Origin of the sequence: Serratia sp. BW106 (genome assembly GCF_002607755.1) — a bacterium.
GTDB classification, from domain to species: Bacteria; Pseudomonadota; Gammaproteobacteria; order Enterobacterales; family Enterobacteriaceae; genus Serratia; species Serratia proteamaculans.
This window is the reverse complement of the sequence record NZ_MCGS01000005.1, coordinates 1-115,343: the sequence shown is the minus strand read 5'-3', so window position 1 is coordinate 115,343 and position 115,343 is coordinate 1. Positions and strand designations below refer to the sequence as shown.

The window sequence follows — 115,343 nt, the reverse complement described above, 5'->3', positions numbered from 1 at the left end:
GCCAGCGAAGGGATTGGCGCAGGCATGGTTCGGGTATTGGCGGCACAGGGGGTGATTGTGGTGGCGACGGCGCGCCGCGAAGACCGTTTGCAGACCCTGGCGGATGAGGTTGAGCAAGCCGGTGGCATACGGCCCTATGTCATCGCGGCAGATATCACCCAGACACAGGCGCTCGACAGCATGCTGGCGCTGGCGATACAGCAGTTCGGGACCATCGATATTGTGATTAATGCGGTTGGGGGTGCCCGCCCGACTTCACTCAGCGAAGGTGACGCGGGTTGGGAAGAGGCGTTTGCCCTGAACTTTACCCCGGCGCGTCGGATAACCCATGCATTGCTGCCCCGCATGCAGGCGCAGGGCTGGGGGCGCGTGATTAACATCAGCGGCTCGATGGAGCCGCGTAGCCTGAACGCGGCCACTGTCGCCAAAGGGGCATTGCATCTGTGGGCCAAGGGGTTGGCAGGCGAAGTGGCGGCGCAAGGGATTACCGTCAATACGCTGCAACCCGGGCGGATTAATAGCGAACAGGTGCGTGAAAAACTGCACCCGACCGAGGCCGCGCGCCAGGCGTTTATCAAACAGAATATCCCGATTGGCTACTTTGGTGAGCCGGAGGATATGGCCTATCTGGCCGCGTTTCTTTGTTCCCCGCAGGCGCGCTATATCACCGGAGCGGTGATCCCGGTAGACGGCGGCATGCATTATTTCGCTCACTGAAGCCGTTTTGCCCGCCGGATCACAGTTCGGTAATTTGCCGGGGCAAAGCCTTGCCCCACTGAAAAGCACAGTGTTAACGTCTTAGCTCAGCCGATTTAGGGTTGTCACTGCTCCGGCAGGCAAAACCTAAACCTCGTGCTTCTGTCCCCCTGGTGGGAGCAGAGGCCATGAGGTTTAGGTTTTTTTTTGCGCTGAATTTCGTGACGACGATTGGCCATCGCGGCACTGAGGTTGGCAGAACGTAGATTCTAAGGGTAACACTATGAAATATGAACAATTAGCCAGTGAGATCTTGGCCGGCGTCGGTGGCCGCGACAATGTGAGAAGTCTGGTGCACTGCGCCACCCGCCTGCGTTTCAAGCTATGTGACAGCCAGCGTGCCGATGCCGCGGCACTGAAAAAAAATCCCGGTGTGATCATGGTAGTGGAAAGCGGCGGGCAGTTTCAGGTGGTGGTGGGTAACCACGTGGCGGAGGTCTACAACGCGGTCAATCAGGCTGGTGGGCTGGGCGATGGCGCGGTGGCGGAGGATGACGGCAAAAAGGAAAACCTGTTCAGTCGCTTTATTGACGTGGTGTCCGGCATTTTTACGCCGCTGCTGGGGGTGATGGCCGCTTCGGGGATCCTGAAGGGGTTTCTGGCGTTGAGCCTGGCCTGCGGCTGGCTGCTGGAGAGTGGTGGCAGTTTTAAAATGCTGTTTGCTACCAGTGACGCGCTGTTCTATTTCCTGCCGATCATGCTCGGCTATACCGCCGGGAAAAAGTTTGGCGGTAATCCGTTCATTACCATGGCGATTGGTGGGGCTCTGACCCACCCGCTGATGATGGCGGCATTTGAAGCGGCACAGCAGCCAGACGCGGTGCGCGAGTATTTCTTCGGCATTCCGCTGACCTTTATTAATTACAGCTCGTCGGTGATCCCGATTATTTTTGCCGCCTGGATCTCGTGCCGGCTGGAGCCGCTGTTTAATCGGGTGATCCACAGCGCGCTGCGCAATTTTATTACGCCGCTGCTGTGCCTGGTGGTCACCGTGCCCTTGACCTTCCTGCTGATCGGCCCGGCAGCCACCTGGCTCAGCCATTTGCTGGCCAACGGTTTTCAGACCATCTACGGATTTAACCCGATTATTGCCGGTGCCTTTATGGGGGCGATGTGGCAGGTGTGTGTGATCTTCGGTCTGCATTGGGGACTGGTGCCCTTGATGATCAATAACCTGAGCGTGCTCGGCCGCGACACCATGGTGCCGTTGCTGCTGCCGGCGGTGATGGGGCAGGTGGGCGCCACGTTGGGCGTCATGCTGCGTACCCGCGATGCCAAACTGCGGGCTCTGGCCGGTTCCGCCATCGGTGCCGGGGTGTTTGGTATCACCGAACCGGCGGTTTACGGCGTGACCCTACCGAATAAACGGCCGTTTATTTTCGGCTGCATCGGTGGTGCGCTGGGAGGCGCGGTGATCGGCTATTTCCATACCGCCACCTATTCCTTTGGTCTGGTGAACATCTTTACCTTTGCGCAGATTATTCCTGCCAGCGGCTTCGATGCCAAGGTGTGGGGCGCGATTGTCGGCACCTTGCTGTCATTTTGTTTCGCGGCGGTGGCCAGTTACCTGTTCGGTGTGGCGCCCGTTGAGGCCGCCGTGGAACCGGCACCTGTCGCACCGCTTAACCGTAAACAGTTTGTCGTCAGCCCGATTGCCGGCGAAGTGATGTCGCTGGAGCAGGTTAACGACGCCACCTTCGCCAGCGGGTTGCTGGGCAAGGGAGTGGCGATAGTGCCGCTGCAAGGGCGGGTGGTCGCGCCGGTTGCCGGGCGTGTGGCCTCGCTGTTTAAAACCAAACACGCCATCGGTATTGAGTCGGACGAGGGTGCAGAGATTTTAATTCACGTCGGCATAGATACCGTCAAGCTCGATGGGCTGCATTTCACTGCCCATGTGCAGGAGGGCGATCGGGTTAACCCGGGCGATTTGCTGATTGAGTTTGACCAGGTGGCGATCCGCGCCGCCGGGTTTGATACCACCACGCCGATCATCATCAGCAACAGCGATGACTACGTCGACGTGCTGACCAGCGGCCAGGGCAGGGTGCAGGAACAGGCACCGCTGCTGACTTTATTAGGTTAACCGAGGAGAAAGCGATGAGCAGCAAATTTCCAGACCATTTTCTGTGGGGCGGCGCAGTGGCGGCCAATCAGGTGGAAGGGGCTTATCAGACCGACGGCAAAGGGCTGTCGACCTCTGATTTGCAGCCGCAGGGCATCTTCGGCGCGATTACGCCACGGATTGACGGCGACAGCGGCATCAAGGATGTGGCGATCGACTTTTATCATCGTTATCCGCAGGACATCGCGTTGTTCGCTGAAATGGGCTTCAAGTGCCTGCGTACCTCCATCGCCTGGACGCGTATTTTCCCGCAGGGCGATGAGGAGGCTCCGAACGAAGCCGGGCTGGCGTTCTATGATCGGCTGTTCGACGAAATGGCCAGGTACGGCATTCAGCCGTTGGTCACTTTGTCGCATTACGAAATGCCCTACGGGCTGGTGAAGCAATACGGCGGCTGGGGCAACCGCAAGACTATTGGCTTTTTCGAGCACTACGCGCGCACGGTGTTCGAACGCTATAAGCACAAGGTGCAGCACTGGCTGACCTTTAACGAGATCAATATGTCGCTGCATGCGCCGTTTACCGGCGTCGGTCTGGCGGAAGACAGCAGCAAAAGCGAGATTTATCAGGCGATCCACCATCAACTGGTGGCCAGCGCCAGGGCGGTAAAAGCCTGCCATGAAATTGTGCCGGGCGGCAAAATCGGCAATATGCTGCTGGGCGGTATTCTCTATCCGCTGAGCTGCAAACCGGAAGACGTACTGGAAACCCAGCGCCAGAACCGCGACTGGTTGTTCTTTGGCGACGTACAGGCGCGCGGCGGCTACCCGGCGTATATGCGACGTTACTTCCGTGAAAACGGCATTCAGGTCGAGATCACCGCCGAAGATCAACAGGCATTGCGCGAGACCATCGATTTTATCTCCTTCAGCTATTACATGAGCGGCTGTGTCACCACCGACGAGGCCCAGAACAACACTGCCCGGACCAACATTCTCAATATGGTGCCGAACCCGCATTTGGCCAGTTCGGAGTGGGGTTGGCAGATCGACCCGGTTGGCCTGCGTTATCTGCTCAATGTGTTGTACGACCGCTACCAGAAGCCGCTGTTTATTGTGGAAAACGGCCTGGGAGCCAAGGACCGCGTCGAGGCCGACGGCAGCATCAATGACGACTACCGCATCAATTATCTCAACGACCATCTGGTGCAGGTGGCGGAGGCGATTGACGATGGCGTGGAGGTGATGGGTTACACCAGTTGGGGCCCGATAGACCTGGTCAGCGCCTCTAAGGCCGAGCTGTCCAAGCGTTACGGCTTTATTTATGTCGACCGCGACGATGCCGGCAACGGGAGCCTGGAGCGCCGCCGTAAAAAGAGTTTCTACTGGTATCGCGATGTGATCCAGAGCAACGGTAACAGTCTGAAAAACAAAGCTTAAGCTATATCAGCCCACCCGGTGGCAACCGCCGGGTTATTACCTTTATCTACTGCTGCCAATTATGGGAAATTCTCGCCCAGGGAATGCTGTTGCCCGCAGTCAGCGTAACAGGCGGAGAAATATAATAATGAAATATCCATTACCTCACTCTATGACACTCGCCGCGCTCTTGCTGACCTGCAGCGGCGCGCAGGCGGAAACTTTGCAAAGCGCCAAGGACGTGGAAGCACCCACCGCCAAATGGCAAGGCGTCGCGCTCGGGTTTGAACCGCCGCAGCCAGGGCTGTTGGGCGATATGCTGGGGATCAGGCCGATCCTGGAAGATCATGGCTTTCACTATAATCTGGGTTATCTCAGCCAGATTTCCTATAACGCCGGCGGTGGTTATAACCACGATAAGCAGCTGTCCTATATCGATCAGTTCTCGCTGACCTTCAGCCAGGACTTGCAGGCGCTGACCGGTATCCCGGATGCGGCGCTTGAAGGCAATATCGTTAACCGTAACCATGATAACAACCTGACGCGCGATCGCTTGCAGGACCCGCGTGTTAATCCGACCGACCTGTCGCAGGAAAGCTATGGTGGCCAGTCGATTACCCGACTGGGCTGGCTGACCTTTAGCCGCAGCTTCCTTGATCGTCGGCTGCAATGGCGTATCGGCATGATGAACAAGGTGCAGGACTTCGACCAGATTATTCCCTGCGATTTCCAGACGCTGACGCTGTGCGGCGGCAAGTCTGCCAACTCATTGACCTGGTATAACTGGAACGTCCACTACTGGGGCACCACCCTGCAATATAAACTGACTGACGGGCTGACCTTCAAGACCGGCGTGATGGAGCAAAACCCGCAGGCACCAAGCCGCAGTCATGCCTGGAGTGGGTCGACCAAGGGCAGTAAAGGCATGCTGTTACCGATGGAGTTGGAACTGAAGACCAACGCGGTCAATCAGTTGCCGGGGGTTTACAATATTGGCGTGCTGTTTACCAATGCCGACCAGCAGGATTTGTATGAGGGGGTTTCCGGTGGCCCGGGGGCGAGCGATCCAAACGGCTACCGCAGCCACGATCGCACCTGGTTCCTGTATAGCGGTTTTAACCAACAGGTCACGCGCCACCCGGACGACGCCAATCGCGGTCTGAGCCTGTTCTACAGCCTGGGGCTGGCGGATCAGCGCTCCAACTATATGCATTACTCCACTTCGACCGGTATCCGCTATCGCGGGCTGTTTGACGCACGGCCAGACGACTGGCTGGGTCTGGGGGTGTCCATGGTTAAGCTGAGCAACCATTACCGGGATAACCAGCGCTACCTGAATCAAGTCAACAACGCTACCGGGTATAACGATCCCAACTATCATCCGGTGCCGGGGCATTCGGTGACGGCAGAACTCTATTACCGCTTCAACGTCACCCCGTGGCTGCAACTGCAGCCGGGCATACAATATTGGCACCATCCGGCGGGCGTCAACGAAACTCAGGACGCCTGGGTGACGGCGCTGAAAACGGTGGTGACTTTCTGACGACTACGCCGCATCGCTTTCCCGGTAACGCTGGCGTGCATGTTCGAACCAGCTTGCCGGGACGTTATGCGGCGGCAACTGCAGCCTTTCCAGGCCTTTTTCGACGATGTGATGCGCCTGTTGCCACAGCGTCGGGTCACCTTCGGTCAACACTTCCAGCAGCCGCTGCTTTTCGATCAGATAGGTTCGGGCGAAATGACTGTCATAGTCCAGCAGTGAGCGGGTGTTGTCGATCAGGTCCGCCAGCTTGATGGTCTTGGCCTGCGGTGATGCCTGGGCGCTGTGGTGTCGATCGCGATTTTTACGCTCGAAGCGGTTGCCGTCGCCACTGCCGCTGACGTTGGTCAGCATCGCCACCAGGGCTGCGACCTGTGGCCCAAAGTGGCTTTCGATATCACCAAGGGTGGTAGGCGTATCCTCTACCGTGTCGTGCAACCAGGCGGCGGCCAGCATTTCTTCGCTGTGCGGCACGCTGCTGACGATTTCCATCACCGCTTGCGGGTGAACAATGTAGGGATCATTGGTGTATTTGCGGCGCTGATCGATGGCCGCATGTGCCTTGGTGGCGTAGCGGCGCGCACGTTCTGTCAGTGTGTCTGTCATATCCTTTCCCTCCACACAGCACCTCGCTGCGGCATCCCCTGCTTTACACAAGGTAGCATAGTGACTAAAAAATAGTTTGCGATTACATCGTGCACTATCTATATTCAGAACATGAAAACCGAAAACACCGAACAACCCGAGACGAAAAACCTGCTGCTGCTCGACCAGCAACTGTGTTTTGCCCTGTACTCCGCCAACCTGGCGCTGAACAAGGTGTACCGTAAATTGCTGAGCCGGCTTGAACTCACCTATCCGCAATACCTGGTGATGCTGGTGCTGTGGGAACGGGATGAAATCAGGGTTACGGACATTGGCGAGCGGCTGTTTCTTGATTCCGCCACCCTGACACCGCTGCTGAAACGGCTGGAAATCGCCGGGCTGCTGGTGCGTTACCGTGCCACCACCGATGAGCGGCAGGTGATTATTGCGTTAACCGACGCCGGTCGCGCGCTGCGTGAAAAAGCCCAGTCGGTACCGGAAGCCGTCATGTGCGCTACCGATTGCAGCCTCGACGAAATCGTCAATATCAAGCAGCAACTGGAAAAGCTGCGCGGCAAGCTGATCAACCAGCTCTGACGGCCGGTGCCAGACGCAGGATCGGCCTTGATGGACTACACTGGAAGTAAGCGTCAAATATATAGTGTGCGATTTAATCGCGAAAGATATACCAATGACGGCGTTTTGCCTGCAAGAACCGCCGTCTAGCCTCCAACCAGAAAGAAGGAATGATGTATGTCGATTGAAAAAGTTGTTTACCGTGCTCATGCCACAGCAACCGGTGGCCGCGATGGCCGTGCGACCTCATCTGACGGTGTGTTGGATGTCAAACTGGGCGTGCCGAAAGAAATGGGCGGCGCGGGCGGTGAAGTCACCAACCCGGAACAGTTGTTTGCTGCCGGTTATTCGGCCTGCTTCCTCGGCGCACTGAAGTTTGTCGCGGCGAAAGAAAAGGTGAAGATCCCGGCCGAAGCCAAAATTGACGGCACCGTGGGTATTGGCGAAATCCCCAACGGCTTCGGTATCGAAGTGCAGTTGGATATCACCTTGCCGGGCATAGAGCGCAGTGTGGCAGAAGATCTGGTGAAAAAAGCCCACGTGGTCTGTCCTTATTCCAACGCCACCCGCGGCAATATTGATGTAACGCTTAACGTTAAGTAAGGTTTTCGCTAACGCCACGGAAAAAATGGAGGGTTCTCCCTCCATTTCTCATCCTGCCCCGCCCCTGCTTTTTGCACAAAAAATGACAAAAATGCTTATTTTTTGAGAATTCTCTTGATTATTACCCCCAAAATAGCGCTTATTGCCGATCGGCTGAACCTGCGGCCGCAATAAATGTCTGACTGACTTCAGAACTGTTAAAGCCCCCGGAGCCACCGCGTTACATGAACAAAGTTAAATCGCTATCACAGCAGAATTTATCGTTATTGTTAGCGATCTATATCGGCATCTTTTTGAACCTTTCCGTTTTCTATCGTCGCTTTGATTCATTTTCGCACGGCATTCAGGGGATTAAGGTTATTGCAGCGGTAACTGAGGTTGTCGCTATCGTTCTGTTCACCTTCTTTATTATGCGGCTGGTATCGCTCGGCGGCCGGCTGTTCTACCGCATCATTGCCTCGCTATTGGTGCTGATTTCCGTGGCTGCCAGCTATTACATGACGTTTTTCAACGTGGTGATCGGCTACGGCATCGTGGTGTCGGTGATGACCACTGATGTTGACCTGTCGAAAGAAGTGGTCGGCATGCACTTTGTGCTGTGGATGGTGGTGCTCAGCGCATTGCCGCTGCTGTGCATCTGGAAAAACAACCTGCGTTATACCCTGATCGAACAGCTGAAAACGCCCGGACACCGGATCAAACCCCTGGTGGTGCTGGTGGCGGTGGTTGCGTTGGTCTGGTTGCCGCTGCGTATGCTGGATAACGAGCAAAGCGCGCAGGAGAAAATCACCAATGTGGACTTGCCAAGCTACGGCGGCGTAGTGGCGCATTCCTATTTGCCATCCAACTGGCTGTCGGCGCTGGGGCTGTTTGCCTATACCCGTTACGACGAAAGTCAGGATCAGGCCAATTTGTTCGACCCGGCCAAGAACTTTACCTATGTGGCACCGGCCGATATTGATGACACCTACGTGGTGTTTATCATTGGTGAAACCACACGCTGGGATCACATGGGTATTCTCGGCTACGACCGTGACACCACGCCACGCTTGTCCAAAGAGAAGAACCTGGTGGCGTTCCGCGGCACGTCTTGTGATACCGCCACCAAACTCTCGCTGCGTTGTATGTTCGTGCGGGAAGGCGGCACGGCAGACAATCCGCAACGTACGCTGAAAGAGCAAAACGTGTTTGCGGTGATGAAAGATTTGGGCTTCACCTCCGAGCTGTTCGCCATGCAGAGTGAGGTCTGGTTCTATAACAACACCGAAGTGAACAACTATTCGTTCCGCGAAATGATCGCCTCCGAGAAACGCAACGACGGCAAACCGGTTGACGATATGCTGTTGGTGGATGAAATGAAGGAGTCGCTGGCCCGCTATCCCAAGGGCAAGCACCTGGTGATCCTGCACACCAAAGGCTCGCATTACCTTTACTCACAGCGTTATCCGCGCAGCTACGCACGCTATCAGCCGGAGTGTATCGGTGTTGATGATTTCTGCTCCAAGGATCAGTTGGTTAACGCCTTCGATAACTCGGTGCTGTATACCGACAGCTTTATTGCCAATGTGATTGACCAGGTGCGCGAGAAGAAGGCGATTGTGTTCTATTCTTCCGATCACGGTGAATCGATAGGCGAGAATTCACACCTGCATGGCACGCCGCGTGAAATGGCGCCAGTGGAGCAGTTCCGCGTGCCAATGATGGTATGGGCGTCCGACAAGTTCCTGGAAGACCCACAGCATCGCGGTGCGTTTGAGCAATTGCAGGCGCAACAGCGGGTTGGCAAAACCCACCGTCATGTTGAGTTGTTCGATACTATTCTCGGTTGCCTCGGCTATACCTCGCTGAACGGCGGCATCGAGGCCAAAAACAACTGGTGTAATATTCCGCAGGAAAAAGCGTCACCCAGCGAGCTGTAACCCTCCCATACCGGGCGCGCTGCGCCCGGTAAAATCCGTTAATACCTTCCCTTCATCAACTAATCCGGCTCAGGCTTGCGGTATACTTGCGCACTTTCCCCCTCGGACCGGAGATTTCCATGACCTTGCGCGTGGCGTTTATTGACGATCATGACATTGTGCGATCGGGCTTTGTGCAACTGCTGTCGCTGGAGCCGGATATTCAGGTGGTCGGCGAGTTCAGCAGCGCGGCTCAGGCACGCGCCGGCCTGCCCGGTCTGGAGGCGGAAATCTGCATCTGTGATATTTCGATGCCGGACGGCAGCGGGCTGGATTTACTGGCGGATATTCCCTCCGGTATTCGGGTGGTGATGCTGTCGATGCATGACAACCCGGCGCTGGTGGAGCTGGCACTGGAACGCGGTGCCTGCGGGTTTTTATCCAAACGCTGCAAGCCGGAAGATTTGATCACCGCGGTACGTACCGTCGCCAGCGGTGGCGTGTACCTGATGCCTGAAATCGCCCAGCAGTTGGCGCGGGTGAAGGTGGACCCCCTGACTCGTCGCGAACGCGAAATCGCGCTGTTGCTGGCGCAAGGGCAGGAGGTGCGGGAGATTGCCGCTGCGCTGGGACTGTCACCCAAAACGGTACACGTACATCGCGCCAATCTGTTTGCCAAGCTGGGTATCAATAACAACGTTGAACTGGCGAAGCGGATGCTGAACCTGTGATGCAACGCCTGATCACCCAACTGGCGCTGTTTTTTATCTATGCGACCAGCGCATTTTGCCTGTGGGGCATCGGCACCGCGCTGATCGACCCGCCGTGGCAGGCGCTGTTGCTGTTCCCGTTTGGCCTGCGTATGGGCATTCTGCTGCAAAGCCCTTATCGCTTCTGGCCGGGTATCCTGCTGGCCGATCTGCTGCTGATGGTGGTGCTGGCAGATCAGTTCGGTTACGGCCCGGCGCTGTGGGCTTCGGTGGTGGTGCTGGTGTTGACGGTATTGCTCAGCCTGGTGGCTTCCCCCTGGTTGCTGCGGCATCAGGAAAGCGACAGCGAATGGCAATGGCCCTTGATGCAGGGCGCGGTGGTGGCAGTGGCCGCGTTGCTGCAAGCGCTGGTGTGGCAACTGGTGAACGGTGAGGGGGCCCGCGCGCTGCTGCTCGGGCTGGCGGGCGGCTTTACCATTGCCCCGACCTGTCTGCTGCTGTGGCACTACCTGGCGCGGCAGATCTGGGTCCCGCTGGAACCGGGTCTGATCCATAAGCCGGTGACGCTGCGGTTGCGCCATCTGGCCAGTTATTTGCTGCTGTTTGCTCTCAGTATCTGGCTGCAACAGCAGGTTAATGCCGCCGAGCTGCGCCGCTTTGCACCCTTCTGTCTGGCCATCCCGATCGTCTTTATGTCTTATCGCTACGGCTGGCAGGGTGCGCTGCTGGCGACGTTGCTCAATGGCGTGGTGCTGGTGGCCAACGAACCGCCACAGCCCGAATCACACCGCGATTTGCTGTTGTCGTTGCTGGCCCAGAGCCTGACCGGCCTGCTGCTTGGCGCGGGTATTCAACGCCAGCGCGAACTGAACCAGCAACTGCGGCTGCGGTTGACGGAAAATCGCCAACTGGCGCGCGCGCTGGTCACGGCAGAAGAGCAGACCCGGCGGGAAGTGGCGCGGGAGCTGCACGACGAGGTCGGTCAAACCATCACCGTGATCCGTACCCAGGCCAGTATTATCAAGCGGTTGGCACCGCAGCCGCAGGTGATGGGCTGCGCAGAGGCGATAGATACGCTGGCGCTGCGAGTATATGACGGCGTGCACGATGTGCTGACCCAACTGTGGCCGGCCGCGCTGAATAATTTGCCACTTTCGGCGGCGGTGGCAGCGATGCTGCGTGAATCCTTGCCACAGGATGCGTCGCTGGTGAGCGTGATGCAGTGGCAGGTGCCGGATGAACTGCTGGATGAGACGCTGAAAATCACCCTGTATCGGGTGTGTCAGGAAGGGGTGACCAACGTTTGTCGTCACGCTGCTGCCAGCCGGATTGAGCTGGATGCGCGTCTTCGCCAGCGCAAAGGACGGTTGCCGCAAGTGCTGTTGACCATTCGCGATAACGGCGTGGGTATCGATCTGGCCCATCATGAGCCGGGTTATGGTCTGCGCGGCATGCAGGAACGCATCAGCGCACTGGGCGGCCGCCTGCGGCTGACGTCGGAGAATGGCACCTGTTTGAATGTGATCTTACCCACAGTTTCACCGGCGGAAGGGCCAAACTAGGAAATACTCCTAGCCGCGTCGGGAATCCGGCGTAAGTCATTTTCGCGCGCGCGCAGCATGATAGCGGCACTTTTCATATTCTCTGAGGTTTCACATGTGGTCTTTCCTTAAAAGCCGCGACGATGTGCCGCCGGTTACCGATCAAAAACAGATCGATGCCAGCTATAAATACTGGCGCATCCAGCTGATGTGGACGATGTACATCGGCTATGCCGCGTTTTACTTCACGCGCAAAAGCTTCAACTTCATTATGCCGGCGATGCTGAGCGATCTTGGCCTGACGATGTCCGACGTTGGCATCCTCGGCACGTTGTTCTACATCACTTACGGCTGCTCGAAGTTTATCTCAGGCATGATCAGCGATCGTTCCAACCCGCGCTATTTTATGGGGTTAGGCCTGATCATGACCGGCATACTCAATATCTTCTTCGGCCTCAGTTCTTCGCTGTTGATGCTGGGCACGCTGTGGATCCTCAACGCCTTCTTCCAGGGCTGGGGCTGGCCACCTTGTTCAAAAATCCTCACCAGCTGGTATTCGCGCTCCGAGCGCGGCGGTTGGTGGGCGATCTGGAACACCTCGCATAACTTTGGCGGTGCGCTGATCCCATTGCTGGTTGGCTTTATCTCGCTGCACTTCAGCTGGCGCTACGGTATGATTATTCCGGGCATTATCGGCGTGGTGATGGGCCTGTTGATGTGCTGGCGCCTGCGTGACAAGCCGTCCACCATGGGACTGCCTAGCGTGGGAAAATGGCGTAACGACGCCATGGAACTGGTGCAGGAATCGGAAGGTCAGGGGCTGACCAACCGCGAAATCATCAAGCGTTACGTGTTGACCAACAAGTATATCTGGCTGCTGGCGGTGTCCTATGTGCTGGTGTACATCGTGCGTACGGCCATCAATGACTGGGGCAACCTGTACCTGACCCAGGAGAAAGGCTATTCGCTGATGACCGCCAACTCGGCGATTTCCCTGTTCGAAGTGGGTGGTTTTATCGGCTCGCTGGTGGCCGGTTGGGGCTCTGACAAGCTGTTCCGCGGTAACCGTGGGCCAATGAACCTGATCTTCGCCATCGGTATCTTCCTGTCGGTTGCAGCGCTGTGGATCATGCCGGGCGTCACCTTCCTGCTGCAGGCCGCCTGCTTCTTTGCTATCGGCTTCTTTATCTTTGGTCCGCAGATGCTGATCGGCATGGCGGCGGCGGAATGTTCGCACAAGGATGCTGCCGGGGCGGCAACCGGCTTTGTCGGCCTGTTTGCTTACCTGGGTGCCGCGTTGTCCGGCTACCCAATTGCGCGGATTATGGAAATTTGGCACTGGAACGGTTTCTTTGTGGTGATTTCCATCGCCGCCTGTTTGTCTGCGCTGTTCCTGTTGCCGTTCTTACGCGCCCAATCTCCGGCGCTGAAAACGGCTAAGGCATAATGAAAAAGCGCGCTGCAGGCTGCTACAGCGCGCTTTATGCCGATTTTATCACCACTTGATGTGTCGGGACGAGAAAGTGATTGACGCGTATTATCGTCAGCAGTAACATGCGCCCGCATCGGCGAGTAGCGCAGCTTGGTAGCGCAACTGGTTTGGGACCAGTGGGTCGGAGGTTCGAATCCTCTCTCGCCGACCACATTCGAAAAACCTGCTTTTTTAAAGCAGGTTTTTTTTCGTCCGTAGTTTATAGGATGAGCACCTCCGAAGGAGGTTTGAGCCGAGCGCAGCGAGACAACGTTGCTTTAGCAACGGCCCGAAGGGCAGCATCGCAGATGCAGTAATCCTCTCTCGCCGACCACATTCGAAAAACCTGCTTTTTTAAAGCAGGTTTTTTTTCGCCCGTAGTTTATAGGATGAGAACCTCCGAAGGAGGTTTGAGCCGAGCGCAGCGAGACAACGTTGCTTTAGCAACGGCCCGCAGGGCAGCATCGCAGATGCAGTAATCCTCTCTCGCCGACCACATTCGAAAAACCTGCTTTTATAAAGCAGGTTTTTTTTCGTCTGCAATTCAGGCAGCCTTGCCGACCACGAAGTCAAAATGGATCTCGTCATAGGGGAAGATAATGCCCCTTTCGCTTTTATCAATAATGCCGCAACCCAGCAGAGCCTGCAGATCGGTATGCACCGCTTTCACATCCCGTTTGACACGACGCGCCACTTCTCTGATGGAAAGCTCCCCACAACCGGTCATGGTATGCAGGATTTGCATTTTCTTGGGCGACAGGGTTTTCCACAGACTCTCCCAATCTAAAAATGTGATGTAGTTTCCTTGTTGCCGTTTTTTGCCTTGCAGGGCTTCATCCATATTGCGTTGAACCTCCTCAAGAGAAGCAACGCGGATAGTGACTCTGTTCATTCTCCTTCCCCTCTTAGTTGCGCGACTTCATCGAAGAAGTTGCGTTTCAGCGCTATCGGGTGGGTAAAAATAATAGGTTGCTCTTTATTTCCCACATGTTTGTGATCGCCTTTGCCTGCTTCATTGTCATAACGTAAACGGCAAATGCCCTCTTTGACGTAGGCAAATCGATACTTATAGTTATGAGTGCTGCCGTTAACCGGGGGCTCAACATGCCAAATAACCAATTGTATAAATTCAATGTTTGTTAGTTGGATTTTGTCCTGATAGATCAGTTGAGAAGGCACTTCCGTCTCCTTCATGTTGTTTAAAATAACAGCACATTTAGAGTGTTGTCAATGGTGACAACACCTTGTGGCATGACAAATATTTATCCTTTCCCTGTATTTAATTCACTATCCTTATTCCCACTGCTGCGGATTATCCATTATTAAATTAATTCATTGTTGCTCAATAAAACCCGGTTGATGGCGCTATTGTTTTAATGATTATTTTATCTATAGTCTGAATACACGAGATGGGAATGATAGATTTCCATTACGTGGGAAAGATTAATGCTTATTTATTCATTTTAATCGGCCATGATTATTGCGGAATTGTTTTGCTCTGACAATCGGCGGCCGTCATTAAATATTTTATGTTTATCCTCTCGGAATAAAGGAATCAGTTATGCGCAAATTTAATAAACCGCTGTTGGCGTTGCTGATCGGCAGCACCCTGTGTTCTGCGGCGCAGGCCGCTGTACCGGGCAAGCCTACGCTGGCCTGGGGCAATACCAAGTTCGCCATTGTCGAAGTCGATCAGGCCGCGACGGCTTATAATAATCTGGTGAAGGTTAAAGATGCCGCCGACGTTTCTGTTTCATGGAATTTATGGAATGGCGATACCGGTACCACGGCAAAAGTATTATTAAATGGCAAAGAAGTCTGGAGCGGTGCCTCAACCGGCGCTTCGGGCACGGCAAACTTTAAGGTTAATAAAGGTGGTCGTTATCAAATGCAGGTGGCGTTATGTAATGCCGATGGTTGTACCGCCAGCGATGCCACCGAAATTGTAGTGGCAGATACCGATGGTAGCCATTTGGCACCGTTAAAAGAGCCGCTGCTGGAAAAAAATAAGCCTTATAAACAAGACTCCGGCAAAGTGGTCGGCTCTTATTTTGTTGAATGGGGCGTTTATGGACGTAATTTCACCGTCGATAAACTGCCGGCGCAGAACCTGACGCATCTGCTGTACGGTTTTATTCCGATCTGCGGCGGTGACGGCATCAACGACAGCCTGAAAGAGATCGAAGGCAGTTTCCAGGCACTGCAGCGCTCCTGTCAGGGCCGCGAAGACTTTAAGGTGTCGATCCACGATCCGTTTGCCGCGCTGCAGAAAGGGCAGAAGGGGGTTACCGCCTGGGACGACCCCTACAAAGGTAACTTCGGTCAGTTGATGGCGCTGAAGCAGGCGCGTCCGGACCTGAAAATCCTGCCGTCGATTGGTGGCTGGACGCTGTCTGACCCGTTCTTCTTTATGGGCGACAAAGTGAAGCGCGATCGTTTCGTCGGCTCGGTGAAAGAGTTCCTGCAAACCTGGAAGTTCTTTGATGGCGTGGATATCGACTGGGAATTCCCGGGCGGGCAGGGCGCTAACCCGAAACTGGGCAGTGCTCAGGATGGGGCAACCTATGTGCAACTGATGAAAGAGCTGCGGGCGATGCTGGACCAGCTTTCAGCACAAACCGGTCGCAAGTATGAACTGACCTCCGCAATCAGCGCCGGCAAGGATAAGATCGACAAGGTCGACTACAACACCGCGCAGAACTCGATGGATCATATTTTCCTGATGAGCTACGACTTCTATGGCGCGTTCGATCTGAAAAATCTGGGTCACCAGACCGCGCTGAAAGCGCCTTCCTGGAAACCGGATACGGCGTATACCACGGTGAATGGCGTTAACGCGCTGCTGACGCAGGGGGTGAAGCCGGGCAAAATCGTGGTGGGTACCGCCATGTACGGCCGCGGCTGGACTGGGGTGAACGGCTACCAGAACAACATTCCGTTCACCGGCACCGCGACCGGCCCGGTCAAAGGCACCTGGGAAAATGGCATCGTGGATTACCGCCAAATCGCCAATGAGTTTATGAGCGGTGAATGGCAGTACAGCTATGACGCCACCGCCGAAGCGCCTTATGTGTTCAAGCCTTCGACTGGTGACCTGATTACCTTCGACGATGCACGCTCGGTGCAGGCGAAGGGCAAGTATGTGCTGGATAAGCAGTTGGGCGGGTTGTTCTCCTGGGAGATTGACGCCGATAACGGGGATATTCTGAACAATATGAATACCAGTTTAGGCAACAGCGCCGGCACGCAATAAATCGGTTGTAGCACGTTGCCGGGGGATATCCTTTCGCCCCCGGCTTTTTGACAGACGAAAGTTTTTTTACGGCGAATAGATTGTGGTGCCACTCAACTAAAAAAAACGCCAACACCTCACCCTTTCGGGTAAGAGGGGCAGCATTTCATCCTGTATTTTACCTAGATCACAAAAATAACCGTTCAGATATTCATCATTCAGCAACAAACTTTTTTTGTTTTTTATCGGAGTTAAACACCAGTAACTTTCTGCAACACAGCCTATCGAGCTAAAAATGACCGCATAGCATAAGTTTTCATGCTGCAACTGTTAAAGAAAGGTTTTTTTTATGTTTGTTTGCTGTTTCTCACAGTCTGTGTAAATCCCCACTGGTTATATTGACGACACCCCAAACAGTTGGCAATTTGGTAGCCTCAGGGGTAAGAGCGAGAGTTGTTTGAGTGAATCCCATACGCTCAGACGTCCCCACCGGGAGGCGTTCCATCCGGCTCTCTTGCGACTATCCCCCCAGCCTTCGGGCACGACTGCACAGGCCGCGCAATAAAAAATACAGGCTCTGGCGGTAATACACACATCACATCACATAATGGAGCACAAACGATGACAAGTTCCTTGGGAAAAACGGGGATTCTGAAATTCGGTATTGGGCTGATTGCGCTGACCGTTGCGGCCAGCGTGCAAGCCAAGACTCTGGTTTACTGTTCTGAAGGTTCCCCGGAAGGGTTCAACCCACAGTTGTTCACCTCGGGTACCACCTACGACGCCAGCTCGGTCCCTATTTACAACCGTCTGGTCGAATTCAAAATCGGCACCACCGAGCTTCAGCCGGGCCTGGCTGAAAAGTGGGATGTTAGCGAAGACGGCAAAATCTACACCTTCCACCTGCGTAAAGGCGTGAAGTGGCAGAGCAGCAAAGACTTCAAACCGACCCGTGATTTCAACGCCGACGACGTGGTGTTCTCCTTCGAACGCCAGCTGGACGCCAATAATGCCTATCACAAAGTCTCCGGCGGCAGCTATGAGTACTTTGAAGGCATGGACATGCCGAAGCTGATTGCCAAAATCGAAAAAGTGGACGACTACACCGTACGCTTTGTGCTGACCCGTCCGGAAGCTCCATTTGTGGCTGACCTGGGCATGGACTTCGCTTCTATTCTGTCTGCCGAATATGCCGACGTGATGATGAAAGCCGGCACCCCGGAAAAAGTTGACCTGAATCCTATCGGTACCGGTCCGTTCCAACTGCTGCAATACCAGAAAGACTCCAAAATTCTCTACAAGGCATTTGACGGTTTCTGGGGCACCAAGCCGAAGATTGACCGTTTAGTGTTCTCTATCACGCCAGACGCTTCAGTGCGTTACGCCAAACTGCAGAAAAACGAATGCCAGGTAATGCCGTACCCGAACCCGGCCGACATCGCGCGCATGAAGCAGGACAAAACCATCAACCTGATGGAACAACCGGGGCTGAACGTTGGCTACCTGTCGTTCAACGTTGAGAAAAAACCGCTGGATAACCTGAAGGTGCGTCAGGCGTTGACCATGGCGGTCAACAAGCAGGCGATCATCGACGCGGTGTATCAGGGTGCAGGCCAGGCGGCCAAGAACCTGATCCCGCCGACCATGTGGGGCTATAACGACGCGGTGAAAGACTACACCTACGATCCGGTCAAGGCCAAAGAACTGCTGAAAGAAGCGGGCATGGCGGACGGTTTCTCCATCGACCTGTGGGCGATGCCGGTACAACGTCCGTATAACCCGAACGCACGCCGTATGGCGGAAATGATCCAGTCTGACTGGGCGAAAATCGGCGTGAAAGCCAAAATCGTAACCTATGAGTGGGGCGAATACCTCAAGCGCGCCAAAGCGGGCGAGCACCAGACGGTGATGATGGGCTGGACCGGCGACAATGGGGATCCGGACAACTTCTTCGCCACGCTGTTTAGCTGCGCCGCAGCCAAAGACGGTTCCAACTACTCTCGCTGGTGCTACAAGCCGTTTGAAGACCTTATTCAACCGGCGCGCGCCGAATCGAACCACGACAAACGCGTAGAACTGTACAAACAGGCTCAGGTAGTGATGCACGATCAGGCTCCGGCGCTGATTGTTGCCCACTCCACCGTTTATGAGCCTGTGCGTAAAGAAGTGAAGGGCTACGTCGTGGATCCGCTTGGTAAGCATCACTTTGAGAATGTCTCTCTGGATTAATTCCACTACCGGTTAAGTCAGCGCCCTCTCTCCCCAAAGGAGGGGGGGCGTTGTTGCCCGTAGGCAGAGAAACACCAGAAGTGTGTGAGCTTTAATAAGCCTGGCGGACGATGAGCTGCCGGGCATTGATACAGAGAGTTCGGGATATGTTGCAGTTCATACTCCGACGTTTGGGGTTAGTTATCCCAACGTTTATCGGCATTACTTTGCTGACTTTTGCATTCGTCCATATGATCCCCGGTGACCCGGTGACCATCATGGCCGGGGAACGCGGGATCTCCGCAGAACGCCATGCACACCTGATGGCGGAAATGGGGCTGGATAAACCGCTCTATCAACAGTATTTCACCTACGTATCCAACGTGTTGCATGGCGATCTGGGTACCTCCCTTAAAAGCCGTATCTCCGTGTGGGAAGAGTTTGTTCCCCGCTTCAAGGCCACTTTGGAACTGGGCCTCTGCGCGATGATTTTCGCCGTGCTGGTGGGCATTCCGGTTGGGGTGCTGGCGGCGGTCAGGCGAGGCTCAGTCTTCGATCATACCGCGGTCGGCATTTCACTGACCGGCTATTCGATGCCGATTTTCTGGTGGGGCATGATGCTGATCATGCTGGTCTCGGTGCAGCTCAATCTGACGCCAGTCTCGGGGCGGGTCAGCGATACGGTGTTCCTTGACGATAGTCTGCCGTTGACCGGCTTTATGCTGATCGACACCCTGATCTGGGGCGAGCCGGGCGACTTCGTTGACGCGGTGATGCATATGATCCTGCCGGCCATCGTGCTGGGTACCATCCCGCTGGCGGTGATCGTGCGTATGACGCGCTCCTCGATGCTGGAGGTGTTGGGCGAAGATTACATCCGTACTGCGCGCGCCAAGGGCGTGAGCCGCATGCGGGTGATTGTGGTGCATGCGTTGCGTAACGCTTTGCTGCCGGTCGTCACGGTGATCGGCCTGCAGGTCGGCACTATGCTGGCCGGTGCGATCCTGACTGAAACCATCTTCTCCTGGCCGGGCCTGGGGCGCTGGCTGATGGACGCGCTGCAACGTCGTGACTATCCGGTTGTTCAGGGCGGCGTGTTGCTGGTCGCCTGTATGATTATTCTGGTTAACCTGCTGGTAGACGTGCTCTACGGCGTGGTCAACCCGCGTATTCGCCACAAGAAATAAGGGGCGCTCTAATGTCTCAAGTCACTGAGTCTGTTGTTAAAGGTGCGCCGAAGCCAATGAGCCCATTGCAGGAGTTCTGGCACTATTTCAAGCGCAATAAAGGGGCCGTTGTTGGCCTGGTATATATCGTTCTGATGTTTGTGATTGCCATCGGGGCCGGGGTGCTGGCACCGCATGCACCGGCGGATCAGTTCCGCGACGCGCTGCTCAGGCCACCGGTCTGGCAGGAAGGCGGCAGTTGGCAATATCTGCTGGGTACCGATGACGTTGGCCGCGATGTCCTGTCGCGCCTGATGTACGGTGCGCGACTGTCGCTGTTGGTGGGCTGTCTGGTGGTGGTGCTGTCGCTGATCATGGGCGTGGTACTGGGCCTGCTGGCCGGCTACTTCGGCGGTGTGGTGGATGCGATCATCATGCGTATCGTCGACATCATGCTGGCGTTGCCAAGCCTGTTGCTGGCATTGGTATTGGTGGCGATTTTCGGTCCGTCGATCGTCAATGCTTCCCTGGCGCTAACCTTCGTTGCCTTGCCGCACTATGTGCGTCTGACCCGTGCCGCAGTCCTGGTGGAAGTGAACCGCGACTACGTCACCGCTTCACGCGTGGCGGGTGCCGGTGCGATGCGCCAAATGTTTATCAATATCCTGCCAAACTGCCTGGCACCGCTGATCGTCCAGGCTTCTCTTGGCTTCTCGAACGCTATCCTGGATATGGCCGCTCTCGGCTTCCTGGGTATGGGTGCACAGCCGCCTACGCCGGAGTGGGGCACCATGCTCTCCGACGTGTTGCAGTTCGCACAAAGCGCCTGGTGGGTAGTGACCTTCCCCGGTGTGGCGATCCTGCTGACGGTGCTGGCATTTAACCTGATGGGGGACGGCTTGCGTGATGCTCTCGACCCCAAACTCAAGCAGTAACAGAGGACGAGAGAGATGGCGTTATTAAATGTAGACAAGCTTTCGGTGCACTTCGGTGACGAAGGCACCCCTTTCCGCGCGGTAGACCGTATCAGTTACAGCGTGGAGCAGGGCCAGGTAGTGGGTATCGTCGGTGAATCCGGCTCCGGCAAGTCTGTCAGCTCGTTGGCGATCATGGGGCTGATCGACTTCCCCGGTAAGGTGATGGCCGACAAGCTGGAGTTTAACGGCCAGGATCTGCGCAAAATTTCCGAAAAAGAGCGCCGCCAACTGGTGGGCTCGGAAGTGGCGATGATTTTCCAGGATCCGATGACCAGCCTGAACCCGTGTTACACCGTCGGTTTCCAGATTATGGAAGCGTTGAAGGTGCATCAGGGCGGCAACCGTCGTACCCGTCGTCAGCGGGCTATCGATCTGCTGACGCAGGTAGGTATCCCCGATCCGGCCTCGCGGCTGGACGTATATCCGCACCAGCTGTCCGGTGGTATGAGCCAACGCGTGATGATCGCCATGGCGATTGCCTGTCGGCCAAAGCTGTTGATTGCCGATGAGCCGACCACCGCACTCGACGTAACCATCCAGGCGCAAATTATCGAACTGCTGCTGGAGTTGCAGCAGCGGGAAAATATGGCGCTGCTGCTGATCACCCACGATCTGGCGCTGGTGTCCGAGGCGGCGCATCACATCATCGTGATGTATGCCGGTCAGGTGGTGGAATCCGGCAAGGCATCGGAAATCTTCCGTGCGCCACGTCACCCTTATACTCAGGCGTTACTGCGTGCGCTGCCCGAATTCGCTGCCGACAAGGCACGCCTGGCTTCGCTGCCGGGCGTGGTACCGGGCAAATATGACCGCCCAAGCGGTTGTTTGCTCAACCCGCGTTGTCCGTATGCCAATGAGCGCTGCCGTACTGAAGAGCCGGAATTACGCACTATTCCCGGCCGTCAGGTTAAATGTCACACACCGCTGGATGATGCGGGGAGGCCGACCGTATGAGCCAGAACCAACCCTTATTGCAGGCGATTGACCTGAAGAAACACTACCCGGTCAAGAAGGGCATCTTTGCCCCGGAACGGCTGGTTAAAGCACTGGATGGCGTCTCTTTCACCCTTGAGCGTGGCAAAACGCTGGCGGTGGTGGGCGAGTCCGGCTGCGGCAAGTCGACGCTGGGCCGCCTGCTGACAATGATTGAAGTGCCGACCGGCGGTGAGTTGTACTACCAGGGACAAGATTTGCTGAAGCCGGACGTCACCGCTGAGAAGCTGCGGCGTCAGAAGATCCAGATTGTGTTCCAGAATCCTTACGGATCGCTCAACCCACGTAAAAAGGTCGGGCAGATCCTCGAGGAGCCGTTGCAGATCAATACCGGGTTGAACAGTGCACAGCGTCGTGAGAAAGCGTTGGAAATGATGGCCAAAGTCGGCCTGAAAACCGAACATTACGATCGCTATCCGCATATGTTTTCCGGCGGTCAACGCCAGCGTATCGCTATCGCCCGTGGCCTGATGCTCAACCCGGACGTGGTGATTGCCGATGAACCGGTCTCCGCCCTCGATGTCTCGGTGCGGGCGCAGGTACTGAATCTGATGATGGATCTGCAGCAGGATCTGGGGCTGTCCTATGTGTTCATCTCGCACGATTTGTCGGTGGTGGAGCATATCGCCGACGAAGTGATGGTGATGTACCTCGGCCGCTGCGTGGAGAAGGGCAGTAAAGACGCGATTTTCAACAATCCGCGTCATCCGTATACCCAGGCGCTGTTGTCCGCGACGCCGCGTCTGAATCCGGATATGCGCCGTGAACGTATCAAGCTGACCGGCGAACTGCCGAGCCCGATGAACCCGCCGCCAGGCTGTGCATTCAATGCCCGCTGCCGTCGTGCTTTTGGGCCATGCACCCAGTTGCAGCCTCAGTTGAAGCAATACGGCGACCAGATGGTGGCCTGCTTTGCGGTCGATCAGGATGAAAATCCTGCGGCATAACTTTGTTATCAATGACTATTAATATCAATGCCGGCATCTACGCCGGCATTTTTTTTGATTTAACCCAAGGGATTATTAATTAGATTATTTAGTCAAAAGCCAATCTGTATTAATGGCGCTTATTTCTCTCAACGAAATCCTGACGAAATAGCCGTTCATTAGGAATCTTCGTATGATCATAATAAATGAATCCATTAATTTTACGTTGCTTAATAGCGGCTATAAAAAAGCACGCCCGAAGGCGTGCTGATTATTAAAGGGAATATTCTTAGGCACGTTTACTGTGGGTAAGGTACCCAATCACCGCCGTTCAAACGGATGTAGGGCTTGCCCTGATACTGCATCACGATGGCGTTGTCATTTTCTGAAATGACCGCCGTCTGCGGCAGGTTCTGCGTCAATGCCTGCCAGTCTACGTTCGGTGCGGTAAACGCCTTGCCGTCGACCAGGCGCGAGACCAGATCGGACAGCGCCAGGTAGCTGCTCGGCGTCTTAATCTGCAGCGGGCTACCCTGATGTGGCGCTTTCATGCCCACCAGTTTGATGCCCACCGGGGTATGGGTAATGTTCGGGCTTGGGATATCCCGCAGGCCGGACATCTGCATTTTGTCACCCACCAGGGCTGCGCCGTGCTCCGGCACAATCACCACCATCACCTTGCGCCCGGACTTCTCCAGTTGATCAAGGAAGGTATTCAACTGGTCGAACAGCTTCTGCGCCCGTGGCTGATAGTCCGCACTCTTGTTCGAACCGACGAAACGGTTACCGTCATGCAACGGAATGATGTTGAAGAAGGTGGCGCTGCGGGTATCACCGCCCTTCTGCTGCTGGCTCAACCAGCGGGTGAGCAGTTCCAGATCGTTGTAGATCGGCTCGCCGTCAAACGACGCCAGCTCATTGCCGATACCGGCCTGAGACATCAGTGGTGCCTGCATATCACCCTGTTCGCGCAGCTCTTTCAGGAAGTTGCCGAACACGCCGGAGTGATCCAGCATCAGCTGTTCTTTGAAGCCCAGCTTGGCCAGATTATCAAACAGATAGCACTGCTGGTTCACCGGTTGATACAGGTCGTGGTGCGAGGGTTGGCCGCAGCTGGCACGCAGCAAACGGATGGCCGCCGGGCCGCTGTAGGCGGTCGCCGAGTTGAAGTTGTCGAACATAATGTCCATCTTCGACCACAGCGGGTGGTTTTCCAGTTTCACCGCATCCATGTCAGCCCAGGCCAGCGAACAGATATTGATCACCAGCAGGTCGAACGGTTGAGCATCGGCAGGCAGGCTGGCCGGGAAAGCGGTGGCGCGGGATTTTTCCTTATCGTAGAACTGGTTCAGATAGGCCGTCAGGTTGGCGCTGGTGGGCGGCGCGCTGTCCGCCGGAGCGCTATCACCGCCAACCGCCGGGGCTGTCGTTGCCGGCGTGCTGCTGGTGGAGGCGGTGGTGCTGGCCGGCAGCAGTGACACCGCCGGACCGGCTATATTGACCAGATTCAGCCACACCAGCGCAGCGACGGTGAAGACCGTCACCCGCACCCACTGGGCCAAAAACAGATAGGCAATCAGCATCACAAAGGCGGCGCCGATCATCTGCCAGTTGATAAAGCGGTTGGTCAGCTCCAGCAGATACTGGGCACTGAAGCCGGTCAGTTGCGAACCCTGACTCATAATGCTGTTGATACCGGGCAGCCAGGTGTCGTGATAGAACAGCGCGATACCTATCGGGATCGCCACGTAATGGCGCCAACGGTGCACGCGCAGTGCCGGTATCGGCATCAACAGAAACGCCATGAACACCAGGTTTGGCAGCGCATGGAAGTTCAGGTAACCGAACCACAGCAGGGCAAACTTGGCCAGGAAGTAGTAGTTCCAGCCGCCCAGCCCACGCCAGTAGCGCCACAGGGAGTTGTCGGATTGCGGGGTGTTTGTTGGCTTCATGGCTGCTTCTTACGTTTAATCTGAGATGAAGAACCTTCGCGCACCCATAACCCGACGGATTTTAAATAGCGCGGTGATAACAACAGGTTTTGCCAGTATTGACGCCAGCGTGGGAAACGCCGGTGAAAGGCATAACCCAGTGGAATGAAAATAAGCGCGCACAGGATAATCAACTGCACAATATCGTTAAGATTCAGCATGCTTGCTCTCCTGCGTCGCGGTGGTGAGCGTGAAGGCCACCGGCTGACGGCGCTCCGGCGGGCTGTCGGCCTCGGCGGCGGTCTGGCGTGGCGTCGCCGGGGCGGTTGCTGCCGCCAAGGGAACCGGGGCGTTGTGCGCCAGCCGTTTGATTTCTGAAATAATGTCCACGTCCTGGTGCCACACCACCCGATTACTGAAGGCTTCGTCCACCGGCAGGCGGAAGATAAATTTCAGGGCGGTATCCAGATCGTTAATCCGGCAGGTAGAAAGGAACAGCACCAGCCGGCCTTGCACCACGGTCATCACGTCGCCGAAGCGGCGTAAAAAACACAGGGTCATCGCCTGTTCGGCACGCAGTCCTGGTGCCGGGCGCAGTGCGACCATCACGCCTTTGCCGTCTTCCGGCAGCAGCGTGTTATCCATCAGCGAAATGACCGCCTGGCTGAAATCCTCCGGCCGCATATAGCCCTTCAGTTGCAATGGACGCAGCCCGGCCAGCAGGGTATCGATATCTGCCGGAACGTGGCGTGAGAAGCGTTGCCCCTGGATGCCTTCAAGCATGGTCAGAAAGCGCGACAGCGGTGCCACGTGCGGCACAATCAGGTTGGCGCCGCAGGCCAGCAGCAGGCGTTCGTCGCTGTAACGCAGACTGGCGCTCATCTCGCGCACGACGATTTTCAGTCCGTTACCGCGCTGGCGGCGCAGGCTGTGAATTTGGTGGGCCAGTGCATCGATTTCGTCGCTCTGGTACAGCGCAAAAATCAACGTTGCCGAGAGTGTCAGCATGCCATGCTGCGCCAGCAGCGCGTTGCTTTCCAGCAGCTGCCAGTTGGCCGACAGCGGGGGGGCGCCTTCCAGAATACTCTGCTGGGCCAGATACAGGCCCTCGTCGCTGCGGATAGCGGTCGGGGAGGGTTTGTTGTCATCGTCACCCTGCCAGCCGTGCTCACCGACATACAGCGTCAGCAGTTGGTTGGCGTTGATGCCGTTTTCGGTACTCCACCAGTTGACCAGATACTGGGCGCTGTCCTGCTGCCATTGCAGGCTGGACAGGCCGTTAAGGATCCGGTGTTGGGCGCTGAGCTGCCCCTTGAGTTTGTTGACGCCGCTGCCGTGGCTGAGGATCAGCAGCGTGCAGCCTTGTCGGCGCAACCAGGCACCGGTAGCGCGGGTCCAGTCACGCAGTTCTTCACTGGTGAAGGTTTGCCACAGGCTGGCGTGGGCCAACAGGATTAACAAGCGGTTTTGCGGTTTTAAGGCGCGCATCAGGTCGTCGCTGAAATGCGTCAGTGCAGCTTTTTTTTCCGGTAGCTGATACAGCGGAATTTTTTTCAGGGCAGGGCAGGGGAGGCGAGCTCAGCCAGCAGCCGATCGGGTTTTTCTCCGCTGCAAATCAAAGCGACCTGGCTGGTTGCAGCCTGGGCAGCTAAAGTTTGTTGGCAGAGCAGGTTAGCATCGGTTTGACGGTCGATATTCACCCAATACAGACCCGGAGCCTGCATGACAGACAGTTCTTCCCAAATCTGCCGAATACCTAATGAGAAAGATTGCGCCATAGGTTATGTTTCTACTTTCGTTGAAAGTGTCGTCGCGGCCAACTGAGTCTTGCTATTCAGTCATACTATCATTGGGATCAATAATAACAAATCTTACATTCTGTGTAATAATATCTCTTAGGAATCATCTTATTGGCCATGTCTTTTTATTACGTTGCTATAGTTAATTAACATTAGCCTATTTTTAAAGGCGGCAGAATGAATAATCAATTAACGCGCTTTCATGCAGTTGTACCGCCAGAAACACAGGATGATCTACTGGCCCTCAGCCATGCCTTTTCTTTACCAAAATTAAGTTATATCGATATTTCGCGTCAGGAGCGTTTAACGCAGATGATGACGCGCTGGCCGCTGCTGGCCGAACTGGTGCAGACCACGGGGAGTCGCTAATTTATGCCGGTGATTGCGCTGCAGGGTTTGCGAGGCGGAATGGGCGCGACGTCGGTCACTGCGGCGCTGGCGTGGGCATTACAGCAGTTGGGCGAGTCGGTGCTGGCGATAGATTTCGCGCCGGATAACTTACTGCGCCTGCATTTTAATACGCCGTTTGAGCTGGCGCGCGGCTGGGCCCGGGCAGAGCAGGACGGCGGCGATTGGCGGCAGGGCGCGATGCGCTACTGCGAAAACCTCGACTTTCTGCCTTTTGGCCGACTTACTGCGCCGGAACGGTTAAATTTACAACAGCATTGTCAGCAACATCCCGCCCGCTGGCAGGATAATCTGGTGCAGTTAAGCGCCAGTACCCAGTACAACTGGATCCTGCTGGATCTGCCTGCGGATGACGAGGTGCTGGCCCAACAGGCGCTGCCGCTGGCGGATTGTGTGTTTATGCTGATCGCGCCGGATGCCAATTGCCAGGTGCGGCTGCATCAACAGGCGTTACCGGACGACTGCCGTTTCCTGATTAACCACTACTTCGCCGCCAGCCAACTCCAGCAGGATTTGCATCAGCTGTGGTTGCAAACGCTGGGCGGGTTATTGCCGGTGGTTATACACCGCGATGAGGCGATGGCCGAAGCATTGGCAGTGAAGCAACCCCTGGGCGAGTACCGACCGGAAAGCCTGGCGGCGGATGAAGTGCTGACGCTGGCCAACTGGTGTTTGATCAATCTGAAGGATACGGCACCATGAGCCGGGTGATGAGCCTGCTGCTGGTACCACCGGTCCAACAGGCGGTGCAGACGCGTTATCGCGCCTACCGTCGCCATGGCTCATCGGCATTTACCGCCTTTTTCACCACGCTGCTGGTGGCGTTGGGCTGGATTTTCCTGCGCTTTGAATCTCCGGGTTGGCAACGGCTGCGAGCCGGTCGCGCCTATTGGTTCCCGCATCTGTCGTTTAGTCGCCCACGCCCGGCGGATGTGCTGCGCTATCTGGTGCAGGGGGTGTGGCTGTTGGTGTTCCGTACCGACCGCGAACCTCTGGGCCGCAATTATTTCGCCGGCTGGCAGCGCCTGCAATTGCGCTATGCCAACTGGCTGAAAACGGTGCCGCAGCGGCTGGAAAGCGCCGGGCTGGAGCAGCGTTCGGTGGCGCGACTGAGCCGGATGAACCGGCGGCTGCGTCGCGTGCTGTTTATTATTGTCGGTGTTCTGGCGGCGATCCTGGCGATCCTGTGTATTTCGCAGCCGTTCGACCTGTCGGCGCAGTTTGTGTTTGTGCTGTTGCTGTGGGGCATCGCGATGGTGGTGCGTCGGGTGCCGGGCCGTCTGCCGGCGCTGATGTTGATTGTGCTGTCGCTGACCGTCTCCTGCCGCTATTTGTGGTGGCGTTATACCGCCACGCTGAACTGGGACGACCCGCTCAGCCTGACCTGCGGCCTGCTGCTGCTGGTGGCGGAAACCTATGCCTGGGTGGTGCTGGTACTGGGCTATTTCCAGACCGTCTGGCCGCTTAACCGTCAACCGGTACCGATGCCCGCCGACAGCGCGACCTGGCCGACCATTGATCTGCTGGTGCCCACCTACAACGAAGACCTCGGGGTGGTGAAACCCACCATCTACGCCGCGTTGGGTATCGACTGGCCGAAAGAGAAGGTGACCATTTACATCCTCGACGACGGCAACCGACCGGAATTCAAGGCTTTCGCCGAAGAGGTGGGGGTGAAATATATCGCCAGGCCCACCCATGAGCACGCCAAGGCCGGTAACATCAATAACGCGTTGAAACAGGCGACCGGCGAGTTTGTGGCGATTTTCGACTGCGACCACGTGCCGACGCGTTCCTTCCTGCAACTGACCATGGGCTGGTTCTTTAAAGACAAAAAGCTGGCGATGCTGCAGACCCCGCATCACTTCTTCTCGCCGGATCCGTTTGAACGCAACCTCGGGCGTTTTCGTCAGACACCGAACGAAGGCACGCTGTTCTATGGGTTGGTGCAGGACGGCAATGACATGTGGGATGCGACCTTCTTCTGCGGCTCCTGCGCCATTCTGCGCCGCAGCGCGCTGGATGAAATTGGCGGTATTGCGGTGGAAACCGTCACCGAAGATGCCCATACCTCACTGCGTTTACACCGTCGCGGCCACACCTCGGCCTATATTCGTATCCCACAGGCCGCGGGGCTGGCGACCGAAAGCCTGTCGGCGCACATTGGCCAGCGTATTCGCTGGGCTCGCGGCATGGTGCAGATCTTCCGGCTGGATAACCCGCTGTTTGGCAAGGGGTTGAAGCTGGCGCAGCGGTTGTGTTACGCCAACGCCATGCTGCACTTCCTGTCCGGTATTCCGCGGCTGATCTTCCTCACCGCGCCATTGGCCTTCCTGCTGCTGCACGCCTATATCATCTTTGCTCCGGCGCTGGCGATCGCGCTGTATGTGCTGCCGCATATGATCCACGCCAGCCTGACCAACTCACGCATCCAGGGTAAATACCGCCACTCTTTCTGGAGCGAGATCTACGAGACGGTGCTGGCCTGGTACATCGCCCGGCCGACCACGGTGGCGCTGTTCAATCCGCACAAAGGCAAATTCAACGTGACCGCCAAAGGCGGGCTGGTGGAGGAGGAGCATGTCGACTGGGTGATTACCCGGCCCTATATGTTCCTGGTGATCTTGAATCTGGCCGGGTTGGTCTTCGGCGTCTGGCGGCTGGGCTACGGCCCGGCGGATGAAGTCATGACGGTCGTCATCAGCCTGGTATGGGTGTTGTACAACATGACCATCCTCGGTGGCGCAGTGGCGGTGGCGGTAGAGGCCAAGCAGGTTCGCCAGGCGCACCGGGTGGAGATTGCCATGCCGGCGGCGATCGCTCGCGCCGACGGGCATCTGTTCCCCTGCACGTTGCGTGATTATTCCGACGGTGGGGTGGGGATTGAGATGCGCGTAGCGGATGCGCTGAAAGACGGTGACAAGGTGTCGCTGTTGCTCAAGCGCGGTCAGCAGGAATACAGCTTCCCGTGTGTGGTGACGCGTGCCTTCGGCAGCAAGGTGGGGATCCGCATGGTCGGCCTCAGCACCCGTGAACATATTGATTTTATTCAGTGCACCTTTGCCCGCGCCGATACCTGGGCGTTGTGGCAGGACGGGTTCCCTGAAGATAAACCGATCGAAAGCCTGCGTGACGTTCTGGCACTGGGCTTCCGGGGTTATATACGTATGGCGGATTACGCACCGCCGATGGTGCGCCGCCTGCTGGTCGGAACCACGACGCTGATTGGGTGGGTAGTGTCATTTATCCCGCACGGCGTCGGCAGGGCTCCGGCCTTCAGCCAAAAAGAGACAGTGGTATAGGCAAACCGCCCGCTTACTCGCCTGGCCCCCAGGCTCTAACATTGATGATGATACGATGACGAGAAAAATAACCTGGTTTACCGCCCTGGCCTTAGGCATCAGCACCCTGTCTCAGGCTGAAACAGCCACCGCGCCGACCGTTGCCGCACAACCGCCGGTGACGGTGCCTGCCGATGGGCCGGTCACCACGCCGATGGGATCGGTCGCACCGCAGGATCCCAATGCCCCGGTGCGTGACGTGCAATTGCCGTTTGCCAAGATTGCGCCGCCGCCGGGGACTTTCACCCTGCGCGGTACCCGGCCGGATGGTCAGGTCGAGTTTGGCGTGCGCAGCGATGAAGTGGTGTCGCAGGCGATGCTCGATCTTGAGTTCACTCCGTCACCCTCTTTGATCCCGGTGGAATCACAGGTCAAGGTGTACCTCAATGACGAACTGATGGGCGTGACTGCCCTGGCCAAAGAGCAGCTCGGCAAGCCCAATCGCCTCCAGATGGCGATCGATCCCCGCTATATCACCGATTTTAACCGTGTGCGGCTGGTATTCGTCGGTCATTACCAGAACATTTGTGAAAACCCGGCCAGTACCACGCTGTGGCTTGAAGTCAGTAAATCCAGCTCGTTGAATTTGCGCTACCAAACCTTGCCGGTGAAGAACGAACTGTCGCATTTCCCGGAGCCGTTCTTCGACAGCCGAGACAACCGACCACTGACCTTGCCGATGGTGTTTGCCGGCCAGCCGGATATCACCCAGCAGCGTGCCGCAGGTATTCTGGCCTCGTGGTTCGGCAGCAAAGCCCAGTGGCGTGGCCAGTCGTTCCCGGCGTTGTATAACCAGTTGCCGGAACAGCATGCCATCGTCTTCGCCACCAATAAGCAGCGCCCGGACTTCCTGCGGGATTACCCGCCGGTCAATGGCCCGACGGTGGAGATGATCAGCCATCCGGATAACCCGTACATCAAACTGCTGTTGGTACAGGGCCGCGATGACAACGATTTGATCACCGCAGTGAAAGGCATTGCGCAGGGCAACATCCTGTTCCGCGGTCAGAACGTCACGGTCGACAAAGTGGAACAACTGGCACCGCGCCAGCCCTACGACGCGCCTAACTGGGTGCGAACCGACCGGCCGATGACCTTTGCCGAGCTGCAACAATACGCTGAACAACTGCAGACCAGCGGCATCGAGCCCGGCCCGATCTCGCTGACCATGAACCTGCCGCCGGACCTGTTCCTGATCCGCAGTACCGGCATTGATATGCATCTGAAATACCGCTACACCGCGCCGCGTATTCAGGACGGTTCACGCCTGAGCGTCAGCCTGAACAACCAGTTTGTGCAGGCCTATTCGCTGGTGCCGGAGCATGAGCAGGGCACTCAACTGTTGCGTTTGCCGCTGACTCAGGGGCTGATCGACTCGGACAAGAGCGTCAATATTCCGGCGCTGCGGTTGGGGGCGACCAATCAGCTGCGTTTCGACTTTGACTACACCACGCTGCTGGCCAGCGGTGCCGAAGGGCGCTGTGAAACCTACTCCTTTACTGCCAACCATGCGGTGATCGACGGTGCATCGACCATTGATTTCTCTGGTTACCGCCACTTTATGGCGATGCCGGATCTGCGTGCCTTCGCCAACGCCGGTTTCCCTTTCAGCCGCCTGGCCGATTTGTCGCAGACCCTGGTGCTGGTGAACAAACAGCCACAGCCACCGCAGGTCAGCGCATTGCTGAACGCGATGGGCATTATCGGTGCCCAGACCGGTTACCCGGCGCTGGCGGTGACGGTGAGTGATGACTGGTCACAGGCCAAGGAACGCGACGCCGATATTCTGATGATCGGCACTATCCCGCCAGAGCTGCGGGACGACAAAAAAATCAACCTGCTGGTGGACGCGACCCAAAGCTGGGTGAAACAGCCGACACGTCAGCTGTCGCTGCCGACCATGGACGTGCTGGCGGAAGACACCAGGGCGGACAGCAAAACCACCATCAGCTCAGAAGGTGCGATGTCGGCGATAGTCGGTGTGCAGTCACCGTTTAACAGCCAACGCAGCATTGTGGCGCTACTGGCCGACAGCCCGCGCGGCTACGATCTGCTGAACAACGCGCTGCTGGACAGTGGCAAGCGTGCGGCAGTGTTTGGTTCGGTGGCGGTGATCCGGGAATCAGGGGTGAACAGCCTGCGAGTGGGCGACGTTTATTATGTCGGTCACCTGCCGTGGTGGGAACGCATCTGGCACGCACTGTCGACCCATCCGGTATTGCTGGCGGTGATCGCGGTAGCGGTGGTGGTGATCCTGGCACTGATGCTGTGGCGTGGTCTGAAGGCCTTCAGTCGTCGTCGTTTGTCACCTGAAGATCGGGACTGATTGCCATGCCTGCGACGCTGAAAGGTCTGACATTTGGCATGCTGCTGCTGTGCGCTTTCAGCGCGGCGGCGGCCTGCGAGTGGCCGGCCTGGCAACAGTACAAACAGTTTTATATCAGCGAACAGGGACGGGTGATCGACCCGAGCAGCCCGAACCGTATCACCACCTCGGAAGGCCAGAGTTACGGCCTGTTCTTTGCGCTGGTGGCGAACGATCGACCGGCGTTCGACCACCTGCTGGAGTGGACGGAAAACAATTTGGCGGCGGGCGATCTCAGCGCCCATTTACCCGCCTGGTTGTGGGGTGAAGACGATAAAAAACAGTGGACGGTGCTGGACAGCAATTCGGCCTCCGATGCCGATCTGTGGATTGCCTATAACCTGCTGGAGGCCGGCCGCCTGTGGAAAAGCCGTCGCTATCAAACCCTCGGCACCCTGCTGTTGCAGCGTATTGCCCGTGAAGAAGTGGCGGATATCCCCGGTCTGGGGCTGATGCTGTTGCCGGGCAAGGTGGGGTTCGTGGCGGAAGATCGCTGGCGGCTCAACCCGAGCTACCTGCCGCCGCAACTGCTGGCGCGTTTTGCCGCGTTGAACGGCCCGTGGCGTGCGATGCAGCAGACCAATCAGCGGTTGTGGCTGGAAACGGCCCCTCACGGCTTCTCGCCGGACTGGGTGGTGTGGCAGGTTGGCAAAGGCTGGCAGCCGGACACCGTCAAACCGAATATTGGCAGTTATGATGCTATCCGGGTTTATTTGTGGGCCGGCATGCTGGCGGAGGACGATCAACACAAGGCGGCGCTGCTCAAGCAGTTGCAGCCGATGGCGCAGCTCACCGTTCAACAAGGTGTACCGCCGGAGAAAACCGATACTGCCAAAGGTAAAACCACGGGTGACGGCCCGGTGGGCTTCTCCGCCGCGATGCTGCCGATGCTGGCGAATCAACCCGAGGCGTTGCAGGTGCAGCGCCAACGCATTAAGCAAAACCCGCCGGGCGACGATGCCTATTTCAGTGCCTCGCTGGCGCTGTTCGGCCAGGGGTGGGATCAACAACGTTATCGTTTTAATCGGCAGGGTGAACTTCAACCCGCCTGGGGCGGCCAATGCGTAACTTCCGAATAAACTGGCTGGGCCTGGTGCCTTTAAGTCTGGCAATGTTGCCGCAGGCGCAGGGGGCAGAAACCGTCGCGCCGGAGCAATGGCTGTTGGAGCAGGTGCGCGTCGGTGAAGCCAGTAATAAGGATGAACTGGTTCGCCAGTCGCTCTACCGGCTTGAACTGATGGATCCGAACAACCCGGATGTGATTTCGGCGCGCATGCGGCTGGCCTTGCGGCAGGGGAATCAGGCGTTGGCACAGCAGCAGTTGGATAAGCTGAAAAAGATTGCGCCGCAGTCCAGCGCCTATCGCCAGGCGGAAATGAACATGTTGCTGACCCAGCCGGAAACCCGGCAAAAGCTGCAGCAGGCGCGGCTGATGGCGACCGCCGGTCGTTTGCCGGAGGCGAAGGCGCAGTATGACTCCCTGTTCCATGGGGATCCGCCGACGCTTGAACTGGCGGTGGAATACTGGCGACTGGTGGCACGGCTGCCGGGGCAGGAAGCGGCGGCGCTAAAGCAGCTACAGACGCTGGATCAACAATATTCCGGCAACGTACCGCTGCGTATGTCGCTGGCGCGGATGCTGTTTAGTCAGGATCGTGACGCTCAGGCCTATGATTTGCTGCAGAAAGTGGCGACCGATCCAGCCGGGCGCGGAGATGCGGCCGATCTGTGGCTGGAGAAAGTGAAAGCCATGCCGGTCAGCCCGCAAAGCGTGGCGGCCCTGAACCGTTTCCTCGGGGTATTTGATACCGGCGATCAGGCGGTCAGTGCCCGGCAAGAACTGGCCCGGCAGCAGGCGCTGTTGTCGGACCCGGTCTATCTGGCGCGGGTGCGAGGGTTGGCTCAGGTCGACAAGGGCGGCAGCCGTGCTGCGATCCCTGAACTGAAGAAAGCGCTGGCGGCGTCCCCCAATGATGCCGAAGTGCTGGGCGCGCTCGGGCAGGCCTATTCCCGCGCAGGTAATCGCCCGCAGGCGCTGAGCCTGTTCCGCCAGGCATTGCAGGCCGATAAAAGCGGCTACGGCAGCAGTAAGTGGCAGAGCCTGATCAAGAGCAACAGTTACTGGCTGGCGGTCGACGAAGGTGACAAGGCGTTGAAAGCCGGCAATCTGCCGTTGGCGCAGCAAAAATACCAACAGGCGCGGCAGTTCGACAGCACGGACAGCAGTGCCGTGATCGGCCTGGGTGACGTTGCGGTGGCGCATAAAGATGACGCCGCCGCCGAGCGTTTTTATCAGCAGGCGTTACGGCTGGATCCGGGCAGCGGCAGTGCGGTGCGTGGCCTGGTGAATATCTATCAGCGTCAGTCGCCGGAGAAGGCGCTGGCCTATCTCAACAGCCTGCCGCGCAGCCAGCAAAATAAACTGCGCAACACGCTCGAAGGCTTGCAACTCGATATGCTGAAACAGCAGGCCGACCAGCTGGTTCAGCAGCAACAGTGGCACCAGGCGGCGGAGAAATACCGCCGTGCCCAGCAGATGGACCCCGATGACGTCTGGCTGACTTACCATTATGCGCAAACGCTGCGTCAGGCCGGGCAGCCACAACAGGCGGATGCCCTGTTCAAGCGATTGGCGCAAAAACAGCGCGGCAACCCGCAACTGAGCTATGCCTATGCGCTGTACCTCTCCGGCAGCGATCGCGACCGGCAGGCACTGGCGGAGTTGAATTCTTTGCCCGCCGCGCAGTGGAACGACAATATGCGCGAACTGGCACAGCGACTGAAAATGCAGGCGACGCTGGAGCATGCCGAGCAGCTACGTGCCGCAGGTGACGAGCCGGGCGCGGTGGCTTATCTGCGCCGACAGCCGGCGGATACCCGCATCGATCTTCAGTTGGCCGACTGGGCGCTGGCGCGGGGTGACTATGACGCCGCACTGGCGGACTATCAGCGGGTACGGACGCGTGAGCCGAATAACCCGGATGCGCGGCTGGGGGAAATTGAGGCCTATGTGGCTCAGGGCAGGCTGAGCGAGGCTCGCCAGGGTTTGCAAACCAAAGCGTCGGAACCGACGCCTTCAGGCAACAGTGAGCGGCGGGAAGCAAACGCCTGGTATGCCGTCGGCGAACCGCAGAAAGCCACCGATATCTTTACCCGGCTGAAAACGGCGGCCCAGCCTGAGCCGGCAAGCCAGTCGAAGGCGCTGATTTACCGCGATGCGGCAAGGCTGGAACGTGACCAATTACAACCGGCGCTGGCGCAACAGGATTATAAACAGGCGATGGTGGCCAGCGGGATTGCGCCGAGCGTGCCGCAGGATAACGACAGCTACACCTATTTGACGCGCAATAACCCAGGCGACGACTGGCTCAAGCGCGGTATCCGCTCGGACGCGGCGGATTTGTACCGTCAGCAGGACGTTAACGTCACGCTCGATCACGATTACTGGGGCTCGAGCGGCACCGGCGGCATCTCCGATTACAAAGCGCATGACACCATGCTGCAGGTGGATATGCCGTTGTACGACGGGCGGGCGTTTTTCCGTTCCGATACCGTGCAGTTGGATGCCGGCAGTTTCTCCACCGACAGCAGCGGCAAATATTACGAGACCTTCGGCACCTGTAATACTCAGGGCTGTAGTGGCGACGAGCATCAGAAAACCACCGGTACCAGCGTGGCGGTGGGTTGGCAGAACGATCGCTGGTCGGGGGATATCGGTACTACCCCGATGGGCTTCGAAGTGGTCGACTGGGTCGGCGGGCTGGCCTACAGCAATGACTGGAACCACATTGGCTGGACGCTGGCGGCTTCGCGCCGACCGGTTTCCAGCTCATTACTGGCATTTGGCGGTACCAGAGACCCGAACACCGGCACCACCTGGGGCGGCGTTCGCGCCACCGGGGTTAGTCTGAGCGGCAGTTACGATCGCGGCGAGGCGCACGGCGTCTGGGCCGATCTCAGTGCGCATCAGTTGACCGGTAAGAACGTTGAGGATAACCAGCGTGAGCGTTTCATGGCCGGTTATTACTACAAGCTGATCAATGAAGATAACCGCCGCGTCACCGTCGGGCTGAACACCATGCTGTGGCATTATCAGAAGGATTTGAGCGGTTACTCTCTCGGCCAGGGGGGCTACTACAGTCCACAGCAATATATGTCGCTGGCGGTGCCGGTCAATTATCGCCAGCGTACCGAAAATTGGTCATGGGAGTTGGGTGGATCGGTGTCGTTGTCCCATTCGAAAACCAACAGTCAGCAACGCTATCCACTGCAGGGGTTGATCCCGGACTCGCTGCCGGACAAGTTTGCGGTAGAGGACGGCAGCTCTTCTTCTGGCGTGGGTTATACCCTGCGGGCCATTGTTGAGCGCCGTCTCAGCTCGCACTGGACCCTCGGTGCCGGTCTCGATATTCAGCAGGCGAAAGACTATACGCCAAGCCACGCATTGATTTATCTGCGCTATTCGATGGCCGGCTGGCAAGGCGATTTGGATTTACCGCCGCAGCCGCTGACGCCGTACGCCGATTTCAAGTAACCCAACTCAGGTAGATTCAGAGTGTCGGACACAGGGTAGTTTTGCTACCCTGTGTGAGTTTGGTGTGCATCCTGAGATACCCGGGCCTAGCGCACCGAGGGGCGCTCCGGCAACTAAAGTTGCTACGACCCCTTCGGCACGCTCTCCCTAATAATCGGCTTTGCAGGCCGTTAGACACCCGGTAGTTTTGCTACCCTGTGTTTATTCCCATTAGGAAAAGACTGAAACCCGCGGTTTTCTTGGTTTTGTCCTGGGTATGGCCAGATAAAAACAGTCAACGATCGAGTATACTCAGACCGGTCCGAGGGATGGGTATTATTCATCCCTTTTTTATTTCAGCCCGAAGTAGCGGAGAGCAGGTTTGCGGGTCAGGCGTTCATTAACGATTAAACAGATGGCAACGGTATCCGGCGTAGCGCTGGTGACAATCTGTATCTTTATCGTGATCCAGTTATTCCATTTTGTGCAGCAGCGCAGGGATGACTATGCCCAGCAACTGGAAAATATTGCTCATTCCGTCCGTCAGCCGCTGGCGGAGGCCGTGTTGCGCATGGACGTGCCGGAAACCAAACGGGTGCTGAATACCCTGTTGCCGGTGGGTATCCTGAGCCGGGCGGATATCGTGTTGCCGAACGAATTCCAGGCGTTACACGCTAATTTCCCGCCGGAACGTCCGGTACCAACGCTGATCGCTCGCCTGTTCGAACTGCCGATCCAGATTTCCGTTCCGCTCTATTCGCTGGAGCGCGTGCCGGCCAACCCGCAGCCACTGGCTTATCTGGTGCTGCAGGCCGATTCGTTCCGCATGTACCAATTCATTCTCAGCATGCTGTCGACCATGTTATCGACCTATTTGCTGTTGGCGCTGATCCTGTCGGTTTCCATAAGCTGGTGTATGAATCGGTTGATGGTGCACCCGCTGCGCGCGATGGCTAAAGAGCTGGATAATATTTCGCAGGAAGAAGCGCCTTATCATCAACTGATGCTGCCGGTGTTACACCAGGACGATGAGCTCGGGCTGCTGGTGCGCAACTACAACCGCAATCAACAGCGGCTGGCCAAAGCCTATGCCGAGATGAGCCGCATGAGCACCCATCATCCGGTCACCGAGCTGCCCAATCAGGCGTTGTTTACTGCCCTGCTGGAGCAGCATATCGCTTCCAGCCTGCGGCCCGAGCGTTTTAATTTGCTGGTTATTGGCATTGAAACCTTGCACGAGGCCTCCGGCGTACTCAATCCGGCAATGCGTGAAGCGCTGTTGTTGACGCTGGCGAAGAAGCTGCGTGAGTGCATCGATGAAAACGGCGTGCTGGCGCAGCTGAGCAAAACCGAGTTTGCCATTCTGGCCAAAGGCGTAGAGCGTCCGTTCCATGCCATGCAACTGGCGCGTCGCATCATGGCGCAGATTAATGCGCCGTTGAGCCTGCAGGAAATGCCGTTGCGGCCAAGCGCCAGCATCGGTATCGCCCATTATCTTAATTCGGGGGAGAGCGCGGAACAGCTGTTGCGCAGTGCTACCTCGGCGATGATGACGGCGCACCGCGAAGGCAAAAATCAGGTGTTGTTCTTCGAACCAAGCCTGACGGAACGCACTCAGAAGCGACTGACGCAGGAAAGTGAAATCCTGCATGCCATCGAGCAGCGCCGCTTTACCCTGTTTTTACAGCCGCAGGTCGATATGCAGTCCAACGCGGTGATCGGCGCCGAGGCGTTGCTGCGCTGGCAGCAGTATGACGGCAGCTTTATCCTGCCGGCAGACGTTATTCCGTTAGCCGAGGAACTCGGCGTGATCGTGCCGCTCGGCAACTGGGTCCTGGAAGAGGCCTGCCTGATCCTGGCGGATTGGCAGACCCGGGGTATTACGCTGCCGCTGGCAGTCAACGTGTCCCCGATCCAGATGAAGCACGAGGATTTTGTCCCGCACCTGAAGAGCCTGTTGGCGCAGCATCAGATTGACCCGCGCAAGCTGCTGTTGGAAATTACCGAAACGGTGCGTATTGACGATCTCGATCGTGCGCTGGCGCTGTTGCGGGAGTTGCACGATTTGGGGCTTTCCATCGCACTGGATGACTTTGGCATGGGATATTCCAGCCTTAATTACCTTAACCGATTGAAATGTTTGCCAATCGACTTGATTAAAATCGACAAGAGCTTTATTCAGGGCCTGCCGACGGACGACGCCATGGTGCGCATCGTCAGTTCGATTTCCGAGGTATTGGCGTTGCCGGTGATGGCCGAAGGCGTCGAAAATGCCGAGCAGCGTGACTGGCTGCTGCAGCACGGTATTCATAGCGGCCAGGGGTTCCTGTTTGCTCGTCCTTTACCGCGCAGTGAGTTTGAAGCCGAGTTTTGCCAGCCTCCAGCCTGAGGCCCTTCCTTGCCTTTTGCCATGGGCGACATCCGCGTCGCCCGTTAATCCCGTCCGAAAACCTTCACTGGGCATCTACCTCTTTTGCATTAGTGCAAACAAAGGCTTACGTAATTTACAGCCTTACATTCGGGCTGGCGCGTTTCAGCTCTTAAATTCGTATCAACATGTATCTAGTGGTGCAACAAATTATTTCCATGTTGTTAGGTGGGTGTTATTTTCCGCGCAAGCGATGAACAGGCGAGATAACTAGACTACCGCCTGGTGCGTGTCTTCCCCCCAAAGGATGTTCATATGAAACTCACTATCTTTAAGAGCCTCTATTTTCAGGTGCTGACAGCGATAACGCTGGGCGTCCTGCTTGGCCATTTCTACCCTGACATTGGCGCGCAGATGAAACCTCTGGGCGATGGATTCGTTAAGCTGATTAAAATGATCATCGCTCCGGTGATCTTCTGTACCGTGGTGACGGGCATCGCGGGTATGGAGAGCATGAAGGCCGTAGGCCGCACCGGTGCGATTGCACTGCTCTATTTTGAAATTGTCAGCACCATTGCGCTGCTGATTGGGTTGCTGATCGTCAACGTGGTACAACCGGGGGCCGGGATGAACATCGACCCTGGCACGCTGGATGCCAAAGCGGTCGCGGTCTACGCCGAGCAGGCCCAGCAGCAAGGTATCATTCCGTTCTTGCTGGACATCATCCCTGGTAGCGTCATCGGCGCCTTCGCCAGCGGTAATATTCTGCAGGTGCTGCTGTTTGCCGTGCTGTTCGGTTTTGCCCTGCATCGTCTGGGTGACAAGGGCCAACTGATCTTCAATGTGATCGAAAGCTTCTCCCGCGTGATCTTCGGCATCATCAATATGATTATGCGCCTGGCACCGTTGGGGGCATTCGGGGCGATGGCGTTTACCATAGGTAAGTACGGTGTGGGCTCGTTGCTGCAACTCGGCCAACTGATTGCCTGCTTCTATCTCACCTGTGTGTTGTTTGTGGTGGTGGTGCTGGGCTCGATTGCCCGTGCCAACGGCTTCAGCATTTTCAAGTTTGTCCGCTATATAAAGGAAGAGCTGTTGATCGTACTCGGGACGTCTTCTTCCGAGTCGGTACTGCCACGCATGCTCGACAAGATGGAAAAACTGGGCTGCAAAAAATCGGTGGTGGGATTGGTTATTCCGACCGGCTATTCCTTTAACCTCGATGGCACCTCGATCTACCTGACCATGGCGGCGGTATTTATCGCGCAGGCGACCAACACCCATATGGATGTTATCCATCAGGTGACTCTGCTGGTGGTGCTGTTGCTGTCCTCTAAAGGGGCGGCAGGGGTGACCGGCAGTGGCTTTATCGTGCTGGCGGCGACCATTTCCGCCGTGGGCCATCTGCCGCTGGCCGGTCTGGCGCTGATCCTGGGTATTGACCGCTTTATGTCTGAAGCCCGCGCCCTGACCAATCTGGTCGGTAACGGTGTGGCCACGGTGGTGGTGGCAAAATGGTGTAAACAGTTGGATGAAAAACAACTGCATGACACCCTGTCCAACAAGCACGGCTCAGGAGCTGATAAAACACTGCCTTCAGCCTGATTTTATCGTCAAATCACCGGTTGCAGCCGCAACCGGTGATGTTTTATCCCCCCGCGTAATGATTTCTTGCATTAAAAACTCGGTTATCCATTATTTTTCACACTAATGAGTGACATCCGCAAAGGCGCGCGGTCTAACTCGATGGTACACTTTCTGCTTTCCGCCCCACTGTGAAACTCAGGGCGTTTTGTAGGCTGTTGGTCGCAGCCTAATATTCCGGTAACTGGAATATCCGCATTTGCATAAAGAAATTGGATAGTCATTAAGTAGGGGTTCACATGCAGGGCACCAGAATTCATCTCATAGCAGGTGGGCTGCTGTTGGCTGCAGCCAACAGCAGCGTGCAGGCTGAAACACTACAACCCGATCCTGCCTGGCAGCAGGGGGCGTTGGCCAACGGGTTTTCATGGCAGATATTAGACACGCCGCAACGACCGAGCGATCGCGTCGAACTGCGGTTGATGGTCAACACCGGCTCGTTAGTGGAGTCTTCGCAACAGATTGGCTTTGCCCATCTGTTGCCGCGCCTGTCTTTGGCGCGTAGCGAAAGCTTTACGCCACCGCAGCTGCGTTCACTGTGGCAACAGAGCGTGGACAGCGAGCGGCCTTTACCGCCGGCCATCAGCTCTTATGACTTCACCATTTATAATCTCAGCCTGCCGAATAACCGCCCAGATGTGCTGAAAGAAGCGCTGGCGTGGCTTTCCGACACTACCGGCAAGCTGGCGATCGACGAACATACGGTGCATGCGGTGGTTAATTCCAGCGTTGATCCGGTCGGGACCTTCCCGCCGAACCCGAAAGATGCCTGGTGGCGTTATCGCCTGAAAGGCTCGACGCTGTTGGCGCACGATCCAGCCCAGCCGCCGAAGCGTCCGGTGAATATCGATCAACTGAAAAAATTCTACCAACAATGGTACACCCCGGATGCGATGACATTGTACGTGGTGGGTAAGGTAGACAGCCGCAGCCTGAGCGAGCAAATCAACAAAGCCTTTTCGCCGCTGCAAGGCAAGCGTGAAACGCCGGCCCTGATGCCAACGCTGACGCCACTGCCACCACAGCCGGTCAGCCTGATCAGCGAACAGGTGAAGCAGGATACGCTGTCGATCATGTGGGATGCCCCATGGCACCCGATCCGGGATTCACAGAATCTGAGCCGCTACTGGCGTGGCGATATGGCCCGCGAGGCTTTATTCTGGCATCTCCAGCAGGTGCTGGAAAAGAGTGACCAGAAGAATCTGCATCTGGGCTCCGATTGCCGCGTGCAATATCAACGGGCTCAATGTGCCATCCATCTCGACACGCCTAATAACAACCTGAACAACAGCCTGGGCTTTATCGCTCGCGAGTTGGCTAATGTACGTAACAATGGGTTGTCGCAGGACGAGTTTAATGCCCTGCTGGCGCAGAAAAACGATCAACTCAGCAAGCTGTTCGCCACCTATGCCCGTACCGATACGGATGTGTTGATGAGTCAGCGCTTGCGCTCGCAACAAAGCGGCGTAGTGGATATCGCGCCGGAGCAGTATCAAAAACTGCGTCAGGAGTTCCTGAGCGGATTGACGCTGGAGGTGCTGAATCAGGAGCTGAAGCTTCAGCTATCCCAGGATGCGACGTTGGTGTTGATGCAGCCGAAAGGGGAGCCGGAGATGAGCATGAAGCAGTTACAGGAAACCTATAACGGCATTATGTCCCCAGCCCCGGCGGTGGTATCGGAAGAAGTCAAACCCACCGATACCGCACCCGCGCCAGAGACCAGCGCACAGTAACGAGAAAGGGGGCGCTCGCCCCCTCAGCTACGGTACAGTACTTTGATGATGTGGTAGCCGAACTGGGTCTTCACCGGGCCGTAGGGCTTCAGCAGCGGAATGCTGAACACCGCTTTATCAAAGGCTGCCACCATGGTGCCCTTGTTGAACTCGCCCAGAGAGCCGCCGTTGCGTTTTGATGGGCAAGTTGAGTATTTGCGCGCCAGGGTGTCAAAGCTGACACCGCGTTTAAGCTTGGCCAGCAGTTCGTCGGCCAGTTTTTCGTTATCTACCAGAATGTGCAGGGCGCACGCCGTCTTTGCCATGGTATTGCCTTTATCGATACAGAAATTGCGCTGATTATACCCGTTAAATCTCATCGGCGCTTTCTGCTACAATCCTCTTCCACGTTATAAATTCGAGCAATAAAGCGCCATGCGATTAAACCCCAGCCAACAACAAGCCGTCGAATTCGTTACCGGGCCCTGCCTGGTGCTGGCCGGTGCCGGTTCCGGCAAGACGCGCGTCATCACCAACAAAATCGCTCACCTGATCCACAACTGTGGTTATCAGGCGCGACACATCGCCGCCGTGACCTTTACCAATAAGGCTGCGCGTGAGATGAAGGAGCGTGTGGCGCAAACCATGGGGCGCAAAGAGGCGCGCGGGCTGTTGATTTCCACTTTCCACACGCTGGGGCTGGAGATCATCAAACGTGAATATGTTGCGCTGGGGATGAAGTCCAATTTCTCACTGTTCGACGACCAGGATCAGTTGGCACTGTTGAAAGAGCTGACCGAAAAATGGCTGGAGAATGATAAAACGCTGGTGGCGCAGCTGATTTCCACCATCTCCAACTGGAAGAATGACCTGGTCGATCCCCAGAAGGCGATGGAGCTGGCGCGTTCCGAACGCGACAAGTTGTTTGCCCATTGCTACGGTCTGTATCACGCGCATATGCGTGCCTGTAACGTGTTGGATTTCGACGATCTAATCCTGTTGCCGACTTTACTGCTGCAGCGCAATGAAGAAGTGCGTGAGCGCTGGCAAAACCGCATCCGCTACCTGTTGGTGGATGAATATCAGGATACCAACACCAGTCAGTACGAACTGGTGAAACTGTTGGTGGGCAACCGTGCGCGCTTTACCGTGGTCGGGGACGATGATCAGTCGATTTACTCCTGGCGTGGGGCGCGCCCACAGAACCTGGTGCTGTTGAAGGAAGACTTTCCGGCACTGCAGGTGATTAAGCTGGAGCAGAACTACCGTTCCAGCGAGCGTATCCTGAAGGCGGCGAATATCTTGATCGCCAATAACCCGCACGTGTTTGAAAAGCGGCTGTTTTCCGAGCTGGGCTACGGCGAAGAGCTGAAAGTGGTGACCGCCAATAATGAGGATCACGAGGCCGAGCGCGTAGTAGGGGAACTGATTGCCCATCACTTCGTGAAGAAAACCAACTACGGCGATTATGCAATCCTCTATCGCGGCAACCATCAGTCGCGGCTGTTTGAAAAAATGCTGATGCAAAACCGCATCCCTTACAAAATCTCCGGCGGCACCTCGTTTTTCTCGCGGCCGGAAATCAAGGATCTGCTGGCCTACCTGCGCGTTCTGACCAACCAGGATGATGACAGCGCGTTCCTGCGTATCGTTAACACGCCAAAGCGTGAGATCGGCCCGGCGACGTTGCAAAAACTGGGTGAATGGGCAAATCAGCGTAACAAAAGCCTGTTCCGTGCCAGTTTCGATCTCGGCCTGAGCCAGCACCTGACTGGTCGCGGGTTAGAATCACTGCAGCGCTTCACTCACTGGCTGGACGGCATTGCCCAACTGGCGGAGCGTGAACCTATAGCCGCAGTGCGTGATCTGATCCACGGCGTCGATTACGAAAGTTGGCTATTTGAAACCTCACCCAGCCCGAAAGCCGCCGAAATGAGGATGAAAAACGTCAATACGCTGTTCGGCTGGATGACGGAAATGCTGGAAGGCAGCGAGCTGGATGAGCCGATGACGCTGACCCAGGTGGTAACCCGCTTTACCCTGCGTGACATGATGGAACGTGGTGAGAGCGATGAAGAGCTGGATCAGGTTCAGTTGATGACGTTGCATGCCTCCAAAGGGCTGGAGTTTCCCTATGTGTTCCTGGTGGGGATGGAGGAGGGGTTACTGCCGCATCAGAGCAGCATTGACGAGGATAACGTCGATGAAGAGCGGCGTCTGGCCTATGTGGGGATCACCCGTGCCCAAAAAGAGCTGATTTTTACCCTGTGTCGCGAACGTCGCCAGTATGGCGAGCTGGTACGGCCGGAACCGAGCCGTTTCTTGCTGGAGTTGCCGCAGGATGATCTGGCGTGGGAAAGTGAACGCAAAGTGGTTAGCCCGCAAGAACGGATGCAAAAAGGGCAGAGCCACCTGGCCAATATTCGTGCTCAGTTGGCCAAGGCGAAAGGCGAAGGTTAAAAGAAAGGGCGCTATTAGCGCCCTTGTCATATCAACGTTGTTCTTCCAGTATCAACGGCCAGTGAACGTAGCTTTGCCAATGACTTTCCTGATCCAGCGCCTCCGCCCGAAGCGGGTGCTGTTCCAGCCAACCTGGCGGCAGGATCACCGTCAGTTCATCATCATTATTGGCGCGCAGGCGTACTGCGGGCAGCGTGTCGTCGCGACGACGACTGGCAAAGATGATCGCCAGGCGTAAAAGTCGGCATAGACGTTGCGCCATACGCGGCGGCAGGGCGTTTTGCTGGCTCAGCAGCGGCAGATCGATAGTGTTGCTCTGATTTTGCAGCAGGGTGGCCAGCAGCTTTTTCTGTGCCGGGGTGAAACCGGGTAAATCCAGATGGCGAATCAGGTAGGCGGCGTGTTGCGGCGCCTGCTTGAAATCAACACTGAGGCCAATTTCGTGGATCAGACAGGCGCTGTGCAATAACTCGCGACATCGCGCATCCAGTTGCCATTCATTGCTTACCTGCTGTGAGAAGTTGGCAGCCAACTGGCTGACGCGTTCGGCCTGCTCGGTATCCAACAGGTAACGCCGCTGCAGGTTGCGAATGGTACGGCTGCGGATGTCCTGTTCAACCGGCAGATGCAGCATGCCATAGACCAGTCCTTCGCGCAGTGCACCGCCGGCCAGCATCATGCTTTCAATGCCCAGCTCCTGGAAAATTGCCAGCAGGATCGACAGCCCGCTGGGAAACACCAGTGCGCGCTCCAGCGTCAGCCCTTCAATTTCCAACTCTTCCAGTTTGCCACACTGAATGGCGCGCTGTTTCAATTGGCGTAGCTTGGACAGGGTGATGCGTTCATCCATGCCCTGCGCCACCATGATTTCCTGCAGCGCCTGAACGGTGCCGGAAGCGCCGACGCAGATTTGCCAGCCGTGTTGACGCAGCTGTGGTGCAATAGGACGCACCATTTCACGTGCAGCCTGTTCGGCCCGCTCGAAATTCTCCTGCCCCAGATTACGATCGCTGAAGAACCGTTCCAGCCAGGTGACACAGCCCATCGACAGACTGTACAGCTGAGCCGCCTGTGCGCCGGTACCGGTGACCAGCTCGGTGCTGCCGCCGCCGATATCGACCACTAAACGTTTGTCCGGCCCCCCGGTGGTATGGGCAACGCCGTGGTAGATCAGGCGCGCTTCTTCCTCGCCGCTGATCACCTGGATCGGGCAGCCGAGGATCTGCTCGGCGGTCTGCAGGAATTCATCGGCATTGGATGCCAGACGCAGCGTGGCCGTGGCGACCACACGGATCTGTGCACGGGGAATGTCCTGCAGACGTTCAGAGAACAGCTTCAGGCATTGCCAGCCGCGCTGCATGGCCTCATGCGAAAGGTGACTGTTCTGATCCAGCCCGGCGGCCAGACGCACTTTGCGCTTGATGCGCGCCAGGGTCTGAATACTGCCGGCCACCTCGCGTACCACCAACATATGGAAGCTGTTGGAGCCAAGGTCGATGGCGGCATAAAGTGCGCTGGAACTGAGCATTATCTATCAGCCTGAACGTTTACGGTTGCTGCGTGGCGCACCGCCACGACGTGGCGCGGAGTTACGGCGTGGGCCGTTGCCGCCGCGTGGGCGTGCCAGGCGTTTCGGCGCAGGCAGGTCACTCATTAACGCATCGCTGTTGTACTTGCTCACCGGAATGCTGTGACCGGTGTAGGTTTCGATCGCCGGCAGGTTGAGTGCGTACTCTTCACAAGCCAGGCTGATGGAATGACCGCTTTCGCCGGCACGACCGGTACGACCGATACGGTGAACGTAGTCTTCGCAGTCGTCAGGCAAGTCGTAGTTGAAGACGTGAGTCACCAACGGGATGTGCAGACCGCGGGCGGCGACGTCGGTGGCGACCAGAATATCGAGGTTGCCCTTGGTGAAGTCATCGAGGATACGCAGACGTTTTTTCTGTGCCACATCGCCGGTCAACAGGCCTACGCGGTGACCATCGGCAGCCAAATGGCCCCAAACGTCTTCACAGCGGTGCTTGGTGTTGGCGAAGATGATGCAGCGGTCTGGCCACTCTTCTTCGATCAGCGTCTGCAACAGGCGCATCTTTTCTTCGTTGGACGGGTAGAACAGTTCTTCTTTAATGCGGTGGCCGGTTTTTTGTTCCGGTTCCACTTCAACATATTCAGCGTTGTTCATCTGCTCGAAGGCCAGCTCGCGTACGCGGTAGGACAGGGTGGCAGAGAACAGCATGTTCAGGCGTTGATCGACCGCAGGCATGCGGCGGAACAACCAGCGGATGTCTTTGATAAAGCCCAGATCGTACATACGGTCGGCTTCATCCAGCACCACAACCTGGATCGCGCCCAGGTCGATATAGTTCTGTTTGGCGTAATCGATTAAACGGCCGGTAGTCCCCACCAGGATATCCACGCCGCTTTCCAGCACTTTCAGCTGTTTGTCGTAGCCATCGCCGCCGTACGCCAGACCCATTTTCAGGCCGGTGGATTGGGAGAGGGCTTCCGCATCGGAGTGGATTTGCACCGCGAGTTCACGCGTTGGCGCCATGATCAAGGCGCGCGGCTGGTTGATCTTGCGATCCTGTTTCGCCGGGTGAGAAAGCAAATAGTGAAAAGTAGACGCTAAAAATGCCAACGTCTTTCCGGTACCGGTTTGCGCCTGACCTGCAACGTCACGCCCAGAGAGCGTGAGCGGCAATGCTAACGCCTGGATAGGCGTGCAATATTGAAACCCTTTCTTTTCAAGGGCTTCAACGACTAACGGGTGCAGGGCGAAGTCGGAAAACTTCTGTTCGGTCAAGTGTGTTTTGCTCATAGTGTGGTAGAATATCAGCTAACTATTGCTTTACGAAAGCGTATCCGGTGAAATAAAGTCACCTTAGGTTGGTTAATGCTACACCAACAAGGTAGACACAATCCTTTGGAGTAGAACATGAGCGATAAAATTATTCACCTGACTGACGGCAGCTTCGACACCGACGTGCTGAAAGCTGAAGGGCCAATCCTGGTCGATTTCTGGGCTGAATGGTGTGGGCCGTGCAAGATGATTGCTCCGATTCTGGATGAGATTGCCGATGAGTTTGAAGGCAAACTGACCATCACCAAGCTGAATATCGACCAGAACCCGGCAACCGCACCCAAGTACGGTATCCGTGGTATCCCTACGCTGTTGCTGTTCAAGAACGGTGAAGTGGCCGCGACCAAGGTTGGTGCGCTGTCCAAAGGTCAGCTCAAAGATTTCCTTAACGCGAATCTGTAATCGGGCGGGAAGCCCTATACCCACTGGATGTGACGCCGCGGCCGAAAACGCCGCCGCGTGAGAGACAACGGGGATATACAGGCGTCTGGCGGGGATGTTCAATTCACCGCTAGACGCCTGCCAAGAAGCGTGTTAAGTTTAACCATACTGCATATAGAACTTGCCCGAAGTTGTAAATCTAAAGAGTCTAAATCTAAATCTAAAGCTTTACTCTGTGTTGAACCGCTGGTTTTGAAAGAAAAAATGAACTCAGCCCGCGTTTTAGCAATCAAACAGTTTTGCAAAATCAATTTTAAGGTACCTTCGATCTTAAACCGTCAATGCGCGCGTCCTCTGTAAGCCATTTCTTACCGTGACAGCTCAGCGCCCGGTGGTCGAACGTCCAGTAAACAGGCACGAATATCCAATGGATTTCAAGGTGTGGCCAGTCGGCAACCGAACACATCTCCGCAGCTTAGTCCGCTAAGCCCAGAGGTGAGCAAGGCAAGCCAACGCAACCACTAGAAAGACCAAAGATATATCCCGCTGCCATACCATTCACGATATTAGTTCGAGACATACCCCGAGTTTAAGAACCCACCACTATGAATCTTACCGAATTAAAGAATACGCCGGTTTCTGAGCTGATTACTCTCGGCGAAAATATGGGGCTGGAAAACCTGGCCCGCATGCGCAAGCAGGACATTATCTTCTCTATCCTTAAGCAACATGCGAAAAGTGGAGAAGATATCTTCGGCGATGGCGTGTTGGAGATATTGCAGGATGGATTTGGTTTCCTCCGCTCTGGAGACAGTTCCTACCTTGCAGGCCCCGACGACATCTACGTATCCCCTAGCCAAATCCGCCGTTTTAACCTCCGTACAGGTGACTCCGTTTCCGGTAAGATTCGTCCGCCAAAAGAAGGCGAGCGCTACTTTGCCCTGTTGAAAGTTAACGAAGTTAACTACGACAAACCGGAAAACGCCCGTAGCAAGATCCTGTTCGAAAACTTAACCCCACTGCATGCCAACTCCCGTCTGCGGATGGAACGCGGTAACGGCTCAACCGAAGACCTGACGGCACGCGTGCTGGACTTGGCTTCGCCGATTGGTCGTGGCCAGCGTGGTTTGATTGTAGCGCCGCCGAAAGCCGGTAAAACCATGCTGCTGCAGAACATTGCGCAGAGCATTGCTTACAACCACCCAGACTGCGTGCTGATGGTACTGCTGATCGACGAACGTCCGGAAGAAGTGACCGAGATGCAGCGTCTGGTGAAGGGCGAAGTTATCGCTTCTACCTTTGACGAACCGGCTTCTCGCCACGTTCAGGTTGCAGAAATGGTGATCGAGAAGGCCAAGCGCCTGGTTGAGCACAAGAAAGACGTGATCATCTTGCTTGACTCCATCACCCGTCTGGCACGTGCCTACAACACCGTAGTTCCGGCTTCCGGTAAAGTGTTGACCGGTGGTGTGGATGCTAACGCCCTGCATCGTCCAAAGCGTTTCTTCGGTGCGGCACGTAACGTTGAGGAAGGCGGCAGCCTGACCATCATCGCTACCGCGCTGGTTGATACCGGGTCGAAAATGGACGAGGTTATCTACGAAGAATTTAAAGGTACCGGCAACATGGAATTGCATCTGGCGCGTAAAATCGCCGAGAAGCGCGTATTCCCTGCGATCGACTACAACCGCTCTGGTACCCGTAAAGAAGAATTGCTCACCACTTCTGAAGAACTGCAGAAAATGTGGATCCTGCGTAAAATCATTCATCCGATGGGTGAGATTGATGCAATGGAATTCCTCATTAACAAGTTGGCCATGACCAAAACCAACGATGAATTCTTCGATATGATGAAGCGCTCATAATGACGATGCGCTCATAATTGAGTAAAAATTCAAAGAACGCCACGCCTAGTCGTGGCGTTTTTTGCTTTTGGCAGATACGATAAGTAACAGAAATGGAAACGTAAGTTATTTTCGTGACTTACTGAGAATTCATCTTATTTGCGGTCGGCGCTTCGTCGTTCGCGCATTGCTACTGTCGAAACAGCAGACAGAGACATTGGAATAAGAATGAATGGCTGTTGTCATAGGAAATGACTGAAAGGTAGCGGGATACCATGGCACAGCCTGTCGCCCGTGTTAAGCTGCCTTATCTTCTACAGAGATCTTGTTAACTGTGAACTTACTCACTATGAGTACTGAAATTCTATTTGTTTTCCTGTTTTCTTTGGCTTTTCTCTTTGTTGCCCGTAAAGCAGCAAAACGTATTGGTCTGGTTGATAAACCTAATTACCGCAAACGCCATCAGGGGCTGATCCCTCTGGTCGGGGGTATTTCTGTTTACGCCGGGCTGTGCTTCGCCTTCTTTATCTCTGACCAATCGATTGCGCATGGCAAACTCTACCTCGCTTGCGCGGGGATATTAGTGTTCGTTGGTGCTCTTGACGATCGTTTCGATATCAGCGTTAAAATTCGAGCGCTGGTTCAGGCTCTGGTCGGCATTGCGATGATGGTCTTCGCCGGGCTTTACCTGCGCAGTTTTGGCCATGTGCTGGGTGATTGGGAAATGCAGTTGGGGCCGTTTGGCTATCTGGTCACGTTGTTTGCCGTGTGGGCTGCGATCAACGCCTTTAACATGGTAGATGGCATCGACGGTCTGCTGGGGGGGCTCTCGTGCGTGTCTTTCGGCGCGCTGGGCGTGTTGCTGTACCTGAGCGGCCATTCTGACCTGGCTTTCTGGTGCTTCGCGATGATTGCCGCCATCGTTCCTTATATCCTGCTTAACCTCGGCATTCTCGGTCGCCGGTATAAAGTGTTTATGGGGGATGCCGGCAGTACGCTGATCGGTTTCACCGCCATTTGGTTGCTGCTGCAAAGCTCGCAGGGTAAAGCGCATTCCATCAACCCTGTGACCGCACTGTGGATTATCGCTATTCCACTGATGGACATGATTGCGATCATGTACCGTCGTTTACGCAAAGGGATGAGCCCTTTCTCCCCAGATCGCCAACACATTCACCACCTGATTATGCGCGCGGGCTTTACGCCACGGCAGGCTTTCGTGTTGATTACCCTGGCGGCGGCACTGCTGGCGGCCATTGGCGTGCTCGGCGAACGTCTTACTTTTATCCCTGAGTGGGTAATGTTGGCATTATTCTTGCTTGCCTTCTTTTTATACGGTTACTGCATTAAGCGCGCCTGGCGTGTTGCACGTTACATTAAGCGTATCAAGCGCCGTCTGCGGCGTTCGAACGGCAATAAGCAAGTATCTTAACCAGAGGCTTTTGGGCAGTGATGAATCCAGAAACAATGTCTGACAAGAATATCCCGGCAGTGGATAACGAACTCGATATCCGCGGCCTGTGCTGCACCCTGTGGCGCGGTAAGCCATGGATTATCGGTATAGCGGCGTTATTTGCCGTGGTTGCGCTGATGGTTTCCTACCTGGTGAAACAGGAGTGGAGTGCGGCAGCAATTACCGATCGGCCAACAGTGAATGCGTTGGGGGGTTATTATTCCCAGCAGCAATTCCTGCGTAATCTGGATGTGCGGACGATGCCGGCCGCCAGCGCCGAGCAGCCGGGCATTGCTGACGAAGCCTATAATGAATTCATTATGCAGTTGGCAGCCTACGATACGCGTCGCGATTTCTGGCTGCAGAGCGATTATTACAAACAGCGCCAGGAAGGCGATGCCGCTGCCGATGCGGCATTGCTGGATGAACTGATTAACAACATTCAGTTTACTCCGCGCGATGATAAAAAAGTGCCGAACGACGGCGTGAAGCTGACGGCGGAAACGGCGGCAGATGCCAACCGTCTGTTACGTCAATACGTGGCGTTTGCCAGCCACCGTGCTGCTCAGCATCTGAACGAAGAGATCCAGGGCGCCTGGGCGGCCCGCACCACCTCGATGAAAGCGCAGGTCAAGCGCCAGGAAGCGGTGGCGGCGGCAGTGTATAAGCGTGAGTTGAACACCATTCAACAGGCGCTGAAAATTGCCGAGACGCAGGGCATCAGCCGGACTCAGACCGATACCCCGGCAGAACAACTGCCAGACTCTGACCTGTTCCTGCTGGGCAAACCTATGCTGCAGGCGCGTTTGGAAGGGCTGCAGGCTTCGGGACCGACCTTCGATCTGGATTATGATCAAAATCGTGCGATGCTGTCGACATTGAACGTCGGCCCGACGCTGGACGAGAAGTTTCAGACTTACCGCTATTTGCGGACCCCGGAAGAACCGGTAAAACGTGATAGCCCACGGCGGATATTCTGGTTGATCATGTGGGGCGCGATGGGCGCTTTGGTTGGCGCAGGTGTTGCCCTGGTGCGTCGGCCGCGTAATTAAAAATAATATAATAACTCGCTGATGGGCACGTAAGTGCCCAATTCGCAGGTACGCCTGCGGTTAACCGACCAAAAGAGATTCGCTGTGAAAGTGTTGACTGTTTTCGGCACCAGACCTGAAGCCATCAAAATGGCCCCGCTGGTACATGCCCTGGCTCAGGATGAAGCCTTTGAATCAAGAGTCTGCGTTACGGCACAGCATCGTGAGATGTTGGATCAGGTATTACGGTTATTTGAGATAGTGCCTGATTACGACCTGAATATCATGAAGCCCGGTCAGGGATTGAGTGAGATCACCTGCCGTATTCTGGAGGGCCTGAAAGGCGTTCTTGAAGAGTTCAAACCGGACGTGGTGCTGGTTCACGGTGATACCACCACCACGCTGGCGACCAGTTTGGCGGCGTTTTACCAGCGTATCCCGGTTGGGCACGTAGAGGCGGGTCTGCGCACCGGCGATCTTTACTCCCCGTGGCCGGAAGAGGCTAACCGCAAACTGACCGGTCATCTGGCGATGTATCATTTTGCCCCGACGGAAAACTCGCGTCAGAACCTGTTGCGCGAACTGCTGCCGGACGATCATATCTTCGTTACCGGCAACACGGTGATTGACGCGCTGTTCTGGGTTCGCGATCGGGTGATGGGTGATGCTGCATTGCATGACAGCCTGGCACAACGCTACCCGTTCCTGGATGCCAATAAAAAAATGATCCTGGTGACCGGCCACCGTCGTGAAAGCTTTGGCGGCGGGTTCGAGCGGATTTGCAGCGCGCTGGCAGAAATTGCCCGTACGCATCCAGAGGTGCAGGTGGTGTACCCGGTGCATCTCAATCCTAACGTCAGCGAGCCGGTCAATCGCATTCTGAAAGGGATTGATAACATCATCCTGATCGACCCGCAGGATTACTTGCCCTTTGTCTACCTGATGGCTAACGCTTATATGATCCTGACCGACTCTGGTGGTATTCAGGAAGAAGCGCCGTCATTGGGCAAACCTGTGCTGGTGATGCGTGACACCACCGAACGACCGGAAGCGGTAGATTCGGGCACGGTGCGTCTGGTGGGAACCGACGTAGCCAAAATTGTTGATGCGGTTACCCGGTTGCTGACGGACGAAAACGAATATCACGCCATGAGCCGGGCGCATAACCCTTACGGTGACGGGCATGCCTGCCAACGTATTCTCGAAGCTTTGAAGAATCATCAGGTGACACTATGAGTTTTAACACTATTTCGGTTATCGGCCTGGGTTATATCGGTCTGCCAACGGCGGCGGCGTTTGCCTCCCGCAAGAAAAAAGTGGTGGGCGTAGATGTTAACCAACATGCGGTGGATACCATTAACCGTGGCGCGATCCATATCGTAGAACCCGATCTGGATAAAGTGGTGAAAGACGCGGTCGACGGCGGCTACCTGCAGGCGGTGACCAAACCCCTGGCTGCGGATGCTTTCCTGATCGCGGTGCCAACGCCGTTTAAAGGCGACCATGAGCCGGACTTGGCCTATGTTGAAGCGGCGGCCAAATCACTGGCGCCGGTGCTGAAAAAGGGCGACCTGGTCATTCTGGAGTCGACCTCTCCGGTGGGTGCCACCGAGCAGATGGCGCAGTGGCTGGCCGAGGCGCGTAGCGATCTCAGCTTCCCGCAGCAGGCAGGCGAAGCTGCGGATATCAATATTGCTTACTGCCCGGAGCGCGTGCTGCCGGGGCAGGTGATGGTTGAGCTAATTCAGAACGATCGCGTGATTGGTGGCATGACGCCAAAATGCTCGGAGCGTGCCAGCACGCTGTACAAGATTTTCCTCGAAGGCGAGTGTGTGATTACCAATTCACGCACTGCAGAGATGTGCAAACTGACCGAAAATAGCTTCCGCGATGTGAATATCGCCTTTGCCAATGAGCTGTCATTGATTTGCGCCGATCAGGGCATCAATGTCTGGGAACTGATCCGTTTGGCGAACCGCCATCCGCGAGTGAATATCCTGCAGCCTGGTCCTGGCGTTGGTGGCCACTGCATCGCGGTCGATCCTTGGTTTATCGTGTCCCAGAACCCGCAGCAGGCGCGTTTGATCCATACTGCACGCCTGGTGAATGACGGGAAACCTTTATGGGTGGTTGATCGCGTCAAAGCGGCAGTGGCCGACTGTCTGGCCGCTACCGATAAACGCGCTTCAGAAGTGAAAATCGCCTGCTTTGGTCTGGCCTTCAAGCCGAATATCGACGATCTGCGCGAAAGTCCGGCGGTGGAAGTGGCACATCTGATTGCCGATTGGCACGTGGGTGAAACCCTGGTGGTTGAGCCAAACGTGGAACAGCTGCCGAAATCGTTGGCCGGCCATGTGACGCTGAAAACGCTGGCCGATGCACTGCAGCAGGCAGATGTGATCGTGATGCTGGTCGACCATAAGCAATTCAAGGCGATCAAACCGGAAGAAATTACGCAATCCTGGGTCGTGGATACCAAAGGGGTATGGCGTTGAAACGTATTTTAGTCACTGGGGGCGCCGGTTTTATTGGCTCCGCGGTTGTGAGGCACATTATTGAAGCCACGCAGGACAGCGTCCTGGTGGTAGACAAGCTTACCTACGCGGGCAATCTGGAGTCGCTCTCGGTGATTGCCGATAACCCACGTTACTCGTTTGAGCAGGTGGATATCTGCGATCGCGCGGCGTTGGATCGGGTGTTTGCCGAGTATCAGCCGGACGTGATTATGCACCTGGCGGCAGAAAGCCATGTTGACCGTTCTATCGACGGCCCGGCGGCATTTATTGAAACCAACGTGGTAGGCACTTACACCATGTTGGAGGCGGCCCGCCATTATTGGCAGCCGCTGGACGCGGAGAAGAAGCAAGGCTTCCGCTTCCACCATATTTCTACCGACGAAGTGTATGGCGATCTGCACGGCACGGACGATTTGTTCACCGAAACCACGCCTTACTCGCCAAGCAGCCCGTATTCGGCCTCCAAGGCTTCCAGCGATCACCTGGTCCGCGCCTGGCTGCGTACCTACGGCCTGCCGACCCTGGTCACCAACTGTTCCAATAACTACGGCCCGTATCACTTCCCGGAGAAGCTTATTCCGCTGGTGATCCTCAATGCCGTTGCCGGTAAGCCATTGCCGGTGTATGGCGACGGGGCGCAGGTGCGTGATTGGCTGTATGTGGAAGACCACGCTCGTGCGCTGTACCAGGTGGTTACCGAAGGCGTGGTGGGGGAAACCTACAATATCGGCGGCCACAACGAGCGCAAGAATATTGAGGTGGTACAAACCATCTGCGATCTGCTGGAAGAGCTGGCACCAAACAAGCCGCAGGGCGTAGAGAAATACCGTGACCTGATTACTTACGTCAAGGATCGTCCGGGCCATGATATGCGCTACGCGATCGATGCCGGAAAAATTGACCGGGAGCTGGGTTGGCACCCGCAGGAAACCTTTGAAAGCGGCATCCGCAAAACGGTTTCCTGGTATCTGAACAATGAAACCTGGTGGCGTCGCGTACAGGACGGTTCCTATGCGGGTGAACGTTTAGGTTTATCCGACTAAATTTAGCGAGGTCGCTGCTAGGGTAGCGGCCCTGTGAGTCTGGAGTGAGTATGAAAGGTATTATTCTGGCGGGCGGTTCCGGCACGCGTTTACATCCGATTACCCGCGGCGTCTCCAAGCAGCTGTTACCTATTTACGACAAACCAATGATCTACTATCCGTTGTCGGTGCTGATGCTGGCGGGGATCCGCGATATTTTGATCATCTCTACTCCGGAAGATTTACCTTCGTTCAGACGCTTGTTGGGTAGCGGCGAAGAGTTTGGCATTAATCTCAGCTATGCCGAACAACCCAGCCCTGACGGCCTGGCGCAGGCGTTTCTGCTTGGCGAAGAGTTCCTGAACGGCGAACCAAGCTGCCTGGTGCTGGGCGATAATATTTATTTTGGTCAAGGGTTTAGTCCGAAACTGAAAACGGTTGCTGCCCGTACGCAAGGCGCCACCGTGTTTGGTTATCAGGTGATGGATCCTGAGCGCTTTGGCGTCGTGGAGTTTGACGATAATTTCCGTGCGCTGTCGATCGAAGAAAAGCCGAAAGAGCCTAAATCCAATTGGGCGGTGACCGGGCTGTATTTTTACGATAGCCAGGTGGTGGAGTTCGCCAAACAGGTCAAGCCTTCGGAGCGCGGCGAGTTGGAGATCACCAGCATTAACCAGATGTATCTGGAGCGTGGTGAACTGACGGTTGAACTGTTGGGACGTGGTTTCGCCTGGCTGGATACCGGTACTCATGACAGCCTGCTGGAAGCCAGCAGCTTTGTGCAGACGGTGGAAAAACGTCAGGGCTTCAAAATTGCCTGTCTGGAAGAGATTGCCTGGCGCAACGGCTGGCTGGACGATGATGGAGTTAAGCGCGCTGCCCGAGCGTTGCTGAAAACCGGTTATGGCAAGTACCTGCTGGATCTGCTGCATGCACGCCCACGCCAGTATTGAGCCCTTAGCCTGGGAAACTGAGTTTTTCGCCCTTAACAGCGCCAAACTCAATTTTTCTACGGCGGCTCCGATACTCACTGAGGCCGAACTGGATGCCTACGCATTGGTGCAGGCCAAAATTCCGGCGCATCAAACGGCCTGGGCGGACGGCTTGGCCCGTTTGGGTTTCCAACTGGTAGAAGGCGAAGTCGATCTGGCGCTGAATATCGGCACGGAATGTGCATCCTCCCAGAGAGTGACGCCGCAGGCGATTCGTTCGGCGGTACCGGCCGATATCCCGGTGCTGCGTGCGGCTGCTGCCAGCGTATTTACCGCCAGCCGTTTCCGCGCCCCCTGGTATCACTCCCAGGATAGCGGCCGCTTTTATGCCGAATGGATAGAAAAGGCGGTATTGGGGACATTTGACCATCAGTGTCTGCTGGCACTGGACGATACTGGGCAGCCGGAAGGCTTTGTCAGCCTGCGTGAACTGGGTGACCAGGAGGCTCGAATCGGCCTGTTGGCGGCGTTCCCCGGCGCGACAGGCAAAGGAATCGGCTCGCGATTGATGGCGGCGGCCATTGCAGAGTGCCGGTCGCTGCAGCGCCTGCGGGTTGCGACTCAGCTAGGTAACATCGGCGCACTACGGCTCTATCAACGACAGGGTGCTGTTATTGAAAGCACCTCGTATTGGTTATACAGAGGAAGACATGATCCCATTTAACGCACCACCGGTTGTTGGCACTGAACTTGACTATATGCAGGCTGCGATGGGCAGTGGCAAGCTGTGTGGTGACGGTGGTTTTACCCGTCGTTGCCAGCAGTGGATGGAACAGCGGTTTGGCAGCCCGAAGGTGCTGTTGACGCCGTCCTGTACCGCATCACTGGAGATGGCGGCGATCCTGCTGGATATCCAGCCGGGTGATGAAGTGATCATGCCAAGTTTTACCTTTGTTTCCACTGCCAACGCTTTTGTGCTGCGCGGTGCCACCGTGGTGTTTGTCGACCTGCGTCCGGACACCATGAACATCGATGAGAGCAAGATCGAAGCGGCAATCACTGATAAGACCCGCGCCATTGTACCGGTGCATTACGCCGGCGTGGCCTGCGAGATGGACACCATCATGGCGCTGGCGGCAAAGTACAAGCTGTTTGTGGTGGAAGATGCCGCGCAGGGCGTGATGTCCACCTACAAGGGGAAGGCGCTCGGTACCATCGGCCATATTGGCTGCTTTAGCTTCCACGAAACCAAAAACTACACCGCAGGCGGTGAGGGCGGTGCCACGCTGATTAACGATCCGGCGTTGATTGACCGGGCGGAAGTCATTCGGGAGAAAGGCACCAACCGCAGCCAGTTCTTCCGCGGCCAGGTGGACAAGTACACCTGGCGTGATATCGGTTCCAGCTATCTGATGTCAGATTTGCAGGCCGCTTATCTGTGGGGCCAACTGGAAGCGGCCGAAGCTATCAACCAACGCCGTCTGAAGCTGTGGCAACAGTACTATGACAGCTTGCAGCCGTTAGCCGAGGCGGGCCGCATTGTGCTGCCGACCATCCCGGCGGACTGTGTGCAAAACGCTCACATGTTTTATATCAAATTGCGCGATGTTGAAGACCGCACGGCGTTTATTGATTACATGAAAGAAGCCGAGATCATGACGGTGTTCCATTACATTCCGCTGCACGATTGCCCGGCGGGCGATCGTTTCGGCCGCTTTGCCGGTGAAGATCGCTTCACCAGCCAAGAGAGCGCACGTCTGGTCCGTTTGCCATTGTTCTACAATATGACTGATATCACTCAGCGCACGGTGATCAATACCATTCTCAGCTTCTTCGCCTGATATGTCGCTGGCAAAAGCATCGATTTGGACCGCCGGTTCCACGCTGATCAAGATTGGCGTGGGACTGTTGGTGGTGAAACTGCTGGCGGTGGCGTTTGGCCCCAGCGGGGTTGGGCAGGCGGGTAACTTCCGCCAGTTGATTACCGTGCTGGGCGTGCTGTCCGGTGCCGGGATTTTTAACGGCATCACTAAGTACGTTGCCGAATACCATCAGGATCCGCAGCGGTTGAAACTGGCCGTCGGCACGGCGTCAACTATCGTGCTGGGCTTTTCCACGCTGTTGGCGCTGGTGTTCTTGTTCGCGGCAGAACCGATCAGTATCGGGCTGTTCGGCCATGCTGATTACGTTGGCGTGGTGCGGGCGGTGGCCTTTATTCAGATGGGCATTGCCTACGCCAACCTGTTTATGGCGGTGCTGAAGGGCTACCGCGATGCTATGGGCAATGCGCTGGCGGTGATTGGCGGCAGCCTGATTGGCGTGGTGGCCTACTACCTGTGCTTTAAGCTGGGTGGCTATGAAGGCGCGCTGGCGGGGTTGGCGTTGGTACCGGCATTGGTGGTGTTGCCCGCCGGCTTTATGCTGTGGCGGCGCAAAACCCTGCCGCTGAGCTATCTGGCGCTGGCATGGGACAAGGCGCTGGCCAGCCATCTCGGCAAGTTCACCATCATGGCGCTGATCACTTCAGTGACGCTGCCGGTGGCCTATGTGATGATGCGTAACCTGCTGGCCCGTGATTACGGTTGGGATGAGGTGGGGATTTGGCAGGGCGTCAGCAGCATTTCTGACGCGTATCTGCAGTTTATCACCGCTTCCTTTACCGTCTATTTGCTGCCGACGCTGTCGCGGTTGAAGGAAAAAAGTGCCATCTCTCAGGAGATTGTGCGCTCGCTGAAATTTGTGCTGCCTGCGGTGGCGGCGGCAAGTTTCACCGTCTGGCTGCTACGCGATTTCGCCATCTGGCTGCTGTTCACGGACAAGTTCGTCGCAATGCGCGATCTGTTCGCCTGGCAACTGGTGGGGGATGTGCTGAAGGTCGGTGCCTATGTGTTTGGTTACCTGGTTATCGCCAAGGCGTCGCTGCGTTTTTATATCCTGGCCGAAGTCAGCCAGTTCCTGCTGTTGACGCTGTTCTCGCATTGGTTAATCCCCTTGCACGGCGCGCTGGGTGCGGCACAGGCTTACATGGCAACCTACATTGTGTATTTCACGCTCTGTAGCTGCGTATTTATTCTTTATCGTAGACGAGTATGACTACACTGATTCACGTATTGGGATCTGACATCCCGCATCACAATCAGACGGTGCTGCGTTTCTTCAACGACGTGTTGGCGAAGCGCCTGCCGTCCGATCAGACACGCCATTTCATGGTGGCCGCCAAAGATGCCGCCGCCTTGGGGCCGTTCCCTGAACTGAACATTGAATATCATCCGGATAAGAAAAGCCTGGCGATGGCGGTGATTGCCCGTGCCCAGGCCGATCGCAAGACGCGTTTCTTCCTGCACGGTCAGTTTAACCCGACGCTGTGGTTGGCATTGCTGAGCGGTAAAATCAAAGCCCAGCAGGTGAGCTGGCATATCTGGGGCGCCGATTTGTATGAAAACGCCACCAGTTGGAAATTCCGCCTGTTCTATTTGCTGCGCCGTATTGCACAGGGGCGGGTGGGGCACGTATTCGCGACCCGTGGCGATGTGATCCACTACCAGCAGCGACATGCCCGCGTACCGGCCTCCCTGCTGTATTTCCCGACGCGGATGGATCCGGCTTTGACCGGTGTCAGCGTAGAGAAAAATCTGGCCGGGCCGATGACCATTCTGGTGGGGAACTCCGGCGATCGCACCAACCGCCACGTTGAGGCACTGAAAGCGATTCACCAGCAGTTTGGCCCAGATGTGCGCGTGATCCTGCCGATGGGCTATCCGGCTAATAACGACGCTTACATTGAACAGGTCCGCGCTGCCGGGCTGGCGCTGTTCAGCGCCAAGAACCTGCAGGTACTGACGCAGCAGGTGGCGTTCGACGACTACCTGAATATCCTGCGCGAGTGCGACCTCGGCTACTTTATCTTTAACCGTCAGCAGGGGATTGGCACGCTGTGTCTGCTGATCCAGTTTGGTGTGCCGTTCGTGCTGAGCCGACAGAACCCGTTCTGGCAGGATTTGGCGGAGCAGCACTTGCCGGTGTTGTTCTATGGTGATTCGCTGGATGAGGCGGTAGTGCGTGAAGCGCAACGCCAGCTGGCGTCCGTCGATAAGCAGGCGATTGCCTTCTTTAATCCCAACTACGTTGATGGCTGGCAACAGGCATTAACCTTGGCGGCAGGGGATAATTCATGACGCTGGCGCAATTTGGCGGGTTATTTGTCGTCTACCTGATCGGTGCGTTGTTTGTTCTGACGTTGACCTACCAGGAGTTTCGGCGCGTTCGCTTTAATTTCAACGTCTTCTTTTCGCTGCTGTATTTGCTGACGTTTTACTTCGGCTTCCCGCTAACCTGCCTGTTGGTGTTTCAGTTTGACGTTGAGGTGGTGCCGGTAGAATTCTTGTTGTACGCCATCCTCTCGGCCACTGCGTTTTATGCGATTTACTACGTCAGCTATAAAACCCGGCTGCGAAAGCGTAGCGTGCAGCCGCATAAACCGGTATTCAGCATGAACCGGGTTGAAACCCATCTGACCTGGATCCTGCTGGCATTGGTGGCGATGGTTACCGTCGGCATTTTCTTCCTGCAAAACGGCTTCCTGCTGTTCAAACTCAATTCTTACAGCCAGATCTTCTCCAGTGACGTGTCTGGCGTAGCGCTCAAGCGGTTCTTCTATTTCTTCATTCCGGCGATGCTGGTGGTGTATTTCTTGAAGCAAGATCTGCGAGCCTGGTTCTTTTTCCTGGCGGCGACGGTGGCTTTTGGCATCCTCACTTATGTGATTGTCGGCGGCACCCGCGCCAACATCATTATTGCCTTCTCACTGTTCCTGTTTATCGGCATTGTACGCGGCTGGATCTCGCTGTGGATGTTGGTGGCCGCGGGCGTGTTCGGTATTGTCGGCATGTTCTGGCTGGCGTTAAAGCGCTATAGCCTGGACGTCAGTGGCCCCGAAGCGTTTTATACCTTCCTTTATCTGACGCGAGACACTTTCTCGCCGTGGGAAAACCTGGCGTTATTGCTGCAAAACTACGACAAGATTGATTTCCAGGGGTTGGCGCCGATAGTGCGTGATTTCTACGTGTTCATTCCAGCCTGGCTGTGGCCGGGCCGACCGGACACGGTGTTGAACACCGCCAACTATTTCACCTGGGAAGTCCTGAATAACCATTCCGGCCTGGCCATTTCACCGACGCTGATTGGTTCGCTCGTGGTGATGGGCGGCGCGTTGTTCATTCCTGTTGGCGCGGTGCTGGTGGGGATGATCATCAAATGGTTCGACTGGCTGTATGAAATGGGCAAAAGCGAGTCGAACCCTTATAAAGCCGCCATATTGCAGGGTTTCTGCTTTGGTGCGGTATTCAACATCATCGTATTGGCGCGAGAAGGGGTGGATTCGTTTGTCTCGCGGGTGGTGTTCTTCTGCCTCATTTTCGGCGCCTGTTTGCTGATGGCAAAATTGCTGTATTGGCTGTTTGATACTGCCGGATTGATTAAGGTGCGGGTGCTGCGTTCGCGAACGCTGAGTCGTCCTGCTTCATCCGTGCAGGCCGACGGCCTTTTGTAAGGGTAATAACAAGATGGAAGCAAAAATCTCGGTGCCCAAATACGAGCTGCGCGGTTTCAGCCTGTGGGGATTTCGCGATATGGCGCAGTGCATGGATTTTCTGTTCGACGGTGGCCACGTAAAGCGAGGCACGCTGGTCGCCATGAACGCCGAAAAAATTCTGACGGCGGAACAGGATACTGAGCTGCATGCCTTGCTGGATGAGGCCGAGTACAAGTATGCCGACGGTATCAGCATGGTACGGTCAATTCGCCGGAAATATCCGGGAGCCGATGTGTCACGCGTAGCCGGAGCCGATCTGTGGGAAGCGCTGATGCAACGCGCCGGGCGTGAGGGTACGCCGGTGTTTCTGATTGGCGGCAAGCCGTCGGTGCTGGCAGAAACCGAACAGAAGCTGCGTAGCCAGTGGAATGTGAATTTGGTCGGTAGCCAGGACGGTTATTTCAAGCCGGAACAGCGTGAGTCGCTGTTTGAGCGTATCCGCGCCAGCGGTGCCGCCATAGTGACGGTTGCCATGGGGTCACCGAAACAGGAAATCCTGATGCGTGACTGTCGCAAGGTACACCCCCAGGCGTTGTATATGGGCGTAGGCGGGACCTACGACGTGTTCACCGGGCACGTGAAGCGTGCACCCAAGGTTTGGCAGAACCTCGGCCTGGAGTGGCTCTATCGGCTGCTCAGCCAGCCGAGCCGCATCGGGCGCCAACTGCGGTTGCTGAAATTCGTGAGTTACTATTATCGCGGCAAGATGTGATGAAGGTGCCGGGGCGGATTATTCTGTCCCGGCGCAACAAGTTGTTCAAATAACCTGCTTTGTGGCCAATTTTCCAACATTCTATAACCTCAGCCGCTAAACCCCCTTGTGTTTATTCCATAAAGTTTTAACTTGCGGTTTGCTTATAGCGGCAAAATGCGAAACGATACCGCCCTGAAATTACCCCCAGCTGTTGGCGCCTGATACGGCCGCGCTGAACGACGTTTTTCTCGCCGTAAGATAGCCCCATCACAAGTTGATGACCGCCAACGCGGCGGGAGATGATTTACGCTATTTTTCATTAAAACAATAACGACCGGTAACGGCCGGCATGCAGACACAATCAAAAGAATATTATCGAGGATTTATGCCACACACTGAAAAACCGCAAGGACTACACCGGGGGCTGGAAGCCCGGCATATCGAGCTGATTGCTCTGGGCGGCACCATTGGTGTCGGCCTGTTTATGGGCTCGGCCAGTACGCTGAAATGGGCGGGGCCGTCGGTGTTATTGGCTTATATCATCGCCGGGCTGTTCGTGTTCTTTATTATGCGTTCGATGGGCGAGATGCTGTTCCTGGAGCCGGTCGCGGGCTCCTTTGCTGTTTATGCACATAAATACATGAGTCCGTACTTTGGCTACCTGACTGCCTGGGGCTATTGGTTTATGTGGATTGCCGTCGGCATCTCGGAAATTACCGCCATTGGGGTCTACGTGCAGTTCTGGTTCCCGGAGATCCCGCAGTGGCTACCGGCGCTGATCGCCGTAGCGATGGTGGCGTTGGCTAATGTGGCGGCGGTACGCCTGTACGGCGAGCTGGAGTTTTGGTTTGCCATGATCAAGGTGACCACCATTATTGTGATGATTTTGGTGGGGCTGGGGGTGATCTTGTTTGGTTTTGGTAACGGGGGGCAGCCTATCGGTTTTGCCAACCTGACCGAACACGGTGGTTTCTTTGCCGGTGGCTGGAAGGGTTTCCTGTTTGCGTTGTGCATTGTCGTGGCGTCCTATCAGGGGGTTGAACTGGTCGGTATTACCGCCGGTGAGGCCAAGAACCCGCAGGTGACGCTGAAACGCGCAATTAATAATATCCTGTGGCGCATCCTGATCTTCTACGTCGGCGCCATTTTTGTCATTGTCACCATCTTCCCATGGAACGGTATTGGCACCGCAGGCAGTCCGTTCGTGCTGACCTTTGCCAAAATCGGCATCGTTGCCGCCGCCGGTATCATTAACTTTGTGGTGCTGACCGCCGCACTCTCTGGCTGCAACAGCGGCATGTATAGCGGGGGGCGTATGCTGTACGCGTTGGCCAAGAACCGTCAATTGCCCGCCTCGCTGACCCGACTGTCTGCCAGCGGCGTGCCGGTGAACTGTATTGCCGTGACCATCGCCTGTTTGCTGGTCGGTTCCTGCTTGAATTATCTGATCCCCAATCCGCAGGCGGTGTTCGTCTACGTTTACAGTGCCAGCGTGCTGCCGGGCATGGTGCCGTGGTTTGTGGTGCTGATCAGCCAGCTGTATTTCCGCCGCGCCCACAAGGAAGCGATCAAAACCCACAGCTTTAAGTCGATTATGTTCCCCTATGTGAACTATCTGACCATCGCTTTCCTGGTCTGCGTGCTGATCGGCATGGGAATTAACCCGGATACGCGTATTTCTCTGCTGGTCGGGGCAATATTCTTAGCGGCAGTCAGTCTGTGCTACTTTGCTTTCGGTATGCACAAGAAACATCATCCGGCTGAAAAACGGACAGAAACCCAGCAATAACCGGTCAAAAGGGGCTACGGAGAGCCCTTTCCTGCGCGGGAGTGAGCAAAGCGTAATCAAACGCAACATTTCTGCGAAAAAGCACTAGACAGGATTGGGTTAAAACCGTAGTATCCCCTCCCGCAACGGCGCTATGCGCCCGTAGCTCAGCTGGATAGAGCGCTGCCCTCCGGAGGCAGAGGTCTCAGGTTCGAATCCTGTCGGGCGCACCATTAAGTTTGTGTGCAAGAGCTGCGGTGGTAGTATTACCGCGTGAAGTTAAGAAGTAATGGTGGCTATAGCTCAGTTGGTAGAGCCCTGGATTGTGATTCCAGTTGTCGTGGGTTCGAGTCCCATTAGCCACCCCACTTCCTAAGAGAAGTGAAGAATTGTAAGCTGTTTTGTGACTGTGCGAAGGTGGCGGAATTGGTAGACGCGCTAGCTTCAGGTGTTAGTGTTCTTACGGACGTGAGGGTTCAAGTCCCTCTCTTCGCACCACACACAAAATGTCTAATAAATTTAATATTTACATAGACATAAGCGACAAAATTCGGTAGTATCTGCAACAAGAAATCGGCGAGTAGCGCAGCTTGGTAGCGCAACTGGTTTGGGACCAGTGGGTCGGAGGTTCGAATCCTCTCTCGCCGACCACATTCAAGAAAACCCGCTTTTAGCGGGTTTTTTTACATCTGTAGTTTATAGGATGAGCACCTCCGAAGGAGGTTTGAGCCGAGCGCAGCGAGACAACGTTGCTTTAGCAACGGCCCGCAGGGCAGCATCGCAGATGCAGTCATCCTCTCTCGCCGACCACCTTCAGAAAAGCCCGTTCAGCAATGAACGGGCTTTTCGCTTTCTGCCATTCAGTAAACCTCACTTTTAACTTCCTGCGGTCCTGCTTTTTGTTTCTGGAGCCGTGTTGGCTTTCAGCGACATCGGCACGGCGCATTGTCGCCAGGTTGAGACATATAACATCATGATTTAATACGATAAAAATCACTTTGGCTTAAGTCGTCGTTATAAGGCGACATATCTGCTGGGGTCAGGGAGAGGGTGGGGTAATACCCGATGAGAGGCGATAAATTTAATATGACGCTTAAATTGCTTTTAATTCATAGTGTTAGTTTATTTCCTTCAGGCTGAACGGCACTTCTCCCAAAGTTGGCACGCCAAGTGCAATATCTATTCCGTAGATGCTCATTCCACCTCTTATGTTCGCCTTAGGCTTCATAAACCCTGGGAATGACGCAGAGCCGATTTAGGGTGCCTATTGCCCACCAGAACGATGTCAGCGTTGCTAGCAACCCGACATCACACTCCGGGCATAACGTTGAGTGAGGCACCGCCCCTGTTGTCCTAGACCTGATTGCTTTTTTATACACTTGCCACCGCGGCAAGTGTTTTTTTTTGCCGGTAGATAATCGACAGGCGAAAAAAAAGCGCGGCATCAATGCCGCGCTTTGATCACTCGATATTGCCGCTATGAATCGCCGTTCTGCTTCAGGGTCAACATCAGGCCTTCACGACGCATCTGGGCAGCCTCATCGGAACGGTGCAGCTTATCCAGTACGTCCGCCAGCCAGGCGTAGTCGTAGGCATCCGGACGCTGTTTCAGCGCTTCCCGGAATGCATCGGCAGCCTGTTGCCACTCACCGTGTTTCATCAGCAACTGACCCAGCGTGCTGTTCAGCAGCGGTGTGGCGCCATGCTGTTTCACCTGCTGGCGCAGCGCTTTCTCCAACTGTTGCGGATTGCCGGACTTCAGACGCGGGATCAACAGCACCAGACGCTCATCGTATTGGCGCTTCAGGCTATCGAGCACAATTTCCTGTGCCAGCTCGTGGTCATTGCATTCGATCAGGTGATCCACCATCGCAATTTGCAGTGGAACTTCATGGCGCGTTTTGCGGCTTTGATCTTTCCACCAGCGTTTCAGACCGTCGCTGCCTTCATCTGCCATGGCCTGATTCATCAGGCCAATATAGGCCTGCTGCTGCAGGGCCTGCAGTTCAGCCTCGGTATGCAGGTTAATCTTGCTCATCGACGGCAGGATCTCCAGCAACGAGGCAAAAGCGCCGGTGCGCAGATAAGCCAGTTCCGCCAGACGCAACACTTCCGGATGACGCGGTGCCTGGTTCAGCAGGCGATCGACACCGTGACGTGCAGCATGGTTTTCTCCCTGCGCCAGTTGGATGCGCACGCGGGTGATATCTACCGGCAACTGGTCGGTGTCGGCGGCTTCGGCGGCACGTTCCAGGTACTGGTTAGTGCGGAAGTCGTCACCGCGTTGCTGCGCTGCCTCGGCAGCCAGCAGGTAGTTCACCACCGGCTGTTCGGCGTGATCGGCATTGCGCGTCAGCAGTTTTTCGACCTGCTTGTAATCGCCTTCGGCCAGTTTGATCAGCGCGGCCTTGGTTTGCTTGCGCGCGCGGCTGCGTTTACGGCCCAGGAACCAGCCGCGGGTACGTGCGCCGGTGCGGAAGACGCGGCGCAGGATCCATTCGATCACCAGCAGCACGACAAACAGCAGGACGCCCATGATCACCAGGCCGGTGACGCTGGTTTCGATATTGTAGTTATCGGTCTGAATCAGCACATAGCCCTGATGGCCGGCCAACATCGGCCCGACCACCACGCTTGCGATCAGCACCAGGAACAGAAATAGCACGCGTAACATGGCTTATCCCTCCTGGTGGGCAGCAGGGGACTGGGTCATCAGATTACGCACCCGGGTCTGCATCAGTTTTTCCAGCAGTGGCTGGCTTTTCAGCTGATCCGGCACGTCCATGGTGATCGACTGCTGGCTCAGGGTATCCAACTCTTCCAGGAAAGCTTTCGTGGCCGGGTCGGTAGTATCGAAATAGGCGCGGACCCAGGTAGAGATGGTTTCCAGCGACTGTTTATACACTTCGTTCTGGTGGCGTGGAATTGCCTGCGCGGCCACCAGCAGGCGTGAACGGATATTTTCACGCAGGTAAATATCCTGATTCGGTGCCAGCAGCGGTTCGGCACTGCTATCACGGCGGCGAACGGTAATAAAGTCGGCCATAAAGTTGTGCCAGCTTTTGGTCAGGTTTTGCCGCCACTCGCCGATCGAACTGGATAGCTCGCTGCTGTCCTGATCCATCGGTGATTCGTCATTGTCGTTATCCGCCAGGCGCAGGTTATCAACCTGATTGGATAACTGATTGGTCTTGAGAATGATGCCGTCGAAATCTACCTGGGTCAGAGTGGACAGCGTGCTGACGTCTTCGGTAATCGCCCGGCGCACTTCGAGCAGGCTCGGATCGTTCATGTCTGCCAGGCTGGCATCGGCGCTTTTCAGCAGAGCGGCGGCGGTGGTGACGTCCTGAGCGCTCCACAGTTTACGGCCGGCCATTTTCACCAGGAAATCGGCCTGTGCCAGTAACCAGGTCTTGGCATCGCTGCCGGAGATGATGGCGACTTTTTCTTGCAGCTCATTCAGTTGTCGCGTCAGGGTCGCTTGCTCGCGGTCAGCGGCATCCAGCGTTTTACCCTGTTGCTGCAACAGTCCTTCCAGCGCGCTTCTTTCCTGCTGTTGGCTCTGCTTCAGCGCTTCCAGCTGTTGCTGCAAGGTTTGATTGGCGGCGATCAACTGCTGTGCCTGTTGATGTGTGTGGTAATAGCCGCCGGCGCCCAGGGCAATGACCAGCACGATGGCGATCGCGCCCAGTACTGGACCGGTATTTTTACCTTTACGCTTGTCAGCGTCGGGTGGCTTGGGGCTATCAGCCACTGGGGTTGGCTCTTCAACCGGGGCGGAGGGGGTATTTTGTTCCGTCATAGTGGCACATCCCATAGTCAGGTTTATTGTAGCGCGCGGATCAGCGCGTCATTATCGGCGTTATCAGCTACCCGAATTGTGCTCCAGCCCAATTCCTGGGCGAGGGTAGCCAGGCGTTCGCTCACCACTACCAGGCGGCAACGCAACAGCCACGATGAACGGTAGTAATCAGGAACTAAAGTATAGAGCTGTTGTAACATTTCACCGCTGGTGACTACCAGCGTATCAACACCGGCACGCTGCCAGTGGGCGCTTTGCTCGCTGCCATCATAGTGCACCGGGCTGCGTTGATAACATTCATAATAGCTGACGGCGGCACCACGTTCACTCAGGCTGTTGCCAAGCAGCTCGCGCCCGCCGTTGCCGCGCAGGATCAGCGCCTGCTTGCCGTCCAGCTTCTGTAAGGCAGGTAATAGAAGCAGCGTTTCGCTGATCTCCTGCTCACGTGGGTACTCCACCGGCAGGCTGCTGATGCGGTGCATCGCCAGCGCGGTGTTGCGACCGATAGCATAATAGGCCAGCCTGGCAGGCCATGGCAGCCCAACGCGACCCATCACCGAGTTGGCGTAGCTGACTGAATGCTGCGACAGGATAAACACCAAATCGCCATCATTAAGTTGCTGCAGCGCCTGTGGCAGTTTGGGCAGATCGCCGCCTGGGGCGAAGTCGATCAACGGGGCATGATAGGCAACCCGGCCGAGCGCGCGCAGTCGGCTCACCAATTGCTCTCCCGAAGGAGAAGGGCGGGTTACCAGGATCGTCATGCCGGGGGATTCCCTTGATAAACATCCTGCAGAATTTCACGGGCGCCCTGCGCCAGCAACTCTTCCGCCAGCTCAACGCCCATTTGCTCCGCTTGCGCTGCGGGGCCGCGACGTTCGCCACGTACCATCTGGCTGCCGTCCGGGGAGCCGACCAATGCACGCAGCCACAGGCTGTCGCCATCCAGTTCGGCATAGCTGCCGATCGGTACCTGGCAACCGCCTTCCAGTCGGGTATTCATCGCCCGTTCGGCGCGAACACGAGTTTCGGTTACGGCGTGATTGAGTGGAGCCAACAGCGCGCGGGTGGTTTCATCGTCAAGGCGGCATTCAATGCCCACTGCACCCTGACCGACGGCCGGCAAGCACTCTTCCGGGCTCAGCGGGCTACGGATGCGTTGTTCCAGGCCCAGGCGTTTGAGCCCGGCGACCGCCAGAATAATGGCGTCGTAGTCGCCGTTGTCCAGTTTTGACAACCGGGTACCGACGTTGCCGCGCAGGTCACGCACGATCAGGTCCGGACGACGTTCACGTAACTGGCACTGACGGCGCAGGCTGGAGGTGCCGACCACGCTGCCCAGCGGCAGTTGATCGAGCGAGGCGAAACGATTGGATACAAATGCGTCACGCGGATCGTCGCGCTCACAAATGGTCACCAAACCCAGGCCCGCGGGAAAATCTACCGGCACGTCTTTCATCGAATGGACGGCGATATCCGCGCGGCCATCCAGTAACGCCAGCTCAAGTTCCTTAACAAACAGCCCTTTACCGCCGACTTTCGCCAGCGGCGTATCCAGAATAATGTCGCCCTGCGTGACCATCGGTACCAGTTCGACCTGCAGGCCAGGGTGGCTGGCCATCAGACGCTGCTGCACATAATGTGCCTGCCAGAGAGCGAGTGGGCTTTGTCGGGTGGCAATTCGAATAATTTTGTCTAACATGCTTGTTACCGTTTTTATAATTCGCTGTTCATCCTACCACTGAGTGTGAAAACTGTCAGTGCAAGAAGCCACAGGCGAATAAAGGACAACGGAATCAACGGGACGTGTGATGTGTTTTGGGGCAGTTAACACTGCGGGTAAATCGTTTGGAGTGGCGCAACAATAATAGTGAAGCGTTACCTCCTTTACGGTCAATCAGCAAGGTGTTAGATTGATCACGTTTCCAGCAATAAGTTGCCAAATATTCTTCCAACACTAACGGCGCTTATGGAATACGGGTTTTTTTCTAAATACCGGGATAATCAGGCGAGACGTCTTGTACCTCTACATCGAGACACTGAAGCAGAGACTGGATGCGATCAATCAATTACGCATCGATCGCGCCCTAGCGGCCATGAAGCCCGCGTTCCAACGGGTATACAGTCTGCTGCCTACCTTACTGCACCACCACCACCCACTGATGCCAGGTTATCTGAACGGTAACGTTCCCCATGGCGTCTGTATCTACACGCCTGATGAAACCCAGCAAGAATACCTCAACGATTTAGAAGACAAATGGGGCAGCCCGTTTGACAAGCTGGCCAGCGGTGAACTGCCGATTACCGGGGTTTATTCGATGGGCAGCACGTCGTCGATCGGCCAGAGTTGCAGCTCGGATCTCGACATCTGGGTGTGCCACCAGTCCTGGCTGGACAACGAAGAGCGTAACCGCCTGCAGCAGAAATGCAGCCTGTTGGAAAAGTGGGCGGCGTCGATGGGGGTGGAAGTCAGCTTCTTCCTGATCGATGAAAACCGCTTCCGCCATAACGAAAGTGGCAGCCTGGGCGGTGAAGACTGCGGTTCCACCCAACATATCCTGCTGCTGGACGAATTTTACCGCACCGCGGTGCGCCTGGCCGGCAAACGCATTTTGTGGAACATGGTGCCGGGCGAAGAAGAAGCGCATTACGATGAGTATGTGCTGTCGCTGTACTCGCAAGGTGCGCTAACGCCGAACGAGTGGCTGGATCTCGGCGGCCTGAGCACGCTGTCGGCGGAAGAATACTTCGGCGCCAGCCTGTGGCAGCTGTACAAAAGCATCGACTCGCCTTACAAGGCGGTGTTGAAGACCCTGCTGCTGGAAGCCTATTCCTGGGAATACCCGAATACCCAGCTGTTGGCGATGGACATCAAGCAACGCCTGCATCAGGGCGAAATCGTCTGCTTCGGTCTCGACTCCTACTGTATGATGCTCGAACGCGTTACGCATTATCTGAATGAAATCAACGATACCACCCGCCTCGATCTGGTCCGCCGCTGTTTCTACCTGAAAGTCTGTGAAAAACTTTCGCGCGCTAATGCGTGCGTCGGCTGGCGTCGTGAGATCCTCAGCCAGTTGGTCAGCGAATGGGGCTGGGACGAAGAGCGTCTGGCGATCCTGGATAACCGCGCCAACTGGAAAATCGAACGGGTGCGTGAAGCGCACAACGAACTGTTGGATGCGATGATGCAAAGCTATCGCAACCTGATCCGCTTTGCCCGTCGTAATAATCTCAGCGTCAGTGCCAGCCCGCAGGATATCGGCGTGCTGACCCGCAAGCTGTACGCCGCGTTTGAAGCGCTGCCCGGCAAGGTGACGTTGGTGAACCCGCAGATCTCGCCGGACCTGTCAGAAGACGATTTAACCTTTATTCACGTGCCGATTGGCCGCGCCAACCGCACCGGCTGGTACCTGTACAATCAGGCACCGGCCATGGACTCGATCGTCAGCCATCAACCGCTGGAATATAACCGCTACCTGAACAAACTGGTGGCCTGGGCCTATTTCAACGGCTTGCTGACGCCGAAGACCCGTTTACACATCAAGAGCGGCAATCTGTGCGACACCGCCAAACTGCAGGAACTGGTGGCCGACGTGTCGCACCACTTCCCGCTGCGGCTGGCCGCACCTACGCCAAAAGCCTTGTACAGCCCGTGTGAAATTCGCCATCTGGCGATTATCGTCAATCTGGAAAACGATCCGACCGCCGCCTTCCGCAATCAGGTGGTGCATTTCGATTTCCGCAAGCTTGACGTGTTCAGCTTCGGCCAGCAGCAGCAATGCCTGGTGGGCAGTATCGACCTGCTGTACCGCAACTCCTGGAACGAAGTGCGTACTCTGCATTTCAGCGGTGAGCAATCGGTGTTGGAAGCCTTGAAGACCATTCTTGGCAAAATGCATCAGGACGCCGCCCCGCCGGAATCGGTAGAAGTATTCTGCTACAGTCAGCATCTGCGCGGCCTGATCCGTACCCGCATCCAGCAATTGGTGTCGGAGTGCATTGAACTGCGCCTGTCGAGTACCCGACTGGAGCCGGGCCGCTTTAAAGCGGTACGCGTTGCCGGTCAGACCTGGGGCCTGTTCTTCGAACGGTTAAGCGTATCGGTACAGAAGCTGGAAAACGCGGTGGAATTCTATGGCGCTATTTCCAACAACAAATTGCACGGCCTGTCGATCAAAGTGGAAACCGATCAGGTGCATTTGCCGCCGGTTGTGGATGGCTTCGCCAGTGAGGGGATCATTCAGTTCTTCTTTGAAGATACCTCGGACGACAAGGGCTTTAACATCTATATTCTGGATGAGTCGAACCGGGTTGAGGTTTACCACCATTGTGAAGGCAGTAAAGAAGAGCTGGTGCGTGACGTCAGCCGTTTCTATTCTTCCTCGCACGATCGCTTCACCTACGGCTCCAGCTTTATCAACTTCAATTTGCCGCAGTTCTACCAGATAGTGCAGCTTGATGGCCGCACTCAGGTGATCCCGTTCCGCAGCAACGTGTTGTCGAGCCTGTGTGTACCGCTGACCGATGGCGCCGCTCAGCCGCTGAAACAGCAGTTCCAGCTACACTGACATTACAGGGGCTCGCGTTTGCTGAACCCCTGTGAATGCCGTTATTTTCAGGCAAATTTCACTGCTTCGCCTGCCTGCGCGCTGGCAGCTTCGCTCAGCAATGGGTAGAAGGCGCGATCGCTGCGATCGCAGAGCCACACGCCATCACGGTAGTTAAAGTGATAGCCGCCGGTCTTGGTCGCCAGCCAAACCTGATGCAGTGGCTCCTGGCGATTGATGACAATTTTGGTGCCATTTTCGAAGCTTAACGTCATTACGCCGCCGTTAGTTTCGTAATCGATATCCGCATCGCCAGCAAAATCGTCCAGTGTCTCTTCAATATTAAGCATCAGTTGGTCAGCTAACTGGTGAAACTCACTGTCGTTCATATTCAATTCCTATTGCTTTTCATGATCCACCTGCGATTATAGAGACCTTGGACGCATGAATTACAGGCATTAATGCAAATGAAAAAACAACTACGCTATGCGCTGATGGCAGTTCTGCTTGCCGGGCTCTCCGGCTGTGGTCTGAAAGGCCCGCTGTACTTCCCTCCAGCCGATCCGGCCAGCACTAAGAAACCGGCCACTCAGGTTCAGACTGGCGAGCAGGTACAGAAAAATCAGCAGGAACTTTCCAGCTCTCAGCAAAAACCGTCGATGAGCGCTCAGTAACACCTTGTTTGCGGCGGCACAGGCCACCGCAAACCAAGACGGATAGCGGAGTATGATATGCAGTTCTCCAAAATGCACGGTCTGGGCAACGACTTTATGGTGGTCGATGCCGTTACACAGAATGTCTATTTTTCACCCGAGCTGATCCGCCGTTTGGCCGATCGGCACCTGGGCGTTGGCTTTGACCAGCTGCTGGTGGTAGAACCGCCTTACGATCCGGAACTGGATTTCCACTACCGTATTTTTAACGCTGACGGCAGTGAAGTGGCGCAGTGCGGTAACGGCGCTCGCTGTTTTGCCCGCTTTGTGCGGCTGAAAGGGCTGACCAACAAGCGCGATATTCGCGTGAGTACCCAGACCGGGCGTATGGTGCTGAGCGTCACCGATGATGATCTGGTGTGCGTGAATATGGGCGAGCCGAACTTCGATCCTCAGACTGTGCCCTTCCGCGCGACCAAAGAAGAAAAGACTTACATCATGCGTGCGGCGGAAAATACGGTGCTGTGCGGCGTGGTGTCGATGGGCAACCCGCATTGTGTTTTACAGGTAGATGAGGTAAAAACCGCCAAAGTGGAGTTGCTCGGCCCGGTGCTGGAAGGGCATGAACGTTTCCCTGAGCGGGCCAATATTGGTTTTATGCAAGTTGTCAGTCGTGAGCACATCAAACTGCGCGTGTATGAGCGCGGTGCCGGCGAAACCCAGGCCTGCGGAAGCGGTGCCTGTGCGGCGGTGGCCGTGGGGATCCAACAGGAATTGCTGTCAGAAGAGGTGCATGTAGAACTGCCGGGCGGCAGCCTGCATATTCGCTGGAAAGGACCGGGCAGCCCGTTATTTATGACCGGCCCGGCAACCCATGTATATGACGGATTTATTCATCTATGAAGAGCGTTGAGGACCAGGCTGTCGCAGGCATTGAGCTTGACGACGACGCCGTGATGCAGTTTCTGCTGCAAAACCCGGATTTCTTTATCCGCAACGCGCGGTTGGTGGAACAGATGCGCGTTCCCCATCCCGTTCGCGGTACCGTGTCGTTGGTCGAGTGGCATCTGGCCCGCCAGCGTAATCATATCAACCGGCTGGAAGAAGAAATTACCCTGCTGATGGAGCAGGCCAGCGCCAACGAAACGCTGTTTGCCAGCCTGCTGCATTTACAGGCCAATCTGGCCACCGCCGACAGCCTGCAGGATATGCTCAACCGCCTGCAGCGTTGGGCGCGCGGTTTCGGTTTGGCCGGTGCCAATATCCGCCTGTTTTCCGAAAGCTGGAAAATCGGTGCGCCTTCCGATTTCACCCATCTTGCCCTGTCGCGTTCGTCGTTTGAACCGCTGCGCATTCAGCGCCTGGGTGACCAACAGCATTTCCTCGGCAGCCTGAATGGCCCTGAGTTGCTGTTGTTGCTGCCGCAGGCCAAGCTGGTCGGCTCGGTAGCGCTGTCGATGCTGGGTGAAGACGGCGAGCTGGGTATGGTGATCTTCAGCAGCCGCGATACGCAACACTATCAACAAGGCATGGGCACGGTGATGCTTAATCAACTGGCGCGCATGTTACCGGAACTGCTGGAACGCTGGGTCGAACGCGCATGACTCCGTTGGCGGCCAGCCTGCAACAGCCGGTGGACGCTTTTTTGCGCTATCTGAAGGTCGAGCGTCAGCTTAGCCCGCTCACCCAGTTGAGTTATTCACGTCAACTGCAGGCGCTGATGGCACTGGCGCAGGAAATAGGCGTGACGGAGTGGCCGGTGCTGGACGCCGCCAAAGTCCGCCAGCTTGCAGCGCGCAGTAAGCGCGCCGGGCTACAGTCATCCAGCCTTGCGCTGCGCCTGTCGGCGTTGCGCAGCTTTCTCGACTGGCAGGTCAGCCAGGGCATGCTGATTGCCAACCCCGCCAAAGGGATCCGAACGCCACGCAGCGGCCGTCATCTGCCGAAAAACATCGACGTCGATGAAATGAATCAGCTGCTGAATATCGATCTTAACGATCCCCTGGCGGTACGCGATCGCGCCATGCTCGAAGTCATGTACGGTGCCGGGCTGCGTCTTTCTGAACTGGTGGGGCTGGATTGTCGCCATGTCGATCTGGCCGCCGGTGAAATCTGGGTGCTGGGTAAGGGCAGTAAGGAACGTAAGCTGCCGGTGGGGCGGACTGCGGTGACCTGGCTTGAACACTGGCTGGCGATGCGCGATCTGTTCGGGCCATCGGACGACGCGATGTTTCTGTCCAATCAGGGCAAACGCATCTCGACCCGTAACGTGCAAAAGCGTTTTGCCGAGTGGGGCGTCAAACAGGGCGTTAACAGCCACATCCATCCGCACAAGCTGCGCCACTCGTTTGCTACCCATATGCTGGAGTCCAGTGGCGACTTGCGAGCGGTGCAGGAACTGCTCGGTCACGCCAACCTGACCACCACCCAAATCTACACCCACCTCGACTTTCAACATCTGGCCAACGTGTACGATGCCGCGCATCCACGTGCCAAACGGGGGAAATCCTGATGCATTTTTATCGTCCGTTGCGACCGCTGGCGGCGCTGACCTTTGATCTGGACGACACGCTGTACGACAACCGGCCGGTGATCAAACAGACCGAGCTGCAGTCGGTGGCCTTTCTGCAGAACTATCATCCCGGGCTGAACCACTTCCAGTCGGCGGATTTTCATCGCCTGCGCCAGGAACTGCGTGAACAGGATCCGGAGATTTATCATGATGTCACCCAGTGGCGCTGGCGCGCTATCCATTTGGCGCTGAGCCGTCAGGGGCTGCGTGATGCCGAAGCTGCCGACGGGGCCGATGCGGCGATGCAGAACTTTGCGCTGTGGCGCAGCCGTATCGAAGTACCGGACGCGACCCATGCCACTCTGAAGGCGCTGGGCGAACGTTTCCCGCTGGTGGCGATCACCAATGGCAATGCCGATCCGGCGCTGTGCGGGCTGGACGGTTACTTCCAGTTTGTGCTGCGTTCCGGGCCGGATGGCCGCGCCAAGCCCTATCAGGACATGTATCAACTGGCCGCTGAGCGGTTAGGCGTTGCCCCTGAAAGCATTCTTCACGTGGGTGATGATTTGACCACCGACGTCGCCGGGGCATTGCGCTCCGGCCTGCAGGCCTGTTGGATCAACGACCGCCAGCGCAGCCTGATGCAGGCCGCCGACAGCCGTCTGCTGCCACATATTGAGATTTCGCAGTTGGCATCGCTGACAGCATTGTTATAATCCCTGCCAGAACTCTGTATAAATTCCCAGTGGAATCGCGTCCCTGACGCGCTTTCCCTTACCAATTAATGGTGCCTATGGACGTTTCCGATCTGCTCGACAGCCTGAATGAAAAACAACGCGAAGCCGTGGCGGCGCCACGTGGCAACCTGTTGGTACTGGCCGGCGCGGGCAGCGGTAAAACCCGGGTACTGGTGCATCGCATTGCCTGGCTGCTGTCGGTAGAGAACTGCTCGCCGTATTCGATTATGGCGGTGACGTTCACCAACAAAGCGGCGGCGGAAATGCGCCACCGTATCGAACACCTGATTGGCACCAGCCAGGGCGGCATGTGGATCGGAACCTTCCACGGCCTGGCTCATCGGCTGCTGCGTGCTCATCATTTGGATGCCAACCTGCCGCAGGATTTCCAAATCCTCGACAGTGACGACCAGTTCCGCCTGCTTAAACGCATCGTCAAAGCGCTGAATATCGATGAAAAACAATGGCCGCCGCGTCAGGCGATGTGGTACATCAACGGCAAAAAAGATGAGGGCCTGCGTCCACAGCACGTTGAAACCTACAACAACCCGGTGGAGGCGACCTGGCTGCGAATCTACCAGGCCTACCAGGAAGCCTGCGATCGCGCCGGGCTGGTGGACTTTGCCGAACTGTTGCTGCGCGCCCATGAGCTGTGGCTGAACAAGCCACATATCCTCAATCATTACCGCGAACGCTTCACCAACGTGCTGGTGGACGAGTTTCAGGATACCAACAGCATCCAGTATGCCTGGATCCGCCTGCTGGCCGGCAATAACAGCAACGTGATGATTGTCGGTGACGATGACCAGTCGATCTACGGCTGGCGCGGCGCTCAGGTGGAGAATATCCAACGCTTCCTGAAGGATTTCCCCGGCGCGCAAAGCGTGCTTTTGGAACAGAACTACCGTTCGACCAGCAATATCCTGAAGTCGGCCAACACCCTGATCGCCAACAACGGCGGCCGCATGGGTAAAAACCTGTGGACCGAAGGGGGCGAAGGCGAACCTATCTCCATCTACTGTGCCTTTAACGAGCTCGACGAGTCGCGCTTTGTGGTGGGCCGTATCAAAGCCTGGCAGGAAAACGGCGGTGCGCTGAATGACTGCGCCATCCTTTATCGCAGTAACGCCCAGTCACGCGTGCTGGAAGAGGCACTGCTGCAAACGGCGATGCCATACCGCATTTACGGCGGGCAACGCTTCTTCGAGCGTCAGGAGATCAAAGATGCCCTGGCCTACCTGCGGCTGATAGCCAACCGCAACGACGATGCTGCCTTCGAACGCGTGGTGAATACGCCGACGCGCGGCATTGGCGACCGCACACTGGACGAGGTGCGCCGCACGGCCCGCGATCGTCAATTGACCATGTGGCAGGCCACCCGCGTGCTGCTACAGGACAAAGTGCTGGCCGGGCGTGCAGCATCCGCGCTGCAACGCTTTACCGAACTGTTGGACTCACTGGCGCACGAAACCGCCGATATGCCGTTGCACGTCCAGACCGACCGGGTGATCCGCGACTCGGGGCTGTTCATCATGTATGAGCAGGAAAAGGGCGAAAAAGGTCAGGCACGTATCGAAAACCTTGAAGAGCTGGTGACGGCAACGCGTCAGTACAGCTATCAGGATGAAGATCAGGATCTGATGCCGCTGCAGGCGTTTCTGTCACACGCTGCGCTGGAAGCGGGCGAGGGGCAGGCCGATGCCTATCAGGACGCAGTACAGTTGATGACCCTGCACTCGGCCAAGGGGCTGGAGTTCCCGCAGGTGTTTATCGTCGGTATGGAAGAGGGGATGTTCCCGAGCCAGATGTCGCTGGACGAAGGCGGCAGGCTGGAAGAAGAGCGCCGCCTGGCCTACGTTGGTCTGACCCGCGCCATGCAGAAACTGACGCTGACCTATGCCGAAACACGTCGTCTGTACGGCAAAGAGGTTTATCACCGGCCTTCACGTTTCATCGGCGAACTGCCGGAGGAGTGTGTGGAAGAAGTGCGTTTGCGCGCCAGCGTATCGCGCCCGGTGAGCCATCGTCGCATGGGCACGCCGATCAGCGAAAACGACACCGGTTACAAGCTGGGCCAGCGCGTGCGCCATCCCAAGTTTGGTGAAGGGACCATCGTCAATCTGGAAGGCAGCGGCGAACACAGTCGGTTGCAGGTTGCTTTCCCGGGTGAAGGGATCAAGTGGCTGGTGGCTGCCTACGCCCGTCTGGAGACGGTGTAAGCTCTGGTACTAACAGGGGCGAGTGGACCCGCCCCTGCAGTCAGGTCAAACAGAACGGGTATAGCGATCGCCAATCTGCGCGGTAGCGTACCAACGCATCACTGCTTCAGTACCCTCAGCCCCTTCCTGCGGTGCCCACGGCATGCAGTCTTCTTCCGATAGCGCCTGATAAGGCCCTTGTTTCACTTCGAACACCACGCCGCCCGGATCAACCGACAGCACGGCATGCCAGGTAAACGCCGGCATCTCCAGTACTTTGGTTTCTTCGCCAAGCAGGGTGCGTTGGGTGACCACGCCGTCCTCGTTAAACTGCAACACCACAAAGCGGCCGCGCAGCGGCGTCAGCAGTTCCCAGGTTTGCGGATGGCGGTGGGGGCGGATATAGGTGCCGGGTTCCATGGCAATCGCCAGCCGTTGCACCGGGTCGCTCAACTCTTCGTGTAAGGTACGGTGCGCGCGCAGGCGTGCCACTTTAGCAGCCTGTTCACTCATCGCCGTCAGGTCGTGGGCGGTAATCTGTTTCATCAGTAAAGTCCGCAAGCTTATCGTGGCCTAATCTTAGCAACATTCCTGTGCGTGGTCAGAGATCGCCGCGACTATTTCGTTACTGTTTATCGTGGATTAAGCCGATTCAGCCCCATGGGTTATGGCGATGAATTGTTGCGCAATTATCGAACCTAACCGGTTGACAGACTTTTTCTTCTCGGCGTAACATGCGCGCACTATTATCAATGAGGACATACGCCTTGGACACACCCAGTAGATACTGGCTCACTGACCTGGACAACAACAGGTACAACTTCTAAGGCTATCCCATTGAGCTGATAGCCTTCGTGGTTGTCGGCGACCGCTTATGTGTCGCTATGAGTCAGATCCTTCATGGTCTGAAACAAGCTGGTGATACAACATCCCCCCTGTTTCTGTGCTTCCACGCGTTGTTTACCCCTGTCACCCCAAGGGAGTTTTAGCAGATGCTGAGCGCGTTTAAATTAGAGAACAGCCGCCTGTCCCGTCTGGAGTTGGATGACTCCGATGATCTCACTACGTCACTGTGGGTTGACCTGGTTGAGCCGGAAGAAGGCGAACGTGAGCGCGTGCAAAACGAGCTGGGCCAAAGCCTGGCAACACGCCCGGAGCTGGATGATATCGAAGCCTCCGCGCGTTTCTTTGAAGACGAAGACGGCCTGCATATTCACTCCTTCTTCTATTTTGAAGATGCGGAAGACCATGCCGGTAACTCCACCGTGGCTTTCACCATTCGCGATGGCCGCCTGTATACCTTGCGTGAGCGCGAGTTGCCGGCGTTTCGCCTGTACCGCATGCGCGCCCGTAACCTGACGATGGTTGACGGCAACGCCTACGAGCTGTTGCTGGATCTGTTCGAAACCAAGATTGAGCAGCTGGCGGACGAGATTGAAAACGTCTACAGCGATCTGGAAAAGCTCAGCCGGGTGATCATGGAAGGCCACCAGGGCGATGAATACGACGAGGCGCTGTCGACGCTGGCCGAGCTGGAAGATATCGGCTGGAAAGTCCGTTTGTGCCTGATGGATACCCAACGTGCGCTGAACTTCCTGGTGCGTAAGGCGCGGTTGCCGACCGGTCAGTTGGAACAGGCGCGTGAAGTGCTGCGCGACATCGAATCCCTGCTGCCGCATAACGAATCTCTGTTCCAGAAAGTGAACTTCCTGATGCAGGCGGCGATGGGCTTTATCAATATCGAACAGAACCGCATCATCAAGATCTTCTCGGTGGTTTCGGTGGTGTTCCTGCCGCCCACGCTGGTGGCCTCAAGCTACGGGATGAACTTTGAGTTTATGCCGGAGTTGAAGTGGTCGTTCGGTTATCCTGGCGCCATCAGCCTGATGATCCTGGCGGGGCTGGCCCCCTATCTGTACTTCAAACGCAAGAACTGGCTGTAACCTGACGGGCGACCCTGTTCGCCCGATATTTCTGCTGCTGCCAAAGATTAGCCTGCTAAATGAGGGTAGAATGCCCGCTTAGCTTATCTGTCCTTAAGGCGTGCGTGTCGATGGAGAAGTTCCCCCGCTTGATTCAATGGTTGATCCTGCTGCTGGCTTCGCTGGTGCTGGGATTTGGCCTGCAAACTTTCCATATTCCCGCTGCGCTGTTACTGGGGCCGATGATTGTCGGCGTGGCCATGGGGTTGTTGGGGGCCTCGGTTCGCATTCCCGGTTACCTGTTTATCGCCGCCCAGGCGGTGCTGGGTTGTATGATTGCACAAAGCCTTTCTCCCGCTATTCTCACGCCGTTACTCGACGACTGGCCGCTGGTGCTGCTGGTGCTGATCGCTACGCTGCTGGCCAGTGGCATTTCCGGCTGGTGTCTGGTGCGTTTTAGCAGCTTGCCTGGGCCGACCGGTGCCTGGGGCTCATCGCCTGGCGGAGCGTCGGCGATGGTGGCAATGGCCGGGGATTTTGGCGCGGACGTTCGACTGGTGGCCTTTATGCAGTATCTGCGGGTGCTGTTTGTCGCGACCGCAGCCGCTATGGTGGCCCGCATTGGGCTGGGTGATGAGGCGGGGCACGGTAGTGCGGCGCTGGAGTGGTTTCCGTCGTTGGACTGGCGCTTCCCGGCAACGCTGGGTGTGGCCATTGTCGGTGCCTGGTTGGGCCCCCGGCTGCGCATTCCTTCCGGTGCACTGTTGTTGCCGATGATCATCGGTGCGGCACTGCATTCCAGCGGTACTATGGCGCTGCAGGTGCCGGAATGGCTGTTGGCGTTGGCCTATACGTTGATTGGCTGGAGCGTCGGGCTGCGTTTTACCCGGCCGATATTTTTGCTGGCATTGCGGACTCTGCCGCAGATGGTGGTGTCGATCGTCGCGCTGATGCTGTTTTGCGGCCTGCTGGCGTGGATGCTGACGCACTTTCTGCCGGTAGATCTGATGACGGCCTATCTGGCGACCAGTCCGGGCGGGTTGGATACCGTGGCCATCATTGCGGCGGGCAGCCGGGTGGATATGTCTTTTGTGATGGCGATGCAGACGCTGCGGCTGTTCACGATTCTGCTGACGGGGCCGGCGATGGCGCGGTTTATTTCCAACCACGCCACGCCGGCCTCAACTTAGCTCTGGCATCAACGCAGTTTACGTTGGGTGTAGAGCGCGTCGAGGATAAACAGCAGCAGCGCCGCCCAGATAAAGCCGAAGGTGACCAGTTTGTCCTGACCGATGGTTTCACCGTAGAAGGTGACGGCCAGCAGGAACATCAGCGTAGGGCCAAGGTACTGGAAGAAGCCGAGCGTCGACAGGCGCAGACGGGTGGCTGCAGCGGTAAAGAACAGCAGCGGTATGGTGGTGACGATACCGGCGGCCACCAGCAACAGGTTCAGCGACCAGGCATTGGCCCCGAGGTGGCTGGTCGGGCTGTCAGCGAACAGGAACAGATAGGCCGCTGCCACGGGTAGCAGCCAAAGGGTTTCGATCAGCATACCGGTCTGCGCATCGATGGCGATCTTCTTGCGTAGCAGGCCGTAGAAGGCAAAGCTGAATGCCAACCCCAGGCCGATAATCGGTAGCGAACCGAACTGCCATAGCTGGATCAGTACGCCCGCGAAAGCCAGTGCCACCGCCAACCACTGCATCCGGCGGAAGCGTTCGCCCAGGAACAACATCCCCAGCAGCACGTTCACCAGCGGATTAATGAAATAGCCCAGGCTGGCTTCCAGCATATGGTGGTTATTCACCGCCCAAATGAACAGCAACCAGTTGCCGCCGATCAGCACTGCGGTCACCGCCAGCAGCAGCAGCCGTTTGCGGTCGTGGCAGGCGGCACGCACCTTCGGCCAGTTACGGCCCAGCGAGATCAGCGCCAGCATAAAGAAGAAGGACCAAATCACTCGATGGGTGAGGATCTCATCGGCGGGTACCTGTTGGATCAGCTTGAAATAAGCCGGGGCGATACCCCAAATAAAATAGGCGGCCAGAGCAAAGAAGATGCCCTGCCGTGTTTGCTGTGCGTCCATGACGTTACTCGGATGGGTAAAACGGAGATGCGGTGAGTGTACTGAAGACCCTCACCGCACACAATCACCCGACCAGGTAGGTGGCGGTGGCGCTGGCGATATGCAGGCCATCGTGGTTATGCAGTTCAACGCGGGCGACCGCGACTTTATTGCCACTGCGCAAGACGCTGGCGGCAGCGACGAAATGTTCGCCACGGCCAGGGCGCAGGTAGTCAACGCGCAGATCGATAGTCCCCATACGCGAAAGACGGGTGGCGACTTCTTCTTCGATCAACGGATCCAGACGCATTAACACGCTGCCGGCGCATGCCAGGCCAGCGGCGACGTCCAGCACTGAGGCGATCACCCCACCGTGCAGGATTTTCTGGGCGGCATTGCCCACCAGCTTGGGCTGATTGGTAAAACTCAGCTCCACATAGTCGTCGTCAAAGCGGCGCAGCTCTAAGCCCAGCTCGCGATTAAACGGCATGTGATAAACAAAGATTTCGCCAATCTTCTGGCGGGCGGCTTCAAGTGTCAGTGGTGTGGTAGACATAAATACCCATTTTTTTCTGTGTAGTAGGGGAAGCTAACTGGTCAGTCCAGGTTAACTGTTTGTTGATATTATGCCTATATTTTGTTGCTTTCCAGACTAATCCAATAAATACACGTCACACTGCTGTAAAACCGCCTTTGTGTGTAAAATGGCCTGTTTTTATTTCAGAATTTGTCAATTTTGTTGGGGTGAGGAACGTTATGCGCATTTTGTCAGGGTTCATTTTGGCCACGCTGGCGGCGGCACCGCTGGTTCAGGCGGAAGAAGCCAAAGAGCAGCAAATTCATGATAAACCGGCGGTGCGCGGCAGCATTATTGCCAACATGCTGCAGGATCACGACAACCCATTCACGCTGTATCCGTATGAAACCAACTACGTGCTGTACACCGATACCAGCAATATCAACAAAGAGGCCATCAAGTCCTATAACTGGGCCGATAATGCGCGCAAGGATGAAGTGAAGTACCAGCTCAGCCTGGCTTTCCCGCTGTGGCGTGGCATTCTTGGTGACAACTCGGTGCTCGGTGCCTCTTATACTCAACGTTCCTGGTGGCAGCTTTCCAACCACAGTGAATCCTCGCCGTTCCGCGAGACCAACTACGAACCGCAGGTGTTCCTGGGGTGGGCGACCGATTACAGCTTCGCTGGCTGGACACTGCGTGATGTTGAAGTCGGTTTGAACCACCAGTCCAACGGCCGCTCGGATCCCACCTCCCGCAGTTGGAACCGCGGCTATGCGCGCTTTATGGCACAAAACGGCAACTGGCAGGTGGATCTCAAACCCTGGTTCCGCTTCTCGGAAAGCGACAGCAGCGACGACAACCCGGATATCACCAAATACATGGGCTATTACCGCCTGAAAGTCGGTTATGCCTGGGGTGACAGCGTGTTCAGCGTCGACAGCCACTACAACTGGAACAGCGGCTACGGCGGTGCAGAAATGGGCTGGAGCTACCCGATCAGCAAGCACGTGCGTTTCTATACTCAGGTGTTCAGCGGCTATGGCGAATCCTTGATTGATTACAACTTCCGGCAGACACGGGTTGGCGTTGGTGTCATGCTTAACGATATTATGTAGTCCGGCCGTCATCAAGGCGTCGCTACACAGCAAAAAATGGGGAAGTGTGTGTCAACCGCAGCAGTGATAAACAAAGAGTTGCTGGCCGAACAGGTATTACGCGATACCTTCGGCTACCAGCAATTCCGACCGGGTCAACAAACGATTATCAACACGGCGATCGGTGGGCAGGATTGCCTGGTTGTCATGCCGACCGGCGGCGGTAAATCGTTGTGCTACCAAATCCCGGCGCTGGTGATGGATGGCCTGACGTTAGTGGTTTCCCCTTTGATCTCGCTGATGAAAGATCAGGTCGATCAACTGCTGGCCTATGGCGTCGCCGCCGCCTGCTATAACTCGACGCAAACGCGCGAGCAGCAGCTCGAGGTAATGGCGGGCTGTCGCAGTGGCCAGATCAAAATGCTGTATATCGCCCCCGAGCGGCTGATGATGGACAGTTTCCTCGATCAGCTCGGTGGCAATCCGCCGGCCTTGCTGGCGGTGGATGAGGCGCACTGTATTTCGCAGTGGGGCCACGATTTCCGTCCTGAATACCGCGCATTGGGGTTGTTGAAGCAACGCTTCCCGAACATGCCGGTGATCGCCCTGACCGCCACCGCCGATGAATCCACCCGTGGCGATATCGTGCGCCTGCTGGCGCTGCAGGATCCGCTGGTGCAGGTCAGCAGCTTTGACCGCCCCAATATCCGCTATACGCTGGTGGAGAAGTTTAAACCGCTCGACCAACTGTGGCGCTTCGTGCAGGACCAACGTGGCAAGAGCGGCATTATTTACTGCAACAGCCGCGCCAAGGTAGAAGACACTACGGCACGTCTGCAAAGCCGCGGGCTGAGCGTGGGGGCCTACCATGCCGGGCTGGATAACGACCGCCGTGCGCAGGTACAGGAAGCGTTCCAGCGCGACGATTTGCAGGTGGTGGTTGCCACCGTCGCTTTTGGTATGGGCATTAACAAACCCAACGTGCGCTTTGTGGTGCACTTTGATATCCCGCGCAATATCGAATCTTACTATCAGGAAACCGGCCGCGCCGGTCGTGATGGCTTACCGGCCGAAGCGATCCTGCTGTATGACCCGGCTGATATGGCCTGGCTGCGCCGCTGTCTGGAAGAGAAACCCGCCGGACAGCAACTGGATATAGAGCGCCACAAGCTGAACGCCATGGGCGCTTTTGCTGAAGCGCAAACCTGCCGCCGCCTGGTGCTGCTCAACTATTTTGGCGAAGGCAAACACCAAAACTGCGGCAACTGCGATATCTGTCTGGATCCCCCCAAGCGTTACGATGGGCTGGAAGATGCGCGCAAGGCGCTGTCCTGCGTGTACCGTGTCGGCCAGCGTTTCGGACTGGGATATATTGTCGAAGTGCTGCGTGGTTCCAATAACCAGCGCATCCGTGAATACGGGCACGAGAAACTGCCGGTGTACGGCATCGGCCGTGAGCAAACCACCGAGCACTGGACCAGCGTATTGCGTCAGTTGATCCACCTGGGCTTTATCACCCAGAACATCGCCATGCACTCGGCGCTACAATTGACCGAGTCTGCGCGGCCGGTGCTGCGTGGCGAGCTGGAGCTGCAACTGGCAGTGCCGCGTATCCAGAGCCTGAAGGCGCGCAGCAGTGCCAACCAGAAATCCTACGGCGGCAATTACGATCGCAAGCTGTTTGCCAAACTGCGCAAGCTGCGTAAATCGATTGCCGACGAAGAAAATATCCCGCCTTATGTGGTGTTTAACGATGCCACGCTGCTGGAAATGGCGGAGCAGATGCCCATCAAGGCCGGTGACCTGTTGAGCGTTAACGGTGTCGGTCAGCGCAAGCTGGAGCGTTTTGGCGCTCCGTTTATGGCGATGATCCGCGATCACCTCGATAATGATGAAGATTAAGGGCAATAAATCATGCTGATGCTGTTTCTGACCGTGGCGCTGGTGCACCTGATTGCGCTGATGAGCCCGGGGCCGGACTTCTTTTTTGTTTCGCAAACCGCCGCCAGTCGCTCACGTCGTGAGGCGATGATGGGCGTGATGGGCATTTCACTGGGTATCGTGGTGTGGGCGGGCGTAGCGTTGATGGGCCTGCACCTGATCCTGCAAAAAATGGCCTGGCTGCATCAGATTATCATGCTCGGCGGTGGGATTTACCTGTGCTGGATGGGTTGGCAACTGTTGCGTTCCGCCCGTTCCCAAAATGCACAGTCGGTGCCTGCGCCAGAGGTGAAAGTGGCCTTGCCGAAGCCTGGGCGCAGCTTTATCCGTGGCTTTCTGACCAACCTGTCGAACCCCAAGGCAGTTATCTATTTCGGCAGCGTGTTTTCACTGTTTGTGGGTGACGACGTCGGTGCCGGCGCACGCTGGGGTTTGTTCCTGCTGATCATTGCCGAGACTTTTGTCTGGTTCAGCCTGGTGGCGGTGGTGTTTGCATTGCCGACCATGCGTCGTGGCTATCAGCGACTGGCTAAGTGGATCGACGGGCTGGCGGGCGTGCTGTTTACCGGTTTCGGTTTACACCTTATTTTTACCCGCTAACCACCGCCGCAGAAAATTTGAAGGCCGAACAGTCATGTTCGGCCTTTTTGCTTTATGCCTTGCGTGCCGTAGCCAGCAACCCGGCCACCAGAATAAACAGCGAGCCAAAGATGCGGTTCAGCAACTGCATTTGGCGCGGTGTTTTCAGCCAGCCGGCAATGCGAGTGGCCAGGGTGGCGTAACCAATCATCACGATGATATCGACCACCACAGTCGTGACGCCGAGCACCAGGTACTGTTCGGCCTGCGGCTGGTTGGGCAAAATAAACTGCGGGAACAGCGCGGCCAAAAATACGATGCTCTTCGGATTGGTCAAATTGACCAGGATAGCGCGGCGGAACAGGCGACGGCGCGGCATAGTCCCCGCCAGCGTATGCAAGTCCAGCGAACCTGCTGCACGCCACTGTTGAATGCCCAGCCATACCAGATAGGCGGCACCGAACCATTTCAGCATTTCAAACGCCAGCAGCGACTGTGACACCAGCGCGCCCAGACCGATGCCCACCAGCACGATATGCAGGCTCAGCCCGACCTGCAGGCCGGCAATGGATGCCGCTGCGCCGCGATAACCGTGGCTGATACCGGTGCTCATGGTGTTGATCGCCCCTGAACCGGGTGACAGGCTGAGGATAAGGGTTGTCAGAAGATAGGTTAACCACCAGTCCAAGGTCATTGAGGTACTCCCTGAAAGTGCCAATATGTGCAAAATGATGCGGTTTTTGTAAGAATTGAATCACAATACGCTAGTATTATTTCTTGTGCCAGAGGTCACATTTTTACCGCTGGTAGCTCAGGGAAAAGCACTTGATGACGTCGTTTACACTCAGCACTGATGACTGGTTAACGCGTGAAAAGCAGTTTGCTGCTTTCGCCACGGGACCGCTGCTGGATTTTTGGCGGCAGCGTGAGGAGGGCGAGTTCAATGGCGTGGGCGGCGTGCCCATCCGTTTCGTGCGCTTCAGTTCTGCCCGCCATCAGCGAGTGGTGGTGATCAGCCCCGGTCGTATCGAAAGTTACATTAAATATCCTGAGGTTGCCTACGATCTGTTCCATTGCGGCTATGACGTGATGATCCTGGATCACCGAGGGCAAGGCCGTTCCGGTCGTTTGCTGGCTGATACGCACCGTGGTCATGTGATAAACTTTGCCGATTACGTCGACGATTTCGCCCAGTTTTATCAGCAGGAGGTGGTGCCGCACGGTTATCGGCAACACTTTGCGTTGGCTCACTCGATGGGCGGTGCAATTCTGGCACAGTTTCTGGCTCGTCAGCCGCAGGCCTTTGACGCCGCGGCGTTTTGCGCGCCAATGTTCGGCATTTATTTACCGATGCCGGGCTGGATGGCCAACCGCATTCTGAACTGGACGGAGAAGCACCCGGCGGTACGCGATTACTATGCGATAGGCACTGGTCAGTGGCGGCCGCTGCCCTATGTGGTCAACGTGTTGACCCACAGCCGCGAACGCTATCGTCGCTGTTTACGCTATTACGCCGATTATCCCGAGCTACAGGTGGGCGGGCCAACCTACCACTGGGTAAGGGAAAGTCTTCAGGCTGGGCGAGAAATCATCGCCCAGGCGGCTAAAATCACCACGCCGCTATTATTATTGCAGGCCGGTGAGGATCGGGTGGTCGACAACCGTTCCCATCAGGCTTTTTGTCAGGCATTGTCAGACGCGGGCCATCCCTGTGAAGGGGGAAAACCGCAGGTTATCGAAGGCGCACGGCATGAGATCCTGTTTGAGCGGGACGCGATGCGCGCCGAAGCATTGAACGCAATCCTGCGTTTCTTTGCTCAACATTTAGGTGGTACCCCAACCGCCGACCACACCATTAGAGGTTAGAAATTACCGCTATGTATCACGTCGTCGCTTCCGATTTAGATGGCACGCTGCTATCACCCGACCACACTCTGTCACCTTACGCCAAAGAGACGTTGAAGCTGCTGACCCAGCGCGGCGTGCATTTTGTCTTTGCTACCGGCCGTCATCACATCGACGTTGCGCAGATCCGCGATAACCTCGATATCAGCGCCTTTATGATCACCTCCAACGGCGCTCGCGTGCACAACACCGACGGTGAGCTGATTTTCAGCCATAACCTGGCCGAAGACATCGCTCGCGATCTCTACGGTATGCTGCATAACGATCCGGACATCACCACCAACGTTTACCGTAATGACGACTGGTTCATTAACCGCGAAAGCCCGGAACAGAAAGAGTTCTTCCGCGAATCTGTTTTCCAGTACCAATTGTTCGAGCCGGGCCTGCTGGAAACCGACGGCGTGTGCAAGGTGTACTTCACCTGTGAAGATCATGAAAAGCTGCTGCCGCTGGAAGATGCCATCAATGCGCGTTGGGGCGATCGGGTTAACGTCAGTTTCTCGTTCCCAACCTGTCTGGAAGTGATGGCGGGTGGCGTGTCAAAAGGCCATGCGCTGGAAGAAGTGGCCAAGATCATCGGTTATACGCTGAAAGAGTGCATTGCCTTCGGTGACGGTATGAATGATCTGGAAATGCTGTCGATGGCCGGCAAGGGCTGCATCATGCGCGACGCGCATCAGCGCCTGAAGGACAAGCTGCCGGAACTGGAAGTGATTGGCTCCAACGTCGACGATGCGGTGCCGCACTACTTGCGCAAGATGTTCATCGCCTGATATGAAAAGGGCGCCTTGCGGCGCCCTGAATTCGAGAACAACGTTGAGATTAAGCCCGAGATACCCGGGCCTAGCGCACCGAGGGGCGCTCCGGCAGCTAAAGCTGCTACGACCCCTTCGGCACGCTCTCCCTAATAACAGACTTTATTCGTCACCTGGGAGACGTTGATCTTTACTACTTGTGCTGGCCCTGCTTTTGCAGGAATTGCACGCCCTTGTCAGGGAAGTCGGTGAACACGCCGTCAACGCCTGCCTGGTTGTAAATCACGTCATACAGTTGATTCACGTCGGTGACGTAGTTCGGCAGTGCATCGGCACGGATGGTGAAGGGGTGCACCGCCAGCTTATTGGCATGGGCTTCTTTCACCATGTCGGTCAGCACCACCTTGCCCGGCTTGGATTTCTCTGCCACGACCAGCATATGGTAGTCTGGCCCGATGCCATCGGCGTACTGGGCAATCTGCTTCATCGCACCCGGTTTGAACATCCAGTCATAGTCGTATTCCACCCACTTGCCGTCGGCCTTCTGCTCATAGGTTTCCTGCCATTTGTTATAGGCGATCAGCTGGATCAGCTTCAGATCCATGCCCATCTTCGGCTCCAGCTCGGTTTTAATCCGCTTCAGCTCGTTGGCGTCAAAGCATTGCAGATAAACGTTGTCGCCCTTGCCGGTATAACCGTACTGCTTCAGCACCGCCAGCACTTTGCTGGAAATATCCTTGCCTTCCTGATTGTGGAACCACGGCGCTTTGATTTCCGGGTAAATACCGATGTTTTTGCCAGTTGAATGGTTCAGCCCCTGCACAAACTCGATCTCTTCCTGGAAGGTATGGACGCGGAAGTCGGATTTGCCCATCGGGAAACGGCCAGGGTAGCCCTGCACTTTTTTACCGTTTTCGATCTCAAAGCCTTCGGTGAACTTCAACGATTTGATTTCTGCCAGCGTAAAGTCGATGGCGTAATAGCGGCCGTCCTTACGGGCGCGGTCCGGGAAGCGTTCGGCTACGTCGGTGACGCGATCGAGATAGTGGTCATGCAACACCACTAGCTCGTTGTCCTTGGTCATCACCAGATCCTGCTCTAGGAAGTCCGCACCCTGCGCGTAGGCCATGGCCTTCGCCGGCAGAGTGTGTTCCGGCAGATAACCGCTGGCACCCCGGTGGGCGATCACCACCTTGTCGGCGGCCTGTGCGGCGCTGACCATTGAGGTGGCCAGGATAATCCCTGTCAGCAGGGCTTTGACTTGAGTCCGCATTCTGTTGTTCTCCATGTTGTAGGTGGCAAAAAGGCCGCAGCGCGGCCTTTTTGCCCGTCGCCTTTCAAGTTGCAGCGTTGTTACCTGCGCTCACTCACCCCAGTTACTTACTAAAGTAAGCGCCTGGGGATGAGTGAGCTGGCCGCCTAGCTGCAACTCGAAATTCATAGGGCAAAGATGATGCGATAATGCTTAACCGCGTTTGTTGGCAGCGATTTCCGCGTGGTGTTTTTTCTCGCTCAGCATGGTCAACAACAGCAACAATACTGCGCCGACGCTGCCGCCGATCATCACCATAAAGCCACCGTCCCAACCGAAGTAGTCAACGGTGTAGCCGACAATGGCGCTGGCTGCGACCGAACCGCCCAGATAACCGAACAGACCGGTGAAGCCCGCAGCGGTACCGGCCGCTTTCTTCGGCGCCAGTTCCAGTGCGTGCAGACCGATCAACATTACCGGGCCGTAAATCAGGAAGCCGATGGTGATCATACAGGCCATATCGATGCCAGGGTTACCGACCGGGTTGAGCCAGTAAACCACGGTAGCGATGGTCACCAGGGTCATAAAGAACACGCCGGTGGCGCCACGGTTGCCCTTGAACACCTTGTCCGACATCCAGCCACACAGCAGGGTGCCCGGGATACCGGCATATTCGTACAGGAAGTAGGCCCAGGAAGACTTATCCAGCGAGAAGTGCTTCACTTCTTTCAGGTAGGTCGGTGACCAGTCCAGGATGCCGTAACGCAGCAGGTAAACGAACACGTTGGCCACGGCGATGTACCACAGCAGCTTGTTCGGCAGGATGTACTGCATGAAGATTTGCTTGGCGGTCAGCTCTTCTTCCGCTTTCTCACTGTAGTCGTCCGGGTAATCGTTTTTGTATTCTTCGATCGGCGGCAGGCCACAGGATTGCGGGGTGTCACGCATCAATGCAAAGGCGATCAGGGCCACCAGAATGGCACCGAAGGCCGGCATATACAGTGCAGCGTGCCAGTCGTTGAACCAGGCCATGCCCAGCAGGAACAGCAATGGCGGCAGACCGCCACCCACGTTATGGGCGCAGTTCCAGACCGAAACAATGCCGCCGCGCTCTTTCTGCGACCACCAGTGCACCATGGTACGGCCACATGGCGGCCAGCCCATACCCTGGAACCAACCGCACAGGAACAGCAGCACGAACATTACCGCGATGCTCGAAGTCGCCCATGGTACGAAGCCCATGAACAGCATCACTGCGGCAGCCAGGATCAGGCCGGCGGGCAGGAACACTCGGGGGTTGGAGCGGTCAGAAACCGACCCCATGATGAATTTGGAAAAACCATAGGCGATGGAAATACCGGACAGCGCGAAACCGAGGTCACCGCGGCTGAAGCCCTGGTCGATCAAATAAGGCATGGCCAGGGTGAAGTTCTTGCGCACCAGGTAGTAGGCGGCATAACCGAAGAAAATCCCCATAAAAATTTGCCAGCGCAATTTACGGTACAGCGGGTCGACTTTGTCGACCGGCACACGGGAAATGTGTGCTGCCGGCTTAAAAATACTCAACATGAGCGCCTCCGATGGCTTTATCTAGTTATCACATCAATATGACCTTTTACGTTCATTTGATGATTGAGCGGATATCGAATGTGGTGTTTTTTTGTTCCATAACGAACGTCATCCTAGTCAAATCAGCCTGGTGTCGCTGTGATGAATGGCGCAATTGTTACACTTTTATGAAACACCGGCGGATTTTGAGCGATTCGTTAACGTTATGAAATAGAAAAACGCCCAAAAATCGTGATTATGATCACATTCATGGTTTTTTGTGGACATTTGGTTTTCGTTTCTAGTTCGTTATTGTTCCTTATCAAACAAAGACCCCAATGACTGTGGCTCAATAGGCCAATAATCACGGATCCTGAGAGAGCCTCATGAGCAGTCATTCACCGGATAACGAAACGGATGTGATCATCATTGGCGGCGGTGCGACTGGTGCGGGTATTGCTCGTGACTGTGCGCGTCGTGGCCTGCGTTGCATACTGCTGGAGCGCCACGATATCGCCACCGGTGCCACCGGCCGTAACCACGGTCTGCTGCACAGCGGAGCACGCTATGCGGTGACCGACGGTGAGTCGGCGCGCGAATGCATAGAAGAGAACCAAATCCTCAAGCGCATTGCGCATCACTGCATCGAGCGTACCGATGGGCTGTTTATCACGCTGCCGCAGGATTCGCTGGCCTACCAACAACAGTTCATTGTCTCCTGCCACAGCGCTGGTATCAAAGCCGAAGCAATTGACCCGCAGTTGGCGCTGCGCCTGGAGCCGGCCGCCAACCCGGCGCTGATCGGTGCGGTGCGGGTGCCGGACGGCACTGTCGACCCCTTCCGTCTGACCGCCGCCAATATGCTCGATGCCCGTGAGCACGGTGCGCAGATCCTCACTTATCATCAGGTGGTCGGTTTACTTCGCGCGGGCGATCGCGTAACCGGCGTGCGCGTTTTCGACCATCAATCGGCACGCCACTACGATATTCACGCCGAGGTGGTGGTCAACGCGGCCGGTATCTGGGGCCAGCAGATTGCGGAATATGCCGATCTGCGCATTCGTATGTTCCCGGCTAAGGGCGCTCTGCTGATCCTCGGCCATCGCATCAATAACATGGTGATCAACCGCTGCCGCAAACCGGCGGATGCCGACATTTTGGTGCCGGGCGACACCATTTCGGTGATTGGCACCACCTCCACCCACATTGATTATGACCAGATCGACAACATGCTGGTGACGCCGCAGGAAGTGGACATTCTGATCCGTGAGGGGGCGCTGTTGGCGCCGGAACTGGCGCAGACCCGTATTCTGCGCGCCTATGCCGGTGTGCGGCCGCTGGTGGCCAGCGATGACGACCCCAGCGGTCGCAATGTCAGCCGTGGCATCGTGCTGCTCGATCATGCCAGCCGCGATGGGCTGGAAGGCTTTATCACCATTACCGGCGGCAAGTTGATGACCTACCGGCTGATGGCGCAATGGGCGACCGATAAAGTGTGTGAAAAGCTTGGGTTAGACAGCCCCTGTACCACCGCGCAGGAAGCCTTGCCCGGCTCCCGTCAGTCGGCGGAAGAGACGGTGCGCAGCGTGGTTTCCCTGCCTGCCAGCATTCGTGGTTCGGCGGTTTATCGCCACGGCGATCGTGCCAGTCAGGTACCGGCCGGCGATCGGCTGGATAACAGCCTGGTGTGTGAATGTGAAGCGGTCACCGCCGGTGAAGTGCGCTATGCGGTTAACTCCCTTACCGTCAATAACCTGGTCGATCTGCGCCGCCGTACCCGTGTCGGCATGGGCACCTGCCAGGGAGAACTCTGCGCCTGCCGTGCCGCCGGGTTGCTGACGCGTTTTAACGTCACCACCCCGCAGCAGTCGATCGATCAGCTATCGCATTTCCTCAACGAACGTTGGAAAGGAGTAAGGCCGATCGCCTGGGGTGATGCATTGCGTGAAAGTGAATTTACCAGTTGGGTTTACCAGGGATTGTGCGGGCTCGATGCCCGGGGGGAACAGGAGGCCGATGATGCGATTTGACGTAGTGGTGATTGGCGGCGGCCTGGCGGGCATGACCTGTGCCATTCGGCTGGCGGAACAGGGCAAGCGTTGCGCCGTGGTCAGCTCAGGCCAAAGCGCGCTCTATTTTTCATCCGGATCGCTGGATCTGCTGGCGCAGCTACCCGACGGCACCCCGGTAACCTCACCCCTGGCGGCAATGCCGGCGCTTGCGCTACAGGCACCACGGCATCCTTATGCGCTGATAGGTGCCGAACGGGTGGCGGCACTGTCGGACAACGCAGCTCAGCTGCTGCAGCGCTGTGGGTTGAGCCTGCAGGGCAGCAGTGAACGTAATCATCTGCGGGTTACGCCATTAGGCACGCGCCGGGCGACCTGGCTCAGTCCTCAGGCCATCCCGATCACGCCGCTGGACGGCGAACTGCCGTGGAAAAGTATCGCGGTGATTGGCATCGAAGGATTTTTGGATTTTCAGCCACAGTTGGCCGCCAGTTCCCTGACGCAGAGCCTGGGTATCCAGGCGGAAGTCGCTTATATGCACTTGCCGTCGCTCGACCGGCTGCGCAACAACCCCAGTGAGTTCCGGGCGGTGAATATTGCCAGGGTGCTGGATCTGCCGGAAAACCTGACGTCGATGGCGGACGAGGTGAGCCGATTGGCCGGTGATGCCGAGGCGATTTTCCTGCCCGCCTGTCTGGGGCTGGAAAATGATAGCTCACTGGCAGCACTGCAGATGGCGGTGGGTAAACCGATCCGTCTGTTGCCGACGTTGCCGCCTTCGGTACTGGGCATGCGCCTGCACCAGGCCCTGCGTTCGCGTCTGCAGCAACTGGGCGGCGTGTTCATGCCGGGTGACAGCGTGCTGCGGGCGGATATCGAAGCCGGGCGAGTCACTGGCCTCTATACCCGCAACCACACCGATATTCCGTTGCTGGCGCAACAGGTGGTGTTGGCCAGCGGCAGCTTTTTCAGCAACGGGCTGGTGGCGGACTTCGAGGGCATACGTGAGCCGGTGTTTGGGCTGGATGTCGACAGCCGGGCGGATCGCGCAGACTGGAGCCACCGCAATCTGTTTGCTCCGCAGCCTTACCTGCAATTTGGGGTACGCACCGATGAGCGGCTGCGGGCCTTAAGGCAGGGGGAGCCGCTGAGCAACCTGTATGCCATCGGTGCAGTGACCGGCGGCTATGATCCCCTGCAGCAGGGCTGCGGTGCGGGTGTTTCGCTGATTGGGGCGTTGTACGTCGCGCAACAGATTGCGGCACAGGAGGAGCGTCCATGAGCCTGCAGAAAGACAACAGCTTTGAAAACTGCATCAAGTGCACCGTCTGCACCACCTATTGCCCGGTGGCCAAAGTCAATCCGCTCTACCCAGGGCCCAAACAGGCAGGGCCGGACGGCGAGCGCCTGCGGCTGAAGGATCCGGCGCTGTATGACGAAGCGCTGAAGTATTGCACCAACTGCAAACGCTGTGAGGTGGCCTGCCCGTCCGACGTCAAAATCGGCGACATCATTCAGCGCGCTCGTGCCGACTTTGCCCAGAGCAAACCCACGCTGCGCGACGCCATCCTCAGTCATACCGACCTGATGGGGTCGCTGTCGACGCCGTTTGCGCCGATTGTGAACGCCGCTACCGGGCTAAAGCCGGTGCGTGCCCTGCTCGACAAGGCGTTGAAAATTGACCATCGGCGTGAACTGCCAAAGTACTCGTTCGGCACCTTCCGCCGCTGGTATCGCCAGCAGGCTCAGGCCCAACAGCGTTATGCCGAGCAGGTGGCGTTCTTCCACGGCTGCTTCGTCAATTACAACCACCCGCAACTGGGTAAGGATCTGATCAAGGTCTTTAATGCGATGGATATTGGCGTGCAGTTGCTGAAACGCGAGAAATGCTGCGGCGTGCCGCTGATCGCCAATGGCTTTATCGCCCAGGCCAAAAAACAGGCCAGGGTGAATGCCGAATCGCTGCACGAGGCGGTGCTGGAGCGGGGTATCCCTGTGGTGGCGACCTCTTCCAGCTGCACTTTTACCCTGCGCGATGAATATCCGCATTTGCTGGAGGTAGACACTTCGGCGGTGCGTGAACGGGTGGAGCTGGCGACGCGCTATCTGTACCGCCTGCTCAATCAGGGACGCCAGTTACCGCTGAAACACACACCGCTGCGGGTGGCCTACCATACGCCATGCCATATGGAGAAAATGGGCTGGACTGCCTATACGCTGGAGCTGTTGCGACAGATACCGGGGCTGGAGCTGGTGGTGCTGGATTCGCAGTGCTGTGGCATTGCCGGCACCTATGGATTTAAATCGGAGAATTATGAGACGTCGCAGGGCATTGGTGCGTCGCTGTTCCGTCAAATAGAGGAAAGCGGGGTGGACCTGGTGGTCACGGACTGCGAAACCTGCAAATGGCAAATCGAGATGTCGACCAGCAAGCGCTGCGAGCATCCGATCACCCTGCTGGCGCAGGCATTGGCATAGGGCGCAGCGGGCTGCGCCCAGAGTAAGATTACTTGTTCAGTTTCAGCGTTTTGATGATGCCTTCGGCTTCGCTCTGCGCCTGCTGCTGGTTATCCGCCGGCAGCGTCACCTGAATGGTCAGCATGTTGTTGTCCAGCGTGCCGATCAGGATAGAAGAATAGGCTTTCTCGCCGCCGCTGGTGATGATGCTGTCCAACTGACGCAGCGGTACGCCGTTAACGTCGATGGCTTTGTTGGTGATCACCTGCAGGTTGGCATCGCGCGAGCGCTGGGTATCTTCCAGACGCTTGCTCAGGGTTTCCAGGTTGTCGGCTGTTTTATCGCCAAGGATCACGATCAGTGCGCGCTGGCCGGTACTGTCGGCGTAAACGTGCATGTTATTCGCCTGATTGCCCAGCTTGCCACTTTGGTCCGCCATGCCCACCGGCAGGGTGAACGCCAGCTTGCCATCCAGCAAGCTCACCTGTTGCCCGGCCGGGGCGCTGGCCGCGGCATCACCTGCCGACGCCTTGGTGTCTTTGGTCTCGCCGTCACAGGCCGCCAGGCCAAGCACTAACAGGCTGATACCCATCAATTTTGCTACTTTACGCATTGGGCTTCCTTCTTCCTTTCAGGTAGGGTTTCACTGCCTTATCGCAACCTATTCCAGGTTGAAATGCAAGGCAGATGTTGTCACAAGGTTTTCTCAAGTAATAGCCGATAATCAGCCACTTCGCCTTTCTTTTCCAGCTGAACAATCTGATAGTGATGGCCGATGAGCATCATCAGCATCGCGCGGAACTGATTGCGCGTTTTTACAGTCAGTCGCTGGTAACCCTGAGCCCGGGCCCAACGTTCCTGTTCAACCAGCAGTCTTTGCGCGATCCCATGGCGACGAAACGCCGGCAGCACACCCCCCAGCCAGCTGTAAAACACCTTTTCCTGCTGTTGATAACCGAGTTTGAAACCGGCCGGCTGACCGTCGATCTCGGCGACCAGTGCGTTAACCGCAGCGGACCCAATACGCCGCTGCAAATCGGCCAGGCTGTGCAAACTGCCGAATTCGGGGATTTGTTGATAAAGGCGGTGAATTTCTTCGAGGGTGGCGTGGCGGATGGTGATGGTCATTGCGGCCTCCGGGTCGGTGAGGCCGCCAATGATAACACGGGTTAGCCTGCTTGCAGGCTGCCGTCGTCCTGGCGGGCGGCGATGCGCTTAAGCAGCATATTCAGCAGTACGCCATACATCGGCAGGAAGAACAACAGGCAGATCAGCACTTTGAAGCTGTAGTCCACCAGGGCAATCTCAACCCAGTTGTTGGCCATAAAGGCGTCGCTGCTCTTGTAGAACGCAATAAAGAAGAACGACAGCGTATCGCTGATATTGCCGAGGAACATGGCGGCGGCAGGGGCAACCCACCAGGCACTGCGCTGACGCAGGCGGTTGAAAACGTGAACGTCGAGGATTTGGCCGAGTACATAAGCCATAAAGCTGGCGACGGCGATACGCGCCACAAACAGATTAAAGCTGCCCAGTGCGGCAAAGCCCTGCCATTCACCCTGATAGGTCACGGTGGAGATCACGTACGAAATGAACAACGCCGGTACCATCACCGAAAGAATGATGCGTCGTGCCAGCGGAGCGCCAAAAATTCGCACCGTCAGATCGGTAGCCAGGAAGATGAACGGAAAGGTAAAAGCCCCCCAGGTGGTATGAAAGCCGAAAATGGACATCGGCAACTGCACCAGGTAGTTACTGGAGGTAATGATGACAATATGGAACAGCGATAGCCAGACTAACGCGGTAAGGCGCTGCCGAGCAGTAAACGAATACATGTTGTAGCCTTTTTAATAGTGGGGTGAGGGAACCCAAATTGATACCCGTCGTCTTTCAAGTTGCAGCGTTGTTACCTGCACTCGCTAACCCCAGTTACTTACTTAAGTAAGCGCCTGGGGATGAGCGAGCTGGTCGCCTAGCTGCAACTTGAAAGCCATAGGGTATCGTTATCAAAGCAGCGAAATAAGCTGCGCGGCCGCATGATACGCGTTTGCGCAACCAATGCAATGGTTAAATTTAACGCAAACGTTAACGCATCTTGCGCAGAAAAACTACCGGCGTAAACTAGGCGCTGATGAGATGCGGCGAGCGTACGCCGATCGCTTTTGACCGAGAAAAATTGCATGACTGACTTATTTGCCCAGGCCGACCAGACGCTTGATGCGCTGGGGCTGCGCTGTCCGGAACCGGTAATGATGGTACGTAAAACCGTGCGCCATATGGATGACGGTGAAACGCTGCTGATTATTGCTGATGATCCGGCTACCACCCGCGACATTCCGGGTTTCTGCCGCTTTATGGAACACACGCTGGTGGCGCAGGAAACCGACACCGCGCCTTACCGCTATTTATTGCGTAAAGGCGTTGAACGTTAATAACCATTTGTTTACTTAGCGCTTTTGAAATATTTGCTGTGCGTCCAATGCACGAGCATGCAATGCCAATCCATTGAAGTCCGGCGGGCGGTAATAGTGGAGCGGAGCCGGTAGATTGCGCATGGCATCCGTCGGCCAGAGCTGCAGCTCGCCCAGGTTTGCCAGCCTGAATCCCTGAACCTGTAGCGGTAACATCAGACGTTGTGGGGCGGTATTTTCGCATGGGGGCAGTGCGGGCAGGCGGTTGCTAGCGGTGGTGTAATCCCGTTTTAACACCAGAAATTTCTCCGGCACCCGGCGGTGGCTGTCCCACCAGTCACCGTCAATACCGTCAAACTGCCGCTGGGTTGCCGTGATCGACACGGCGCCAAGCTGGTGCAAGGAAAGAGGGAGCAGCGCCTCCATGGCGCTGTTGTAGGCGGTGAGCGATACCGCTTGCCCTTGCAAGATAGCGTCAATCGCCAGGCGAGACCCCAGCAGGTTGGAATACAAATCTTCCGGTGAAAAAGCCGAGATCTCCTCAGGAAAACCCGGTACGGACCGGTAACCATACCATTGTGCTATCTCATGCCAGGCTGCCAGTTGAAAGGCGAGATCCCCTGCCAAATAGGCTGCCAGCGTGTAGCGCTGTGCTGCATCCTGAGGTGGCATAAAGGCATTCAGTTGTATGCGTCGTTTGGCCAGCTCAGGACTCAGGTCGATAAACCCCGGCTGGCCCAGCCGGGGTAAAAGCTGGCTGAACAGGAAGAGGGTATTGTCGGCGGTATCACGTACGTGAGCGATATCGATAAATCCCCCCCGATGGCTGTATATCAATCCCAATTGTTCACTGCCAAACCCCAGCAAGTTGCTGATGGCGTTGAAAGCGCTGTCGTTATAGTGATGGGTGCCAAGCCGGTCTGCATCCACCACGTTACTCAACTGATAAAACGGCACTGGGATGCCCAAGGCTTGCGCTTTGAGGTTATAACCAAAGGCGCAGCAGGGGCGTAAACCGTCCGGCGGTGACAGAGGCGCGGTCACCGGCCAGGCTATCCGGCTTTCGCGGGTGGGTTGCGAGGTGAGCAGCGTTTCCAGTTGCTTGGCGGGCAGCATAGGGGCAAACAACAGAAATAGCAGCACAACAGAACGCATTAAAAAGCCTCCCCAACCTGAAAGTAAAATCCGCTGCTTCCACGCCCGATCCCAAAATCGAGCCGTACGTTCATTTGCGGTTTGAATTCAAAGCGATAACCCGCACCCAGCGTGGGTAACCAGGGCCCTTGGCCCAGATCGCCGGCCTTATCGCTTAGCGTTCCGGCTCCGGCCCAAAGCACATAACCGTGCCGCCAGTTCAACTTGCGACGGTACTCTATCTGGCTGCTGAACACATTCCTGTCGCGGTAGCGGCCTTGATAATAGCCACGCATTCGTTTGTCATCGCCCAGCTCAGACAATCTGTCCCAGGGGATATCGCCAGTGGTTAGGCGGCTGTAGGCATCAAACGCCAACACGCTTTTCGCACTTAAACTGTGATAGGCATTGTATTGACTCTCAACGGCATTGAAACGACTGTCGCCGCCCAATTCCGGTGCAAAATAAGTGTCGCTCAGACGAATAAACTGGCCGCGTGTGGCATTAGAAACGAAATCACGCGTATCGTAATTCAGCGAACCGCTGATCCCCGAGCTTAACGATGAAACCCCGGCTTTTTGGGCCCTGAACAGGCTGCTGTCACCCTCTTCAGTTTTGCTGGCGTGCGTTGAGGACAAATCCCAGCCAATCCCTGCGTAGGTTGCATTTGCAATGCGGTACAGCAGCTGTGGTGCTATCTGAAATGACTGCTGAGTATACTTTTCCTTGTTACCGTCGTTATGCCCAGCCTGGTAGCCGGTGCCCCAGAAGTAGGTAGGCATATTATTGAGCGAACCGTCGGCAAAGAAGCGCCATTGGTCTTCAGCGAAAAAACTGTGGTTTTGAAAACCGACACCAAAGGCTCCGGTCGAGCTGAAAAATCCTTTTAACGCCAGCGTCGAATTTTGACTGATGCTGTCATGGCGGTCCGGTCGGTATATCCCTACCACGGCAGTGCCGATGCCAAGACCGAGTTCTGGAGTATAAAACGGGCCGGGCAAGATACCCCAATCGATGGTTTTACTGCTGTCGAAATGGTTGTTAGACCCCAGAGGGGCCAACATTTCATCTATTTGTTGATGTGACAACAGAGCGGCATGGGCACCGGACAGCAGAACCAACAAGACCAGGGGCAAACTGCGAATCGATATCGCCATCAGAAGCGATATTCACCCGAGACCATAAAGCTGTTGCGTTGGCTAAAGCCAAACTCGGTCAACACGTTAAAGTGTCGTGTGATCTCATATTGTGTACCAAGCAAGATATTCCAGGGGGATTGCAGATGCTGTTTTACCTCGAAACGACCTTCACCTTTCTGATTGGCCAGGGCCATCAGGGACTGAAGTTCTGCCGGCATTCTTAAATCAGACAGGCTGCCTTTGAACTCTTGCTGCACGTCCTGATACATGGTGCCGACCCAGAGGTTTAGATGAGTCTGCCCACTGATACCGGGCACCAGGAAGCGGTAACCTACGCGAGGGGATACCGTAAGTGCGGAAATTTGGCCATCAAGGATATCGAAATTGGTGCGGGTGTAGTTGGTATCAACCGAGGCGAACCAGTTCTCATATCCCCCGACTATCGTGGCACCTGCGCCGTAAGTGGTGCCCTTGAAATCGAGTTTGAAATCCAGATCGCGCAATGTCCCTTGTTTATTCATGCCATGTACGACATTGGCGATGATTTTTTCCATCATTTCTGTGTGCTGGCTGGGATCGGCATCAACGGAGACCTGGGACAACGAACTGCCTTTGGTATGACCGACGATGCCGTAAACATTGAGGAACGGTAGCACCCAGGTATCCAGACGCATGGTTTCCGTTTTGCTCTGTTCGCGGGTTTTGCCCACATCGATTTTGAACAAATTTGATGGCAGATTGAATGTGTCCCAACCTAATCCAGTAAAGTTGATGCTATCGACATCAATATTCTGCCGCATGTTCATGTAATTGACGCCGATCCCGAAGGGTTCCGGCAGGTCATAGCCGCGAGCTCGTGCTTCATCCCCCCAAATAGGCAGCAGGCGATGCTCTGGCTGGGGTTTCGCCGTAGGCTCAGGGGATTGGGATGCCGGCAAGGCGTTTTGGGTGATGAAAATGGGGCGATCTGCTTTATCGATGAGCTGTGTGGTGGCGGCAGAATCAGGCTGCTGCGCCAGAGCCAGTGTAGGGATAAAAAGGAGGGTGCTCAGGTTCAGAGCTTTAAAATATGACGATTTCATTCGACCATTACTCTGATAAGCTTCATCGGCTTATCGGATTGCAGTGAATAGGTGGCGGAAGAATATAGTAAAGGCATGCTTTAATTATGGTTATTACGTGCGCCTTGCCGCTGTTATTTTTCAGGTCAGTGTGTCAGGACGCCATAGACGGCGCCCCGACACGCTGTTTTATTACAGACGCTTCTTCAGCAGTCGCAGGGCGTTGGCGGTGACCAGCGCGGTGGCGCCAGAGTCCGCCAGCACCGCCAGCCACAGCCCGGTCAGGCCCAGCAGGGTGGTGATCAGGAATACCCCTTTCAGCCCTAGCGCAATGGTGATGTTCTGCCGAATATTGGCGTGTGTTGCGCGTGAGATGCGGATCATTTCCGCCACGCCCACCAGCCGGTTATGGGTCAGCGCCGCGTCGGCGGTTTCCAGCGCCACGTCGGTACCGCTGCCCATCGCGATGCCGATACTGGAGGCTTTCATCGCCGGTGCATCATTGATGCCGTCGCCGATCATCGCCGTTGGCCGCAGTTCGCTCAGTTCAGTCACCGCCTTCACTTTATCTTCCGGCAGCAGCCCGGCACGGTAATCCAGCCCCAACTCAGTGGCAATCGCCGCCGCCGCACGCGGGTTGTCACCGGTTAACATCACCCCGTTGATCCCCAGCGCTTTCAGTTCGGCAATCGCCTGTTTGGCATCGCTACGCAGTGTGTCACGCAGCGCCAGCAGGCCAATAGGCACACCGTCTTCCAGTACCACCACCGCCGTTTTACCGGCATTTTCCAGTCGTTCTACCTGACTGACGTCTTGCGGAGTGAGCAGGCCTGCGGCCAGCTTGGCGGGAGCACTGATCAGCAGGGTTTTACCGTCGATAACACCCTCGACCCCAACGCCCGCCAGTGCGCGACGGCCCTGTGCCAGCGGCAGAGGCACGCCATACTGTTCGGCGCGGTTGATAATCGCTTGCGCCAACGGATGATGGGAACCGGCCTCGACGGCGGCGGCCAGGGTTAGCAATTGCTGTTCGCTGATGCCGTTGAGCGGGAGCACATCGGTCACCGTCGGTTTGCCTTCCGTCAGCGTACCGGTTTTATCGAAGGCGATGGTTTGCACCTGGCCCAGTTGCTCCAGCGCCGCACCGCCTTTAATCAGCGCACCGCGACGGGTGGCGGCTGCCAATCCAGAGGTGATCGCCGCCGGGGTAGAGATCACCAGCGCACAAGGACAGCCGATCAGCAGCAGGGTCAGGCCGCGATAAATCCAGATATCCCAGGGCTGTGCATACAGCAACGGTGGCACCAGGATCACCGCGATGGCCAGCAGCATAATCGCCGGGGTGTAGTAACGGCTGAAACGGTCGAGGAAACGTTCGATCGGCGCACGGCGCTCTTCGGCTTCTTCAATCAGTTGCAGGATACGGTCAATGGCATTTTTACCCGGCTCGGAAATGACCTTCATCTGCGCGGCCTGATCGACCGACAAACTGCCCGCTGCGACTTTCTGGCCCTGCTGACGTTCGACCGGAACAGATTCGCCGGTCAGGGCGCTTTCGTCGAAGCTGGCGAACGGGTTGAGCAGCTCGGCATCGGCCGGCAGACGGCCGCCGGGGGCAATTTCAATCACATCGCCGGGGCGCAGGTTGGCAACGGGGACGCGTTTGCGTTGTGTTCCCTGCAGCAGCAGGGCGTCTTCCGGCACCAGCTCCATTAGCGCCTTTACGCCGCGTCGCGCACGGTTGGCGGCATAGGATTCCAGCATCTCGCCAACCATAAACAGCAGCAATACCATTGCCGCCTCGGCGGTCGCGCCGATAAAGAGTGCGCCAATGGCCGCGACGCTCATCAGGGTTTCGATGGCAAACGGCGTGCCGGAGCGGATCAGGCGTACCGCCTTGGTGGCGACCGGGGCCAGGCCTACCAGCGTGGTGGCGATAAAGGCAATGCGGCTTAGCTCGGGGTTAACCAGGCTGAGTGCCCAACTGACGATCATCAGCGCAGTGAGCAGCAACAGGGGGCCAAACTCGCCAAGGCGTGACGTTTTTGGCAAATCGGCTGGGGTGGTCTGGGTGCCGAGCAGGGTAAAACCGGCCTGTTTCACCGCATCCTGAATGCGCTGGCTGATATCGGATTGGGCGTCGACCACCAGTTTTTCGGTGGCAAACAGCACGCGGGCGTTGTCGACACCCGGGAGCGCCGTCACCGCATTTTCAATTTTCTTGGCACAGCTTGGGCAGTCCATGCCGGTGACTTTCCAGCTGTAGCGTTGGCTACCGGAGAGAGGGGCGGCGGCTAATCTGTCGCTTTCCTCATCCGGATCCTCATGATCGTCAGTGCTGCAACCGCCTGCGCCATGATCGTGCGTATGGGCATGTTCACCAGGGCTGGCGACACTTGGCTTTTCACTGCTGCAACCGTGCTGGGTTTTGCTGTGGCTGTGGTTGCAACCGCAGCCGCCTTCCGCGTGGTGATGTTCCTGATGATTATGCTTTTCATGGTGAGTCATAGCGTCCCCCTCCGGGCCGTTAATGAAATTCATTGGCCAGACTCTACACCCTGGAGTCAACTCCAGAGTCAAGCAACGGATGAGAATTATTGCTAACTGTGAGGCGGGAGTTATCGCGGGTGGATCAGGGCCGTTAGGCGAAATAATAAGATGTTATTCCAATACAAACTTAAAGGTCCCGGCGGCTAATAATAAAGAGTTATTAATCTATAACTCTTTAGCTAAATTTAACTTTTTGTCACTTAAATGCCAGCACGATCCGCTTGCACCTGCAGGCCGCATTTTTGTTGAAGTTTGTTGCCAACATGTGACGATTAAGTTTCATTTAGATTGTAAAGATCGCCAAAAACCAGCATAAGTCTCCTTCGTTGTGAAAATATATAGCTGATTATTTTATGTTCAGTTTTGCGAGCCTGCCTATAATTGGAATCGATTACCATTTATAGCGGTAATCTTATTTGCTGATATATATGCATTAATTCTATCTAACACACTGCCGGCAACGGCGCATAAGTCCCTTCCGGTTAGCTGGCGGATCGTTCTCCGTGGCTAGCGGGCAGGTTATGTCTATCTGTCTGATTGATAACGATCAGCTAATGAGTGGAATCGAACCAATGCAATCTACTAAAAAGGCAATTGAAGTTACTGAATCCAGCCTCGCAGCGACCGGGTCCGGCTACAATGCTGTAGACGATCTGTTGCATTACCACGAGCGTGGCAACGGGATCCAGGTTAATGGCAAGGACTCATTTTCAAACGAACAAGCTGGGCTGTTTATTACCCGTGAGAACCAAACCTGGAACGGTTATAAAGTTTTTGGTCAACCGGCCAAATTAACTTTCTCGTTCCCGGACTATAAATTCTCATCCACCAACGTCGCCGGCGACACCGGGCTGAGCAAGTTCAGCGCGGAACAGCAGCAACAGGCCAAACTGTCACTGCAATCCTGGTCTGACGTGGCCAATCTCACCTTCACCGAAGTTGCCGCCGGCCAAAAGGCCAATATCACCTTCGGCAACTACAGTCAGGATCGTCCCGGTCATTATGACTACGACACCCAGGCCTACGCCTTCCTGCCGAATACCATTTATCAGGGTCAGGATCTGGGCGGCCAGACCTGGTACAACGTCAACCAATCCAACGTTAAACATCCGGCCAGCGAAGACTATGGCCGTCAGACGTTTACCCACGAGATTGGTCATGCGCTGGGCCTGAGCCACCCGGGTGAGTACAACGCCGGTGAGGGCAACCCAACCTACAATGACGTTACCTATGCCGAGGACACCCGCGAGTTCAGCCTGATGAGCTACTGGAGTGAAACCAACACCGGCGGTGATAACGGCGGTCACTATGCAGCGGCACCGCTGTTGGATGACATCGCCGCCATTCAACACCTGTATGGTGCCAACCTGTCGACCCGTACCGGCGACACCGTGTATGGCTTCAACTCCAATACTGGCCGCGATTTCCTCAGCACCACCAGCAACTCGCAGAAAGTGATCTTTGCTGCCTGGGATGCGGGCGGTAATGATACTTTCGACTTCTCCGGTTACACCGCCAACCAGCGCATCAACCTGAACGAGAAGTCCTTCTCCGACGTGGGCGGGCTGAAAGGCAACGTGTCTATCGCGGCGGGTGTGACCATTGAGAACGCCATCGGCGGGTCGGGCAATGACGTGCTCGTTGGCAATGCGGCCAACAACGTGCTGAAAGGTGGTGCGGGCAACGACGTGCTGTTCGGCGGTGGCGGAGCGGATGAACTGTGGGGCGGCGCAGGCAAGGATATCTTTGTCTTCTCTGCGGTCAGCGATTCCGCACCGGGCGCTTCCGATGTGATCAAGGATTTCCAGAAAGGCGCCGACAAAATTGACCTGTCGTTCTTCAATCAGGGCAAACAGGGCGGCGATCAAATCCACTTCGTCGATCATTTCAGCGGCGCAGTGGGCGAAGCCTTGCTGTCCTACAATGCGTCAAATAACGTCAGCGATTTAGCCCTGAATATCGGCGGCCATCAGGCGCCGGACTTCCTGGTGAAAATCGTGGGTCAGGTAGACGTCACCACTGATTTTATCGTGTAACCGTGAGGATAACGCCCGGTGCAACCTGGCCGGGCGTTATGCAGGAGCCGATATGAAAGGCAGCTTGGAGCGTACCGCCATAATGGCGGGGAGCATAATGGTTACGGGGGCAGTTATGGCCAGCAGTTTGGTTCTTCCTACCGCAGGGTCACTGGCGGGGCAATGGCAAGTCGCTGACGCGCAACAACAGTGCCAGATCGAGTTTTTGGCCAGTGAACAGCGTGCAACTAACGGCTTTCAGCTGGTGGATCGGCAGAATTGCCTGAAGAAGGTGTTAACGGCTGAAGTGGTCGGCTGGCGTCCGGCGCCGGATGGTATCGCTCTGCTACAGGCGGACGGCAGCACGCTGGCGTTCTTTTCGCGCGACGGGGATATTTATCGTAACCAGCCAGGTGCGGGCGACGGCCTGACGCTGAAGGCGCTGGTGTAATCATAGCGGGTTCGGCAGCCGAACCCGCCCTGAGAAATTACAGGTAAAGCGAACGTACAATCAGGAAATGGCCCGAGAAGTAGCAGAATGCCACCAGCGCATCGGCTGCGCGGAAGGTAAAGCGATAGCGATTCAGCAGCCACACCACGTTGGCCAGCAACAGCAGTGAGGTCCCCGCCAGCAGCGAGAAACCGAAATCGGTGCTGCGCATGAAGTACTGTTCCCCCGCCAGCCACACCATCAGCAGCGTCATTGCTACCAGGGTGGCAATCGGCCAGCGCATCTCTTCCAGCCGGGTCCAGATAGTCGCCAGCAACAGCACACCAATCACCAGCAGCGCCAATGGCAGCGGCCAAAACAGGCTGAAGGTCATCTGACTGGCGAAACTCAGGGTATACAGCAGATTCGACAGGAAAAATGCGCCGATGGCGTACAGCACGCGTTCGCGCGGCAGCAGTAACAGTGCGTCGGCGATCAGCGTCGCCAACAGGCCGAGGACAATCAGATAGCCCGCTGGGCCGAGCACCGGCGCTTGCCAGGCCAGTAATAACAGCAGCAGCAGGGTAACCGGTTTAAACACCCAACGTTGCCAGCGTGGCCCGCGGTAGGAGGCGTCAACGAACAGCCAACCGGAAAAGAATACGGCAAGGAACGGCCAACTCATATGTCTTCCTTATTCATTATGGGAGCCACAGCCTCCGGCTCCAAATTGTCACCAGTGTCACTTCCTGATTGCAGTGTAGGCAGCACGCCTGTAATCGACAACGCTTTCTTGAGAATGCTATGTTTACGCCGATTTAACCGCGAAGGGAATGGGAATCAAGATGAGTAAGCCACCGCTGTTTTTTGTCGCCGTGATTGCGTTGATCGCCGTACTGGCGACGCATCGCTATTTCAACCAACGCCGTTCGGAGGCGGAAAATGACCGAGCGCCGGTTCGCAGCTTGCAGGTTACGGTGAGCGATAAGCGTGAGTTCCCTGCTTCAAATAACCGTTCACGCCAGCGCGAACATATCGTCAATGAGGCGATGCGGTATGAAGTGGTGTTCCACCCGCAGCGTGGGGGAGAGGACATTACCCTGCGGCTGAAACAGCAGCAATACGGCCCTATAGAGAAAGGTGCGCAGGGCATGCTGCTCGTACAGGGCACACGCTTTGTCTCTTTTACCGCTCAGCCGTAGGGCTCCCGATCCCGCGCCCGCGTGGTGTTATTTTCTTTTGATCGGCGGCTGTTTTTTCTGCCAGGCCAGCAGTTCGAAAACGCCAAAGATGAAGATCTTGGCTTCCTGCCAGTAGCTTATCGGCTGATCTTTAGGTTGCGTCGACTTCAGCAACACCAATTGCAGCCCGTGCATCACCACCATAAAGAACAGCGCCACGTCGATGAAGTACTTCAGCGGCTTGGGAAAAGGGTGAAACAGATTGGAGAGCAGAAAGCCCCATACGCACAGCATCAGCAGGCGACCCAGATTAATCAGCATTGTCGGTTTTCTCTTGAGAACGGATATAAAGACGGTAAGCCACCTGACCGGCGACTTTTTCACGGTGTAGCTGCCAGTTGGCCGGGACGTCCGTGGCGGCACTTTCGGCTTCGGCCTCTACATAGATCCAGGCCTCATCGGCCAGCCAGCCCTGTTGCTCCAGCAGCGTGACGGTTTCCGCCAGCAGCCCTTTGCGAAAAGGCGGATCGAGGAACACGACGTCAAACGGCTGAGCTTTGCCTGCCAGCCAGCTTAACGCGTTGGTATTGACCACCTTGCCTTTCCCTTGTAGCAACGCCAGATTTTTCTCCAGCTGTTGTGCCACCGGGCGTTCAAACTCCAACAGCGTGACGCTGCCGGCATAGCGTGACAGCGCTTCCAGGCCGAGTGCACCGCTACCGGCGAAACAGTCCAGACAGCGCGCGCCCTGGATCACCGGTGCCAGCCAGTTAAACAGGGTTTCACGGACGCGGTCGGTGGTTGGACGCAGCCCTGGGCTATTCGGTACCGGCAGTTTTCGTCCACGCCATTGGCCGCCGATAATGCGGATCTGCCCGGCCGCGGCCTGAGGCGGTTTTTTGGCCGACGCCCGGGGCGATATTCTTGTCATAGGTTTGCTTTATTTCTTTCTGGGGCGGTGAAGGCCGCACAAGTTAACGAAAAGTTGCCTCTATTCTACCGGTGAGACGCGCCGGGGGAAACGGTAAAACTTTGTTGCCTGATTTCACAGCGGAAAGCATACCGGATGCGTGTTGCTGCGCGAGGGAAAGTGATAGACTCGGCGGAATAATTGTCAGTATAAGCAAGCCTTCGGTACGGAGTAGAGTCATAACATGGCAAAAGATAAGAAACGCGGGTTTTTCTCCTGGCTGGGCTTCGGCCAGAAAGAAGAAGAGCAACAGCAACCTGAAACGTCGGTAGAACCGGCGGAAAATCAGGCCGTGGAGACACCGGCTGGACCGGTTGCTCCCAAGCTGGATGACCAGCTTCCCGCCCAGGAATCTGAACCTGCCGCCTCCGTAGAGACCCCTGGCGAATGGGACGGCAGCCTGACCGGCGAACATATCGCCGAAAGCGTGCCGGTGGTGACCGAGCACCCTACAGCGGCAGAAACGCTGGCGGAAGAGATTGTTATCCTTACCGAACAGGTGGCGGCAGAGCAACAACCTGCGGTAGTAGAGGAGATCGCCGAGCCGATTGCCGAGGTTGAGCCTGAACCGGTTGTCGTGGTTGATCCGGAAGTGGTTGAGCCTGAACCTGAGGTGCTGACGCCAGAGCCGGTTATTGAACCAGAACCTGAACCGGAAGTGATTGCACCAGAGCCGGTTATCGAGCCTGAGCCAGAACCGGTGGCTGTGATTGAACCTGAAGTGGTCGAGCCTGAACCTGAGGTGATTGCGCCAGAGCCAGAGCCAGAGCCTCTGCCGGCCAGCGTGGCGCTGGAGCCGATTATCGTCGCACCGGCCATTATTGAAGAGATTGAACAACAGCAACCTGAGCTGCTGGCCCCTGCGGTGACTCAGGAACAGGAACGCCCGACCAAAGAAGGCTTCTTTGCCCGCCTGAAGCGCAGCCTGGTGAAAACCAAGCAGAATCTGGGTTCCGGTTTTATCGGTCTGTTCCGTGGCAAGAAAATCGATGACGATCTGTTTGAAGAGCTGGAAGAACAGCTGCTGATTGCCGACGTCGGCGTGGAAACCACGCGTAAAATCATTACCTCCCTGACCCAACACGCCAGCCGCAAGCAGTTGAAAGATGCTGAGGCGTTGTACGGCAAGCTGAAGGAGGAAATGTCTGAAATTCTGACTAAAGTTGAACAGCCGCTGGATGTTAGTGGTAAAACCCCGTATGTCATTCTGATGGTTGGGGTGAACGGCGTGGGTAAAACCACCACCATCGGTAAGCTGGCCCGCCAGTTCCAGGCGGAAGGCAAATCGGTGATGCTGGCAGCGGGGGATACCTTCCGTGCGGCAGCGGTGGAGCAGTTGCAGGTGTGGGGCGAACGTAACCGTATTCCGGTCATCGCGCAGCAAACTGGCGCAGACTCCGCCTCGGTGATTTTCGATGCCGTACAGGCCGCCAAGGCGCGCGGTATCGACGTACTGCTGGCCGATACGGCAGGGCGTCTGCAGAATAAAGCGCACCTGATGGAAGAGCTGAAGAAGATCGTCCGCGTTATGAAAAAACTGGACGACCAGGCCCCCCATGAGGTTATGCTGACTCTTGATGCCAGCACCGGACAAAATGCGGTCAGCCAGGCGAAATTATTTAATGAAGCCGTAGGCTTAACCGGTATCACACTGACTAAACTGGACGGTACCGCCAAGGGCGGGGTGATCTTTGCCATTGCCGATCAGTTCGCTATCCCGATTCGCTATATCGGCGTTGGGGAAGGCATCGAAGATTTGCGGCCGTTTAAGGCTGACGATTTTATTGAGGCACTTTTTGCCCGAGAGGATTAATACGGATGATTCGCTTTGAACAGGTCAGTAAAGCTTATCTGGGCGGACGGCAGGCACTGCAGGGGGTAGATTTTCATCTGCGCCCGGCAGAGATGGCGTTTCTGACCGGCCATTCCGGCGCGGGTAAAAGTACCCTGCTGAAACTGATTTGTGGCATTGAACGGCCGAGCGCCGGCCATATCTGGTTTGGTGGTCACGACATCAGTCGCCTGAGAAACAGTGAGGTGCCGTTCCTGCGTCGTCAGATCGGCATGATTTTCCAGGATCACCATCTGCTGCTGGATCGTACGGTGTATGACAACGTGGCGATGCCGCTGATTATCGCCGGTGCCAGTACCGAAGACATCCGCCGCCGCGTTTCTGCTGCGCTGGACAAGGTCGGGCTGCTGGATAAGGCGAAAAACTTCCCGATCCAGCTTTCAGGTGGTGAGCAACAGCGTGTGGGCATTGCCCGTGCGGTGGTGAACAAACCGGCGGTGCTGCTGGCGGATGAGCCAACCGGTAACCTGGATGATGCGCTGTCGGAAGGCATTCTGCGCCTGTTTGAAGAATTTAACCGTGTTGGCGTGACCGTGCTGATGGCCACCCATGACACCGGGCTGATTGCCCGTCGCAATTACCGCACTCTGCGCCTGAGCCAGGGTCGTATGGCTGGAGGAGCGCATCATGGCGAATAACGCAAAAACCGCCAAGAGCAAAGCGCTGCGCGGCGGCTGGCGTGAACAATGGCGTTACGCCTGGATGAACGCCATCAAGGATATGCTGCGCCAACCCTTGGCAACGCTGTTGACGGTGATGGTGATTGCCATCTCCCTGACACTGCCGAGCGTGTGTTACATCGTCTGGAAAAACGTCAGTACCGCCGCGACCCAATGGTACCCAACGCCGCAGTTGACGGTTTATCTGGATAAATCCCTCGATGACGACGCGGCGGTGAAAGTGCTCGACGCCATCAAGGCGGAAGCCGGCGTAGAGAAAGTGAATTACCTGTCGCGTGAAGAGGCCCGCGGTGAATTCCGCAACTGGTCCGGCTTTGGCGGCGCACTGGACATGCTGGAAGAGAACCCGTTACCGGCGGTCGCCATTATCACGCCGAAAATGAGCTTCCAAAGTTCCGACACCCTCAACACCCTGCGCGATCGCGTGGCAGCGGTACAGGGCGTGGATGAGGTAAGGATGGATGACAGCTGGTTTGCCCGCCTGGCGGCGCTGACCGGACTGGTGGGCCAGGTGGCTGCGATGATCGGCGTGCTGATGATTGTGGCGGTGTTCCTGGTGATCGGCAACAGCGTGCGGCTGAGCATCTTCAGCCGTCGTGACACCATCAACGTGATGAAGCTGATTGGTGCGACCGACGGCTTTATCCTGCGGCCGTTCCTGAACGGCGGGGCGATGCTGGGCTTCTTTGGCGCATTGCTGTCGTTGCTGTTGTCCGGCGGGATGGTGTGGCGTCTGGAGTCGGTGGTCACCGGCGTGGCCAAGGTCTTTGGCACCACCTTTACCCTGCATGGGTTGGGTTGGGATGAAGCACTGTTACTGCTGATTGTCTCTGCGATGATCGGCTGGATCGCCGCCTGGCTGGCGACGGTGCAACATTTACGTCGATTTACACCACAATAAAGTTTTTTTGGTATACTCTTCTCCTGCTGCTCCGAGCGTGTTGCGGGAGAAGAGCTACCGGCACCAATCCAAGCACCATTCAGTCTCTTCTTTGCGCACAAATTCCCTATCGGCCTGAGTCTTCGTCACGTATTGTCATGCACAATGTGATCGAAAAACTGTGAACTAATAGGGCGGAACACGGTCAAAATCTGCAGCAAAATGTTATGGTGCCCGGCGTGTGGACCGCTTTTGCAATAGCAACTGCCGTAGAATCAATCATTTCCCCGCCGTGATAATCACCTGCATGACCTGTTTTTTTCAAGAGAGGGTTTGAATGACCAAAGAAATGCAAACTTTAGCTTTAGTGCCCCTGGGCAGTTTGGAAGCCTATGTTCGGGCCGCCAACACCTATCCGATGCTGACGGCAGAGGAAGAGCGGGAGCTGGCTGAACGGCTGCATTATCAGGGCGATCTGGAAGCCGCTAAGCAGCTCATCCTGTCTCACCTGCGCTTTGTCGCTCATATTGCCCGGAATTACTCTGGTTACGGCCTGCCGCAGGCGGATCTGATCCAGGAAGGTAATATCGGTCTGATGAAAGCGGTTCGCCGCTTCAACCCAGAGGTTGGGGTGCGTCTGGTTTCCTTTGCGGTGCACTGGATCAAGGCAGAAATTCACGAGTACGTACTGCGCAACTGGCGTATCGTTAAAGTTGCGACCACCAAGGCACAGCGCAAGCTGTTCTTTAACCTGCGTAAAACCAAGCAGCGTCTGGGCTGGTTTAATCAGGACGAGGTGGAACTGGTGGCCCGTGAATTGGGTGTGACCAGCAAGGACGTGCGCGAGATGGAGTCTCGTATGGCGGCACAGGATATGACTTTCGATCCAACGCCGGACGACGACGCCCGCGAAGGCCAGTCGATGGCGCCAGTGCTGTACCTGCAGGATAAAAGCTCTGACTTCGCCGAAGGTATCGAAGAAGATAACTGGGAAAGCAACGCCGCAGACAAACTGGCCTATGCGATGGAAGGCCTGGACGAGCGTAGCCAGCACATCATTCGTGCCCGTTGGCTGGACGACGACAATAAGTCCACGCTGCAAGAGCTGGCCGATCAGTACGGTGTTTCTGCTGAGCGTGTACGCCAGCTAGAAAAGAACGCCATGAAGAAACTGAAAATGGCGATCGAAGCCTAATCCCGCGTAAGCGTTAAAAAGCCCGGCTAGCCGCAATGCCGTTCACTTA

Annotated in this window: 95 protein-coding genes, 5 tRNA genes, 3 other RNA genes and 1 pseudogene (1 of these 104 running past the window's edge); 74 read left to right on the top strand and 30 right to left on the bottom strand. The window is 56.4% G+C overall.

Going from position 1 to position 115,343, the window contains the following annotated elements; genetic code table 11:
- From BEI65_RS03980 to BEI65_RS03965, 4 genes are all read left to right on the top strand, one after another.
- Window positions 1–717: the 3' portion of an SDR family NAD(P)-dependent oxidoreductase gene (locus tag BEI65_RS03980; protein WP_099062222.1), read on the top strand. The gene continues 42 nt to the left of window position 1, outside the view; only the last 717 of its 759 coding nucleotides appear in the window; its start codon lies beyond the left edge, outside the window; the stop codon is at window positions 715–717.
- A 262-nt stretch (window positions 718–979) separates the two neighbouring features.
- On the top strand, window positions 980–2,839 hold the full coding sequence (gene bglF / locus BEI65_RS03975; protein WP_099062221.1) for a PTS beta-glucoside transporter subunit IIABC: 1,860 nt from the start codon (window positions 980–982) through the stop codon (window positions 2,837–2,839).
- Between the two features lie 14 nt (window positions 2,840–2,853).
- Window positions 2,854–4,257 carry a glycoside hydrolase family 1 protein gene (locus BEI65_RS03970; RefSeq protein WP_099062220.1) on the top strand — a complete coding sequence of 468 codons (1,404 nt, stop codon included), beginning with the start codon at window positions 2,854–2,856 and terminating at the stop codon, window positions 4,255–4,257.
- A 127-nt stretch (window positions 4,258–4,384) separates the two neighbouring features.
- Window positions 4,385–5,779, top strand: a complete 1,395-nt coding sequence (locus tag BEI65_RS03965) for a carbohydrate porin (protein ID WP_099062219.1) — start codon at window positions 4,385–4,387, stop codon at window positions 5,777–5,779.
- 3 nt (window positions 5,780–5,782) lie between these two features.
- On the opposite strand, the gene BEI65_RS03960 is transcribed toward BEI65_RS03965, so the two are convergent.
- Window positions 5,783–6,382: an HD domain-containing protein gene (locus tag BEI65_RS03960; protein WP_099062218.1), complete on the bottom strand. Its 600-nt coding sequence runs from the start codon at window positions 6,380–6,382 to the stop codon at window positions 5,783–5,785.
- A 111-nt stretch (window positions 6,383–6,493) separates the two neighbouring features.
- Between BEI65_RS03960 and BEI65_RS03955 the strand changes: the two genes are divergently transcribed.
- The 9 genes from BEI65_RS03955 (at window position 6,494) to BEI65_RS03915 (ending at window position 13,656) form a co-directional block, all read left to right on the top strand.
- A complete protein-coding gene (locus BEI65_RS03955) occupies window positions 6,494–6,958 on the top strand; it encodes a MarR family winged helix-turn-helix transcriptional regulator (RefSeq protein ID WP_099062217.1) in 465 nt (154 codons plus the stop codon).
- Window positions 6,959–7,114: 156 nt separating this feature from the next.
- Window positions 7,115–7,540, top strand: coding sequence for an organic hydroperoxide resistance protein (locus BEI65_RS03950; protein WP_004950797.1), 426 nt, complete (start codon window positions 7,115–7,117; stop codon window positions 7,538–7,540).
- Between the two features lie 224 nt (window positions 7,541–7,764).
- A complete protein-coding gene (eptB, locus tag BEI65_RS03945; RefSeq protein ID WP_099062216.1) occupies window positions 7,765–9,459 on the top strand; it encodes a kdo(2)-lipid A phosphoethanolamine 7''-transferase in 1,695 nt (564 codons plus the stop codon).
- A 119-nt stretch (window positions 9,460–9,578) separates the two neighbouring features.
- Window positions 9,579–10,169 carry a transcriptional regulator UhpA gene (gene uhpA / locus BEI65_RS03940; protein ID WP_017891232.1) on the top strand — a complete coding sequence of 197 codons (591 nt, stop codon included), beginning with the start codon at window positions 9,579–9,581 and terminating at the stop codon, window positions 10,167–10,169.
- Window positions 10,169–11,710 (top strand): signal transduction histidine-protein kinase/phosphatase UhpB, encoded by a 1,542-nt coding sequence (gene uhpB / locus BEI65_RS03935; RefSeq protein ID WP_099062215.1) that lies wholly within the window; start codon window positions 10,169–10,171, stop codon window positions 11,708–11,710. Before uhpA ends, uhpB begins: the two co-directional genes overlap by 1 nt.
- A gap of 94 nt (window positions 11,711–11,804) precedes the next feature.
- Window positions 11,805–13,136 carry an MFS transporter gene (locus BEI65_RS03930; protein WP_099062214.1) on the top strand — a complete coding sequence of 444 codons (1,332 nt, stop codon included), beginning with the start codon at window positions 11,805–11,807 and terminating at the stop codon, window positions 13,134–13,136.
- A gap of 119 nt (window positions 13,137–13,255) precedes the next feature.
- Window positions 13,256–13,332: transfer RNA gene (locus BEI65_RS03925), tRNA-Pro, on the top strand.
- Window positions 13,333–13,366: 34 nt separating this feature from the next.
- Window positions 13,367–13,494, top strand: a non-coding RNA gene (locus BEI65_RS03920) — RtT sRNA.
- A 34-nt stretch (window positions 13,495–13,528) separates the two neighbouring features.
- A non-coding RNA gene (locus tag BEI65_RS03915) (RtT sRNA) lies at window positions 13,529–13,656 on the top strand.
- Window positions 13,657–13,704: 48 nt separating this feature from the next.
- On the opposite strand, the gene BEI65_RS03910 is transcribed toward BEI65_RS03915, so the two are convergent.
- Together BEI65_RS03910 and BEI65_RS03905 are read right to left on the bottom strand one after the other, a co-directional pair.
- Window positions 13,705–14,052 carry a glycosyl transferase family 1 gene (locus BEI65_RS03910; protein ID WP_085115742.1) on the bottom strand — a complete coding sequence of 116 codons (348 nt, stop codon included), beginning with the start codon at window positions 14,050–14,052 and terminating at the stop codon, window positions 13,705–13,707.
- Window positions 14,049–14,339, bottom strand: a complete 291-nt coding sequence (locus BEI65_RS03905) for a DUF6516 family protein (protein WP_099062213.1) — start codon at window positions 14,337–14,339, stop codon at window positions 14,049–14,051. Before BEI65_RS03905 ends, BEI65_RS03910 begins: the two co-directional genes overlap by 4 nt.
- A 382-nt stretch (window positions 14,340–14,721) precedes the next feature.
- Here BEI65_RS03905 and BEI65_RS03900 point away from each other — a divergent pair, with 382 nt between their 5' ends.
- The 6 genes from BEI65_RS03900 to dppF all read left to right on the top strand — a co-directional run bounded on the left by BEI65_RS03900 (window position 14,722) and on the right by dppF (window position 22,683).
- Window positions 14,722–16,413 carry a glycosyl hydrolase family 18 protein gene (locus BEI65_RS03900; protein WP_099062212.1) on the top strand — a complete coding sequence of 564 codons (1,692 nt, stop codon included), beginning with the start codon at window positions 14,722–14,724 and terminating at the stop codon, window positions 16,411–16,413.
- Between the two features lie 600 nt (window positions 16,414–17,013).
- Window positions 17,014–18,621, top strand: a complete 1,608-nt coding sequence (gene dppA / locus BEI65_RS03895) for a dipeptide ABC transporter periplasmic-binding protein DppA (protein WP_099062211.1) — start codon at window positions 17,014–17,016, stop codon at window positions 18,619–18,621.
- A gap of 146 nt (window positions 18,622–18,767) precedes the next feature.
- Window positions 18,768–19,787 carry a dipeptide ABC transporter permease DppB gene (gene dppB / locus BEI65_RS03890; protein ID WP_099062210.1) on the top strand — a complete coding sequence of 340 codons (1,020 nt, stop codon included), beginning with the start codon at window positions 18,768–18,770 and terminating at the stop codon, window positions 19,785–19,787.
- A gap of 11 nt (window positions 19,788–19,798) precedes the next feature.
- Window positions 19,799–20,701: a dipeptide ABC transporter permease DppC gene (dppC, locus tag BEI65_RS03885; protein ID WP_099062209.1), complete on the top strand. Its 903-nt coding sequence runs from the start codon at window positions 19,799–19,801 to the stop codon at window positions 20,699–20,701.
- 15 nt (window positions 20,702–20,716) lie between these two features.
- Window positions 20,717–21,697 carry a dipeptide ABC transporter ATP-binding protein gene (dppD, locus tag BEI65_RS03880; RefSeq protein WP_099062208.1) on the top strand — a complete coding sequence of 327 codons (981 nt, stop codon included), beginning with the start codon at window positions 20,717–20,719 and terminating at the stop codon, window positions 21,695–21,697.
- The gene (gene dppF / locus BEI65_RS03875) at window positions 21,694–22,683 is read left to right on the top strand and encodes a dipeptide ABC transporter ATP-binding subunit DppF (RefSeq protein WP_099062207.1); all 990 of its coding nucleotides are present in this window, start codon (window positions 21,694–21,696) and stop codon (window positions 22,681–22,683) included. The genes dppD and dppF overlap by 4 nt, the downstream gene beginning before the upstream one ends.
- 278 nt (window positions 22,684–22,961) lie before the next feature.
- Here the strand turns inward: dppF and bcsG are convergent, their stop codons facing one another.
- The 3 genes and pseudogenes from bcsG to bcsE form a co-directional block, all read right to left on the bottom strand.
- The gene (bcsG, locus tag BEI65_RS03870) at window positions 22,962–24,614 is read right to left on the bottom strand and encodes a cellulose biosynthesis protein BcsG (protein WP_099062206.1); all 1,653 of its coding nucleotides are present in this window, start codon (window positions 24,612–24,614) and stop codon (window positions 22,962–22,964) included.
- Window positions 24,611–24,814 (bottom strand): cellulose biosynthesis protein BcsF, encoded by a 204-nt coding sequence (gene bcsF / locus BEI65_RS03865; RefSeq protein ID WP_085115751.1) that lies wholly within the window; start codon window positions 24,812–24,814, stop codon window positions 24,611–24,613. Before bcsF ends, bcsG begins: the two co-directional genes overlap by 4 nt.
- Window positions 24,801–26,371 (bottom strand): annotated as a pseudogene (gene bcsE, locus BEI65_RS03860) (cellulose biosynthesis protein BcsE). The gene bcsF and the pseudogene bcsE overlap by 14 nt, the downstream one beginning before the upstream one ends.
- 198 nt (window positions 26,372–26,569) lie before the next feature.
- Between bcsE and bcsR the strand changes: the two are divergent.
- The 9 genes from bcsR to BEI65_RS03815 all read left to right on the top strand — a co-directional run bounded on the left by bcsR (window position 26,570) and on the right by BEI65_RS03815 (window position 42,764).
- Window positions 26,570–26,761 (top strand): cellulose biosynthesis protein BcsR, encoded by a 192-nt coding sequence (bcsR, locus tag BEI65_RS03855; protein WP_099062205.1) that lies wholly within the window; start codon window positions 26,570–26,572, stop codon window positions 26,759–26,761.
- 3 nt (window positions 26,762–26,764) lie between these two features.
- Window positions 26,765–27,502: a cellulose biosynthesis protein BcsQ gene (gene bcsQ, locus BEI65_RS03850; RefSeq protein ID WP_099062204.1), complete on the top strand. Its 738-nt coding sequence runs from the start codon at window positions 26,765–26,767 to the stop codon at window positions 27,500–27,502.
- Window positions 27,499–30,102: a UDP-forming cellulose synthase catalytic subunit gene (gene bcsA, locus BEI65_RS03845; protein ID WP_099062203.1), complete on the top strand. Its 2,604-nt coding sequence runs from the start codon at window positions 27,499–27,501 to the stop codon at window positions 30,100–30,102. Before bcsQ ends, bcsA begins: the two co-directional genes overlap by 4 nt.
- Before the next feature lie 55 nt (window positions 30,103–30,157).
- Complete coding sequence (gene bcsB, locus BEI65_RS03840) at window positions 30,158–32,467, top strand: cellulose biosynthesis cyclic di-GMP-binding regulatory protein BcsB (protein ID WP_099062202.1); 2,310 nt, start codon at window positions 30,158–30,160, stop codon at window positions 32,465–32,467.
- Between the two features lie 5 nt (window positions 32,468–32,472).
- Complete coding sequence (gene bcsZ, locus BEI65_RS03835) at window positions 32,473–33,585, top strand: cellulose synthase complex periplasmic endoglucanase BcsZ (RefSeq protein ID WP_099062201.1); 1,113 nt, start codon at window positions 32,473–32,475, stop codon at window positions 33,583–33,585.
- Window positions 33,567–37,040, top strand: coding sequence for a cellulose synthase complex outer membrane protein BcsC (bcsC, locus tag BEI65_RS03830; RefSeq protein ID WP_099062200.1), 3,474 nt, complete (start codon window positions 33,567–33,569; stop codon window positions 37,038–37,040). The genes bcsZ and bcsC overlap by 19 nt, the downstream gene beginning before the upstream one ends.
- Before the next feature lie 361 nt (window positions 37,041–37,401).
- The gene (hmsP, locus tag BEI65_RS03825; protein ID WP_099062199.1) at window positions 37,402–39,408 is read left to right on the top strand and encodes a biofilm formation regulator HmsP; all 2,007 of its coding nucleotides are present in this window, start codon (window positions 37,402–37,404) and stop codon (window positions 39,406–39,408) included.
- 294 nt (window positions 39,409–39,702) lie between these two features.
- Window positions 39,703–40,992 carry a dicarboxylate/amino acid:cation symporter gene (locus tag BEI65_RS03820; RefSeq protein ID WP_085115759.1) on the top strand — a complete coding sequence of 430 codons (1,290 nt, stop codon included), beginning with the start codon at window positions 39,703–39,705 and terminating at the stop codon, window positions 40,990–40,992.
- Between the two features lie 278 nt (window positions 40,993–41,270).
- Complete coding sequence (locus BEI65_RS03815) at window positions 41,271–42,764, top strand: pitrilysin family protein (RefSeq protein WP_099062198.1); 1,494 nt, start codon at window positions 41,271–41,273, stop codon at window positions 42,762–42,764.
- 23 nt (window positions 42,765–42,787) lie between these two features.
- On the opposite strand, the gene ppiC is transcribed toward BEI65_RS03815, so the two are convergent.
- Window positions 42,788–43,069, bottom strand: coding sequence for a peptidylprolyl isomerase PpiC (gene ppiC / locus BEI65_RS03810; RefSeq protein ID WP_017891252.1), 282 nt, complete (start codon window positions 43,067–43,069; stop codon window positions 42,788–42,790).
- Between the two features lie 109 nt (window positions 43,070–43,178).
- Between ppiC and rep the strand changes: the two genes are divergently transcribed.
- Window positions 43,179–45,203 (top strand): DNA helicase Rep, encoded by a 2,025-nt coding sequence (gene rep / locus BEI65_RS03805; protein ID WP_099062197.1) that lies wholly within the window; start codon window positions 43,179–43,181, stop codon window positions 45,201–45,203.
- Between the two features lie 31 nt (window positions 45,204–45,234).
- Here the strand turns inward: rep and ppx are convergent, their stop codons facing one another.
- Window positions 45,235–46,731 (bottom strand): exopolyphosphatase, encoded by a 1,497-nt coding sequence (gene ppx, locus BEI65_RS03800; protein ID WP_099062196.1) that lies wholly within the window; start codon window positions 46,729–46,731, stop codon window positions 45,235–45,237.
- 6 nt (window positions 46,732–46,737) lie between these two features.
- Window positions 46,738–48,024, bottom strand: a complete 1,287-nt coding sequence (gene rhlB / locus BEI65_RS03795; RefSeq protein ID WP_099062195.1) for an ATP-dependent RNA helicase RhlB — start codon at window positions 48,022–48,024, stop codon at window positions 46,738–46,740.
- Window positions 48,025–48,141: 117 nt separating this feature from the next.
- Here rhlB and trxA point away from each other — a divergent pair, with 117 nt between their 5' ends.
- The 20 genes from trxA to BEI65_RS03695 all read left to right on the top strand — a co-directional run bounded on the left by trxA (window position 48,142) and on the right by BEI65_RS03695 (window position 66,107).
- Window positions 48,142–48,468, top strand: a complete 327-nt coding sequence (trxA, locus tag BEI65_RS03790; protein ID WP_037422813.1) for a thioredoxin TrxA — start codon at window positions 48,142–48,144, stop codon at window positions 48,466–48,468.
- Between the two features lie 584 nt (window positions 48,469–49,052).
- Entirely contained in the window at window positions 49,053–50,312 is a 1,260-nt protein-coding gene (gene rho, locus BEI65_RS03785; RefSeq protein ID WP_004950874.1) for a transcription termination factor Rho, read from the top strand.
- A gap of 313 nt (window positions 50,313–50,625) precedes the next feature.
- Window positions 50,626–51,723, top strand: coding sequence for a UDP-N-acetylglucosamine--undecaprenyl-phosphate N-acetylglucosaminephosphotransferase (gene wecA / locus BEI65_RS03780; RefSeq protein ID WP_099062194.1), 1,098 nt, complete (start codon window positions 50,626–50,628; stop codon window positions 51,721–51,723).
- A gap of 20 nt (window positions 51,724–51,743) precedes the next feature.
- A complete protein-coding gene (gene wzzE / locus BEI65_RS03775; protein WP_099062193.1) occupies window positions 51,744–52,796 on the top strand; it encodes an ECA polysaccharide chain length modulation protein in 1,053 nt (350 codons plus the stop codon).
- A gap of 84 nt (window positions 52,797–52,880) precedes the next feature.
- Complete coding sequence (gene wecB / locus BEI65_RS03770) at window positions 52,881–54,011, top strand: non-hydrolyzing UDP-N-acetylglucosamine 2-epimerase (RefSeq protein ID WP_099062192.1); 1,131 nt, start codon at window positions 52,881–52,883, stop codon at window positions 54,009–54,011.
- Window positions 54,008–55,270 carry a UDP-N-acetyl-D-mannosamine dehydrogenase gene (wecC, locus tag BEI65_RS03765; protein WP_099062191.1) on the top strand — a complete coding sequence of 421 codons (1,263 nt, stop codon included), beginning with the start codon at window positions 54,008–54,010 and terminating at the stop codon, window positions 55,268–55,270. The genes wecB and wecC overlap by 4 nt, the downstream gene beginning before the upstream one ends.
- Window positions 55,261–56,334 carry a dTDP-glucose 4,6-dehydratase gene (gene rffG / locus BEI65_RS03760; protein ID WP_198404399.1) on the top strand — a complete coding sequence of 358 codons (1,074 nt, stop codon included), beginning with the start codon at window positions 55,261–55,263 and terminating at the stop codon, window positions 56,332–56,334. The genes wecC and rffG overlap by 10 nt, the downstream gene beginning before the upstream one ends.
- A 50-nt stretch (window positions 56,335–56,384) precedes the next feature.
- Window positions 56,385–57,266 (top strand): glucose-1-phosphate thymidylyltransferase RfbA, encoded by an 882-nt coding sequence (rfbA, locus tag BEI65_RS03755; protein ID WP_099062190.1) that lies wholly within the window; start codon window positions 56,385–56,387, stop codon window positions 57,264–57,266.
- Window positions 57,244–57,969, top strand: a complete 726-nt coding sequence (rffC, locus tag BEI65_RS03750) for a dTDP-4-amino-4,6-dideoxy-D-galactose acyltransferase (protein WP_099062189.1) — start codon at window positions 57,244–57,246, stop codon at window positions 57,967–57,969. Before rfbA ends, rffC begins: the two co-directional genes overlap by 23 nt.
- Window positions 57,956–59,086, top strand: coding sequence for a dTDP-4-amino-4,6-dideoxygalactose transaminase (rffA, locus tag BEI65_RS03745; protein WP_099062188.1), 1,131 nt, complete (start codon window positions 57,956–57,958; stop codon window positions 59,084–59,086). Before rffC ends, rffA begins: the two co-directional genes overlap by 14 nt.
- A gap of 1 nt (window position 59,087) precedes the next feature.
- Window positions 59,088–60,338, top strand: coding sequence for a lipid III flippase WzxE (gene wzxE / locus BEI65_RS03740; protein WP_099062187.1), 1,251 nt, complete (start codon window positions 59,088–59,090; stop codon window positions 60,336–60,338).
- Window positions 60,335–61,420, top strand: a complete 1,086-nt coding sequence (locus BEI65_RS03735) for a TDP-N-acetylfucosamine:lipid II N-acetylfucosaminyltransferase (protein ID WP_099062186.1) — start codon at window positions 60,335–60,337, stop codon at window positions 61,418–61,420. Before wzxE ends, BEI65_RS03735 begins: the two co-directional genes overlap by 4 nt.
- The gene (wzyE, locus tag BEI65_RS03730) at window positions 61,417–62,793 is read left to right on the top strand and encodes an ECA oligosaccharide polymerase (RefSeq protein WP_099062185.1); all 1,377 of its coding nucleotides are present in this window, start codon (window positions 61,417–61,419) and stop codon (window positions 62,791–62,793) included. The genes BEI65_RS03735 and wzyE overlap by 4 nt, the downstream gene beginning before the upstream one ends.
- A gap of 13 nt (window positions 62,794–62,806) precedes the next feature.
- Window positions 62,807–63,547 carry a lipopolysaccharide N-acetylmannosaminouronosyltransferase gene (wecG, locus tag BEI65_RS03725; RefSeq protein ID WP_099062184.1) on the top strand — a complete coding sequence of 247 codons (741 nt, stop codon included), beginning with the start codon at window positions 62,807–62,809 and terminating at the stop codon, window positions 63,545–63,547.
- Between the two features lie 367 nt (window positions 63,548–63,914).
- Window positions 63,915–65,318, top strand: a complete 1,404-nt coding sequence (locus BEI65_RS03720; RefSeq protein ID WP_099062183.1) for an amino acid permease — start codon at window positions 63,915–63,917, stop codon at window positions 65,316–65,318.
- 135 nt (window positions 65,319–65,453) lie between these two features.
- Window positions 65,454–65,530 (top strand) — tRNA-Arg (locus BEI65_RS03715).
- Between the two features lie 59 nt (window positions 65,531–65,589).
- Window positions 65,590–65,665 (top strand) — tRNA-His (locus BEI65_RS03710).
- 43 nt (window positions 65,666–65,708) lie between these two features.
- Window positions 65,709–65,795: transfer RNA gene (locus tag BEI65_RS03705), tRNA-Leu, on the top strand.
- Window positions 65,796–65,871: 76 nt separating this feature from the next.
- Window positions 65,872–65,948 (top strand) — tRNA-Pro (locus tag BEI65_RS03700).
- Window positions 65,949–65,979: 31 nt separating this feature from the next.
- Window positions 65,980–66,107: non-coding RNA, RtT sRNA (locus BEI65_RS03695), on the top strand.
- 667 nt (window positions 66,108–66,774) lie between these two features.
- Here the strand turns inward: BEI65_RS03695 and hemY are convergent.
- From hemY to hemC, 4 genes are read right to left on the bottom strand one after another with little or no spacing between them, the layout of a single operon-like run.
- Window positions 66,775–67,971, bottom strand: coding sequence for a protoheme IX biogenesis protein HemY (gene hemY / locus BEI65_RS03690; protein WP_099062182.1), 1,197 nt, complete (start codon window positions 67,969–67,971; stop codon window positions 66,775–66,777).
- Window positions 67,972–67,974: 3 nt separating this feature from the next.
- On the bottom strand, window positions 67,975–69,099 hold the full coding sequence (hemX, locus tag BEI65_RS03685) for a uroporphyrinogen-III C-methyltransferase (protein ID WP_099062181.1): 1,125 nt from the start codon (window positions 69,097–69,099) through the stop codon (window positions 67,975–67,977).
- 23 nt (window positions 69,100–69,122) lie between these two features.
- Window positions 69,123–69,863: a uroporphyrinogen-III synthase gene (gene hemD, locus BEI65_RS03680; RefSeq protein WP_099062180.1), complete on the bottom strand. Its 741-nt coding sequence runs from the start codon at window positions 69,861–69,863 to the stop codon at window positions 69,123–69,125.
- A complete protein-coding gene (gene hemC / locus BEI65_RS03675; protein WP_099062179.1) occupies window positions 69,860–70,801 on the bottom strand; it encodes a hydroxymethylbilane synthase in 942 nt (313 codons plus the stop codon). The genes hemD and hemC overlap by 4 nt, the downstream gene beginning before the upstream one ends.
- Window positions 70,802–71,117: 316 nt before the next feature.
- On the opposite strand from hemC, the gene BEI65_RS03670 reads away from it, so the two are divergent.
- Entirely contained in the window at window positions 71,118–73,670 is a 2,553-nt protein-coding gene (locus tag BEI65_RS03670; RefSeq protein WP_085116477.1) for a class I adenylate cyclase, read from the top strand.
- Between the two features lie 47 nt (window positions 73,671–73,717).
- Here the strand turns inward: BEI65_RS03670 and cyaY are convergent, their stop codons facing one another.
- Entirely contained in the window at window positions 73,718–74,038 is a 321-nt protein-coding gene (cyaY, locus tag BEI65_RS03665) for an iron donor protein CyaY (protein WP_099062178.1), read from the bottom strand.
- Between the two features lie 78 nt (window positions 74,039–74,116).
- On the opposite strand from cyaY, the gene BEI65_RS03660 reads away from it, so the two are divergent.
- The 6 genes from BEI65_RS03660 (at window position 74,117) to uvrD (ending at window position 79,770) form a co-directional block, all read left to right on the top strand.
- On the top strand, window positions 74,117–74,323 hold the full coding sequence (locus BEI65_RS03660) for a lipoprotein (protein WP_017891271.1): 207 nt from the start codon (window positions 74,117–74,119) through the stop codon (window positions 74,321–74,323).
- Window positions 74,324–74,380: 57 nt separating this feature from the next.
- Window positions 74,381–75,205 (top strand): diaminopimelate epimerase, encoded by an 825-nt coding sequence (gene dapF, locus BEI65_RS03655; RefSeq protein ID WP_099062177.1) that lies wholly within the window; start codon window positions 74,381–74,383, stop codon window positions 75,203–75,205.
- Window positions 75,202–75,906 carry a DUF484 domain-containing protein gene (locus BEI65_RS03650; RefSeq protein WP_099062176.1) on the top strand — a complete coding sequence of 235 codons (705 nt, stop codon included), beginning with the start codon at window positions 75,202–75,204 and terminating at the stop codon, window positions 75,904–75,906. The genes dapF and BEI65_RS03650 overlap by 4 nt, the downstream gene beginning before the upstream one ends.
- Window positions 75,903–76,814: a tyrosine recombinase XerC gene (gene xerC, locus BEI65_RS03645; RefSeq protein ID WP_099062175.1), complete on the top strand. Its 912-nt coding sequence runs from the start codon at window positions 75,903–75,905 to the stop codon at window positions 76,812–76,814. Before BEI65_RS03650 ends, xerC begins: the two co-directional genes overlap by 4 nt.
- Window positions 76,814–77,530: a 5-amino-6-(5-phospho-D-ribitylamino)uracil phosphatase YigB gene (yigB, locus tag BEI65_RS03640; RefSeq protein WP_099062174.1), complete on the top strand. Its 717-nt coding sequence runs from the start codon at window positions 76,814–76,816 to the stop codon at window positions 77,528–77,530. The genes xerC and yigB overlap by 1 nt, the downstream gene beginning before the upstream one ends.
- Window positions 77,531–77,607: 77 nt before the next feature.
- On the top strand, window positions 77,608–79,770 hold the full coding sequence (gene uvrD / locus BEI65_RS03635) for a DNA helicase II (RefSeq protein ID WP_099062270.1): 2,163 nt from the start codon (window positions 77,608–77,610) through the stop codon (window positions 79,768–79,770).
- A 45-nt stretch (window positions 79,771–79,815) separates the two neighbouring features.
- Here the strand turns inward: uvrD and BEI65_RS03630 are convergent, their stop codons facing one another.
- Complete coding sequence (locus BEI65_RS03630; protein WP_099062173.1) at window positions 79,816–80,295, bottom strand: WbuC family cupin fold metalloprotein; 480 nt, start codon at window positions 80,293–80,295, stop codon at window positions 79,816–79,818.
- 446 nt (window positions 80,296–80,741) lie between these two features.
- Here BEI65_RS03630 and corA point away from each other — a divergent pair, with 446 nt between their 5' ends.
- Window positions 80,742–81,692, top strand: a complete 951-nt coding sequence (gene corA / locus BEI65_RS03625) for a magnesium/cobalt transporter CorA (RefSeq protein WP_085116483.1) — start codon at window positions 80,742–80,744, stop codon at window positions 81,690–81,692.
- Window positions 81,693–81,802: 110 nt separating this feature from the next.
- Window positions 81,803–82,861: an AbrB family transcriptional regulator gene (locus tag BEI65_RS03620; protein ID WP_099062172.1), complete on the top strand. Its 1,059-nt coding sequence runs from the start codon at window positions 81,803–81,805 to the stop codon at window positions 82,859–82,861.
- Window positions 82,862–82,869: 8 nt separating this feature from the next.
- Here BEI65_RS03620 and rarD read toward each other — a convergent pair whose 3' ends face one another.
- Both rarD and BEI65_RS03610 read right to left on the bottom strand, forming a co-directional pair.
- Window positions 82,870–83,757 (bottom strand): EamA family transporter RarD, encoded by an 888-nt coding sequence (gene rarD, locus BEI65_RS03615; RefSeq protein ID WP_099062171.1) that lies wholly within the window; start codon window positions 83,755–83,757, stop codon window positions 82,870–82,872.
- A gap of 64 nt (window positions 83,758–83,821) precedes the next feature.
- Entirely contained in the window at window positions 83,822–84,292 is a 471-nt protein-coding gene (locus tag BEI65_RS03610) for a thioesterase family protein (RefSeq protein ID WP_012004662.1), read from the bottom strand.
- Window positions 84,293–84,492: 200 nt separating this feature from the next.
- Here BEI65_RS03610 and pldA point away from each other — a divergent pair, with 200 nt between their 5' ends.
- From pldA to rhtC, 3 genes are read left to right on the top strand one after another with little or no spacing between them, the layout of a single operon-like run.
- Window positions 84,493–85,371, top strand: coding sequence for a phospholipase A (pldA, locus tag BEI65_RS03605; RefSeq protein WP_099062170.1), 879 nt, complete (start codon window positions 84,493–84,495; stop codon window positions 85,369–85,371).
- A 48-nt stretch (window positions 85,372–85,419) separates the two neighbouring features.
- Entirely contained in the window at window positions 85,420–87,252 is a 1,833-nt protein-coding gene (gene recQ, locus BEI65_RS03600) for an ATP-dependent DNA helicase RecQ (RefSeq protein WP_099062169.1), read from the top strand.
- Between the two features lie 12 nt (window positions 87,253–87,264).
- Window positions 87,265–87,891, top strand: a complete 627-nt coding sequence (rhtC, locus tag BEI65_RS03595) for a threonine export protein RhtC (RefSeq protein ID WP_099062168.1) — start codon at window positions 87,265–87,267, stop codon at window positions 87,889–87,891.
- Between the two features lie 52 nt (window positions 87,892–87,943).
- Here the strand turns inward: rhtC and rhtB are convergent, their stop codons facing one another.
- Window positions 87,944–88,564: a homoserine/homoserine lactone efflux protein gene (gene rhtB, locus BEI65_RS03590; protein WP_099062167.1), complete on the bottom strand. Its 621-nt coding sequence runs from the start codon at window positions 88,562–88,564 to the stop codon at window positions 87,944–87,946.
- Between the two features lie 134 nt (window positions 88,565–88,698).
- On the opposite strand from rhtB, the gene pldB reads away from it, so the two are divergent.
- Together pldB and yigL are read left to right on the top strand one after the other, a co-directional pair.
- Window positions 88,699–89,736 carry a lysophospholipase L2 gene (gene pldB, locus BEI65_RS03585; RefSeq protein ID WP_099062166.1) on the top strand — a complete coding sequence of 346 codons (1,038 nt, stop codon included), beginning with the start codon at window positions 88,699–88,701 and terminating at the stop codon, window positions 89,734–89,736.
- Between the two features lie 11 nt (window positions 89,737–89,747).
- The gene (gene yigL, locus BEI65_RS03580; RefSeq protein WP_099062165.1) at window positions 89,748–90,548 is read left to right on the top strand and encodes a sugar/pyridoxal phosphate phosphatase YigL; all 801 of its coding nucleotides are present in this window, start codon (window positions 89,748–89,750) and stop codon (window positions 90,546–90,548) included.
- A 175-nt stretch (window positions 90,549–90,723) separates the two neighbouring features.
- Here the strand turns inward: yigL and glpQ are convergent, their stop codons facing one another.
- Together glpQ and glpT are read right to left on the bottom strand one after the other, a co-directional pair.
- Window positions 90,724–91,803, bottom strand: coding sequence for a glycerophosphodiester phosphodiesterase (gene glpQ, locus BEI65_RS03575; RefSeq protein ID WP_099062164.1), 1,080 nt, complete (start codon window positions 91,801–91,803; stop codon window positions 90,724–90,726).
- A gap of 192 nt (window positions 91,804–91,995) precedes the next feature.
- Window positions 91,996–93,351, bottom strand: a complete 1,356-nt coding sequence (glpT, locus tag BEI65_RS03565; protein ID WP_099062163.1) for a glycerol-3-phosphate transporter — start codon at window positions 93,349–93,351, stop codon at window positions 91,996–91,998.
- A gap of 365 nt (window positions 93,352–93,716) precedes the next feature.
- On the opposite strand from glpT, the gene glpA reads away from it, so the two are divergent.
- The 3 genes from glpA to glpC are packed head-to-tail and all read left to right on the top strand — an operon-like array spanning window position 93,717 to window position 97,817.
- Window positions 93,717–95,360 (top strand): anaerobic glycerol-3-phosphate dehydrogenase subunit A, encoded by a 1,644-nt coding sequence (gene glpA, locus BEI65_RS03555; protein WP_099062161.1) that lies wholly within the window; start codon window positions 93,717–93,719, stop codon window positions 95,358–95,360.
- Window positions 95,350–96,621 carry a glycerol-3-phosphate dehydrogenase subunit GlpB gene (gene glpB / locus BEI65_RS03550; RefSeq protein WP_099062160.1) on the top strand — a complete coding sequence of 424 codons (1,272 nt, stop codon included), beginning with the start codon at window positions 95,350–95,352 and terminating at the stop codon, window positions 96,619–96,621. Before glpA ends, glpB begins: the two co-directional genes overlap by 11 nt.
- The gene (glpC, locus tag BEI65_RS03545; RefSeq protein ID WP_099062159.1) at window positions 96,618–97,817 is read left to right on the top strand and encodes an anaerobic glycerol-3-phosphate dehydrogenase subunit GlpC; all 1,200 of its coding nucleotides are present in this window, start codon (window positions 96,618–96,620) and stop codon (window positions 97,815–97,817) included. The genes glpB and glpC overlap by 4 nt, the downstream gene beginning before the upstream one ends.
- A gap of 28 nt (window positions 97,818–97,845) precedes the next feature.
- Here the strand turns inward: glpC and BEI65_RS03540 are convergent, their stop codons facing one another.
- The 3 genes from BEI65_RS03540 to BEI65_RS03530 form a co-directional block, all read right to left on the bottom strand.
- Window positions 97,846–98,409 (bottom strand): DcrB family lipoprotein, encoded by a 564-nt coding sequence (locus BEI65_RS03540; protein ID WP_099062158.1) that lies wholly within the window; start codon window positions 98,407–98,409, stop codon window positions 97,846–97,848.
- Between the two features lie 80 nt (window positions 98,410–98,489).
- Window positions 98,490–98,924 (bottom strand): GNAT family N-acetyltransferase, encoded by a 435-nt coding sequence (locus BEI65_RS03535; RefSeq protein ID WP_099062157.1) that lies wholly within the window; start codon window positions 98,922–98,924, stop codon window positions 98,490–98,492.
- 41 nt (window positions 98,925–98,965) lie between these two features.
- Window positions 98,966–99,631, bottom strand: a complete 666-nt coding sequence (locus BEI65_RS03530; protein WP_099062156.1) for a 7-cyano-7-deazaguanine/7-aminomethyl-7-deazaguanine transporter — start codon at window positions 99,629–99,631, stop codon at window positions 98,966–98,968.
- Between the two features lie 345 nt (window positions 99,632–99,976).
- On the opposite strand from BEI65_RS03530, the gene tusA reads away from it, so the two are divergent.
- A complete protein-coding gene (gene tusA / locus BEI65_RS03525; protein WP_099062155.1) occupies window positions 99,977–100,228 on the top strand; it encodes a sulfurtransferase TusA in 252 nt (83 codons plus the stop codon).
- Between the two features lie 15 nt (window positions 100,229–100,243).
- On the opposite strand, the gene BEI65_RS03520 is transcribed toward tusA, so the two are convergent.
- The 4 genes from BEI65_RS03520 to BEI65_RS03505 all read right to left on the bottom strand — a co-directional run bounded on the left by BEI65_RS03520 (window position 100,244) and on the right by BEI65_RS03505 (window position 106,049).
- The gene (locus BEI65_RS03520) at window positions 100,244–101,362 is read right to left on the bottom strand and encodes a DUF4056 domain-containing protein (RefSeq protein WP_157765417.1); all 1,119 of its coding nucleotides are present in this window, start codon (window positions 101,360–101,362) and stop codon (window positions 100,244–100,246) included.
- Window positions 101,362–102,498, bottom strand: coding sequence for a BamA/TamA family outer membrane protein (locus tag BEI65_RS03515; protein WP_099062154.1), 1,137 nt, complete (start codon window positions 102,496–102,498; stop codon window positions 101,362–101,364). The genes BEI65_RS03520 and BEI65_RS03515 overlap by 1 nt, the downstream gene beginning before the upstream one ends.
- Entirely contained in the window at window positions 102,498–103,562 is a 1,065-nt protein-coding gene (locus BEI65_RS03510) for a hypothetical protein (RefSeq protein WP_099062153.1), read from the bottom strand. The genes BEI65_RS03515 and BEI65_RS03510 overlap by 1 nt, the downstream gene beginning before the upstream one ends.
- A 171-nt stretch (window positions 103,563–103,733) precedes the next feature.
- Window positions 103,734–106,049: a zinc/cadmium/mercury/lead-transporting ATPase gene (locus BEI65_RS03505; RefSeq protein WP_099062269.1), complete on the bottom strand. Its 2,316-nt coding sequence runs from the start codon at window positions 106,047–106,049 to the stop codon at window positions 103,734–103,736.
- 614 nt (window positions 106,050–106,663) lie between these two features.
- Between BEI65_RS03505 and BEI65_RS03500 the strand changes: the two genes are divergently transcribed.
- Both BEI65_RS03500 and BEI65_RS03495 read left to right on the top strand, forming a co-directional pair.
- Complete coding sequence (locus BEI65_RS03500; protein WP_099062152.1) at window positions 106,664–108,127, top strand: serralysin family metalloprotease; 1,464 nt, start codon at window positions 106,664–106,666, stop codon at window positions 108,125–108,127.
- 52 nt (window positions 108,128–108,179) lie between these two features.
- A complete protein-coding gene (locus BEI65_RS03495) occupies window positions 108,180–108,557 on the top strand; it encodes a protease inhibitor Inh/omp19 family protein (RefSeq protein WP_099062151.1) in 378 nt (125 codons plus the stop codon).
- 37 nt (window positions 108,558–108,594) lie between these two features.
- Here the strand turns inward: BEI65_RS03495 and BEI65_RS03490 are convergent, their stop codons facing one another.
- Window positions 108,595–109,221, bottom strand: coding sequence for a lysoplasmalogenase (locus tag BEI65_RS03490; RefSeq protein ID WP_085116501.1), 627 nt, complete (start codon window positions 109,219–109,221; stop codon window positions 108,595–108,597).
- Between the two features lie 160 nt (window positions 109,222–109,381).
- Between BEI65_RS03490 and BEI65_RS03485 the strand changes: the two genes are divergently transcribed.
- Window positions 109,382–109,738, top strand: coding sequence for a DUF2500 domain-containing protein (locus BEI65_RS03485; protein WP_099062150.1), 357 nt, complete (start codon window positions 109,382–109,384; stop codon window positions 109,736–109,738).
- A 27-nt stretch (window positions 109,739–109,765) separates the two neighbouring features.
- Here BEI65_RS03485 and BEI65_RS03480 read toward each other — a convergent pair whose 3' ends face one another.
- Together BEI65_RS03480 and rsmD are read right to left on the bottom strand one after the other, a co-directional pair.
- Entirely contained in the window at window positions 109,766–110,038 is a 273-nt protein-coding gene (locus BEI65_RS03480) for a DUF1145 family protein (protein ID WP_006317223.1), read from the bottom strand.
- Entirely contained in the window at window positions 110,028–110,648 is a 621-nt protein-coding gene (rsmD, locus tag BEI65_RS03475) for a 16S rRNA (guanine(966)-N(2))-methyltransferase (RefSeq protein WP_099062149.1), read from the bottom strand. The genes BEI65_RS03480 and rsmD overlap by 11 nt, the downstream gene beginning before the upstream one ends.
- A gap of 223 nt (window positions 110,649–110,871) precedes the next feature.
- Between rsmD and ftsY the strand changes: the two genes are divergently transcribed.
- The 4 genes from ftsY (at window position 110,872) to rpoH (ending at window position 115,294) form a co-directional block, all read left to right on the top strand.
- Complete coding sequence (gene ftsY / locus BEI65_RS03470) at window positions 110,872–112,500, top strand: signal recognition particle-docking protein FtsY (protein WP_099062148.1); 1,629 nt, start codon at window positions 110,872–110,874, stop codon at window positions 112,498–112,500.
- Between the two features lie 5 nt (window positions 112,501–112,505).
- Window positions 112,506–113,177, top strand: a complete 672-nt coding sequence (gene ftsE / locus BEI65_RS03465) for a cell division ATP-binding protein FtsE (protein ID WP_012004692.1) — start codon at window positions 112,506–112,508, stop codon at window positions 113,175–113,177.
- Window positions 113,167–114,120: a permease-like cell division protein FtsX gene (gene ftsX / locus BEI65_RS03460; RefSeq protein ID WP_012004693.1), complete on the top strand. Its 954-nt coding sequence runs from the start codon at window positions 113,167–113,169 to the stop codon at window positions 114,118–114,120. The genes ftsE and ftsX overlap by 11 nt, the downstream gene beginning before the upstream one ends.
- Before the next feature lie 316 nt (window positions 114,121–114,436).
- Window positions 114,437–115,294 (top strand): RNA polymerase sigma factor RpoH, encoded by an 858-nt coding sequence (gene rpoH, locus BEI65_RS03455; protein ID WP_085116506.1) that lies wholly within the window; start codon window positions 114,437–114,439, stop codon window positions 115,292–115,294.
- Window positions 115,295–115,343: the final 49 nt, after the last annotated feature.

Bases quoted from the DNA above. Each gene is read 5' to 3' on its own strand.
- bglF (WP_099062221.1), top strand. From the start codon at position 980: ATGAAATATGAACAATTAGCCAGTGAGATCTTGGCCGGCGTCGGTGGC.
- BEI65_RS03970 (WP_099062220.1), top strand. From the start codon at position 2,854: ATGAGCAGCAAATTTCCAGACCATTTTCTGTGGGGCGGCGCAGTGGCG.
- BEI65_RS03965 (WP_099062219.1), top strand. From the start codon at position 4,385: ATGAAATATCCATTACCTCACTCTATGACACTCGCCGCGCTCTTGCTG.
- BEI65_RS03960 (WP_099062218.1), bottom strand. From the start codon at position 6,382: ATGACAGACACACTGACAGAACGTGCGCGCCGCTACGCCACCAAGGCA.
- BEI65_RS03955 (WP_099062217.1), top strand. From the start codon at position 6,494: ATGAAAACCGAAAACACCGAACAACCCGAGACGAAAAACCTGCTGCTG.
- BEI65_RS03950 (WP_004950797.1), top strand. From the start codon at position 7,115: ATGTCGATTGAAAAAGTTGTTTACCGTGCTCATGCCACAGCAACCGGT.
- eptB (WP_099062216.1), top strand. From the start codon at position 7,765: ATGAACAAAGTTAAATCGCTATCACAGCAGAATTTATCGTTATTGTTA.
- uhpA (WP_017891232.1), top strand. From the start codon at position 9,579: ATGACCTTGCGCGTGGCGTTTATTGACGATCATGACATTGTGCGATCG.
- uhpB (WP_099062215.1), top strand. From the start codon at position 10,169: ATGCAACGCCTGATCACCCAACTGGCGCTGTTTTTTATCTATGCGACC.
- BEI65_RS03930 (WP_099062214.1), top strand. From the start codon at position 11,805: ATGTGGTCTTTCCTTAAAAGCCGCGACGATGTGCCGCCGGTTACCGAT.
- BEI65_RS03910 (WP_085115742.1), bottom strand. From the start codon at position 14,052: ATGAACAGAGTCACTATCCGCGTTGCTTCTCTTGAGGAGGTTCAACGC.
- BEI65_RS03900 (WP_099062212.1), top strand. From the start codon at position 14,722: ATGCGCAAATTTAATAAACCGCTGTTGGCGTTGCTGATCGGCAGCACC.
- dppA (WP_099062211.1), top strand. From the start codon at position 17,014: ATGACAAGTTCCTTGGGAAAAACGGGGATTCTGAAATTCGGTATTGGG.
- dppB (WP_099062210.1), top strand. From the start codon at position 18,768: ATGTTGCAGTTCATACTCCGACGTTTGGGGTTAGTTATCCCAACGTTT.
- dppC (WP_099062209.1), top strand. From the start codon at position 19,799: ATGTCTCAAGTCACTGAGTCTGTTGTTAAAGGTGCGCCGAAGCCAATG.
- dppD (WP_099062208.1), top strand. From the start codon at position 20,717: ATGGCGTTATTAAATGTAGACAAGCTTTCGGTGCACTTCGGTGACGAA.
- dppF (WP_099062207.1), top strand. From the start codon at position 21,694: ATGAGCCAGAACCAACCCTTATTGCAGGCGATTGACCTGAAGAAACAC.
- bcsG (WP_099062206.1), bottom strand. From the start codon at position 24,614: ATGAAGCCAACAAACACCCCGCAATCCGACAACTCCCTGTGGCGCTAC.
- bcsF (WP_085115751.1), bottom strand. From the start codon at position 24,814: ATGCTGAATCTTAACGATATTGTGCAGTTGATTATCCTGTGCGCGCTT.
- bcsR (WP_099062205.1), top strand. From the start codon at position 26,570: ATGAATAATCAATTAACGCGCTTTCATGCAGTTGTACCGCCAGAAACA.
- bcsQ (WP_099062204.1), top strand. From the start codon at position 26,765: ATGCCGGTGATTGCGCTGCAGGGTTTGCGAGGCGGAATGGGCGCGACG.
- bcsA (WP_099062203.1), top strand. From the start codon at position 27,499: ATGAGCCGGGTGATGAGCCTGCTGCTGGTACCACCGGTCCAACAGGCG.
- bcsB (WP_099062202.1), top strand. From the start codon at position 30,158: ATGACGAGAAAAATAACCTGGTTTACCGCCCTGGCCTTAGGCATCAGC.
- bcsZ (WP_099062201.1), top strand. From the start codon at position 32,473: ATGCCTGCGACGCTGAAAGGTCTGACATTTGGCATGCTGCTGCTGTGC.
- bcsC (WP_099062200.1), top strand. From the start codon at position 33,567: ATGCGTAACTTCCGAATAAACTGGCTGGGCCTGGTGCCTTTAAGTCTG.
- BEI65_RS03820 (WP_085115759.1), top strand. From the start codon at position 39,703: ATGAAACTCACTATCTTTAAGAGCCTCTATTTTCAGGTGCTGACAGCG.
- BEI65_RS03815 (WP_099062198.1), top strand. From the start codon at position 41,271: ATGCAGGGCACCAGAATTCATCTCATAGCAGGTGGGCTGCTGTTGGCT.
- ppiC (WP_017891252.1), bottom strand. From the start codon at position 43,069: ATGGCAAAGACGGCGTGCGCCCTGCACATTCTGGTAGATAACGAAAAA.
- rep (WP_099062197.1), top strand. From the start codon at position 43,179: ATGCGATTAAACCCCAGCCAACAACAAGCCGTCGAATTCGTTACCGGG.
- ppx (WP_099062196.1), bottom strand. From the start codon at position 46,731: ATGCTCAGTTCCAGCGCACTTTATGCCGCCATCGACCTTGGCTCCAAC.
- rhlB (WP_099062195.1), bottom strand. From the start codon at position 48,024: ATGAGCAAAACACACTTGACCGAACAGAAGTTTTCCGACTTCGCCCTG.
- trxA (WP_037422813.1), top strand. From the start codon at position 48,142: ATGAGCGATAAAATTATTCACCTGACTGACGGCAGCTTCGACACCGAC.
- rho (WP_004950874.1), top strand. From the start codon at position 49,053: ATGAATCTTACCGAATTAAAGAATACGCCGGTTTCTGAGCTGATTACT.
- wzzE (WP_099062193.1), top strand. From the start codon at position 51,744: ATGAATCCAGAAACAATGTCTGACAAGAATATCCCGGCAGTGGATAAC.
- wecC (WP_099062191.1), top strand. From the start codon at position 54,008: ATGAGTTTTAACACTATTTCGGTTATCGGCCTGGGTTATATCGGTCTG.
- rffG (WP_198404399.1), top strand. From the start codon at position 55,261: ATGGCGTTGAAACGTATTTTAGTCACTGGGGGCGCCGGTTTTATTGGC.
- rfbA (WP_099062190.1), top strand. From the start codon at position 56,385: ATGAAAGGTATTATTCTGGCGGGCGGTTCCGGCACGCGTTTACATCCG.
- rffC (WP_099062189.1), top strand. From the start codon at position 57,244: ATGCACGCCCACGCCAGTATTGAGCCCTTAGCCTGGGAAACTGAGTTT.
- rffA (WP_099062188.1), top strand. From the start codon at position 57,956: ATGATCCCATTTAACGCACCACCGGTTGTTGGCACTGAACTTGACTAT.
- wzxE (WP_099062187.1), top strand. From the start codon at position 59,088: ATGTCGCTGGCAAAAGCATCGATTTGGACCGCCGGTTCCACGCTGATC.
- BEI65_RS03735 (WP_099062186.1), top strand. From the start codon at position 60,335: ATGACTACACTGATTCACGTATTGGGATCTGACATCCCGCATCACAAT.
- wzyE (WP_099062185.1), top strand. From the start codon at position 61,417: ATGACGCTGGCGCAATTTGGCGGGTTATTTGTCGTCTACCTGATCGGT.
- wecG (WP_099062184.1), top strand. From the start codon at position 62,807: ATGGAAGCAAAAATCTCGGTGCCCAAATACGAGCTGCGCGGTTTCAGC.
- BEI65_RS03720 (WP_099062183.1), top strand. From the start codon at position 63,915: ATGCCACACACTGAAAAACCGCAAGGACTACACCGGGGGCTGGAAGCC.
- hemY (WP_099062182.1), bottom strand. From the start codon at position 67,971: ATGTTACGCGTGCTATTTCTGTTCCTGGTGCTGATCGCAAGCGTGGTG.
- hemX (WP_099062181.1), bottom strand. From the start codon at position 69,099: ATGACGGAACAAAATACCCCCTCCGCCCCGGTTGAAGAGCCAACCCCA.
- hemD (WP_099062180.1), bottom strand. From the start codon at position 69,863: ATGACGATCCTGGTAACCCGCCCTTCTCCTTCGGGAGAGCAATTGGTG.
- hemC (WP_099062179.1), bottom strand. From the start codon at position 70,801: ATGTTAGACAAAATTATTCGAATTGCCACCCGACAAAGCCCACTCGCT.
- cyaY (WP_099062178.1), bottom strand. From the start codon at position 74,038: ATGAACGACAGTGAGTTTCACCAGTTAGCTGACCAACTGATGCTTAAT.
- BEI65_RS03660 (WP_017891271.1), top strand. From the start codon at position 74,117: ATGAAAAAACAACTACGCTATGCGCTGATGGCAGTTCTGCTTGCCGGG.
- dapF (WP_099062177.1), top strand. From the start codon at position 74,381: ATGCAGTTCTCCAAAATGCACGGTCTGGGCAACGACTTTATGGTGGTC.
- BEI65_RS03650 (WP_099062176.1), top strand. From the start codon at position 75,202: ATGAAGAGCGTTGAGGACCAGGCTGTCGCAGGCATTGAGCTTGACGAC.
- xerC (WP_099062175.1), top strand. From the start codon at position 75,903: ATGACTCCGTTGGCGGCCAGCCTGCAACAGCCGGTGGACGCTTTTTTG.
- yigB (WP_099062174.1), top strand. From the start codon at position 76,814: ATGCATTTTTATCGTCCGTTGCGACCGCTGGCGGCGCTGACCTTTGAT.
- uvrD (WP_099062270.1), top strand. From the start codon at position 77,608: ATGGACGTTTCCGATCTGCTCGACAGCCTGAATGAAAAACAACGCGAA.
- BEI65_RS03630 (WP_099062173.1), bottom strand. From the start codon at position 80,295: ATGAAACAGATTACCGCCCACGACCTGACGGCGATGAGTGAACAGGCT.
- corA (WP_085116483.1), top strand. From the start codon at position 80,742: ATGCTGAGCGCGTTTAAATTAGAGAACAGCCGCCTGTCCCGTCTGGAG.
- BEI65_RS03620 (WP_099062172.1), top strand. From the start codon at position 81,803: ATGGAGAAGTTCCCCCGCTTGATTCAATGGTTGATCCTGCTGCTGGCT.
- rarD (WP_099062171.1), bottom strand. From the start codon at position 83,757: ATGGACGCACAGCAAACACGGCAGGGCATCTTCTTTGCTCTGGCCGCC.
- BEI65_RS03610 (WP_012004662.1), bottom strand. From the start codon at position 84,292: ATGTCTACCACACCACTGACACTTGAAGCCGCCCGCCAGAAGATTGGC.
- pldA (WP_099062170.1), top strand. From the start codon at position 84,493: ATGCGCATTTTGTCAGGGTTCATTTTGGCCACGCTGGCGGCGGCACCG.
- rhtC (WP_099062168.1), top strand. From the start codon at position 87,265: ATGCTGATGCTGTTTCTGACCGTGGCGCTGGTGCACCTGATTGCGCTG.
- rhtB (WP_099062167.1), bottom strand. From the start codon at position 88,564: ATGACCTTGGACTGGTGGTTAACCTATCTTCTGACAACCCTTATCCTC.
- pldB (WP_099062166.1), top strand. From the start codon at position 88,699: ATGACGTCGTTTACACTCAGCACTGATGACTGGTTAACGCGTGAAAAG.
- yigL (WP_099062165.1), top strand. From the start codon at position 89,748: ATGTATCACGTCGTCGCTTCCGATTTAGATGGCACGCTGCTATCACCC.
- glpQ (WP_099062164.1), bottom strand. From the start codon at position 91,803: ATGCGGACTCAAGTCAAAGCCCTGCTGACAGGGATTATCCTGGCCACC.
- glpT (WP_099062163.1), bottom strand. From the start codon at position 93,351: ATGTTGAGTATTTTTAAGCCGGCAGCACACATTTCCCGTGTGCCGGTC.
- glpA (WP_099062161.1), top strand. From the start codon at position 93,717: ATGAGCAGTCATTCACCGGATAACGAAACGGATGTGATCATCATTGGC.
- glpB (WP_099062160.1), top strand. From the start codon at position 95,350: ATGCGATTTGACGTAGTGGTGATTGGCGGCGGCCTGGCGGGCATGACC.
- glpC (WP_099062159.1), top strand. From the start codon at position 96,618: ATGAGCCTGCAGAAAGACAACAGCTTTGAAAACTGCATCAAGTGCACC.
- BEI65_RS03540 (WP_099062158.1), bottom strand. From the start codon at position 98,409: ATGCGTAAAGTAGCAAAATTGATGGGTATCAGCCTGTTAGTGCTTGGC.
- BEI65_RS03535 (WP_099062157.1), bottom strand. From the start codon at position 98,924: ATGACCATCACCATCCGCCACGCCACCCTCGAAGAAATTCACCGCCTT.
- BEI65_RS03530 (WP_099062156.1), bottom strand. From the start codon at position 99,631: ATGTATTCGTTTACTGCTCGGCAGCGCCTTACCGCGTTAGTCTGGCTA.
- tusA (WP_099062155.1), top strand. From the start codon at position 99,977: ATGACTGACTTATTTGCCCAGGCCGACCAGACGCTTGATGCGCTGGGG.
- BEI65_RS03520 (WP_157765417.1), bottom strand. From the start codon at position 101,362: ATGCGTTCTGTTGTGCTGCTATTTCTGTTGTTTGCCCCTATGCTGCCC.
- BEI65_RS03515 (WP_099062154.1), bottom strand. From the start codon at position 102,498: ATGGCGATATCGATTCGCAGTTTGCCCCTGGTCTTGTTGGTTCTGCTG.
- BEI65_RS03510 (WP_099062153.1), bottom strand. From the start codon at position 103,562: ATGAAATCGTCATATTTTAAAGCTCTGAACCTGAGCACCCTCCTTTTT.
- BEI65_RS03505 (WP_099062269.1), bottom strand. From the start codon at position 106,049: ATGACTCACCATGAAAAGCATAATCATCAGGAACATCACCACGCGGAA.
- BEI65_RS03500 (WP_099062152.1), top strand. From the start codon at position 106,664: ATGCAATCTACTAAAAAGGCAATTGAAGTTACTGAATCCAGCCTCGCA.
- BEI65_RS03495 (WP_099062151.1), top strand. From the start codon at position 108,180: ATGAAAGGCAGCTTGGAGCGTACCGCCATAATGGCGGGGAGCATAATG.
- BEI65_RS03490 (WP_085116501.1), bottom strand. From the start codon at position 109,221: ATGAGTTGGCCGTTCCTTGCCGTATTCTTTTCCGGTTGGCTGTTCGTT.
- BEI65_RS03485 (WP_099062150.1), top strand. From the start codon at position 109,382: ATGAGTAAGCCACCGCTGTTTTTTGTCGCCGTGATTGCGTTGATCGCC.
- BEI65_RS03480 (WP_006317223.1), bottom strand. From the start codon at position 110,038: ATGCTGATTAATCTGGGTCGCCTGCTGATGCTGTGCGTATGGGGCTTT.
- rsmD (WP_099062149.1), bottom strand. From the start codon at position 110,648: ATGACAAGAATATCGCCCCGGGCGTCGGCCAAAAAACCGCCTCAGGCC.
- ftsY (WP_099062148.1), top strand. From the start codon at position 110,872: ATGGCAAAAGATAAGAAACGCGGGTTTTTCTCCTGGCTGGGCTTCGGC.
- ftsE (WP_012004692.1), top strand. From the start codon at position 112,506: ATGATTCGCTTTGAACAGGTCAGTAAAGCTTATCTGGGCGGACGGCAG.
- ftsX (WP_012004693.1), top strand. From the start codon at position 113,167: ATGGCGAATAACGCAAAAACCGCCAAGAGCAAAGCGCTGCGCGGCGGC.
- rpoH (WP_085116506.1), top strand. From the start codon at position 114,437: ATGACCAAAGAAATGCAAACTTTAGCTTTAGTGCCCCTGGGCAGTTTG.